We start from the raw sequence: 115,343 nt of genomic DNA, 5'->3' as shown, positions 1-115,343 counted from the left end.
TTCCGTCACTCACTTCAGTTGAACCGTCTTTGTTGACTTTTACTGAAGCACTTGAGCTGCTTGAAGAAGATTTTTTGGTCACCTTACTGGATGATGTTGATGAAGATGACGAGTCAGTTTTGTCTTTAGAGTTGCCACATGCTGCTAAGGTCAACAAGGCAAGAACTGAGACAGAGGCTAAAGTTAGTTTAGAAAATGTTTTCATAATAGTCTCACTTTTTTCTTAATACATCCATTGTAAAGGAAAAATTGGAAATTCGAAAGCGCTCTCAGACGATTTTATCTAACTGTAATCCCTCAGTAATAGTGGTGTTGTGCTAGGCTAATCTATTGGAAAATAAGAGGTTAGCTCCTTAACGCTTTCCATCATAATGACAGACAGTTCAAGTCGTTAAGCTCGGTAGGTCAGCTTCTCTTTGTTATAATAAGAGTAAAACGTAATGAGGTGACTAAGATGTATCAAACAATTATTAAGGGTGACAAACCTTATCATTCCTTTTCAGAGGGTTACGGGGCACCTGTGGAACTTTTTGGCTATACTGAGGACGGGGAAACACCCATGAGTTTGGTGAATATTGCTTTGGCTTCTTGTGTGACCATGTGTTTACAGAGTTATTTTGCAAAGTTTCAGGGAAAGGATGAGCTTGCTATTCGGGTTGATTCTAGCTATGAAGAGGGTCATTTCAAGCTGAAGATACATTTGCCTGAGGACTTGGTTATCGAAAATGAGGATAAATTACTGGCTTTTGTGGATGAGTTTTGTCGTGTCAAGAAGCTCTTTCGTGAAGATATAGTGGTTGATATCAGCTTAGCCCCATAAGCTGATTATCCTTTACTAAGTTCGTGTTATACTAGTAAGTAAGGATAAGCTATTTGCTTTAAAGTGGAATAGACAATGATAGGAGGGCTTGCTATGCAAGACAAACTACATGAAATTCGAGTATTTGAGAATTTTCGAGAAGAACTGTTTGAAACTGGCCATGTCATCGTGACGACAAAGGTGGTTGAGAAGTCTCTAAATTATTTTGGCAACGCACATGGTGGTTATTTATTCACGCTTTGTGATCAGGTGGCTGGACTGGTGGCCATCTCAACAGGTGATTATGCAGTGACACTTCAGTCTAATATCAATTATCTAAAGGCTGGACATCTGTCTGATGACCTAAAGATTGAAGGGCTTTGTGTCCATAATGGTAAGTCTACCAAGGTGGTGGATGTCCTCGTCACTAACCAGGAGGAGAAAATCCTAACTAGGGCAACATTTACCATGTATGTGACAGGTGCAGTAGAAGATTAGAGAGGAAGAGCTTATGTCAGATTTTCAAACCATGGACGATTTTGCGGTCTTTGTCAATGACTACCTGACACCAGAACAAGTGATTGTCCAAGCTTATTCTTATGCTGCTGATCAGCAAGAACTGTCTCTTCTCGTGACTATTGATGACTATGAGATGATGTGTCGTTGGCATGTTGTTTGGACCTTCTCTGGCTTACACCAGGCCTTCTTTCAGTCTATGATGGATTCTGATAACGGTTTTTTCATTGATGCGAATAGCTTGGCGATGAAGGTACGTCTCAAGGATCAGGAGCTCTTGTTCCAAGCAAGTGCACTGGAAATGGTGGTTGTCGATTACCCAGATCCCCTCTATCGTTTGGCTGAAGTATCTTTTAACCAAGGCGGTCAGCGTTACACTTATCTTTGTGAAGATAAAAGTGTGGAGGTAGAGGATTGGGTGCTTGTTCCTATAGGTTCTGGTGATAAGGAAAAGCAAGCCTTTGTGGAAAAAATCTCCTATGCCTTAGCTGATGAGACGCCGATTCAGCCAACAGAGATGAAACAGGTTATTCAAAAACTTCATCTGGTGACTGTTCGTTATGATGTGGAAATTGTTAAAAAAGGCTTTTTGACGTTTTCAGGTCTGACTTTTGAAGGTGGAGAAATTGGCAAGCCGACGGAGCCTCTCTGGATTTCTTTTCTTGCAGAGCGAGACGATTTGGCCCTTACTACTTATGGGATTCGCATCACTGACGGAAGTCGAAAAACTTATGTCACTGCCTTGGCTGGTGAGGACGAGGCCTTGGAGATGATTGCCCTTGCACCGGCTAATTATGCAGTTTTTAAACTTAAGGGGCCGGCGACAGCAGCGGTCTGGGAGAGTTTTCAGCACGCCAAGAAACATTTTGATATTATTAACCAGCCTATGGTAGAGGTCTATCCACCAGGTAATCGTCAGGCTGAAGATTATGAGATGGAAGTTTGGATTCCGATAAAGGAGGATGTGTAGATGCGTCTGGACAAGTTTTTGGTTGACTGTGGTCTTGGCAGTCGTAGTCAAGTCAAGACTTATCTTAAGAAAAAGCAGGTGACCGTCAATGGTCAGGTGGAAACGTCTCCTAAGACTCAGATTGATGAGAAGAAGGACCAGATTGCTTATCAAGGTCAGGAACTAACACATGAGACCTTTGTTTACTATCTTTTGAATAAGCCAAAAGGTGTGATTTCGGCAACAGAAGATGCTCGTCATAAGACGGTTTTAGATTTACTGGATGAGACAGCTCGCCACAAGCAGGTTTTTCCAGTTGGTCGGTTGGATATTGATACTCATGGCCTGCTTCTATTGACCAACAATGGTGATTTGGCTCACGCTATGTTATCACCTAGAAAACATGTGGACAAGATTTATCAAGCTAAGGTAGCAGGTGTCATGGACGAAGCAGATATGCAAGCTTTTGAAAAGGGTATTGAGCTAAAAGACCACACTTGCCAACCAGCTAAATTAGAGATTTTGTCAGTAGATCAGGCAGCTAAAACGAGTACAGTTCAGATTACCATTGCCGAAGGTAAATTCCACCAAGTCAAGCGCATGGTAGCTGCTTGTGGTAAGGAAGTGACAGACTTGCAACGTTTGAGTATGGGATCTTTAGTTTTGCCAGATGATTTAGAAATTGGCACTTGGCGTCGATTGACTCAAGAGGAGTTAGACGGATTAAGCGTTTTTGGAATTCCTTTGGCTTAAGCTTAACAAACAGTTGCGAAATAGGTAGATTTTTGTTACCATTAAAATGATATACTAGAAGAAAAAAGAGGTAAATTCAAGTGGCATTTGGAGATAACGGACCACGTAAGAAATCATTCTTTGAACGTCTGACAATAGTTGTCGTTTTAATTATGTTATTAGTAACAGTTGGGGCATTGATTTTCCAAGCAGTCGCAGCTGTCCTTTAAGACGCTATTAAGCGTTTTTTTGTGTATGTCGGAAACTCATTGCTTTAAGATGAAATGAGGGCATGCAACATGTGTCAGAAAGAGAGAAAATAATAGATGAGTATGTTTTTAGATACGGCCAAGATCAGCGTCAAAGCAGGTCGTGGTGGCGATGGGATGGTTGCCTTCCGTCGTGAAAAATATGTGCCGAATGGCGGTCCTTGGGGCGGTGACGGCGGAAAGGGTGGCTCAGTCATTTTCAAAGTTGACGAAGGCTTGCGTACCCTTATGGATTTCCGTTATAACCGTAAGTTCAAGGCCAAGAACGGTGAAAAAGGGATGACCAAGGGAATGCATGGTCGTGGTGCCGAAGACCTGATTGTGAGTATTCCGCCAGGTACGACAGTGCGTGATGCTGAAACGGGCAAGGTTATTACTGACCTAGTCGAAGAAGGTCAAGAGTTTGTCATTGCTCATGGCGGTCGTGGCGGTCGTGGAAATATCCGTTTTGCGACGCCTCGTAACCCTGCACCTGAAATCGCTGAGAATGGTGAACCAGGTGAAGAACGTGAACTTCAGTTGGAACTGAAGATTTTGGCTGATGTTGGTTTGGTTGGTTTTCCATCTGTTGGTAAATCAACAATTCTTAGTGTGGTAACGGCAGCAAAACCAAAGATTGGTGCCTACCACTTTACGACGATTGTTCCTAACTTGGGAATGGTTCGTACTAAGTCAGGTGAGAGCTTTGCCATGGCTGACCTTCCGGGCTTGATTGAAGGGGCTAGTCAGGGTGTTGGTTTGGGGACACAGTTCCTTCGCCACATCGAGCGTACACGTGTTATCCTTCATGTGATTGATATGTCGGGAAGCGAGGGGCGTGATCCTTACGAAGATTACCTTCAAATTAACAAGGAATTGGAAACTTACAACCTGCGTTTGATGGAACGTCCGCAAATTATTGTTGCTAATAAGATGGACATGCCTGAGGCTGAGGAAAACTTGAAAGAGTTTAAGGAAAAATTGGCTGCTAATTACGATGAATTCGATGAGTTGCCACAAATTTTCCCAATTTCAAGTTTGGCTCATCAAGGTCTAGAGAACCTTTTGGAAGCGACCGCAGAACTTCTTGATCAAACAGATGAATTCTTACTTTATAGTGAAGAAGATATGGAACAAGAAGAAGTATACTATGGCTTTAACGAGGATGAACGTCCATTTGAAATTAGCCGTGATGACGATGCTTCATGGGTACTTTCTGGTGAAAAACTTGAAAAACTCTTTATCATGACAAACATGGAACGTGACGAATCAATTATGAAATTTGCACGTCAATTGCGTGGAATGGGAGTTGACGAAGCACTCCGTGAACGTGGGGCTAAGGATGGCGACATTGTTCGTATTGGTAACTTCGAATTTGAGTTTGTGGATTGACGTTGAAAGACTCTCTAAGTGCTAAAGCACTTGATAGTCTACGGCAGTCGCTATGGCGAACTGCCTATCAACCTCACTAACTACGTTAAGTCGGTAAAATCGACCGACTAACCTTCGTGTCGTGACCGTGCATGACTCACTAAGTGCCAAGCACTTGATAGTCTACGGCAGTCGCTATGGCGAACTGCCTATCAACCTCACTAACTGAGTTAAGTCGGTAAAAATCGACCGACTAACCTTCGTGTCGTGACCGTGTATGACTCTCTAAGTGCCAAGCACTTGATAGTCTACGGCAGTCGCTATGGCGAACTGCCTATCAACCTCACTAATTGAGTTAAGTCGGTAAAAATCGAATGGCTTTTTGAGGTGTGGTCAATACGAAGGAAATGTTGCTGAAAACAAAAAACTATTGAAAAAGAGGTTTACAATGGGAGATAAACCGATATCATTTAGGGACAAAGATGGGAACTTCGTTTCTGCGGCCGATGTATGGAATCCAAAGAAGCTTGAAGAGCTTTTCACTCGCTTAAATCCAAACCGTAAGCTCCGTCTTGAACGTGAGCGTCTGGCAAAAGAAGAAGCAGCGAAACACCCTGAATTACATGAAGAAACAGAGCAAGTCTAGCACTTGCTCTGTTTTTGTCTTCTCAAATTGTGGCAATCAAAAACAGCTACTCTAGTAAGAGTAACTGTTGTGATGATTAGGCGTTTAGAACCTTGTCTAAGAATTCTTTCAAACGTGGGTGTTGAGGGTTATCGAAGATTTGATCTGGTGTGCCATCTTCGAGGAACTCACCGTCTGCAGTAAAGATTACTCGGTTAGCAACTTGACGGGCAAATCCCATTTCGTGAGTAACGATAAGCATGGTCATTCCTTGTTGTGCTAACTCTTTCATAACGTCAAGAACGTCTCCGACCATTTCAGGGTCAAGAGCAGAAGTTGGTTCGTCAAAGAGCATGATGTCAGGATTCATGGCCAAACCACGGGCAATTGCCACACGTTGTTTTTGTCCACCTGACAAGCTACCTGGTGTCGCTTCAGCCTTGTCTTCAAGACCAACACGCTTCAACAAATCCATCGCTAATTTATCAGCTTCTTCCTTAGTCATGCGTCCAAGTTCAACAGGTGCGAATGTCACGTTTTCAAGTACTGACATGTGTGGGAAGAGGTTGAAGTGTTGGAAGACCATCCCGATGTTTTCACGGGCTTTGTCAACATTTGTCTTAGGATCTGATAATTCAAAACCATCCACAATTACTTTACCTGATGTAATTGTTTCAAGTAGATTGAGGGTACGAAGGAAGGTTGATTTACCAGAACCTGAAGGTCCGATGATACAAACAACATCGCCCTCGTAGAATTTGGCGTCAATGCCTTTAAGCACTTCATTGTCGCCATATGATTTGTGCAAGTCCTGCACATCGATTTTCAATTCAGCCATTATTTAAGTCTCTTTTCTAGTCGTTTAGCCAATTTCGTTAAGAATGTGATGATGACCAAGTAAAGGATGGCCAAGATAGCATACATACGGAATGATTGGTAGTTACGAGCAATAATGATTTTACCAGTTTGGAAGAGTTCGACCAAACCGATAGCTGATACGATAGTCGTATCCTTCAATGAGATAACAAATTGGTTGATGAAGTTTGGCAACATCAAGCGGACAGCCTGTGGCAAAATAACCTTACGCATGGTTGTATTGTAAGGAACACCCAAGCTTCGGCTGGCTTCCATTTGACCAATTGGCACAGCTTCAATACCACCACGCACAATTTCAGCAATGTAAGCACCACCATTAAGTGAGAGGGCGATAGTCGCTGCCACAAAGTCATTGATTGGTGATTGGTGACCAGTGATATTTTCAATCAAGTTTGGAATACCCCAATAGATGAAGGCTGCAACGATCATCAATGGGATACCACGGACAACGTCAACGAAGACTTGTGAAATCACACGAAGGGTCTTGTTTGGTGCAACTGCCATCATACCGAAGATGACACCGATAATCATGGCAATCGCAAATGAAAGAAGGGTCAATCCAATAGTGATACCAAGACCTTGAAGAAGTTGGTGGTAGTTGTTTTTAATTAAGCCAACAATTGTTGTTTCATCAACAGCTTTGGTTGAGCTCTTTTCTTTAGATTTGTTATTGTCAAGGTATTTGTTAATAATCTTATCGTAAGTACCGTCTTTAACAATAGCAGCCAAACCATTGTTGAACATTGTAATCAATTCAGGGTTAGTCCCTTTTTTAACAGCAAACCCAACTTCACCAGTAGAGATTCCCTTAATAGGTGTTTCAAAGTTACGTCCTTGTTGGATAGCGTAAAGAAGAACAGCTTCGTCATCCATAAGGGCATCGATTGAACCAGAGTTCAAGCTGTCATACATAGTAGAAGCTTCATCGTATGCACGAAGCGTGAAGCCATACTTATCGGCATTTTCTTCTAACCAAGAGTAAGAAGATGTTCCGTTTTTGGCACCAATAGTCTTACCTTTGAGATCTTCGTATTTCTTAACGTTAGAGCCTTTTTTCACAGCCAAACGAATGTTTGAAGTGTAGTAAGGATCTGAGAAATCAAAGATTTGTTTACGGGCATCCGTGATGGTCATACCAGCCAATACCGCATCGGCTTGGCTAGATTGAACGGCATTAAGGGATGCATCGAAACCAGGGTTGGTTAATTTGACATTGAAACCTTGGTTTTTAGCAATAGCATTGATGATGTCAACGTCAATACCAACATACTTACCAGAACCATTTTGATATTCAAATGGTGCAAATGATGAGTCCATTGAGATGGTGTAAGTTTCCTTGGCAGGAGTTGCTTTTGCATTAGCATCACCAGTCAATTTAAGATCTGCTGAAGGTTTTGAAGAAGATTTTGATGAGTTACCTAACCATTTTTTCATGATTTTGTCGTAGGTACCATCTTTCTTCATAGCTTTAAGAGCTTCGTTGAATTCCTTGATGAGGTATTCGTATTTGCCCCCTTTTTTCACAGCGAAGGCAAAGCTACCGATAGATTCAGGCTTAATATTGATGGCATAGTCTTTACCTTGACCAATAGCGTATTGAACAACAGGTGTGTCGTCCATGGCTGCATCAACGGAACCAGAATCCAAACTATTGTTCATCAAATCACTGGTGTCAAACGTTTTAACAGTGAAGCCATACTTGCTTGCGTTTTTATCAAGCCATGATTGGGCAGCAGTACCGTTTTTAACACCGACTGTTTTACCCTTCAATTGTTTGTAGTCACTGATTTTATCACTACTACGTGTGTAGATAACAATGGATGTGTCGTAATAAGTGTCTGAGAAAGTGAAGACCTTCTTACGGGCATCGGTAACAGTCGTACCAGCCATAAGAGCATCGGCCTGTCCTGCTTGTACCGCATTAACGGCTGCATCAAAACCAGGGTAGGTTTGGTTAACATCCCATTTTTCACGTTTGGCAACTTCGTTGATAATATCAACGTCGATACCCTTGTAGGTCTGATCAGAGTCTTTGAATTCAAATGGGGCATAGGCTGTATCTGAAACAACTGAAATCGTGCTAGCAGATGCTTTAGCTCCGAAAACAAAGAAAACTGACATGGCACTCAAAAAGAGTGTCAGAAGTTTTTTCTTCATTATAAAAAGTTCTCCTTTATAAAATACCTTCCTATTTTATCAAAAAAAGCCTTTGTTATCAAACTTTGAGAAGTTTGATGTTAGAAAATATAACAAGATTCGTCAATTATTAGAGCTATTTAAGAAGAAGTTGACAAGCCTATGTCAATTCGTTACACTGGAATCTAACACAAGTAAGGTTTGTAACAGGAGTTATTTAAATGAAAAAACGTATGCTTGAGAAATATACTAGACTATATGATAAAGTCCCAAGTTGGCTGATGATTATGCTCTCTTGCCTTATTGCTACTGGTTTTGTCCTTATAGGTGGACTGTTAGCAGGTTTTGTTGTAGGAATTCCGGTAGCCCTTGTCCTCTTTGTCATGATGCTAAATGGTAGTGTGCAACCGCAGGATATTAATGCAATCGCCTTTAAGTTATTCTCATCTGAGTATTTTGAACTGGGTGTTTTTGCCTTTACTGCTCTGATCGTCTTTTTCTGGGTCAAAGTTGTTGAAAAACGCTCCATACGTTCCCTTGGATTCTTTAGAGGCTCTATTTGGTGCCATATGCTCAAGGGCTGGGGATTTGGGACTCTACTCTTGTTAGTGAGTTTTCTCGGGACTTATTTACTTGGTGGTTTAGAATTTGTAAGAGTAGATTTTTCTCAGAGAACCCTCCTATATATACTATCCCTAATACCTTTCTGGTTTATCCAAGGTGGAACCGAGGAGCTAGTGACTCGTGGTTGGTTGCTTCAGACAGTTACTAATAAATTGAACCTTTCTTGGGGAATTGCTATTTCAAGTTCTCTCTTTTCAATGCTACACATGGGAAATCAAGGGGTTACCGCCTTGTCTCTTATCAGTATTGTTTTAGTAGGGGTTCTCATGGCCCTTTACATGCTCAAGACAGATAATATCTGGGGTGTCGCTGCCCTTCACGGTGCTTGGAACTTTGCGCAAGGAAATCTAGTTGGCGTGGCAGTTAGTGGACGGGATGCAGGCGGTAGCTTATTGCATTTTCAGGCCAGGTCAGGCGTTCCTGATTGGTTGTCAGGTGGAGCCTTTGGTCTAGAAGGAAATATCGTTACCTGTCTCGTTCTTCTGGTAGGTATCGTCATCCTCCGATTACAATTGAAAAAAGAAAATTTTTAAGGCTGAGTTCTAAAGACTCGGTCTTTTTACTTCTATGTTAAAATAGAAGAAACACTTGGAGGGGACAATATGATAGTTAAGCTTGATAGGGTCATGTTGAAATTGAAAATAGTGGTTGGCCTTATATTTTCCGTTTTGTCTTTATGGATTCTTTGTCCTGAGCTCATTAGAGGTTCTCTCCGTGAAAATCCAGTCAAGCAGTTCCTTGCTGTCATTGTTTTATTTTGGCTTTTATTTTCCATTATTCTTCTCATAGATGGTATCGTAAATCTCAAAGGTCATGGTAACCTCTTGGAACTTGATGACAATTTCTTGACCTACTACGGCCAAGCATTTGGACGGAAAACCTTTGACATTCCCTTATCCGAGATTGAATTTGTCAAGAAAGCTTGGACAACACGGATGGAGGATATTGAACGCTCTTCGACGGTGAGATATTCTTTGAAACGCATTGAGCATGTCTTCGACTATGATGCCGAAGTTGATGATAAAAAGAGGTACCAGGTTTTGCTTGTCTTCTTCAAAAATGGTGAGACAGCTGTTACCTATGATAAAAAGCTTGGTCATCAATCACGGAAGAAACGTGCCTATGTCGCTAAAATGCGAATGATTCAAATTCCGCTTACAAGTGGGGAAATTTTCTCCGACCAAGAGATGAATGATTACATAAATGAAAGGAAAAACCATGATAGATAGAAAAGAAGACAACCAATTTCATTTGGTTTCTAAATACGAACCTTCCGGGGACCAACCTCAGGCCATCGAAACCTTGGTTGATAATATTGAAGGTGGGGAGAAGGCTCAAATCCTAAAGGGAGCAACAGGGACAGGTAAGACCTATACCATGAGTCAGGTCATCCAGCGCGTGAATAAACCAACCTTGGTTATCGCCCACAATAAAACTTTGGCAGGTCAGCTTTATGGTGAGTTCAAAGAATTTTTCCCAGACAATGCTGTAGAATACTTCGTTTCCTACTACGATTTCTATCAGCCAGAGGCCTATGTGCCATCATCAGATACCTATATTGAAAAAGATAGCTCTGTCAATGACGAAATTGATAAGCTCCGTCACTCAGCAACATCAGCCCTATTGGAGCGCAATGATGTGATCGTTGTGGCTTCCGTCTCTTGTATTTACGGTTTGGGTTCGCCCAAAGAATATGCGGATTCAGCTGTCAGCCTGCGTCCTGGCCAAGAGATTTCTCGAGACAAGTTGCTCAATGACTTGGTTGATATTCAATTTGAGCGAAACGATATTGATTTTCAACGTGGGAAATTCCGTGTACGTGGCGATGTGGTCGAAATTTTTCCTGCCAGCCGTGACGAACATGCTTTTCGAGTGGAATTTTTCGGTGATGAGATTGACCGCATATGTGGGATTGAGAGTCTGACCGGACGTAATCTCGGTGAAGTTGAGCACCTTGTTCTTTTCCCGGCTACTCACTTTATGACCAATGAAGAGCATATGGAAGAAGCCATCAAGAATATTATGGCAGAGATGGAAGCTCAGGTTAAGCAATTTGAAGCCGAGGGAAAACTCATCGAGGCTCAACGTATCCGTCAACGGACAGAATACGATGTCGAAATGCTTCGTGAGATGGGTTACACCAACGGTGTCGAAAACTACTCACGCCACATGGATGGTCGTAAAGAAGGCGAGCCACCATTTACTCTACTTGATTTCTTCCCAGAAGATTTCCTCATTATGATTGATGAAAGCCACATGACCATGGGACAGATTAAGGGAATGTATAACGGGGACCAAGCTCGTAAGAAGATGTTGGTTGATTACGGTTTTCGTTTGCCATCGGCTCTTGATAACCGTCCCCTCCGACGTGAGGAATTCGAGAGTCATGTGCATCAGATTGTCTATGTTTCTGCTACCCCAGGTGACTATGAGATGGAGCAGACCGAGACTGTGGTTGAGCAAATCATCCGTCCGACAGGGCTTCTTGATCCAGAAGTCGAAGTGCGTCCAACCATGGGACAAATGGATGACCTCCTTGGTGAAATTAATGCCCGTACTGAAAAAGGCGAGCGTGTCTTCGTCACAACTTTGACTAAGAAGATGGCTGAAGACTTGACGGACTACCTCAAGGAAATGGGTGTCAAGGTCAAATACATGCACTCTGACATTAAGACCCTAGAGCGTACGGAGATTATCCGTGACTTGCGTCTAGGTGTCTTTGATGTCCTTATCGGGATTAACCTTCTCCGTGAGGGGATTGACGTTCCTGAAGTTAGTCTGGTTGCTATTTTGGATGCGGATAAGGAAGGTTTCCTTCGTAACGAACGTGGACTTATCCAAACAATTGGACGTGCTGCCCGAAATAGCGAAGGACACGTAATCATGTATGCGGATAAGATTACGGAGTCTATGCAGAAAGCCATGGATGAAACGGCTCGTCGTCGTGAAATCCAAATGGCCTATAATAAGGAGCATGGCATTGTTCCACAAACCATCAAGAAAGAAATTCGAGATCTTATTTCGATTACCAAGGCTAATGAAGCAGAAGTGGCTGAGGATACGGTGGACTACAGTGCCATGAATAAGAAAGAACGCCAAGAAGCCATCAAGAAACTTCAAAAACAAATGCACGAAGCAGCAGAATTGCTTGACTTTGAATTGGCGGCTCAAATCCGTGATATGGTGCTAGAGTTAAAGAGTATGGATTAATTGACATTTCAGACTTAGCCATTATTTAAGCAATCTACTGTATATGAAAGAAAGGAAATTTATGTCACGTTCACAAGCAACTATTTTGACCAATATGTGCCTCATTGAAGATGGTCATGGAAATATTGTCATGCAAATCCGTGATCCAAAACGTTATTCCTGGTCGGGAGCAGCCCTGCCCGGTGGTCATATCGAAGCACACGAGGGGCTAGTTGAGTCAGTTATCCGTGAGGTTAAGGAAGAAACTGGTCTGACCATCAAAAATCCTAAATTAGTTGGTATGAAGCATTGGTACACGACAGATGACGAGCGTTACCTGGTTTTTCTCTATAGAACTTCAGAATTTGAAGGAGAAATCCATTCAACAGAAGAGGGCGAAGTTCGCTGGGTTGCTAGGGAGGATGTGCCTAAGATGGACTTGGCTTATGACATGCTCAATCTGTTACGTGTCTTTGAAGAAGACCAGCTCTCAGAACTTTTCTATCGGGAGCGCCTTGAAGATGACTTCATCCGAGAATTTTGGTAATAAAATGAACTATTTATTCAAATGAATGAATAGTTTTTTATTATTTTTAAAACGATATGGAGAGCTTTAAAATAAAGGAAATTCCTAGTGATTAACAAGCAAAAAATTAATAAAAATAAAAATTATAATCAATAAAAGTCCATTTTTCCATTGACAAATGAATAATAATACATTATTATACTTACATAGTTAATAAATATAGAAAAGAGATTGATTATGAAAACATGGAAGAAACTTTTGTTGGGACTTACTGGAGTCTTTGCTTTGACGGCTTTAGCTGCTTGTTCGTCATCAAATAATACCTTGGACAAGGTCAAGGATAAGGGAACTTTGACAGTTGCTCTTAATCCCCACTTTGCTCCCTTTGAATTTAAAACCCTCCAAGATGGTAAAGATACTGTCGTTGGGGCAGATGTTGAAATTGCTAAGGCTATTGCTGATGAACTTGGTGTGAAAGTCAAATTCTCTGAAATGTCCTTTGACAATGTCCTAGCCAGCGTTCAGTCTGGTAAAGCAGATATTGCCATTTCTGGTATTTCAGCAACGAAAGAACGTCAGAAAACCTTTGATTTCTCAGATACTTACTATGAGTCTGAAACAGTTCTTGTCGTTAAAAAAGACGACACAGGAACTTATAAACAAACCAGCGACTTTGCTAAGAAATCTGTAGCTGTTCAAAAAGGTTCTATCCAAGAAAAAATTGCCAAATCTAATTTGTCAGATGCTAATGTCGTCGCTTTGTCACAACCTGGCGAAGCCATCAATGAATTGAAGTCTGGTCAAGTTAATGGTGTCGTTCTTGAAAAAGCTATTGCTCAAGGTTACGTGGAACAAAATAGTGACTTGGCTGTGTCAGACATTAAGCTCAAGTCAGATTCAAATGATGCTTATGCTGTAGCCATGCCTAAGGGAAGCGATAAACTAAAAGCTAAAGTCAACAAGGTGATTACTAAACTCAAAAAAGAAGGTAAAATTGATAGCTTTGTACAAGACGCTTACGCTCTCTCGCTAAAGAGTCCTACTAAATAAGGAGTAAACAATGAAGAAATTTTGGTTTGTACTCACGGCCTTAGTCGCAACTTGCGTCCTGGTCGCCTGTAGCGGAAGTCAGGGGGTGAAACCTCAAACGATTAAGGACAAGAAGAAAATTGTTGTCGCCACTGAATCAGAGTTTGCGCCTTTTGAATTCAAAACGCTCATTAATGGCAAGGACACTTTGGTCGGAGCAGATATCGAGTTGGCCAAGGCTATCGGAAAGAAATTAGGTGTCAAGGTCGAATTTTCCGTTATGTCCTTTGACAATGTCCTAGCCAGCGTTCAGTCTGGTAAAGCAGATATTGCCATTGCAGGAATCTCGGTAACAAACGAGCGTAAGAAAGTCTATGATTTTTCTGATAGCTATTACACCGCTGAAAATGTGGTTATTGTCAAGAAAGATAAGGTCAATGACTTTTCAAGCACTGATAGTCTAGCTAAACAAACCGTCGGTACTCAAAAAGGATCTGTTCAAGAAACAGTCGCTAAGAAACAAATTCCGAAAGCTAGCGTGGTTTCACTTGCTTCAAATGGTGAAATGATTAATGAACTCAAGTCAGGACAAATTCAGGCCGTTGTACTTGAAAAGGCTATTGCTGAGGGGTATATCTCTCAAAATGATGATTTGACCCTTGCCAACTTTAACCTCAAGTCAGACGGTTCAGATGCCTATGCAGTTGCAACACGTAAAGGCTCAGATGACTTACTTAAAGAAATTAACGCCGTCATCAAAGAGACTAAAAACTCAGGCAAATTTGACCAATGGCTAAAAGAAGCATCGACTTACAAACAAAGTAAGTAAAATGAAAAGAGTTTCTATGATGAATTGAATAAAAGTTCTTTTAGAAACTTTCCTTAGGTGATGCCGGACGTCAGCGAACTTCTTTGAAATTCCATGACTAGGTTTTGTACCTAAGATCTCAAAATTTCCAAGCACCTGAAACGAACACGTTTCAGGTGCTTTCATCACGGCGGAAAGTCTCATTTGATGCTTACTTTGCTAACTTAAGAGAGTTTTCAAAAATATTCTTAAATCTAAAATGGGGAATACCCCATTTTTTATTGAATTCTATGTTAAAAACAGGTATTATCAATGTAAGTCTGTCATAAATGACAATAAATAATGTAGTAAAGCAGAGCTTGAGATTAGCAAGGAGAGATAATGAAGCTACCACGTTTTGGTGTTGAAGAATGGCTTAATGTCCATGAAAAATCCGCCATTTATGATATTGCAGGTGTTTCGATTAAGGCCCTAACCCTAGAGGAATTATTTGACCTCTCAGGTATTGATAAGGACACTTTTTTTAACCAACTTTTAAGGAAAAAGATGGATTACGGCTGGATTGAAGGGTCACCAGAATTTAAGGCTCAGGTGTCAAGTTTGTACAAGAATATGCCAGTTGACAATATCCTCCAAACCAATGGGGCTACAGGTGCGACTATGCTTGCCCTCTATGCTCTGATTGAGCCTGAGGACCATGTCATCTCCATGTATCCAACTTATCAGCAGCTCTATGACATTCCTAAGTCACTAGGAGCAGATGTGGACCTCTGGGAGATTGAGGAGGACAATAACTGGTTGCCTGATTTGGACCAACTTCGCCGTCTGATTCGCCCAAATACCAAGATGATCTTCATTAACAATGCCAACAATCCTACTGGTGCCCTTATGGATACTGCTTACCTTGAGGAGCTTGTGACTATCGCTAAAGAAGTAGACGCCTATATCTTCTCAGATGAGGTCTATCGCAGTTTTGACCAACCTGCACCTTCTATTGTGGATTTGTATGAAAAGGGCATTGCCGTCAACAGTCTTTCAAAGACCTATTCGATTCCCGGTATTCGCGTGGGTTGGGTAGCTTCTAACACCGAGGTTGCGGACATTCTGCGTGACTACCGCGACTACACGATGATTTGTGCGGGTGTCTTTGATGATATGGTAGCTACCCTTGTCTTGGAAAATAAAGAGGCCATCTTGAAACGTAACCGTCAGATTGTAGAGGAAAATCTAGCTCTTATGGATGCCTGGATTGCTAAAGAACCTAAGGCGTCTTGGGTTAGGCCTGCTAGTGTTTCCACCTCTTTCGTCAAATTAGATGTAAATCGTCCTATCGAAGAATTTGCCTTAGAGCTTCTTCAGGACTATGGTGTTCTTGTGGTTCCAGGTAATCGTTTTGACAAGGAGTCCCATGTCCGCATCGGTTATTGTTGTGATAAGGAAGTCCTTCAAAAGGGCTTAGAAAAACTGTCGCAATTTCTTAATAAATGTTGACAATACCACTAATTTTAAGTAAAATAAACGAGCAAAAATTATATTTATACAGGAGTTTCTTATGAAAAAACTATTCCTTGGAGCCATGGCTCTCTTTGCTGCTGTTACTTTGGTAGCATGTGGGTCAAAAAAAGACGCTTACGAATCTATTAAAGAAAATAAAAAACTTATCGTAGCTGTTAGCCCTGACTATGCACCATTTGAGTTCAAAACATTGGTAGACGGTAAAGACCAAGTTGTCGGGTCAGACATCAAGTTGGCACAAGCTATTGCTGATGAACTTGGAGTTAAACTCGAAGTGACAACTATGAGCTTTGACAATGTCCTTTCTAGCCTTCAATCAGGTAAGGCTGATCTTGCTATCTCAGGTATCTCAGTAACAGCCGAACGTAAGAAAACCTTTGATTTCTCAGATCCTTACTATGAAACACAAAATGCTATCATCGTTCGTAAAGATCAAGAATCTACCTACTCAAGCCTTGATGCTTTCAAAGGTAAAAAAGTAGCCGTTCAAAAAGGTACTATCGAAGAAGGACTTACTAAGAAACAATTGAAGGATTCAACAGTCGTATCACTTACAGCAATGGGTGAAGCCATTAACGAGGTGAAATCTGGCCAAGTTGATGCTGTTGACCTTGAAAAACCAGTAGCAGAAGGTTACGTGGCACAAAATCCAGATTTGGCTTTGGCAAGTGTTGCCCTCAAAGTTGACGATGGTGATGCTAAAGCAGTTGCAATGGCTAAAGGCAATGACAAATTGAAAGAAGCAGTAAACAAGGTTATCAAGAAATTGAAAGATAATGGTACTTACGACGAGTACATCAAGGATGCTTCTAAATACACAGCAGTTGACTAAAATAGGAACTGGAGATGATTTCTCTAGTTAGCTTGAAGACCAAGTCTTCTTTTTGAGACTTTCCTTAGGTGAAGTTGGAACTTATCCTTTCCTAAGGAGGTTTCAAACCTAGAATCTCAAAACTACCAGCGCCTGAAACTATAGAAGTTTCAGGCGTTTTATCGTGGCAGAAAGTTGTGTTAATAATCTCCTTATTGGAGAAAGGAGTACACCAAGGTTTTTGAAGTGATACTTAGGTCATCTCACTATTTAAAATGCTCTGTATATGTATTGACTAGAGAAATTTTTATTATGCCTAAGGAAGTAAAAACCTATCTAGAATTTCAAAAGGTGGAAACCTAAAAGATATTTCTTGACAGACAAAGATGAGTTTTGTATACTTGAATAGAACGTGTAAAATGTTACATTATCTTGAGGAGGTGAATTCAATGTCAAAAACAGTTGTTCGTAAAAACGAATCACTTGACGACGCTCTTCGTCGTTTCAAACGTTCTGTGACTAAAGCTGGTACTCTTCAAGAGGCTCGTAAACGTGAACATTACGAAAAACCTTCTGTAAAACGTAAACGTAAATCAGAAGCAGCTCGCAAACGTAAAAAATTCTAATTAAGAATGATTCTATAGCAAAAAAGCTTGAGTATTTTCTCAAGTTTTTTTCTGTTTTAGCGAATAGATAAGACAGTTGGTTTTACTAAAACGAAAAAGATGTCTAATAATTATCAGACATCTTAGTTTCATATGCTTTTAGTTAAACAAATAGAGATTATTTGTTTGCAAGAAGGTCGCGGATTTCAGCGAGCAATTCTTCTTGTGATGGACCAGCATTTTCAGCAGCTTCTTTAGCGGCTTTATTGCTAAGAGCAGTTGCTTTACCAGCAGCTTTAACAACGAAGAAGAGAGTAGTACCAACGATGATGAAGTTGATGACTGCGCTCAAGAAGCTACCGTATGCGATACCGTTCCATGACAATTTAGAAAGGTTTTCAACGTTAGCAGCCTTAACAACTGGGTTAAGGATAAGTGGTGTGATGATATCACCAACAAGTGAAGTAATGATAGCGTTGAAAGCAGCCCCCATAACAACGGCTACAGCAAGGTCAAGGACATTCCCCTTGAACAAAAAGTCTTTAAGTTCTTTAATCATTTTGACAATGATTCCTTTCTTTTATTTACTTTTAATAGTTTATCCGATTTTGTATATCTTGACAAGGGATTTGCTCAGAAAAATCATTTTTATTTTACTTTCATTTTTCATCATGCTATAATTAAGGGTAATGCAATTATGGTAAGATAGGGGGCGAGTAGATGGCAATTGACAAAGCTTTAATAGAAGATATTAAGAGCAGCACCAATATCGTTGACGTGATTGGTGAAGTTGTCAGTCTAAATCGAGCAGGTCGCAATTACCTCGGACTTTGCCCCTTCCATAAGGAGAAAACCCCCTCATTTAATGTTATTGAGGACAGGCAGTTTTACCATTGCTTTGGTTGTGGAAAGTCTGGAGATGTCTTTAAATTTTTGGAAGAATACCGTCAGATTTCTTTCCAAGAAAGTGTCAAAGTTCTGGCAGATCGCTTAGGTATCGCAGTTACTATAGATACCCCAAGGCAAGCCCAACAGCAGCATTCTCCAAATCAAGCTTTTTATGATCTTCATGAGGATGCTCTCAAATTCTATCATGCCGTACTGATGACGACTAAGATAGGAGAGGCGGCGCGTGCTTATCTTTATGAGCGTGGCATGACTGACGATTTACTTAAGGCCTTTCAGATTGGTCTATCCCCTGACGAACCAGATTATCTCTATCAGTCTGTTTCCAAAAAATACGACGAAGAGGTGCTGACAGAATCAGGTCTTTTTAATCTTTCTGAAAGTAATCGTATTTTCGATACCTTTAAAAATCGAATCATGTTTCCGCTCAAAAATGAATTCGGTAAGACAATAGGTTTTTCAGGTCGTGTTTGGACTAAGGAAGCTATTGAACAAGGGCAAGCTAAGTACAAAAATACCAGAGCTACTCGCATTTTCAATAAATCCTATGAACTCTACCACTTAGATAAGGCTAAGCCAGTGATTCAGAAGACTCATGAAGTCTATTTGATGGAGGGCTTCATGGATGTTATTGCTGCTTATAGGGCTGGGCAGGTCAATGCCGTAGCTTCTATGGGAACGGCTCTGACGCCTGAACATGTCAATCGTCTTCGAAAATTAACCAAGAAGATTGTTCTGACTTATGATGGGGATAAGGCTGGGCAAAATGCTATCGCCAAGTCTCTGGAGCTTTTGTCGGACTTTCAGGTCGATATTGTTAAAATACCAGACAATATGGACCCTGATGAGTACCTTCAAGAAACATCTGAAGAGGCTTTGGGCAAACTGTTGGTCGAGTCTCGCATCTCAGATGTGGAATTTTGGATTGGCCAACTTAAGCCTGCTAATGTAGATAATCTTCAAGCAGAGATTGCTTATGTTGAGCAGATTGCAAAGATTATTGCCAAGTCACCATCTGTGACGGCGCAAAATTCTTACATTTCTAAGGTGGCTGACTTACTGCCTGACTTTGACTTTTTCCAAGTTGAGCAAGCAGTTAACAACGAGCGCCTGGCCTTGAGAAATCAGCAGACGGCTCAATTATCGGCTGCCGGCAATAGTAGTTATGAGTCTTCTGCGTCAGGATTTAAAGGAACGGTTAAGCTACCATCTACGCCTAAGATTACAGGCCTCCGTCGGGCGGAAAATCAACTCTTCCATCGCATGCTTAATCATCCTATGATCTTGAATGATTACCGGATGCGGGATGATTTTTTCTTCCAGACAGCCGAGCTAGAGGAGCTTTATCAGGTTCTTAAGCAGGATGGTCAGATTGACACGGTAGCTTTGTCTGTGCTTCCTCAAGAGGTACAAACAGCCTATTATCAGGTTTTAGAGGAGATTTTGCCACCTGAAACCAGTTTAGAAGAAGTCCAGGCTATTGAAGAGCGTAGAAATCATTTTCTGAGGGAACTGGACTTTCGTAAGCAAAGTAAACAAATAAGAGAATCAAGTAACCATGGTGATGTGGATGCAGCGGTGGAAGCCCTGCAGATGCTTATCGCCCAAAAACGAGATATGGAGTAACACATGGCAAAGAAAAAACAAAATACAGCATTTAACGTTCAAGTCGCTGATTTCATTCGTAACCACAAAAAAGCAGGTACAGCAATTGATGATGAAGTCACAGAAAAACTGGTTATCCCATTTGTTCTTGATGCTGACGGTATTGATGACCTTTTGGAACGTTTGACAGACGGTGGTATCTCTATCACTGATAAGGATGGAAACCCTTCATCTAAATATGTTGTTGAAGCACCAAAGCCAGAGGAATTGACAGACGAGGAGCTTCTTGGTTCAAACTCAGCTAAGGTCAATGACCCTGTTCGTATGTACCTCAAAGAAATTGGGGTAGTCCCTCTTTTGAGTAATGAAGAGGAAAAAGAATTGGCTATCGCTGTCGAAAATGGTGACTTGGAAGCTAAACAACGTTTGGCAGAAGCCAACCTTCGTTTGGTCGTCTCAATCGCTAAACGTTATGTGGGACGTGGTATGCAATTCTTGGACTTGATTCAAGAAGGTAACATGGGGCTTATGAAAGCCGTTGATAAATTTGATTACTCTAAAGGTTTCAAATTCTCAACTTATGCGACATGGTGGATCCGTCAAGCTATCACACGTGCCATCGCAGACCAAGCACGTACCATCCGTATCCCAGTTCACATGGTTGAAACCATCAATAAATTGGTCCGTGAGCAACGTAATCTTTTGCAAGAGTTGGGCCAAGACCCTACACCTGAACAAATTGCAGAGCGCATGGGTATGACACCAGATAAAGTCCGTGAAATCCTCAAAATCGCTCAAGAACCAGTCTCACTTGAAACACCTATTGGTGAAGAAGATGACAGTCATTTGGGTGACTTTATCGAAGATGAAGTTATTGAAAATCCAGTCGATTACACGACTCGTGTCGTTCTTCGTGAACAATTGGATGAAGTCCTTGATACTTTGACAGACCGTGAAGAAAACGTTCTTCGTCTCCGTTTTGGTCTTGATGATGGGAAAATGCGTACTTTAGAAGATGTTGGTAAAGTCTTCAATGTTACTCGTGAACGTATTCGTCAGATTGAAGCGAAAGCCCTTCGTAAATTGCGCCATCCAAGCCGCAGTAAACAGCTTAAAGACTTTATTGAAGACTAAGAGAGTAAAATGGAGTAGGGCCTGATGTAGGGCCCTGATTTTGGAGGAAAAACTATGTCTGAAGTGACCTATACTGAAGCAGAAATTGAAAAAATCAAAGACCGTATCTTGGAAGCCCTGGAAATGGTTATCGACCCAGAACTAGGGATTGATATTGTTAACTTAGGTCTTATATACGACATCCGTTTTGAGCAGGATGGTTCCACTGAGATTGATATGACCTTGACAACGATAGGTTGTCCCTTGGCAGATCTTTTGACAGACCAAATTCATGATGCCATGAAAGAGGTGCCAGAAGTCACTAAGACTGAAGTGAAGTTGGTCTGGACACCAGCTTGGTCTGTAGAAAAAATGAGCCGTTATGCCCGTATCGCTCTAGGTATTCGTTAGGAGAACGTTTATGAAAACACTGGCTATCGTTGTCCCCTGTTATAACGAAGAAGAGACTATTCATCCATTTTTAGAAGCTTGTCAGGCTGTTGAAAAGCAGATAGCCAATCAACTAGCGTTTAACTATTACTTTGTGAATGATGGTTCTAAGGATAAAACTTTAGAGGTATTGAGACAGGTTTCAAAGCAATTTGAAAATGTTCACTATCTATCTTTCTCACGTAATTTTGGTAAGGAAGCTGGCTTGCTTGCAGGCCTTGAAGCAGCTCAGGGAGACTATGTGACAGTTATGGATGCTGACCTTCAGGATCCGCCTGAACTGCTTATTGAGATGTATGCCAAGATTCAAGAAGGTTATGATGTTGTTGGGACTCGTCGTGCTGACCGTAAGGGAGAGCCTCCGATTCGTTCCATCTTTGCCAAGACTTTCTATTGGCTAATTAACAAAGTTTCTGACACCGAGATGGTTGATGGCGCACGTGATTTTCGTTTGATGACTCGCCAGGTTGTTGATGCTATCCTAGAACTCAAAGAGGTCAATCGTTTTTCAAAGGGACTCTTTTCTTGGGTCGGTTTTGATGTGGCCTATGTTTCTTATGAAAATCGTGAACGTGTGGCTGGAGAAACCTCTTGGTCTTTCTGGAAACTATTGAATTACTCTTTAGATGGTTTTATCAACTTTTCAGAAGTTCCTTTGAAACTAGCTACATGGGCAGGAACCTTCTCATTCTTGATTTCTTTGGTTGGAATTGTTTTCGTCATTATCAGAAAGTTGACCATTGGTGGAAGCGTAGCTGGTTGGGCGAGTCTTGTCTCTATTATCCTCTTTATCGGAGGTATTCAGCTCTTAGCGCTTGGTATCATCGGTCACTACATTTCCAAGATTTTCTTAGAAACTAAGAAACGACCAGTGTATATAGTTAAGGAGAAGGGTTGAAAATGATTGAAGAGTTTTTAGGAGTATTTAATAATTTAAAGAACTATATTAAGAAAAATAAATTTGTTTTATCTCTTATCTTAGGTTTTTACCTCTTGGTTAATATCAACATCAGTTTAGCAGAGTTCCCGTATATTGATGATATAGGTCGACAACTTTTGGGATATACTGGATTTTCTCAACACTATTCTAGATATTTGAGTGAAGTCTCAGCACGACTTATCCAGGGAGGGGCTCATTTAACTGATCCAGGTCTAACTACAAATATTATCTCAGCCTTTATACTAACGTTTGCAAGCACTATATTGTTGTTTGTATTGTTTCCATCGAAAAAGGTTACTCCTGTTTTAGCCTTAGCATCAACTGTTATTGGAATAAATCCTTGGTTTTTAGAGCCTTTGAGCTTTAGGTTTGACAACCCATTTATGTCACTGAGTATCTTAGTGTCAATGTTTCCTTTTATCTTTTGGGAGTCTAGGAAACTATTTAGTTTATGTTCGGTTGTATGTATTTATCTCATGTGTAATTCATACCAAGCATCATCGGGAATTTATATTCTCATGACGCTAACACTTCTCTTTTTAGAAGTAGTCTACGGTGGTAAATTGAATATAAAGAGTTTAGTATGTTCAATTTTATCCTATGTTGGGGGTATGATTTTATATAAAATACAAATTACTATCAAGCCACCGATTTTTGCTGACCAAGGAAGTATCCCAAGTTTATTACATCTTCCTAGTATTATGTTAGCGAATACTAAAGGCTACCTAAAAAATATATATCTTCAAAGTTCAAAAATTTGGATTCTACTATTTCTAATAGTTATAGTTTTATTGGTATTCAATATTATAAGTACTAGTAAGCAAAAGAAACTATTAACATTTGCTTTAACAATTGCTTGGCTTGTTTTGGGAAGTATTTTTAGTTACGGAAGTTACCTAATACTTTCGGAACAATTTTATCTATTGAGACCTAGGTATGAATACGGGTTGGGAATATTTTCTTCTATCGTTTTAGTAGTTGCTCTGGGAATAACCAATAGAAAACAATTTATTAATATTTTAAAATCAGTACTTTCAAGTTTAATTATTTTTTACTTCCTTGCTTTTTCATTTATTTATGTTAGCAACTTAAAGCAACAGAATAGTACATTCACAGTACAAAGCACTATGCTAGGGAACAGCTTGAATAAGTATTTAGCTGATAAAAATAATGTGGTAAATATTAATCGTTTTGTTGCTAATTCACCTATTTATGAAAATGCAACTTCAGTTTATCCAATGATAAGTAGTTTGATAATGCCTAATACTAATGTTTCTTGGGATATGACAATGAGGTTTAATGCGATTACTAAATTAGATGTTGACTTTAAACCCTTTGATGCGACTACCTTAAATTCAGAATATAAACAATTAGAAACGACCAAATTGTACGATATTTATAGGAAAGATAATCAACTTTTTGTCGTGATGAAGTGATTAAAATTTATTATACGAGAGCAGATTTTTTCTGCTTTTTTTGTTAAAATAAAACTAATATTATTTAATTACAAGGAGAAAAATATGATTCTAGTAACAGGTGCAAATGGCCAACTCGGAACTGAACTTCGTCACCTTCTTGACGAACGCAACGAAGAATATGTAGCAGTAGACGTAGCTGAGATGGACATTACAAATGCTGAGAAAGTAGACGAAGTGTTCGCAGAAGTGAAGCCAAGTTTGGTCTACCACTGTGCAGCTTATACTGCAGTAGATGCTGCTGAAGATGAAGGCAAAGAACTTGACTATGCCATTAACGTGACAGGAACTGAAAATGTCGCTAAAGCTTCAGAAAAGTATGGTGCAACGCTTGTTTATATTTCAACAGACTACGTTTTTGATGGTAAAAAACCAGTTGGACAAGAATGGGAAGTTGATGACAAACCAGATCCACAGACAGAGTATGGTCGTACAAAACGCATGGGTGAAGAACTTGTTGAAAAACATGTTTCTAACTTCTACATCATTCGTACTGCGTGGGTATTTGGTAACTATGGTAAGAACTTCGTTTTCACTATGCAAAACCTTGCTAAGACTCACAAGACACTTACAGTCGTTAATGACCAACATGGTCGTCCAACTTGGACACGTACTTTGGCAGAGTTTATGACCTATTTAGCTGAGAACCGTAAGGAATATGGTTATTATCACTTGTCTAACGATGCGGCTGAAGATACAACTTGGTATGACTTTGCGGTTGAAATCCTAAAAGATACTGATGTTGAGGTGAAACCTGTAGATTCAAGCCAATTCCCAGCTAAAGCTAAACGTCCACTTAACTCAACAATGAGCTTGGCAAAAGCTAAGGCTACCGGATTTGTCATTCCAACATGGCAAGATGCTTTGAAAGAGTTTTACAAACAGGAAGTGAAATAAACTCAAATATTTTTTGATTTCAACAGAGAGAACAGGTGTAATAATGCTGTTCTCTCTTTTTTCATTGAGAATATGATATAATTAGTGGAATATATGTGTCGAAAGAGAGTGAAAATAGTTGAAAAAAGTATCTGCCCAAAAGGTTTTCTTTTGGAATATTTTAGGAAGTATGTCTTCAGCAGCTGTTTCTGTTATACTTCTTTTTATTGTTACACGCGCCTTGAATAGTGTCTCGGCAGATATTTATAGTTTTGCCTATGCGATTGCAAACCTATTTGTTATTGTTGCTAGTTTTCAAGTCAGAGACTTTCAAGCAACAGATATAAGAGAAAAGTATTCTTTTGATACCTATTTTGTTACTAGGATCATTTCTAATATTGCAATGGTTCTTCTTCTAGTGGCTTATCTAATCTTTAATCCAAACACGCATTCGAATGTTGGAATCATATTTTGGGTTTCTTTCTTCCGAGTTAGTGAAGCTTTATCAGATGTTTTTCAAGGATTGTTTCAGCAGCAGGAACGTTTGGATATTGCTGGGAAGTCTCTTTTCCTGAGAAATACCATCTCAACAATTGTATTTACTTTAACTTTAGTTATCTCTAAAAATCTATTGTGGTCAGTGATTGCACAAACAATCAGTTCATTCGTATTTATCGCTCTATTTGACTACCCTAATTCAAAAGTTTTCCATAGATTGAATCCTTTAAGTGTTAAGCCTGGTAATATCATTAGTGTATTGAAAGATTGTTTGCCTTTATTTATTAATGCTTTTTTGCTGGTTTCAATTTATAACCAACCTAAATATGCATTGAATGATATTTTTAACCAAGGACTAATTGGTAACGGTGTTCAGAGGGATTTTAGTATTTTATTCACACCCATTTTTGCCATGAATCTGATGATTGTGTTTCTAAGACCAATGATTACCCAACTTGCAGTTTTCTTGGAAGAAAAGAAAATTTCGCATTTTATAACTTACAAGAATAATCTCTTCAAGATTTTACTTGGTACGTGTACCTTCATTTTTCTTGTTGGTGCTTTTATAGCGATTCCAGTACTGGATATTGTATATGGAACTCATCTAAAACAGTACCAAACTAGTTTTGTAGTCTTGTTATTAGGTGGGATTGCAAGTACCTTTTCAACCGTATGTGATAATATCTTGACGATATTTAGAAAGCAGCATTTTTTAGTGATTTCATTTGTCGTAGGTTACACTGTATCACTCTTAACGGCTAAGCCTTTAGTTTCTAAATTTGAGATTTTTGGGGCATCCCTATCATTTCTTTGTGCGATGATAGCATGGTTACTGACATCTCTAGTAATTTATTTTATAACGAATCCATATACAATTTTTAGGAAGAAAAATTAAAATGAAATTTTCAATTGTGGTAGCTGCTTATAACGTGGCAGAATATTTAGAAGAATGTGTAGATAGTCTTGCAAATCAAAATTTCCCTAATTCTGAATATGAAGTTGTTATTGTTGATGATGGTTCTACAGATGGTCAAACTGGAAATCTTTGCGATCAATTAACCTCTAAATATGAAGTTGTTAGAACTATTCATCAAGAAAATGGTGGCTTATCTTCAGCAAGAAATACTGGTATCAAAGAATCTAAGGGAGATTATTTATTATTTGTTGATGGGGACGACTTTTGGAGTAATCCAGAATTTCTTCATACACTATCGGAAAATATTGAAAACTATCAAAGTGATGTCATCGTATTTTCTTATAATAAATATTACGGATCAGATGATAGTTTTAAAGTTAGTTTCGATTTTATTCCTAATCAAGGTGATATCAATGATGAATTGGCTGAATTAGTTAAAAATGAAGTTTTAACTGCACCAGCGTGGAATAAATGTGTGAGGAGAACTCTGTTTAAACAAGGTTTGGATTTTCCTATTGGCTTTTTATCTGAGGATTGTTTATATTGCGCAGACCTATTAAAATTAATATCTTCTTATTCGATTTTGAATGTAGACTGTTATCAATATAGACAGAATCGCTTAGGAAGTATTACCAATATCATTAAGGAGCAAAATGTAATTGATATTTTAAAGAGCATTGAAATTGGTTTAACTGACATTGACAAATTGAGTTCTAATGTTAAGGATGCATTGAATATTTATTTTGCGATTTCTTATATTTCAATCCTACCTTTTGTTAATCAATATTCTGGTCATCCTGAGATTCAACGTTTACTTAGAGATTATAAGTTTCTTCTTAAATTTTCAAATGAAATAAAAAATAAATCCTTTAAATACACTGGATTGCTAACTAGATTATTTGGAGTGAATTTATCAATTAAGATATTCCCACACCTAATGAAATTATATAAAAAGTTTTAATGCGTAACAGTAAAATAATTAGAAAGTATCATATGTCTAATCCAATCGTTTCCGTAGTTATACCTGTATATAATGCTCAAGAGGGTATTAAACAGTGCTTAGATTCACTCTTAAACCAAACATTTAAAGATTATGAGATTATTCTTTTGAATGATGGATCTACAGATAACACCTTAGAAGTTATAAAAAGTTATGCTTCTAAAAATGACTGTATCAGGGTTATTGATAAGGAAAACGAGGGAGTTGCTAAAACTAGAAATAAAGGCATACACCTCGCTAAAGGTGAGTATATTGTCTTTATTGATAATGATGACTTTGTTGATTCTGATTATTTAGAGCGTTTTTATAATGCAATAGATCAAGAACAACTAGATATTGTTCTTGGTGGCTATAAGCGTGTTAATCAGGACTTGAAGACACTTTTCAAGCAAGACCTCACACAGTCTGAATGGTCTAAATATATTATAGTTGCACCTTGGGCACGTATCTATCGAACTTCATTTTTAATCGATAATGAGATTGAGTTTTTTGATTATCCAATTGGTGAGGATGTTATTTTTACGTTATCAGCTTACAATTTAACGGAAAAGATAAAAATAATTGATTATAATGGCTACAATTGGTATTTTAACGAGAAAAGTATTTCAAATACATCACAAAGAGGGTTTAATCCGAATATAGATATTGTGTACTTCTTGAGCCATCTACTTCAAGTTGCTGGTGATTCAAAATATATTCGTTATTTTATCAAACGCTATTATATTTGGTATTTACTTTTTTCTGGGAGAGCAGCTTCTAGCTCATCATTTATGGATCAATATAGAAAAATTAAGCAGTGGATTTCTAAAGAAAATATAGATTCAAGTTTAACCCCCTTATCATCGGAAATAACAGGAGAACGAATGCAAACCGTTGTTTCGGTATTGGCTTTTAGAACCTTCGAGCGTTTGAGACTTGTCTCACTGTTTTCAAAATTATACTGTAAAGGAAAGGAGAAGTAGTTGAGAGTTTTAATGATTATTCCTGCCTACAATGAGGAGGAAAGCATTTTCGACACGGTAACAAGTATCTTGAATTACCGCAAGAAAGTTGATTTTGAGTTGGACTATGTTGTTATCAATGATGGATCAACGGATAAGACAAAAGAAATTTTGGAAGAGAATCATTTTAATGCTGTTAATCTTGTCATGAATCTTGGAATTGGTGGTGCGGTTCAAACAGGTTACAAATATGCACTGGAGCATGACTATGATGTTGCTGTTCAATTTGATGGTGATGGACAGCATGATATTGAGTCTCTATCAGAACTGCTTGAGCCAATTCGAAAAAATGAAGCAGATTTAGTTATTGGTTCTCGTTTTGTTGGTGATGTTAAGTCGGAATTTCAAACGACGTTTATGCGACGTTTTGGAATTAGTGTGATTTCTAATCTCATCAAATGGACGACAGGCCAAAGAGTTTTAGATACGACATCGGGCTATCGTTTGGCTGATAAAGCTATTATCAAACAATTCGCTAAACGTTATCCAATCAAGTATCCAGAACCTGAGACTATTGTTCATATTTTGAAACGTAAATATCGAGTTGTTGAACAACCAGCAAATATGTTTGAACGTACTGGTGGCGTTTCTTCTATTACGCCAATTAAATCCATTCGTTATATGCTTGAAGTGTGTTCCTCGATTGTTATTGCAGCATTTATGAGGGAGAGTGAATAATGTCAGTTTTATCTATAGTGATGTTGATAGCTTCAATCTTTTTCCTTTATCTAGTCATTAGAAATATCAATAAAAATAATATTTTATTTGAGCAGGCCTTTATGTGGATTGTCATCAGTCTTGTGATGATTATTATCTCCATTTTTGATGTTATTCCGGTTTATTTTGCAGGATTACTTGGCTTTGAATTGACATCAAATTTCTTATTGTCGCTTGCAATCTTCTTCTTGCTAGTTATTGCTTTTTTACAAACCATGACATTGTCAAAGCAAAAGGAACAGATTAAGCATTTGGTTCAAGAATTATCAATTCTAAAGAGTCACGTTGTTGAGAAAGAGGAAAAGAATGAAGGATAATCATACTTGGGTAATTTGTGCTTATGGAGAAAGTGATTATCTAGAAGCCTGTATTCAATCTTTGAAAAATCAAACTCTTAAATCACAAATTATCTGTTATAGTTCAACGCCACTTGATTCGATTAAGGAACTTTGCCAGCGTTATGCTATCCCATTTTATACTAAACAAGGTGGAGGAATTGGTAAGGATTGGAACAATGCTATGTCTTTTGTAGAGACTAAATATGCTACAATAGCTCATCAAGATGACTACTATGAGCCAGAATACACTGAGAAAGTATTGGGCAAAATGGAAAGAAATTCTGATGTTTTAATCGGATATTCTGATTATTTTGAAGAAAAAAATGGTCTTAAGATTCCTGCCAATACCAATCTTAAGATCAAAACCTTGATGCTCAAAACCTTGAATCTTTTTCCAGCTAGTCGTTTTTGGCGCAATCGTGTGATGGCTTTTGGAAATCCTATTTGTTGTCCAGCTGTCACTTATAATCTTGAAAAGTTGAAGAATTTCTATTTTGATGAGGAGATGAAGGTTAGCCTTGACTGGTATGCTTGGTATAAGATTAGCGAGTTCAAGGGACGTTTTATCTATGTAGCAGATAAGCTTATGTGTCACCGAATTCATGAAGAGTCTGAGACTTCTAAAACTATCGCTGATAATACTCGTAGTAAAGAAGATTTGTATATGTATGAACTCTTCTGGCCAAAGTGGGTAGCTAAGGGGCTAATGAAACAATATGTGAAGAGTCAGAAGACAAATGGCTAACGAGCTAATATTAAGATAATGAAAAGCAGATTCGCTCTGCTTTTTTTGTTTCTCAATAGAAAGATGACTTTTTCTTTTTTGTTTAAACTATAGTATAATTGAGGTAGTATGCACCTTCAAAGATTGGTTATCACCGTAATCTTTGAAGCTAGTAATGTTAGTAGTTATCAAGTACTAATTGATATTTTGTTAAACAAAGTGGATGGAAAAATGAATAATTTAATCTCAGTGGTTGTAACCTGTTATAATCACGAAAAGTATATTGAGCAATGCTTGCGAAGTATTTTTAATCAGACTTATCGAAATATCGAATTAATCGTTTTGGATGATGGTTCGACGGATAGTTCAGCTAAAATTATCCAAGAGGTTTTGAAAGATTCACCTTTTGAGACAAGCTTTGAATCTCATGAAAATCTAGGTGTTGTAAAGAATCGGAATATGGGGCTTGGTCTAATCAAAGGAGACTATTTGCTGTTTGTAGATAGCGATAACTACCTGGATATGGATTATATTGAGCAGTTGTATAGCAAATTGATTGAAACAAATGCTGATATTGCATATTGTGATCTTTTTAATCCTGAAAAAGAGGAGTACTATCTTAAAAGTCGTGAATTTGATCTAACAGATTTTCTAAATGCTAGTTTCATCGATAACTGTTCTTTGATTCGTAGAAGTATTATTGGGGATGCTCGTTATGATGAGAAGTTAAATCGTAAAAAGCTTGAAGATTATGACTTTTTATTGAATCTCATTATTAATAATGGAGCTAAAGCAGTATATCAACCAAATACTAAGCTTAACTATCGTGTTTTTGAAACGGGGTCCATTTCTGGGCGTGACTCTGTTCGCTATCATTATGAAGTATATCTTGAGATTTTGGAGAAATATCTTGATAAACTTCCTCATGAAATCTATCGTGCTGTTTGTGGCAATCTCATGGTTTTAGAAGAACGCTTAGATAAATTGCTGAAACATCATAATAAAGTAACTGACTATGTTCGCCAATTGAAAAAAGAGCGTGATCAGCTTGAACGAAGAAAATATACGCAGTCTAAACAACTGAAAGACGCTCATGAAGAAATGGAGCTTATCCGAGGTTCACTATCGTACCGTCTGGGAAATGCACTTATCACTCCTATCAAGACAGCTGGAGTAATTGCAAAGAATCCAAAAGCTATTAAAAATTATTTGAGAGCTTTAAAAGTCAAAGCTGTACAACTGCGTCGTCATGTGACACCACTTAAGGTTCGTCAGTTACGTCGTCTTAGAAATAGTCAACGTTCAGCCCTGTCATTTACTGGTAAAAGAGCTCTAGTCTATGTCATTTTCGAATCTGAAAATCGTTTGCAAGAATACAAATTACGATTTTTACAGGCCTTATCCCCGTTAATGGATGATGTCATTGTTGTTGTAAACGGTCAGCTTCATGTTGATGATGTCAATAAACTTGAACCTTATGGACAAGTTTTGACCCGTGACAATAAGGGATATGACACAGCAGCCTTTAGAGAGGGTATCTTTGCTTTTGGTAAAGATAAGCTTAAAGATTACGATCAACTGTTCTTGGTCAATGATACCAATATTGGACCAATGAGAGATTTGTCTCAGCTTTGTCAAGAGATGACTGATAGGCATCTTGATTTCTGGGGGATTTCATTTGGAGAAGAGCAAGAAGATGTTACTAAGGAGAACCCATACGGCTATATTCCTAAGCATCTTCAATCTTATTTCTTAGTTATTGAAAAGCTCATGTTAAATGATGATGCTTTTTATGAATATTGGACACATTTGACAGACACAGATTCTCGTGACAAGGCTATTGGACGACATGAGACACGTTTTACCAAGTATTTTGCTGATTTAGGTTATCGTTTTGATGCTGTCGTGCAAGAATACGAAGACTCTGCCATGTATATCCACCCACTTAAGATGCTCAAAGCAGGTAGTCCTTTGGTGAAATACACGGCTCTGAAAAATTATGATGAAGACCAATTCTTGTGGCAAGGTCTTGAGCGTAAATCAGAAATCCCTGATTTGCTAGAGTATGTTGCTGAGAAAACAGATTACCCCGTTTCAATCTTGCAAGATATTGTCAATAAATTCAAGGCTGTTCCTCGGGAACAATATATTCTATTGATTGATGGTGTTGAAAATATTATTCCACAGTGTACTCGTTACCGTGTCTTGAATAAGGCGGAGCAATTGCGTAAGCATGGCTTTGAAGTTAAGGTTGTTAACCTATCAGATTTACAACTGTCAATGGCTCAGAATGCTAGTCATATTATTATCTATCGTTCTCCAATTTCGCCTGAGCTTCTGCGTCTCTGCCATTTGGCTAAAGAATATGGAAAACCTGTTTTCTTTGATATAGATGATTTGGTATTTGATACGGTTTACACGGACCAATTGAGTTATACGCAAGGTCTTGATCCGGTTGAAAAAGGGAATTATGATGCCGGAGTTCGTAATTACGGTTATATGTTAGAGAACTGTGATGGTGCCATTACTTCAACTAACCAGTTGCAAGAGGAGTTGAAGAAGTATCAAAGCAAGGTTTTGCTTAATCGTAATCTAGCCTCTGATGAGTTAATCTCTATCAGTAGTCAATTTATTAAGGACTATTCTCAAGTATCAGACATTGTTAAGATTGGTTATTTCTCTGGTTCAATTAGTCATAATGAGAATTTTGAATTGATTAAACCAGCTATTAAGCAACTGCTTACAAAATATAGTAATGTTCAATTACATATTGTCGGAATTCTTGATATTCCAAAAGATATGAAGCCCTTTGAAAATCAAATTGTCACTCACGATTATGTGGACTGGGATAAACTGCCTGCCTTGATTAGCGAGGTTGATATTAACCTGGCACCGCTTGTGGATTCTATCTTTAATCGTGCCAAATCTGAGATTAAGTGGATTGAAGCTGCTTTGGTAAAAGTGCCAACAGTAGCGAGCAAGATAGGAGCTTTTTCGGATGTGGTTGTTGATAGTGAAACAGGTCTGTTAGCTACTGATGATCAGTGGTTTGACAAGCTAGAGGCTTTAGTTTTATCTCCAGATTTAAGACAAAAGTTAGCTGAATCAGCTTACCGAGAGGTCCTTGGAAATTGTACCTTAAGCAAGAAAGATGAAATGGTGACTTATTTTGAACAGAATTAAACAGATAAAAGTTGAAAATTTATTTTTCATATTAGCAACGATTTTTATTTTCTCATTTATGTTTGTGTTTCCGATTAATCGTGTGCCAGATGAGACAAATCATGCACGCATGACATGGGAAACTTTCCATAAACCAACTGAGAAATCTTTTAAGTGGATGAACGAGATTCCAAGTAATGATAAGGTTAAACTAGCAGAATATAAACAGATTTTTGCTCAAAAAATTGATATGAGCAAGGAACCTTTTCATTTTGGTGTGAGTTTGAAATCAATCTCATTTATTCCACAGTTGATAGGGATGACGATTGGAAGCTGGATTAGTCCTACAGTTGGTATGATCATTTATATGGGCCGTATTTTTAATGCATTGGCTTATATTCTAGGAATTTACTTTTTAATACGTTATTTCAAGTATGGAAAGACAGCCCTAATGTTTATATCGCTTTTACCTATTATGGTTCAACAGGCTTCATCACTTTCTTATGATGTGATGAACTACTTGGAAGTGATGTTGGCTCTTGGTTTTATCACCAATCTTGCCTATTCTAAACGTTTTACCAATCGTAATCTTATTCAAGTGATAGGTCTTGCGATTTTACTTTTAGCGACTAAACCAAATAACATTCTAGTGTTGGGATTAATACCATTTGTACCGTTTAAGTTTGAAGGTGCCCTTGCCTTTCTAAATCGTCCAATGCAAGCAGTCAAGGCCTTTATTTCGAAATTTAAAGGAGTCTTCTATCTTCTCTTTATTGTGGGTGTTGTTGCGGTTCTTCAATTTTTGATGAAGAATCAGGGTGGTCTTCACCATTATGGAGACGTTTTGCGTAATACACTTTTCAATCCTGAGTTGAATGATAATTTGAATGGTATCTTGTCCCTTGGAATGTTTGGCTACCTTGGGAATCTTACCTTGCAAATGCCACTTTGGTTAATTTTCATTGACATTATAGTTTTGACTCTGTTATTTCTCTCAAGCAAGAAGGATTTCTTTACCAAAGATTTCGCAAATGCATCATGGATTCTCTTCTTATTAGAGATTTTAGCTGCAATCACAGTGATGTATATCCAGTGGACACCTCTTGTTCTTGGTAAGGGAGCTAATATATCAGTTGGTTCTCAAGGACGTTATTTTACGCCATTTATCATTCTTTTATTACCTCTAGTAGCTAATATGGCTAATATCGATTTATCTCGACATAAACGATTGAAAATAGCAACAGTGACTTTAGTAGCTAATTTCCTAGTTGCTATGTATTTGATTCTTTTCCATTACTGGGGGGTATTTGCATAATTTATGACTAAGACAATTTTATTTATTTCTCCGACAGGGACCCTGGATAATGGTGCTGAAATTTCTATCGTCAATTTGATGAAATTTCTAGTAGACGAAGGTTATCGTGTCTTGAATGTTTTTCCGGATTATAAAGTGCCATCTCAAGAAGAATATCGAACAGCATTGCAGAATGCAGGAATTGAAACCTATGGTCTTACAGCAGTCAAATGGTGGTGGGAAGAAGCACCAGGTGGCTCACCAGGTAATCATTTTATGCGAGTGACCTCCTACAATAAGAATATTAAAGATATTCGAAATATTATCGTAGATAACAAGGTAGACCTTGTCATCAGTAATACGGTAAATGTTTTTCAAGGCGCACTTGCTGCGGCTTTTGAGAATGTCAAACATTTTTGGTTAATCCATGAATTTCCTGAGGGAGAATTTGGTTACTATAAGGAAAAACTGGACTTTATAGATAAATTCTCAGATGACATTTTTGCTGTTACGGGCGCTTTAACAGAAGATTTGGAAAAGTATTTTCTTAACAGAAAGATTTATTCCTTTGCCCCATATACTCAAATGGATCCAAAAGAAGAGATTAAAACAGACTCAAATTTCCATAATCGTATCATTTCAGTTGGTCGTTTGACTCAGAGAAAAAATCAGCTTGAGTTGATTAAGGCCTTTCAATTACTTAATCTAGAAGGAACTGAGCTTGTATTTTTAGGGGCATGGGATGAGGACTATAAACAAATTTGTGATGATTATATTGCAGAACATCATCTGAAGTCTATTTCCTTTTTAGGACATGTAGACGATCCTTGGTCTATGATTACTGATAAGGATTTAACAGTTTTTCCATCTAGTATGGAGACGTTTGGTCTTGTTTACGTTGAGTCTGTTTTAAATGGCATTCCAACAATTTTATCTGATAATGCAGGACACAGATCTGCCTTTGAATATATGAATGAGCAAGGTCATATGTACCATTTGGGTGATTTAAAAGCATTAACAAGAACCATTTCAGATACCCTTGCTCAATTTAATAAAGAGAAACGTGAAGCAGTACAAGCTGTTCCTAGTTTGAAAGAGAGATACTCTCTTGAGAGTGTTTACGCTAATATTACTGAAAAGCTTGAGGATAATGAATTGCATCATAAAAAAGTCAATAAGTCTGACATAGATTTTCTAAATACCAAAAAAGCTCTAACAAAGAGTGTCAAATCTGCTATAAAGAAATTATTTCAGCTTAAGAAAATAAATTAAGATAGAATATAGTTTTCCATGTCTATGGATAGAGAGGCCGTTTTTTGACGGCCTTTTTGTTTTACTCTTTCTGTTCAGTCATGCAAAATACCTTCCAAAATGGTATAATAAAAGCTACTATGTATGATTCTGTGTATTTTAGAGACGTGGCGAATGGAGGTAAACTTTGAAGGATATTTTTATCATAGGTAGTCGTGGTTTACCCGCTCAGTACGGTGGCTTCGAGACATTTGTTGAGAAATTGGTCTCGCATAAGGTATCGCCTAGAATACGTTATCATGTGGCTTGCTTATCGGATGAACGTACAGGCAAGCATTTTGATTATAAGGGAACGGATTGTTTTACAGTTAATCCTCCCAAACTAGGTCCTGCGCGTGTTATAGCTTATGATATGATGGCTATCAATTATAGTTTGAAGTTTATTAAAAAAGAGGAAATTCAAGAACCGATTTTTTATATTTTAGGGAATACTATAGGTGCCTTCATCGCCTATTTCGCAAAGAAAATTCAGTCTATTGGTGGAGTTCTTTTAGTCAATCCTGACGGTTTAGAATGGAAGCGTGCTAAGTGGTCTAAACCTGTTCAAAGTTATCTCAAATACTCTGAAAAAGAAATGACAAAGTATGCAGACCTCATTATTTCTGATAATCGAGGTATTGAGACTTATATTCATGATACCTATCCGTGGTCTAATACAACTTTTATTGCTTATGGAACGGATTTATCAAAGACGACCTTGACTGCTGAGGATGCTTCTGTTCGAGATTGGTATCAAAAATGGCAAACTCAAGAAAAAGAATATTATTTGATATTAGGGCGTTTTGTTCCAGAAAATAACTATGAAACGGCGATTCGAGAGTTTATGAAGTCCTCTACAGAACGTGATCTTGTTATTATCTGTAATCATGAAGGTAATCCTTACTTTGATGAACTAAGACAGATAACAGGATTTGATAAAGATAAACGTGTGAAATTTGTGGGAACTGTCTATGATCAGGATTTGCTTAAGTATATCCGAAACCAGGCTTTCGCTTATATTCATGGACATGAAGTAGGTGGAACGAATCCAGGTTTATTAGAAGCTCTGGCTCAAACGAATCTCAACCTTATCTTTAACGTAGACTTTAACCATCAGGTTGCTCAAGAGACTGCCTTGTATTGGAACAAAGTCGATGGAAATCTGTCGGGTTTGATTGATTCTGTAAATGGTCAAGTATCATTTGAAGACTTGGGAAATGCTGCTAAAGAAAATATGAAAGAAAATTACACCTGGGAAAAAATCGTGGGTGAATACGAGGAGCTATTTTTATCATGAAAGTAACTATTCTCATGTCTACTTATAATGGCGAGAACTTTTTAGCAGAGCAAATAGAGAGTATTCAGCAACAGACTTATACTGATTGGACCTTATTAATTCGTGATGATGGTTCTAAGGATAAAACGAGAGATATTATCAAACGTTTTTCTTTGGAAGATGACCGCATTGTCTTTATCAATCCAGATCAAACTGAGAATTTAGGCGTTATAAAGAGTTTCTTTACACTTTTAAAATACCAAGAATCCGACTTTTATTTTTTCTCTGACCAGGATGATATCTGGCTTCCTGAAAAATTATACGTTCAACTTGATGAAGCTAATCGCTACCCATCTGATAAACCTCTTTTGGTCTATACTGATTTAAAAGTTGTGAATCAGGATTTAGAGGTGCTTCATGAGAGTATGATACGTACTCAGTCAGACCATGCTAACACCGAGTTGGTTCAAGAAATGACCGAAAATACTGTTACGGGTGGTGTCGCTATGATTAATCATGCTCTTGCTGAGTTATGGACTGGTAATGAGGTCTGTGAACTTTTAATGCATGATTGGTACTTAGGCTTGCTCGCTTCAGCATTTGGAAATCTAGTTTATGTTGATCAACCGACAGAACTTTACCGTCAGCATGCAGATAATGTTTTGGGTGCTAGAACTCTTCGTAAACGTATGCAAAATTGGATTCGACCTCAGACCTTATTCAATAAATACTGGAAGTTGATTAGGGCTAGTCAGAATCAGGCAGAAAATCTTCTTTCTTTGCCACTGGATGCTAAAAAGAAAGAGCTGGTTGAGAACTTTGTGACTATAATGGATCAAGGGTTAAGCGAGCGTTATCGTCGTTTGAAAACATATGGTTATCGTAAAAATAGAGCCTTTCACACCTTTGTATTTACGAGTTTGATTTTGACAAAATTCATGTATAAGGAGGACTAAATGGAATTCTTTAGTCAGAAAAATCGAGTTTTACTTAAGGAACTGATTAAAACAGATTTTAAATTACGTTATCAGGGTTCTTTTATTGGTTATCTTTGGTCTATTTTGAAACCGTTGATGATGTTTACAATTATGTATCTTGTCTTCGTTCGTTTTTTGAGATTTGATGACGGGACACCACACTATGCTGTAGGCTTGCTTCTAGCCATGATTTTTTGGAGTTTCTTTACTGAGGCTACCAATATGGGAATGCTCTCTATTGTTTCACGAGGTGATCTCTTACGTAAACTAAACTTTCCGAAGCAAACAATTGTTATCTCATCTGTACTAGGAGCTGCAATTAACTTCTTGATTAACCTAGTGGTTGTTTTTGCATTTGCCTTAATTAATCAGGTTCCGATTGGTATTAATACCTTGGTCATTATTCCTCTTTTCATGGAGGTTCTCTTAATGGCCATGGGAGTTGCTTTTATCTTGTCGGCACTCTTTGTTAAATACCGTGATATTGGTCCTGTCTGGGAAGTTGTACTTCAAGCAGGTATGTATGCGAGTCCGATTATCTATTCCATCACTTACCTTCTTCAAAGAAACCAGACGTTTGTTGCAAAGGTTATGATGCTGAATCCAATCGCTCAGATTTTACAGGATATGCGTCATTTTATCATTGACCCAGTTAACCCAAGAGGATGGGATATTATTAACAATAAATTGATTGCTTTTGTTCCTTATGCGATTCCTGTTGTGATTTTTATCATTGGTTTCCTTGTCTTTAATCGAAATGCTAAACGATTTGCGGAGATTCTATAATGTCAAATAATATTGCTGTAAAAGTAGATCATGTAAGTAAGTATTTTAAATTGCCAACTGAGGCGAGCCAGAGTCTAAGAACAACTCTTGTTAATCGCTTTAAAGGGATTAAAGGGTATACTGAGCAACATGTCTTGAAAGATATTTCTTTTGAAGTCGAAAAAGGTGATTTTTATGGAATTGTTGGACGTAATGGTTCAGGGAAATCAACGCTTCTAAAAATTATTTCTGAGATTTATGTTCCAGAAAAAGGTAAGGTTACCATTGATGGTAAGTTGGTATCTTTCATTGAGCTGGGGGTTGGATTTAACCCAGAATTGACTGGCCGTGAGAATGTCTACATGAATGGGGCTATGCTTGGTTTCTCAACAGAAGAAGTAGACGCCATGTATGATGACATTGTAGATTTCGCTGAACTTCATGACTTCATGAATCAAAAGTTGAAGAACTACTCAAGTGGTATGCAGGTTCGTCTTGCCTTTTCTGTAGCTATCAAGGCCCAAGGTGATATCCTCATCCTTGATGAAGTGTTGGCCGTGGGTGATGAGGCCTTTCAACGTAAATGTAATGATTATTTCATGGAACGTAAGCAATCTGGAAAGACAACTATCTTGGTGACCCATGACATGTCAGCGGTTAAAAAGTACTGTAATAAGGCAGTTCTGATTGAACATGGTCTAGTCAAAGTTGTTGGTGATCCTGATGAAGTTGCCAATCAATATAGCTTTGATAATGCTGCTGGTCAAAAAGTTTCAAATGATGATGTGGTGGTTGAAAATCCCAAAATCACTAATTTACAAGTTAAACTTTTGACTGAAAATATTATTAGTCCTGATCAAGATATTTCATTCGAGATTTCTTATGATGTGAATGAAGATATTGAGACCTATATTGCCTTTTCAATTACAGATATTGACCGTGGTATCTGGATTTATAATGACAATTCCTTGGACAATAAGACCAGTGGTTCAGGAAGAAAAACACTCACATATAAATGCAGTTTGGCTCATCTGAATGATATTAAGCTCAAGCTTCAAGTCTCTATAAGAGATAATGATGATCAGATGATTGCTTTTGCTGATTCAGCTAATTCACCAGTCATTCTCTTAAATCGAACAGATATTGAAGATGATGATAAGTCAGCAAAAGATTCTGCAACTGGTATGGTTCAGAGAAATGGAAAATGGGAGATTAAGGAATAAATGAAACGTCTCTTGTTGTATGTTCATTATAATAAGTACAACGAATTAAGTGGTCATGTGCTCTATCAATTAGAGCAGCTTAGACCACTTTTTTCTAAACTTATTGTGATTTCAAATAGTCAACTAACAGGGTCCACATTACAAACTCTCAAAGATCTGGGTGTAGAGAAGGTATTACAAAGAGAAAATCTAGGCTTTGATTTTGCAGCTTGGAGAGATGGTATGGCTCATGTCGGTTTTGACCATTTAACGGATTTCGATTCAGTTACACTCATGAATGATACTTGCTTTGGTCCTCTATGGGATATGACTGACTTAGTTGAAGGCTTTGAAAAACGTTCGAATGTTGACTTTTGGGGAATGACGAATTTTAGAAAAACCAAATATTTCGATGAGCATCTACAAAGTTATTTTATATCTTTCAAAAAGCATGTTGTTGCTTCAGATGCCTTTCAAAAATTTTGGACTTCTATAAAGACTTTTACCGACGTTCAAGATGTTATTGACAATTACGAAACTAAAGTTACTAGTGTTCTGGTTGAAGCAGGTTTTCATTATGATGCTGTCTTTAATACCATTGATGAAGAGGCAGAAGATTTAATTCACCCTGATTTTTCTTATTACAGACCAATAAGTACCCTTGAGCATAAGGTACCCTTTATTAAGTTGAAAGCTTTTACAGGTGATGAGAAAAAAGGAAAACTACTTTTAGATTATCTTACTAACCGATCAACTTATCCGGTGGCACTAATCAAGTCGCATCTGAACCGTTATCATTCCCCTGATAGTTTGGTATTTTTAGATGATAAGATGGTTGATTCTAACTTTAACACAATTACAAGGCTCAATTGTCGTTTAGCTATTCATGTACACATTAGTGATGTAGAGAGACTAAAAGTATTTACGGACACAAGTTTGTCTGCTTTCTACTATTTTACCCTTTCAAGCCATATCGATAGAAATGAAGTTGAGGTTATCTTATTAAATCGTTTTGAGAAAGATAGATTCCATCTTGTTTCTCAAACTTTTGAAAATCATTATCATGCTTTAGTATCTTTGGTATCTCAGCTTAGAGAGTATGACTTTGTTGGACATTTTCACACATCAGACTTTGGAAATGAAGGTCGCCTTGTTGATGAAGCTACAAGACATGCTCTAGTGGATATGCTATTAGATGAAGAGAGAGTAGTATCAATTTTTACACATTTTCCAGAGGTTGGTCTGGTGTTTGCTGATTTGTCTAAGGAACTTTATTGGACAGACTCAATCAGCACTTTAAACCATAATCAGGAACTTGACTTAAATAACCAATGTCTAAAAGCTACTAATAATTCACTCTATGTTTTCCAAGGCTCCATGTGGATGTCAAAAGATTTTTTTGGGAAAATTATACTAAAGGATAAACCCATTTTTTATCATTTTGATGAGAATGTTCTGGATTATCTCTTTTATCGAAAAGTTTGGGATGAAGGAATCGATTATCGTATAATAACTTCTGAAGCAATATCTTATGCCGAACGACATAAGGTTTATCTTATTGAGACGGAAAAGATTCCGAAACCACTGACACTCAAGGATAAGTTTTCAGCCTATCAAAAGGCCTTTTTAAGAAAAATAGGTTTAAAAAAATCCTCATCTATTTAATTTCCCCCTCCCACTTACGAATAAGTAAGTAGGAGGTTTTTTCTTATGTATAGTATTGTAGCTGAGGAGTCGGGACTTTTGCCTCGTGAGCGTCTCTTGCAGAAGGGGGCGGAGGTTTTGTCAGATCAGGAGCTGTTGGCCATAGTGCTGCGAACGGGAACTAGGTCGGAGTCGGTCTTATCTATGGCTAGTCGTATTTTGAAAGGGATGACGAGTTTGGCAGATTTGTCTCGCTTGTCTTTAAATGAACTTCAGGCCATTCCTGGTATTGGGCGTGTGAAGTCTATCGAGTTGAAGGCTATGGTGGAGCTGTCTAAGCGGATTGAGAAGGCTGAGTTGGCTCGTTCTGAGCAGATTATGTCTAGTCAGCAGGTGGCCCGTCGTATGATGTTGGATATTGGGGACAAGCCTCAGGAGCATTTGGTGGCCATTTACCTGGATACGCAGAATCGTATCATTCAGCAAAAGACGGTGTTTATTGGTGGGGTGCGTCGTTCGATTGCAGAGCCTCGTGAGATTTTGCATTATGCTTGTCATCTGATGGCAACGTCTTTAATAGTGGTTCACAATCACCCGTCTGGTGAGGCCTACCCTAGTCATAATGACATTGATTTTACGCAAAAGATCAAGCGGTCTTGCAATGACTTGGGGATTTGTCTCCTTGATCATTTGATTGTAGGCAAATCCACCTATTATTCTTTCCGAGAGGAAAGAGAGGATTTTGAGCTCTAGCAAGAGTCCCCTGATAGAAATACTATAAAAGCAACTGAGTGCAGTCTCAGTTGCTTTTATAGTTCGTTAACGACGTATTCAAAGAGTTTGAGGTCTTCTTCACGTTTGTCTAGGAGAAGCTCAGGATGCCACTGTACGCCTAAGAAGCGAAGGTTTGGCGTTTTTGACTCAACGGCTTCAACAGTGTTATCTTCAGGGTCACGCGCAATGACACGAAGGTCAGAGGCCAAGTGTTTGATGCTTTGATGGTGGAAAGAGTTAATAGAGGTTTCACAACCGTAAATGTCTGCCAACTTGCTGTGCTCTTCAATCACCATCTCGTGATAAAGATAATCCGAAGGTTTGTCTTGCCAATGATGCTCGATGTCTTGGTGGAGGCTGCCACCTAGGGCAACGTTCATGAGTTGGGTACCACGACAGATTGAAAAGATTGGTTTCTTTTGTTTGGTAGCTTCTTCAATCAGTGCCATCTCAAAGAGGTCTCGCTCAAGGAAGAAGTCATTTTCACTGGCATGATTTTCTTCGTTGTAGAATTTAGGGTCAACGTTTTGTCCACCAATGAGGATGAGTTTATCAATCATGGAGATGTAGCTCTTAGCTTCCGAAGGATCAGAAACAGGTAGAAGGATTGCTAGGCCTCCGGCTCTTTGAACCCCTTCGACAAAGCCAGTTGGGGCATAGGACCAGTTAATATCTTCATGGGCTGGGTTTGGCCTTACATTGGCTGTGATTCCGATAATAGGTTTAGTCATTACTTCTCCTTGATTTTTCTTCTTCTTTCATGAAATAGAGTAGGGTTTGTAGTTCACTAGTGAGGTCCACGTACTGGACAACCACATGGCGAGGAAGATTAAGGTTAACTGGAGAGAAGCAGAGGATGCCTTCAATACCAGCTTCAACCAAAAGATCAGCCACTTCCTGTGCCTTGATAGATGGCACTGTCAGGATGGCTGTTTTGATGTCTTCTTGGGCAATCTTATCTTTGATTTGAGAAATTCCATAGATAGGGATATTGTCCTCAGTTTGAGTGCCTACCAATTCGTTATCATCCGTGTCAAAAGCCATGACCAGCTGCATGCGGTTACGCTCTTGAAAACGATAGTGGAGAAGGGCACGCCCGACATTACCAACACCTACAAGGAGTACCTTGGTAGTCGCATTGTCATTTAGGAGTTCAGCGAAAAATGTCATCAGCTTGTTTACGTCATAACCAAAACCACGGCGACCTAGCTCACCAAAATAGGAGAAGTCACGACGAACAGTAGCAGGATCAATCCCAATCGCTTCAGCAATTTGTTTAGAGCTTGCTTTATCGATATTTTCACGATGGAATCGTTTGAAAATACGATAGTAGAGAGAGAGACGTTTGGCAGTGGCGTTTGGGATGTTTTTCTCAAATGTCATTGATCGCTTTCCTTTCTTTAATTAGTATGATTCTCTTATATTTTAAGAAAAGTTTGTGAAGATTGCAACAAAATAGTGTAGATGAGGCGATATAAAAAACCTATCACATGGATAGGCTATTTCTATGTAGTAAGAAAAAATTTATACTTCTTCTTGCTCGAAAACGTTACGATCAACCAAGCTCTGCATCAAGAAGTAGAATTTTTCTTGCAAGATGTGGTGATCTTCATTTTTAAAGATATTAACGTTACGAAGGCCAGATTTGTCTGTGATAGACAATTTGAAGCCTGTCAAGTCTTTGTTAATAGTGATTTTGAGTGGAAAACCTTCGCCTGAGTTAGGCACTTTTTCGAGAAGGCGGTGCAACTCGTAGTTTCCAATCTTATTTTGCACAAAAGTCGTATCACGTAGAGTGAATTTTTTAACATTAGGACTGATGGTGTAACGGTACTTACAGTCAGTCAAATGAATGCTTTTTTCAAATGCCATGTTAGTCTCCTATGATTTGATTAAGTTTTTCTGCTAGGGCCTGGAGTTCTTCAGCGGTATTTTCCTCTGATAAACTAATGCGAATGGCTGTTTTTAGCTTGTCAGAATCCTTGCCATAGAGGGATTGAATGACATGGCTGGGATCAACGGTTCCAGCAGTACAAGCAGAGCCTGTTGAGACAGCGAAACCAGCCAAATCTAACAGAGTTAAGAGAGGACCATTTTCCTTACCAGGAAAACTGATGTTGATAACGTGAGGTAGGCTAGGACCAGCGCTATTAATCTCGTAAGGAACGGTAAGAGCGTCTAGGAAAGTCTGACGAATTGTTTCCACATGTTGGTAATTGGCTTGGTAATTCTCGCTAGCATGCTTGTAAGCTGCGGTCATTCCTGCAATTCCGACTAGATTTTCAGTACTGGCACGGCGTTTTTCCTCTTGTTCACCACCATGGAGAAGGTTGTCAAAGTGCAAGTCATTATGATAGAGCATGCCGACACCTTTAGGTCCATGGAATTTGTGGGCGCTGATAGAGACGAAATCGGCACCGAGTTCCTCAGGGTGAATAGGAAGTTTCCCTGCAACCTGAACGGCATCCACATGGAAGGCAGCCTGGTGGTCAGCGAGTAAGTTCCCAATTTCCTTGACAGGAAGCAGTTGGCCAGTTTCGTTATTGGCATACATGACAGAAACGAGAATGGTATCGTCACGTAGAGCATCAGCGATTTGTTGTGCTGTGATAACCTGATTTTTCGGTTGAATATAGGTTACTTCAAAACCAAAGCGTTCTTCCAGATAGGCCATGGTGTGAAGTACCGAGTGGTGTTCAATGGCCGTCGTAATCAAATGTTTCCCCTTAGCTTGATTGGCGAGGGCGTAACCTTTGATTGCTGTATTGTTGCCCTCAGTCCCACCAGAAGTGAAGATAAGCTTGCGGGCAGGAACGTCGAACTGTTTGGCCATTTCCTCACGTGCTTCACGGAGTTCTTTGGAAGCTTGGCGCCCATAAGCATGAAGACTCGATGGATTTCCAAAGGTTTCAGTCATGACATGGGTCATAGCAGAGATAGCAGTGGCATTCAATGGTGTTGTCGCTGCATTGTCCAAATAAACCATAGCTTAGTCCTCGTTAGATTTATAAGCAAAGAGTGGGCTAAGTGGTTGGCGTTCAAAGATACGAGTAATAGCGTTGGCAATGAGCTTACTTGCCGAAATGTATTTAACGTTTGTAGGAACTTTTTCTTTAGTTGCAACGGAGTCTGTCACCAAAATTTCTTTGACTGGTGCAACGTTGAGGATTTCAGCAGCTCCACCTCCGAAGAGACCGTGGCTAGCTACGGCATAGATGTCTTTCACACCAGCACGTTCAAGGATTTTGGCAGCTTCGGCAAAAGTTTTACCAGTATTAAGAATATCATCAACAATGATGGCTGTTTTGCCTTCAACTTCACCGATGATATAGCCTTCTTCACGTTCAGCATCATCTTGGGCGTAGTCGATGATAGCGATTGGGGCATCAAGGTATTCTGCCAAACCACGTGCACGTTTAACACCAGAGTTTTTAGGACTAACAACGACAATATCACTACCTGTGAATCCTTTTTCGTCGTAGTATTCCGCAAATAAAGGCATCGTGAAAAGATTATCCACTGGAATGTCAAAGAAACCTTGAACTTGGACAGCGTGAAGATCAAGAGTCAAAATGCGGTTAACACCAGCTTTAACAAGCATGTTGGCAATCAATTTAGCAGTGATGGGCTCACGCGAAGCAGCGATACGGTCTTGACGTGCGTAACCAAAATAAGGCATTACCACGTTGACAGAGTTTGCACTGGCACGTTTGCAGGCATCAATCATGATTAGTAATTCCCAGAGGTAGTCGTTGACAGGTTTATTAGTAGATTGGATGATATAGATATCGTCCCCACGAACAGATTCTTCGATGTTAATCATGATTTCTCCATCAGAGAATTGACGTGAAGAAACTTTACCAAGTGGCAATCCGGTAGCCTCAGCAATTTTTTCAGCAATTTCGGGATTTGAGCTGAGAGAGAACAATTTCAATTGTGGGTTTGCTTTTTGATGTACCATGATAATGGTGACTCCTTTAATAAATAAGTGCTAAGCCCAATTAGGGCTATTATAAATTAAACTACAGATAGTTCTATTTTAGCAAAAAGCAGCAGAAATTTCAGCCATCAAACTATGATATGAACGAAAATGACGAACCTTTGGAGAAAAATTGTCTCTTGTATGCGTTTTTAGACCAAACAGTAATGGTATTTCTGGCTACTCCTTTGGTTATCAAAAAAGACAAGGCACAAACCTTGTCTCAGAAATGGAATGAATTTTTTATAGACTTACATCGTAACTAATGAGCAGATTTTTTATCAGCTATTGTTAATTAGTCTTTGTCGCGCTTGAGAGTAGCTACAAAGCGTGCTACCTTACTTTTGGCATATTTAAAGTTAATGTTATTTTCTTTAAGAAAGGCATCGAAGTCATCTTTGCCTTTTTCGGCATCCAAAACTTCCAACTCCAGTTCATAGTCTTTCTTGTCAGCGTAAACATTGACATCAAGGGCCATAAGCCCAATGTTGGTCTGGTATTCACGACGAGTTGTGGTTAAATGCCCGAGAACGGTCAAGTCCTCTAACTTAACCCCACGCTCCAGAAGAATGGACTTGATTTGGCAATCGGGAAAGTCTAGTGACTTGGTCATAGCCTTAGCCTCTGCACAATCCATGGTGACGTTGTACTCCATGTTTCCAACCTTCTCAGGAATTTTCAGAGTCAGTTCTCCGTGAGTCGGGAGCGTTCGGATGCGTAAAGACAATTTTTTGCTCTTCATATCACCCTGAATGGTGTCAATGTAATAGTTTGTTTGTGTAACAGGTGTTACATGGGAGAAAAGCATAGCCAAACGATTATACTCATCTTTGGTGAGTAGAGTTTTGTACTCTATCTCTAAATGGTTCATGTGTGTCCCTCCCTCGTCCTTTAAATATGGTATAATATAACAGATTGTTTTTATTTTATAAAAAACTAAAGCTTTTGACAAGGAGGAGTCCTATCTTGACCATGGATTGGGAAGAATTTTTAGACCCCTATATTCAGGCCGTAGGTGAGCTCAAGATTAAGCTCCGAGGCATTCGTAAACAATTTCGTAAGAAAAATCGTCATTCGCCCATTGAATTTGTGACGGGCCGTGTGAAGTCAGTGGCTTCCATTGAGGAAAAAATTGCCCTACGTGGCCTGTCTATTGAGAATTTGGCCAAGGAAATGCAAGATATTGCTGGACTGCGTATTATGGTCCAATTTGTCGATGATGTGGATGAGGTTTTGGCTTTGCTTCGTCATCGTAGTGATATGACCATAGTCTCGGAGCGTGATTATATTAGGAACCGTAAACATTCGGGTTATCGTTCTTATCATGTTATCGTGTCTTATCCTGTTGATACCATTGATGGCCGTAAGGAAATCCTTGCAGAAATTCAAATTCGGACTTTGGCCATGAACTTTTGGGCCACTATTGAACATTCCCTTAATTATAAATATCAGGGAAATTTTCCAGAGGAGATTAAACTCCGCTTGGAAAATACGGCACGCATGGCCTATCAGCTTGATGAAGAGATGCGTAAGATACGTGATGATATTCGAGATGCTCAGTTGCTCTTTGATCCAATCAACAGAACTTTGAAAGATAGTGTAGGAAATAGTGATGACACAGATGAAGACCTTTTCGGATGAGATGAAGGTGGCTATTATTGCTAATGGCAAGCCCCAGAGTAGGCGTGTTGCCTCAAAACTTTTTAATGCCTTTCGAGACGATCCTGATTTTTATTTAACCAAGAAAAATCCTGATGTGGTCATCTCTATCGGTGGTGATGGCATGTTGCTATCAGCCTTTCATATGTATGAAAAAGAGCTTGCTCGTGTGCGTTTTGTTGGCATTCATACGGGGCATTTGGGATTTTATACAGATTATTTAGATGGTGAGGTTGAGCAGTTGATTGAGACCTTGCGTAAGGATCGTGGCGACAAGATTTCTTACCCGCTCTTAAATGTCAAGCTAACCCTGGCTGATGGCCGTTCCTTTACATCAATTGCCCTCAATGAAGCAGCTATTAAACGTAATGAAAAAACTATGGCAGCTGATGTCTGCCTAAATGACATCTTATTTGAGAGCTTCCGTGGGGATGGACTGTCTGTAGCAACACCGACAGGTTCGACTGCCTACAATAAATCCTTGGGTGGTGCAGTTCTTCATCCCACTATTGAGGCCCTGCAATTGACTGAGATTGCCAGTCTTAATAACCGTGTTTACCGTACCTTGGGCAGTCCACTTATTGTTCCTAAGAATGAGAAAATTACCGTTTATCCTACCCGAATGGGGAGCTACACGCTTTCGGTCGATAATAAAACCTACACTAATCGTAATGTGCAAAAGGTAGAGTTCTCAATTGACCAGCGTAAGATTTCCTTTGTGGCTAGTGCCAGTCATACCAGTTTCTGGGAGCGTGTACGTGATTCCTTTATCGGAGACATGGAAGAATGAGATATGAATTTACTGTGGGACGTTCCTGCCGAGTAAAGACTTTTTTGAAGGAGCATGATGTTTCCAAAGGACTTTTGGCTAAGATTAAGTTTGAGGGCGGTCATATCTGGGTCAATGGTGAGGAGCAGTTTGCGACCTACCCTGTTCATGAGGGAGATGTGGTCGCTATAGAGATTCCTGATGAGGAACCACATGATACCTTAACTCCCATCCCGTTTGACTTGGATATTGTCTATGAAGATGATAACTTCTTGGTGGTGAACAAGCCATATGGTTATGCTAGTATTCCAAGTGTCAATCATGACAACACCATGGCTAATTTTGTTAAATATCACTTTGTTAGCAATGATTATCCCAATCAGCGAGTGCATATTGTGACACGTCTGGACAAGGACACGTCTGGACTTATGCTTTTTGCCAAGCATGGTTATGCCCATGCACGTATGGATAAGCAGTTGCAGCAGAAGTCCATTAAGAAGCACTACTATGCCTTGGTGGAGGGTGATACTAAACTTGAGGAACAGGGAGAAATCATTGCACCCATTGCGCGTGATGTGGATTCCATCATCACACGTCGGGTCCATAAATCAGGGAAATATGCTCATACCAGTTATCGTTTGGTAGGTGATTATGGGCGAGTTAAGTTGGTTGATATTAACCTTCATACTGGACGGACGCACCAGATTCGTGTGCATTTTGCTCATTTGGGCCTTCCTCTTTTGGGAGATGACCTTTATGGGGGCTCTCTAGATTATGGGATTGAACGTCAGGCCTTGCATTGTCACCGTCTTGCTTTTGTCAATCCCTTTACCAAGAAAGAGATGGTCTTTGCGTCTTCCTTGACAGATGACTTTGAAACCGTTATCATGGACTTACAAACTAAAAAGATTGATTGAGGAGTATTTATGCGTAGTCTATTTGGTGAACTTCGTGAACGTATTTTAGGAAAGAACATTAAGATTGTTTTTCCTGAGGGTAATGACGACCGTGTGGTTCGTGCAGCCGCCCGTTTGAAATTTGAAGGATTGGTGGATCCTATTATCTTGGGAGACCCAGCTGAGGTTCACAAAATCTTGAATGATCTTGGTTTTGCAGATTTTAACTATACGATTATTAATCCTGAAACCTATGAAGGTCTTGAGGAAATGAAGGAAAAATTTGTTGAAATCCGTAAAGGAAAAGCGACAATTGAAGATGCGGACAAGTTGCTTCGTGATGTTAACTATTTTGGTGTTATGTTAGTGAAACTTGGTCTTGCTGATGGTATGGTTTCAGGTGCTATTCACTCAACAGCCGATACAGTACGTCCTGCCCTTCAAGTTATCAAGACAAAACCAGGCATTTCACGTACTTCAGGTGTTTTCCTTATGAACCGTGAAAACACTAACCAACGTTTGGTTTTTGCTGACTGTGCTATTAACATTGATCCAAACGCTCAAGAACTGGCAGAAATTGCTGTTAATACTGCTGATACAGCTGCCATTTTCGGGCTTGATCCTAAAGTGGCCATGCTTAGCTTCTCAACAAAAGGTTCTGCCAAATCACCAAAAGTGGATAAGGTTGTTGAAGCAACAGCTCTTGCTAAGGAGATGCGTCCTGACTTGGCTATTGATGGTGAGTTGCAGTTTGATGCAGCCTTTGTTCCAGCAACAGCAGCTATTAAGGCACCAGACAGTGACGTAGCAGGACAAGCTAATGTCTTTGTCTTCCCAGGTTTGCAGGCTGGTAATATTGGCTATAAGATTGCCCAACGTTTGGGAATGTTCGAAGCTATTGGGCCAATCTTGCAAGGTCTCAATAAACCAGTTAACGACCTTTCTCGTGGTGCTAGTGCCGAAGACATTTACAATCTAGCGATTATCACAGCTGCTCAAGCACTTAATAATTAAAAGTAATGATAAAAGGAGGTCTGGCCGAGTGGCTGGGCCTTTTTATGCAACTTTTGTGATTAAAAATAAATCAACTTAAACTAAAGGAAATCCTTTATTGATAAGGAATCGCAGTGGTTTTCATGTTTACAGATATTATCGAATTGTACAAAAGATTCTGATAATAACTGTTCTTTTTGATTATTTATGCTATAATGAAGCTGTAAAAAATTTTATATTTTGGAGAAATCTTATGAAAAAAAGTAAATGGTTAGCCTTAGCAGGCGTTGCCGTCCTTAGTGTTGGTATTTTGGCGGCTTGTTCATCTAAGTCTAGTACTAGTGGTACTACTTATGGTTACGTTTACAGTTCAGACCCTGAAACTTTGGATTACATTACCTCAAATACAGGACCTACAACAACTGCTGTGACAAATGGTGTTGATGGTCTTATGGAAACAGATAAATATGGTAATCTTGTACCTTCAGTGGCTGAAGATTGGTCTGTCTCTCAAGATGGTCTAACCTACACTTATAAAATCCGTAAAGGGGTTAAATGGTATACCTCTGATGGTGAAGAGTACGCTGATGTTACAGCTAAAGACTTTGTAACTGGTCTTAAGCATGCGGCAGACTCGAAAGCCGGTGCTCTCTATTTGGTTCAAGATTCTATTGCTGGTTTGTCTGATTACTTATCAGGTGCTGATAAAGATTTCTCAAAGGTTGGTGTTAAGGCAATTGATGACCATACCTTGCAATATACACTTAAACGACCAGAGCCATACTGGAACTCTAAGACAACTTATGGTTTGCTTTTCCCAGTCAATGCAGACTTCCTTAAGACTAAAGGAAAAGATTTCGGTAAGTCAACAGACCCAACCTCTATCCTATACAACGGTCCATTCCTTCTCAAATCTTTGACAGCTAAATCATCAATTGAGTTGACTAAGAATGAAAACTACTGGGATAAGAAGAACGTTCACTTTGATGCTATCAAATTGACGTATGATGATGGTTCTGATCCAGAATCTTTGGAACGTAGTTTCACTGATGGTGCTTATAGTATTGCTCGTGTCTACCCAATGAGCTCTAACTATGCATCTGTCGAAAAGAAATATAAAGATAATATCTACTATACAGCAGCTGGTGCGTCAACGTCAGCTATGAGTGTTAATATTGACCGTCAAAGTTACAAATACACTTCTAAAAAGACTGACGCTGAAAAGACCTCTACGAAAAAAGCTCTTTTGAATAAAGACTTCCGTCAAGCAATTAACTTCGCTATTGACCGTACGGTATATCAATCACAAGTCAATGGTAAGGATGGAGCAGCTAAAGCCATTCGAAATCTCTTTGTTCCTTCTGATTTTGTGAGTGCAGGTGATAAGACCTTTGGAGATCTTGTTACTGAAAAGATGAGTTCATATGGTGATGAGTGGTCAGGCGTCAACTTTGCTGATGGTCAAGATGGTCTCTACAATGCTGAAAAAGCTAAAACTGAGTTTAGTAAGGCTAAAGAAGCTCTCCAAGGAGAAGGTGTTCAATTCCCAATCCACTTGGACCTTCCAGTTGACCAAAGTTCTAAACTTAATGTTGCCCAAGCGCAATCTTTGAAACAAACCATTGAAAAATCATTGGGAAGTGACAATGTGGTGATTGATATCAACCAATTGTCATCTGATGATATGCAAAATGCAACCCTTAATGCGCCAAATGCGGCTGCAGAAGATTGGGATATTTCAAATGGTGTTGTTTGGAGTCCAGACTATCAAGACCCATCAACTTATCTTAATATCTTTAAGACAACATCAAATGAAAACACTAAGACCTTCATGGGATATGATAACCCAAATAATGCGGCAGCAGCCCAAGTAGGACTTAAAGATTATGATGCCTTGCTTGACTCAGCAGATTCTGAAACAACAGATCTCAATGTACGTTATGATCGTTATGCTCAAGCTCAAGCTTGGTTAGAAGATAGTTCACTTGTCATTCCTTTGACGGTTGGTAACGGTGCAGCTCCAGTTGTCTCACGTTTGACACCATTTACAGGTTCATATACTCAAGTGGGTGATAAGAGTTCAGGTGACTACTTCAAATATGTTAAACCACAAGAAAAAGTAGTTACTAAGAAAGAATATGAACAAAGTCGTGAAAAATGGCTTAAAGAAAAGAAAGTATCTAACGAAAAAGCTCAAAAAGATCTTGCCAAACACGTTAAATAATGCAATGGAAAGAGGCGCGAGCCTTTTTCTTTTGGCCAAAGATCTATCAAAATACCTTTGAAAGTAGCTATCAATTGTGAGAAAGAAGGCATAAGACAAAATATTCTGAAAATTGCTGTTATTTCGATTTTTATGGTATAATGGTGACATAACTATGATTTTTTGGAGAATGCTTATGAAAAAAAGAAGATAGTGCGTTACGAATGCTAAACAGAAAGACAAGCAAGGTTGTGGGGAGGTCATCCTCAGGCTACTTTGGTGAATCAGAGTGTCCTACCAGCGCATGCTTGATTGATAACAGACTCTGGTGACTACTCAAGTAGGAGCTGAGGGTTCTGGCAGATGTTCACGCATCTTGAACCTAAAAAAGCTGTTGTCACTAAGAAAAATGATGATAAAGCCCGTGAAAACTGGTTTAAAGAAAAGTCTAAGTCCAACGAACACGCTCAAAAAATCATGAGAATGACGTTAAATAAAAGGACGATAGAACTTTCTCATTTGATTGGGAAAGTTCTTTTGGAGTTAAAGGAAGAGACATGAAAAAATACATTTTATTGAGAACCCTTCGTTCTCTATTGTCAATATTTGTCGTGACGGCCTTGACCTACACCATTATTTATACCATGGTGCCGAGGCGTCTGATTTTCAGACAGGACCCTAACTACAACAAGATTGCAAAGACAGCCGATTCGAAGGCTAACTATGAAAATACAATCTATGAGCGAATGGGTTATATTGATTACTATGACACCAAGGAATTGCAGGAAAAAGCAAGCTCGCTTGATAAGTCTGTAACGACTAAACCAACCAAGGCCAATAAGGCTATCTACCAAAAATATGTGGATAGTTTGGGACGTGGCTGGCATTTGCAGCAGTTTAAGGAAAGTAAGCAATTTTATGCGACACGTGATGTGCCAGTACTTGAACGTGTATTTGGCTTCTATAAGCACCTCTTTGAATTTGACAATACTGGATGGGTGAAAGATAAAACAAATCCTAACTTGAAACGTTACATTCGAATTGAAAATGATCCCGCTATTGGTTGGTCAGTGGTTGGTTCAGGGACTAAGCATAAATATCTGCTTTACTTTAATGGTCAGTTCCCATTTGTTCACCAAAACTTTGTGAAGATGAACCTTGGTACGTCTTACCCAACCTATGCTGATCAGGGTGTCCTTGATGTCATTACGCAGGGCCAAGGACAAACCTTAACAACTGATGTGAATTTCCCAACGGGTAAAAAGCCATCTTCAGTGGATATTTACTCTCGTACCTATAAATCACCAAGTCAGGCTGACGAAAGAGACCGTTCTTTGTTTGGCAATGATCCTTATACAGCAACGAAAAGTCATTACCAGTATCCATCAATGGTGACAAGCTCTGCTATTGCTGGATTGATTGGACTAGTCTTGTCTTATGCTTTGGCGATTCCATTAGGGTCATACATGGCCCGCTTAAAGAACACCCTCTTTGATAGTGTGTCAACAGGTATTTTGACCTTCTTGCTTTCTCTACCAACTATTGCCTTGGTTTATATCATTCGATTGATTGGTTCTGAAATTGGGCTTCCGGATTCCTTCCCAATCTTGGGTGCAGGTGACTGGCGTTCTTATGTCTTGCCATCTGTTATTCTTGGACTCTTGTCAACGCCAGGACTTGCCATTTGGATTCGTCGTTATATGATTGATTTACAATCTCAAGACTTCGTTCGTTTTGCACGCGCCAAAGGGTTGTCAGAAAAAGAAATTTCAAACAAACACATTTTCAAAAATGCGATGGTATCCTTGGTTTCAGGAATTCCAGCATCTATCGTAAGTGTTATCACCGGAGCTACCTTGACAGAAACTATTTTTGCCTATCCTGGTATGGGTAAAATGTTGATTGACTCTGTTCGTGCTTCAAATAATGCTATGGTTGTGGGTCTGGTGTTTATTTTCACAGCCCTCACCATCTTCTCATTGCTTGTGGGTGATATCCTTATGACAGTGATTGACCCACGTATCAAATTGACATCTAAAGGAGGTAAATAATGGCTTCAATTGATAAAAGTAAGTTCCAATTTGTAAAGCGCGATGATTTTGCCTCTGAAACAATTGATGCACCGGCTTATTCTTATTGGAAATCGGTGATGCGTCAGTTCCTTAAAAAGAAATCAACAGTAGTCATGTTGGGTATCTTGATTGCCATTGTTTTGATGAGTTTTATCTACCCGATGTTTTCAAAATTTGATTTCAATGATGTCTCAAAAGTTAATGATTTTAGTTTACGTTATGTCCATCCTAATGCTCAATACTGGTTTGGTACCGATAGTAATGGTAAGTCTCTATTCGACAGTGTTTGGTTTGGTGCGCGTAATTCAATTCTTATCGCTGTCATTGCTACCTTCCTTAATGTTGTTATTGGTTTGCTTGTGGGTGCTGTTTGGGGGATTTCTAAGACCTTCGATATGGTTATGATGGAAATCTACAACATCATCTCAAATATTCCTGACCTCCTTGTGGTTATTGTCTTGACTTATTCATTGGGTGCTGGTTTCTGGAATATGATTTTTGCCATGACTGTGACGGGTTGGATTGGGATTGCCTATAGTATCCGTATTCAAATCATGCGTTACCGTGATTTGGAGTATAACTTGGCTTCCCGTACACTGGGAACACCAACGGCAAAGATTGTGGTTAAAAATATCATGCCTCAGTTGGTGTCAGTTATCGTGACCATGGCTAGTCAGCTCTTGCCAGGATTCATCTCTTATGAGGCCTTCCTTTCCTACTTTGGTTTGGGGCTTCCCGTTACAACGCCTAGTCTGGGTCGTTTGATTTCAGACTATGCTCAAAACGTTACGGTCAATGCTTATCTCTTCTGGATTCCATTGACAACCTTGATTCTCGTTTCTCTTGCCCTCTTTATTGTTGGTCAAAACTTAGCGGATGCTAGTGACCCACGTACGCATAGATAGGAGTCCAATATGACAGAAAATAAAAATGTAATATTATCGGCTCGCGATATCGTCGTGGAATTTGACGTTCGTGACCGTGTTTTGACAGCTATTCGAGGGGTTTCCCTTGACTTGGTTGAAGGTGAGGTTTTGGCCTTGGTTGGTGAGTCTGGTTCAGGTAAATCAGTCTTGACTAAAACTTTCACAGGGATGCTTGAAGAAAATGGCCGTGTAGCCAGTGGATCTATTAATTATCGTGGTCAAGATTTAACAAAACTTAAGAGTCACCAAGATTGGGCACCAATTCGTGGAGCTAAGATTGCAACAATCTTCCAGGATCCTATGACCAGTCTGGACCCTATTAAGACTATCGGTAGTCAAATTGTTGAAGTCATTGTCAAGCACCAAGGTAAATCGCCTAAGGAAGCTAAGAAAATGGCTATTGACTACATGGACAAGGTCGGTATTCCTGATGCGGAGGAACGTTTCAATGAATATCCTTTCCAATATTCTGGTGGGATGCGTCAACGTATCGTTATTGCCATTGCCCTAGCTTGTCGTCCTGATATTCTTATCTGTGACGAGCCAACAACGGCTCTTGACGTGACGATTCAGGCTCAAATCATTGACCTCTTGAAATCGCTCAAAGAGGAGTACGGTTTCTCAGTCATTTTCATTACCCATGACCTTGGTGTCGTAGCCAGTATCGCTGATAAGGTTGCGGTTATGTATGCTGGTGAAATCATTGAGTTTGCTACGGTTGAGGAAATTTTCTATGAACCTTGCCATCCCTATACTTGGAGCTTGCTGTCAAGCTTGCCACAGTTGGCTGCTGATAAGGGTGAACTCTTCTCAATTCCAGGGACACCACCGTCACTTTATACACCGGTTGTTGGGGATGCCTTTGCCTTGCGTTCAGACTATGCTATGCAGATTGACTTCGAGGAAAAAGCGCCACAATTCCAAGTTTCAGATACTCACTGGGCTAAGACCTGGCTCTTACATGAGGATGCGCCAAAAGTTGAAAAACCTGAGGTCATCCAAAATCTACATGAAAAAATCCGTGCCAATATGGGATTTGCACATTTAGAAGATGAGGAGGAAGGCAATGCCTGAGAAGTTAGTTGAAGTAAAAGATGTGGAGATTTCCTTCGGTGAGGGAAGCAAGAAATTCGTTGCGGTCCACAATGCTAATTTTTTCATCAACAAGGGTGAAACCTTTTCCCTCGTTGGTGAGTCTGGTAGTGGTAAAACGACTATCGGGCGTGCCATTATTGGTCTAAATGATACAAGTAATGGCGACATTATATTTGACGGTAAGAAAATTAATGGTCACTTATCTCACTCTGAGAAAAATGACCTTATCCGTCGTATTCAGATGATTTTCCAAGACCCTGCAGCGAGTTTGAATGAACGTGCGACGGTTGACTATATCTTGTCTGAGGGTTTGTATAACTTCCATCTTTATAAGGATGAAGAGGACCGTAAGGCTAAAATCAAGGAAATCATCAAAGAAGTAGGGCTTCTCGAAGAGCACTTGACACGTTATCCTCACGAATTTTCTGGGGGACAACGTCAACGTATCGGGATTGCGCGTTCCTTGGTTATGCAACCTGATTTGGTTATTGCCGATGAACCGATTTCAGCCCTTGACGTGTCAGTCCGTGCCCAAGTCTTGAACTTGCTTAAGAAATTCCAAAAAGAGTTGGGATTGACCTACCTCTTTATTGCTCATGACTTGTCAGTGGTCCGTTTCATTTCTGATCGTATCGCTGTTATCTATAAGGGAACAATTGTGGAAGTTGCAGAAACGGAAGAACTCTACAACAATCCTATTCACCCTTACACAAAGTCACTCTTGTCTGCTGTTCCTATTCCAGACCCAATCTTGGAACGTAAGAAAGTTTTGAAGGTTTATGATCCAAACCAACACGACTATTCTGTTGATAAACCAGAAATGGCTGAAGTACGCCCAGGGCACTTCGTTTGGGGTAACAAGGCCGAAATCGAGACTTACCGTAAAGAACAAAGTAAATAAGTCTTTTCAATGCAAAAAAAAATCGTGTTCCAAAAGGAACACGGTTTTTATTTTAGTCTAAGTTTAAGCGCTTGGTCATGATATAGTAGGTACCGAAGTAGCTTGCAGCGATAATAACGATTGACTGAATGATACCCAAAATATATGTCAAATTGTTCATTGAATTACTTGTGATATTTGAAGTCAAAGCAGCGCTAAATCCAAAGAAGAAACCAATAAAGAATAGGATGGACTGAATAGCGAAATAAGCGACAAACCCCATAAGAATTTTGTTAGTGTTGAAGAGATTTCCGATGCTAATACAGAGGTAATAAAGTAGAATACCAGCAATTGTTCCTAAAATTGTAGCAGGAATGAAGAGGTAGAGTGCCCCCATTTCTTTTAAGATTTGACCAAAGTAGCTGGTAGTCAGGAGGATATCTTTCATATCTAGGTTGAAAGCGGCTATAATGCCAATTGAAGCGAGTACAACGAGAGATGAAATCGTATCTAAAATAAAGGCTACAAAGAGTTTAGACAAGACAAGCTGGTGCGCTGAAACAGGAAGCGTGTTGCTTAGGTAGCCTTCTCGTCCAAAGACGCTGGTCGCAAAGCGTTTGATGATGAGGACAATAGTTGCGATATAGATGGTTCCCCAAACAACAATGGTAGCAATAACAATCAGTGTAAAGAAGGCCATAAAAAGTAGGCTTGGTTCCTTGTGGCTGTGTTCAAAAGTGACTATTAATTTTTGAAGCATTAAGCCCAAAGGTATGGACAGTAGGATGGCAATCCCATAGATGCCAAGGTACCACTTGCGGACTGATTGTAATTCATACTTAACTAATTTCCAAAACATGCTCATACCTCCTAGTTGTGGAACATCTCTCTGAAGAGCTTGTCAATAGACTTGCCATGGGCTTGGCGGATATTATCGGCATCTCCTTGAAGTTCAATCTGACCGTATTTTAAGAAAACAACCTCGTCTAAAATAGATTCAACATCTGAAATCAAATGAGTTGAGATGATAACAGAAGCTTCTTCCGAGTATTGGTTGATGATGGTCCTGAGGATATAGTCACGAGATGCAGGGTCAACGCCACCAATAGGCTCATCAAGAAGATAGAGCTTGGCCTCTCGGCTCATAACCAAAATCAACTGAACTTTTTCCTTGTTTCCTTTTGAGAGGTCTTTGAGACGAAGATTAGGTTGAAGGTTTAGATCTTCCAGAAGTTGCAAGGCAAGAGGATAGCGAAAGTCGGCATAGAAATCTTGGAAGAAGTCCAAGTAGTATTGGATGGTCTTACTTTCATCTAAATAGGTTGTGTCAGGCAGATAAGCCACTTGTGACTTGGTGATAGGTGATGGCTCAAATCCGTTAATCGTTACAAGACCGGAAGTTGGCTGAAGGAGGCCATTCAAAATTTTAATGAGGGTCGTTTTACCACTTCCATTTGGTCCTAGGAGACCAACAATCTTTCCTGAAGGGATAGTCATAGTCACATCTCTTAGGGCTGGAATACCATTGTAGGTTTTGGTGAGATTTGTTAAAGTTACAATATCAGTCATCAGTCTATAACTCCTTTCCTCTTTGTTCAATGTAGTCGGTGATAATGGTTTTAATTTCAGGTGAACTGAAGCCAATAGCCGACATTTCAGTGACAAAGTTCTTAATCAGGTTTTGAGCAATTTCGTGTCGTTTTTGGTTAATGAGTTTCTCGTCTTCGGTGACAAAGCGACCAGAAGTACGGGCAGAGTAAACCAAACCTTCTTTTTCCAGTTCTTGGAAGGCCCTTTGTACGGTGTTTGGATTAACACCGGCTTCTTGAGCGAATTCTCGAACGGGTAAAAGTTGTTGCCCCATGCTTAATTCTTTAGAAGCAATTTTAAGTTTGACACGATAGGCGATTTGAAGATAAATGGGTGATTTTTCATCAAATGTCCAAGCCATAAGAGACTCCTTTCTAGGAAATATCATTACATTATTTTTGTACTACAGCAATGATACAACTTAAAAACATAATTTGCAAGTGAAATACTATATTTTCTCTCATAACTGTGGCTTTTCCCTAACTTATGTTTCTATTTTTGGTACAATAGGAGCAAGTGTATTCGACCTGAAGGGAGATTATTTTGAAAATTTTAGCAACAGATATGGATGGTACTTTTTTGGATCATCATGGTACTTATGATAAAGCACGTTTGGATAGCCTGTTGGATGCTTGTGAGACCAAGGACTATGTTTTTACAGTTGCCTCTGGACGGGCTCTTTTAGCCTTGGAGGAGCTTTTTGACGGGTTTGTGGACCGTATTGCTATCATTGCGGAAAACGGAGCCTTGGTTCAGTATAAGGGTCAGGTATTGTTTGAGTCCAAGCTAGAACCTAAAGATTATTTGGAAATTGCAGACACGACTTTAGCCTTGCCAACCTGTGAAGGAATACTTCTGTCAGGCCGCCAGGGAGCTTATGCACCTAACGACGCTGATCCTGCCTATCTTAAGGCTATGGAACGTTATTATAAAAATGTCGTGGCGACAGACCTTGAATCAGTGACTGATGATATTTTTAAGGTGACGGCTAAGTTCCAAGGGGATACCATCATGGAGCGTGGTGACTATCTCAACACGATTTTTGAGGATATGACGGCTGTGACAACTGGCTTTGACTCTATGGATATTATTCTTAAGGGTGTGGATAAGGGCTTTGGCCTCTACCATTTATGTCAAGAGTTAGGGCGTCAGGCTTCTGATGTTGTGGCTTTTGGTGATAATCTCAATGATATGGAGATGCTGACCTTTGCGGGTCGTGCCATTGCGATGGAAAATGCGCGTGATGAGATTAAGGCTGTAGCTGATGAAGTGATTGGTCACCATAAAGATGGTGCCGTCTTTGACTCTATGGAAGGGTTGGTAGGTTCAGATGTCTGAGATTAAACTACTGGCCTTGGATTTAGATGGGACGCTTTTTACCAAGGATAAGCAGGTTACTGTTGAAAATAGAGAGGCTCTAAAAGCGGCAGAGGCTAAGGGGGTTCACGTGGTCATTACGACTGGTCGTCCTCTTCCTGCAATCGACCATATTTTGAAAGATTTGGGCTTGTTGGACGACAAGCATTACAGCGTGACTTTTAATGGTGGCTTGGTTCAGCGCAATAACGGTGATATCCTCGTAAAGAAGGAGATGAGTCGAGAGGATATAGAGCAGGTTTATGCTGCTTTTGAACCTCTGGGACTTCCCATGGATGTTCTCAGTGATGGCATCGTTTATGGTGTTCCAAGTAAAGGAAACCACTCTCTCTACCGCCAGGCTAATCCAGCCCTGACCTTTGTTGATGTGAATAGCATTGATGACATTCCGAAGAATATCGTCTATAATAAGATTGTTACGGTCTGTGAGGAGGCGTTTTTGGATGCACAAATTCCCAAATTGCCTAAACAGCTTTCCGAAGACTTTGAAGTTTTTAAGTCTCGAGAAATTATCCTTGAAGTGATGCCTAAGGGTGTTCATAAGGCTGAGGGCTTGAAACTATTGTCAGATTATCTGGGCATTGACCAAAGTCAAGTCATGGCCATGGGTGATGAAGAAAACGATTTGACCATGTTGAAATGGGCTGGTCTCGGTGTGGCTATGGCTAATGGTGTTGATAAAGTCAAGGCTGTCGCAGATGCTGTAACAACCCAAACGAATGAAGAATCTGGTGTGGCTGAGGCCATCCATAACTATATTTTAGAGAAATAAGGAGAACCAAATGGGTCTATTTGATCGATTATTTGGACAGAAAAACGAACAGTCACAGGAAGCTGCAGAAACTGTTGCCAGCAATGATTTAACAGATGACATTTCAGAAACAGAGTCTCTTGACAATCAAGACTTGCAAAACTTTGACTCAGAAGTCGAGTTCCTTGATCATCAAGATTTATCAACAAGCGAGTCAGCTAGTGAGAGTCAAACTGAGCAAGTAAGTCAGTCAGAAAATCCAGAAGAAGCTTTATCCACAGAATCTGTTGATGAAGTGGCTGACGCTGTAGACGTGAACAGCGAAGAAGTATCTGAAGAAGAAACGGTTGAAGATTTTTCTGAGGATAGTATTGCTTCTAGTGAGTCAGAAGTAGGTCAAGAGCCTGAAGAAAGTCAAGCTGCTGTGGATAACCATTTTGCTGATGTCATGGCTGACTATTATGCCAAGAAAGCTCAAGTAGCTGCTGCTGCCGAAAAAGGTGAGACAGTTACTTTTGAAGCGGTTCAAACCCGTCAAGTTGAGGAAAAAACCGAAGAAGTTGCTACTTCTCAAGTAGAAACAGAACGAGAAAAGTATGATCGAACACTCAAAAAGACCCGTACTGGTTTTGCTGCCCGTCTGAATGAATTTTTCGCTAATTTCCGTCGTGTTGATGAAGAGTTTTTCGAAGAATTGGAAGAAATGCTAATTCTCTCTGACGTTGGGGTCAATGTTGCGACACAATTAACGGAAGACTTACGCTATGAAGCTCGCCTTGAAAATGTCAAAAAGACTGAGGATTTGCAACGCTTGATTATCGAAAAGCTTGTGGATATCTATGAGAAAGACGATGTTTACAATGAGCAAATTAACTTCCAGGATGGCTTGACTGTTATGCTTTTTGTTGGGGTCAATGGTGTAGGTAAGACGACATCTATCGGTAAGTTGGCACACAAATACAAACAAGAAGGTAAAAAAGTCATGCTGGTTGCTGCTGATACCTTCCGTGCAGGGGCTGTTGCCCAGTTGGTCGAGTGGGGGCGTCGTGTAGATGTGCCAGTGGTGACTGGTGCTGAGAAGGCTGACCCTGCTTCAGTAGTCTTTGATGGTATGGAAAAGGCTCTTGCTGAGGACGTTGATGTTCTCATGATTGATACGGCAGGTCGCTTGCAAAATAAAGACAACCTCATGGCAGAGCTTGAAAAGATTGGTCGTATTATCAAACGTGTGGTCCCAGAAGCTCCTCATGAAACCCTCTTGGCTTTGGATGCTTCAACAGGTCAAAATGCGCTTAGTCAGGCTAAGGAATTTTCAAAAATCACACCCTTGACTGGTCTTATCTTGACTAAATTGGACGGTAGTGCCAAGGGTGGGGTAGTTCTAGCCATCCGCCAAGAATTGGATATCCCAGTAAAATTGATTGGTTTTGGTGAAAAAATTGATGATATTGGTGAATTCCATTCGGAAGAATTTATGCAAGGTCTCTTGACTGGCTTGGTTTAAAAGATAAGAATAAAAGAGTGAGTGCTAGGAAAATAGGATTCACTTTTTTTAATGGTTCCCTCACCTTGAAAAAAGTCGCTTTTATTGGTAGAATAGTAAGGTAAAAGGCATGCTCCGGTGAGTGAGCTGTCACGGAATCAATCAACAACCCCCAAGCTGTAGAAATGAGCATCTGCTTTTCTGTTTTTACGGCAAGTTTAAAGAGATTTTTAATCTTAGTTTAAGGAGAAGACATGTCTGATCGTGGACTTTTAATTGTTTTTTCAGGGCCTTCTGGTGTCGGAAAAGGAACTGTCCGTCAGGAAATTTTTTCAACACCTGACCACAAATTTGAATACTCAGTCTCAATGACTACACGTGCCCAGCGTCCTGGTGAGGTTGATGGAAAGGATTATTTCTTCCGTTCTCGTGAGGAATTTGAGGAGCTTATTCGCAACGGCCAAATGTTGGAATATGCTGAGTATGTTGGTAACTACTATGGAACACCATTGACTTATGTTAATGAGACCTTGGATAAGGGCATTGATGTGTTTCTTGAAATCGAGGTACAAGGAGCCCTCCAGGTTAAGAAAAAAGTTCCAGATGCTGTCTTTATCTTTTTAACACCACCAGATTTGAACGAACTTCAAGAACGTTTGGTTGGTCGTGGAACAGATTCTGAGGAAGTGATTGCTAAACGTATTGAGCGTGCCCGTGAAGAGATTGCTCTTATGAGCGAGTACGATTATGCTATCGTCAATGACGAGGTGCCTTTGGCTGCTGAACGTGTCAAACGTGTCATTGAAGCAGAACATTTCCGAGTAGATCGTGTGATTGGCCGCTATCGTAATATGATTTCAGAAAAGAAATTATCAGATAAATAAATTAGAAATAGGTATAGAATTATGATGTTGAAACCCTCTATTGATAAGCTTTTGGATAAAGTACCTTCAAAATATTCATTGGTTATTTTGCAAGCCAAACGTGCTCATGAATTGGCAGCTGGTGCCGAACCAACTCAAGAATTTTCAGCTGTCAAATCTACGCTTCAAGCCCTTGAAGAAATTGAATCTGGAAATGTCACAATCCACCCAGATCCAGAAGGTAAACGTGAATTGGCACGTTTGAAAGTTATCCAAGCACGTCTAGCTGCTGAGGAAGAAGAACGTAAAATCAAAGAACAAATCGCTAAAGAAAAAGAAGAAGGCGATAAAATCTAAAATCAAAGTCTAGCTTTGGTTTATGAGGACAGGGGGAGCTGAGGCATAGTGCCTCAGCTTCCTTCTTTATGATGATAATCCAACTCAGGAGGTCCTGAGCACTACAAAATACTGGTCTTAAGGCAGTGATGGGAGGAGATATATGGTTTTAGTTGCACAAATAATTGTAGATGTTCCTCTGATGCAGACGGACAGGCCTTATAGTTACCTTGTACCCGAATCAATGCAAGGTCAAATTGCCATCGGTATGCGGGTTCATGTCCCTTTTGGTAAGGGAAATCGTCTTTTGCAAGGCTTTATCCTTGGTTTGGAAGAGCAGGAAAATGGAGACAATCTTCCAGAGTTGAAGCCTATTGCGGAGCTTTTGGATTATGAACCGGTCCTAAATCAGGATCAGCTGGACCTGGCTGACCAAATGCGACACACGGTTTTTTCCTATAAGATTTCCATCTTGAAGTCTATGCTTCCAGGTCTTCTTAATTCTCAGTATGACAAAGTTATCATGGCGACTGATAAGCTGAGTGAAGAGGAGAGGGTCACTTTTCTTCAGGGGCGAGACCACATTCTTTTCTCCCAATTATCAGAGAAACAAGGTCAAGCTATTCCTCGTCTGGTGCAATCTGGTTGCGTAACGGTTGATTACATTGCCAAGGATAAGCAAAATATAAAAACGGAGAAGCATTATAGTGTTCAAAAGGGCATTTTAGAGACTTTGGACATTTCGCAACGAGCCAAGAAACGGTTAGAGTTAAGGGACTTCTTGCTAGGAAAAAGTGAATCTGGGAAGTTGGCTGACCTCTATAAATTGTTTTCTCGAGATGTGGTTAAGTTTTTCATTGAAGCTGGAGCTTTGGTCATCACTGAGGTTGAGGTCAATCGTGCCGATAGCTACTTTGAAAAGGTAGCAAGGACAGATTTTCTGGAGCTTAATGCGCAACAGGCGCATGCTGTTGAAGTCATGACAGGTCAGATTGGTCGTGGTGGCAAACCGTTCTTGTTGGAAGGAGTGACGGGTTCGGGTAAGACGGAAGTCTATCTTCATCTTATTGAGCGGACCTTGGCCATGGGGAAAACAGCCATTGTCTTGGTTCCAGAGATTTCCCTGACACCCCAAATGACTAATCGTTTCATCTCTCGTTTTGGAGACTTGGTAGCCATTATGCATTCAGGCTTGTCAGACGGTGAAAAATTTGATGAGTGGCGTAAGGTTAGGTCTGGTCAAGCCAAAGTTGTTGTAGGGGCACGTTCGGCTATCTTTGCTCCCTTGGACAATATCGGAGCAATCATTATTGATGAGGAACATGAGGCTACTTACAAACAAGAGTCCAATCCTCGCTACCATGCTAGAGATGTGGCCTTGCTTAGGGCTAAGAGTCATGGCGCTATTCTTGTCCTTGGCTCAGCGACACCTTCTATTGAGACACGAGCGAGGGCTCAGAAAGGGGTTTATCATTTTCTTGAGTTGACAGAGAGGGCCAATCCTAAGGCTAAAATTCCGCAGGTAGAAGTGGTGGATTTTAAGGACTTTGTTGGGCGTCAAGAGGTAAGTGATTTTACGCCACCTCTCTTGGAAAAAATCAGAGAACGCTTGGCACGTAAGGAACAAGTCGTATTAATGTTGAACCGTCGTGGGTATTCCTCTTTTGTCATGTGTCGTGACTGTGGCTATGTGGATGATTGTCCCAACTGTGATATTTCATTGACCTTGCACATGGATACCAAGACCATGAATTGTCACTATTGTGATTTTCAAAAAGCAATACCACACGTCTGCCCTAACTGTCAGAGTCGTCAGATTCGCTATTATGGGACTGGAACACAGAAGGCTTATGACCAGTTGACAGAACTCTTGCCTGAAGCCAGAGTGATTCGGATGGATGTTGATACGACACGTAAAAAAGGTGCTCACGAGAAACTCCTAGAGACTTTTGGAAGTGGCAAGGCTGACATTTTGCTTGGGACCCAAATGATTGCCAAGGGTTTGGATTTTCCAAATGTTACCTTGGTAGGGGTCTTGAATGCGGATACGTCCTTGAATTTACCGGATTTTCGTTCGGCTGAGCGTACCTTCCAACTCTTGACTCAGGTGGCTGGTCGTGCTGGTCGTGCGGACAAGGAAGGGGAGGTTATTATTCAGACCTATAATCCTAGCCATTATGCCATTCGGTTTGCCCAGCAACAGGATTACGAAGGTTTTTATGCCTATGAGATGGGGATTCGCCACCAGCTGGCCTACCCGCCCTATTTCTATACGGTAGGAATCACGCTTTCTCACAAGGATGAAGAGTTTGTAGTCCGCAAGAGCTATGAGGTTATGGCTTATTTGAAAGAGCACTTGTCGGACAAGGTGACTTTTCTGGGACCAACGCCTAAGCCTATTGCTCGAACACATAACCTTTATCATTATCAGATTATTATCAAATACCGTTTTGAAGATAACTTGGAAGAAACGCTTAATGGGGTCCTTGATATGACCCAGGAACCTGAAAATAAGGACTTGCGTCTGATTATTGATCACGAACCTCAGAATTTTACTTAATCTAGAAAAGGAAAAATATGACAAAATTAGTATTTATGGGAACGCCTGCCTTTTCAGCGACAGTGCTGGAAGGACTTTTGACAGATGAGCGTTACGAAATTGTCGCTGTTGTCACACAGCCAGACCGTGCTGTCGGCCGTAAAAAAGAAATCCGCATGACACCAGTTAAGGAAGTGGCCTTGGCGCATGATTTGCCTATTTATCAACCTGAAAAATTGTCGGGTTCAGAAGAGATGGCTCAAGTAATGGCACTAGGTGCTGATGGGATTGTGACTGCGGCTTATGGACAATTTTTGCCAAGCAAGTTGCTTAATAGCATGGATTTTGCGGTGAATGTTCACGCCTCTCTCTTGCCAAAATACCGTGGTGGGGCACCTATTCATTATGCCATTATCAATGGGGATGCAGAAGCAGGTGTGACAATTATGGAAATGGTCAAGGAGATGGACGCTGGTGACATGGTTAGCCAAAAGGCCTTGCCAATTCTTGACGAGGATAATGTTGGTACCATGTTTGAAAAATTGGCCGTCTTGGGTCGTGACCTTTTGCTCGAGACCTTGCCTGCCTATATTGCAGGAGAAGTTAAACCTGTTCCTCAAGATGCCAGTCAGGTAACCTTTTCACCAAACATTAGCCCAGAAGAAGAACGCCTTGATTGGAACAAGTCAGCACGTGACATCTTCAATCAAATCCGAGGTATGTACCCATGGCCTGTGGCCCATACTTTGCTTGATGGCAAACGTTTCAAGATTTATGAAGCAGACTTGGTAGAAGGTCAAGGACAGGCTGGTCATATCATTGAAAAAACCAAGAAGAGCTTGGTCGTTGCTACTGGTCAGGGAGCTATTTCGCTTAAGACAGTTCAGCCTGCAGGGAAGCCTCGTATGGCTATTACTGATTTTCTCAATGGGGTCGGTCGCAATCTTGAAGTAGGTGATGCATTTGGCCACTGATTGGAAAAAAACAGCCCGTGGACAGGCACTTGAAGTCTTAGAAGAAGTCTTCCAAGAAGGGGCTTACTCGAATATTGCCCTCAATGCACGTCTGAGCAAGTCGCATCTAACAGATAAGGACAAGGCCTTGGTGACGGAAATTGTTTATGGAACCGTTGCCCGTAAGATTACTTTGGAATGGATCTTGGCCCATGTTATTGAGGATCGAGACAAACTTGAAGCTTGGGTCTACGACCTCTTGCTTTTGAGTCTTTACCAGTTGGCTTACTTAGATAAAATTCCAGCCCATGCGGTGGTTAATGATGCCGTCTCTATTGCCAAAAATCGAGGTAATAAAAAGGGTGCTGAGAAGCTGGTCAATGCCGTTCTTCGGAAATTGTCTAGTCAACCATTGCCAGACCCAAGTAAGATTAAACGTGTCAATAAACGCTATTCTGTTCAATATTCCCTACCTGTATGGTTGGTGAAGAAACTTATTGACCAGTATGGGGAAGACCGTGCCCTTGCTATTTTCCAAAGTCTCTTTGTCAGGAACAAGGCCAGTGTTCGTGTGACAGATGTGTCTCGTATGGAAGAGATTGCGGATGCAACTGGTGCTGAACGTTCAGAACTGTCACCAGTTGGGCTTGTTAAGTCCTCTGGTTACTTTGCTGGGACAGAATATTTTAAAGAGGGCTTGTTAACCATTCAGGATGAGACCAGTCAACTGGTTGCGCCAACTTTAGGGATTCAAGGTGAAGAAGAAATCCTTGATGCCTGTGCGGCTCCTGGTGGTAAGACGGTCCATATGGCTTCGTATTTGACCAGTGGACATGTAACAGCGCTTGACCTTTATGATCATAAACTAGATCTCATCAAGGAAAATGCGCAACGACTTGGTCTGGCTGATAAGGTTAAGACACAGAAACTGGATGCTAGTCAGGTTCATCGAGTCTTTCCAGCTGATAGTTTTGATAAGATACTCGTGGATGCTCCTTGTTCAGGAATTGGACTCATCCGTCGAAAACCAGACATTAAGTACAATAAGGATCTGCAAGACTTTGAGTCCCTTAAGGCTGTGCAGTTGGACATCTTATCCAGTGTTTGTCAAACCCTACGCAAAGGTGGTATAATAACATATAGTACTTGCACCATTATAGCTGAAGAAAATCAAGAGGTGATTCAAGCTTTTCTTGAAACGCATCCTGATTTTGAGCAAGTTGCCTTAGACCATCCATGCCAAAACATAATGGTTAATGGCTGTTTGGCAATCACCCCCGAACAGTATCTAACTGATGGCTTCTTTATCGCACAGTTGCGTAAAAAGGCCTAGGGTTACAGAGGAGGAAATGCTGACGCAAGTCAGAAAGAAGATTATGGAAATTTCATTATTAACGGACATTGGCCAAAAGCGGTCAAACAACCAAGACTTTGTTAATAAATTTGTTAACCAAGCTGGTGTTACCCTTGTCGTTGTTGCAGACGGAATGGGTGGACACCGAGCTGGTAATATTGCCAGCGAAATGTCAGTAACGGACCTTGGTCGTGATTGGATCAACACAGATTTTCGTGAATTAAGTAAGATTCGTGATTGGATGATTGCTGCTATTGATGCAGAAAATCGTAAAATTTATGAACTCGGTCAAAATGAAGAGTACAAGGGCATGGGAACAACTATTGAAGTTCTTGCCTTTGTTGATAATGCTGTGATTTTTGCCCATGTTGGGGATTCACGTATTGCTCACATTCGTAATGGTGAATACAAACAATTGACAAGTGACCACTCTTTGGTAAATGCCCTTATCAAGGCTGGTCAATTGACAGAGGAAGAGGCAGCTGTCCACCCGCAACGTAATATCATTACGCAATCTGTAGGACAATCTGCCCCAATTGAGGCGGACCTCGGTGTGCAACAATTGGAACCTGGAGACTATATTTTAGCGAATTCAGATGGATTAACAAATATGATTTCAACTGATCAGATTGTTCATATTGTCAACAGTCCTGGATTTGTCGAAGAAAAGACTAGCCGTTTAGTGGCAGCTGCTAACGAGGCAGGTGGTCTTGATAATATCACAGTTGCTCTTGTTAAGATAGAAAGTGAGGAAGGATAATGATCCAAGTCGGCAAATTGTTTGCTGGACGTTATCGAATCCTTAAAGCTATCGGACGTGGCGGTATGGCGGATGTTTATCTGGCTAACGACCTGATTTTGGATAATGAAGAAGTGGCTATCAAGGTGCTTCGGACCAATTATCAGACCGATCAGGTGGCTGTGGCGCGTTTCCAACGGGAAGCGCGTGCCATGGCAGAACTCAGTCATCCAAATATTGTTGCGATTCGAGATATTGGCGAAGAAGACGGCCAGCAATTCTTAGCGATGGAATATGTGGACGGTTCGGACTTGAAGAAATATATTCAAGATCATGCACCTCTATCTAACCAAGACGTTGTGCGTATCATGGGAGAAGTTCTCTCTGCCATGACTCTTGCCCATCAAAAAGGGATTATTCATAGGGATTTGAAGCCGCAAAACGTTCTTTTAACAAAGGATGGAACGGCTAAGGTGACCGATTTTGGTATTGCAGTGGCCTTTGCTGAGACGAGCCTGACTCAGACCAATTCTATGTTAGGTTCAGTCCACTACCTGTCTCCAGAGCAAGCGAGAGGGTCTAAAGCTACTATTCAGAGTGACATCTATGCTATGGGTATCATGCTCTTTGAGATGTTGACAGGACATATCCCTTATGATGGTGACAGTGCAGTTACCATTGCCCTCCAACATTTTCAAAAGCCTCTGCCATCGATTTTGGCTGAGAACCATAACGTTCCTCAAGCTTTGGAGAATGTGGTTATTCGAGCGACAGCTAAAAAGTTAGAAAACCGTTACAACAGCACTCTGGAAATGAGCCGTGACCTTGTGACGAGTCTTCATCCTAGCCATAGTCGTGATGCTAAGGTAGTCTTTGATGACATGACGGATACTAAGACCTTGCCTAAGGTTGATCCAGTTCCGTCAGCAACCCTTGAGAAAAAGGCTGCTGCTCAACCATCAGAGCCTACACCAACCCAAAGTAAACACCCAAGGAAAAAACCTTCTCCAGCTAAAAAGAAGAAAAATCTCTTTTCAACTCTACTCAAGGTTTTCCTAGGACTAGTCTTTATTGGCATTATCATCTTTGCCTATTTGGTATTTACTAACCCAGATAATGCTCAGGTGCCAAATGTTGTCGGACAAGAGTTGTCAACGGCTCAGACGAAACTTGAAAGTGCAGGCTTTAAGGTCGGTGATGTCAAAGAAGTCGAGGATGATTCTGTCGACAAGGGCAAGGTTATCAAGACAGATCCTACAGCTGGAACGACTCGTAAAGAAGGAACAAGCATTGATGTCTATGTTTCTTCCGGCGACAAAGGATTCACTCTGAAAGATTACAAGGGCAAAAACTACAAGGATGCTGTCAAAGACTTAACCTCAAATTATGGGGTATCTGAAGATCAAATTGATATTCAAAATGTCGAAGATGATAGTGCCGATGAAGGTGAAATCTTGTCACAGAGCCCTGGTAAGAATAAGACCTTTAATCCTAAAGATTCTAAGGCTAAGATCAAGTTCCGTGTGGCAACACCTAAGACCATCACTATGCCTGATGTAACAGGCTTGACAGTTTCAACAGCAGTGCAGACCTTGAACCGTAAAGATATTTCAAGTAGTAATATTGAATATCACGACTATAATACAGGCGCCAAGTTGGATAAGGATAAGGTTCCTAGTAGTACTGAAGTTCTTTATCAAGATCCACAAGTTGGTACTGCCGTTGATGGTACGGTGATTCTCTACGTTTCTATCACAACAGCAAGTTCAAGTCTTCAATCAAGCTCAACAAGTACGACTCATTCGTCATCTACCAGCTCAAGCACTGAAAGTACATCTTCAAGTACAGAAACATCTACAGAAGCTACCCACACAGAACAACAATAGACTGCTTGTCATTGAGACGCTCTGAAAAGATAGGAATGGTTTTATGTATGCGAACGAAGCAAGCATAAACCGAGACTTTTGACTACGATAACTATGCCTGAACTTTAGAGTTTCAGACGTTCGGAAGCTTCATGATTGTAGTCATGAGACTCCAAAGGGTTTCGCTGACGTTTGTCTTTATCTAAGGAAAGTCTCAACAGAATTAATATCAAAGAGAGGTTGTGAGACCTCTCTTTTTCTACACTTTTTGTCAATTGGCCTAAAATTTGATAGAATGAAGCCTGTATACTTTTATGTGAGAGGTCCTTATGACCAAATTTAATTTTTTCTTGGTAGTGGAAGCCTTACTTTTGACTTTAGGGTTAATCACTATCTTTAACAATGATATTACCAGTTTTATTTTTATTTTAGTCTTGACTCTCTTGGCTATCCGTTTCTTTAATAAAGAGTCTAAGAGTGATTTTGTCTTGACCATTAGTTTAATTTCACTTTTTTTGGTTTCCATGTGGAATGTCTATGTGGTACTTGCTATCTTGGTGGGTGTAGCCTATGTCATGATTAACCATTTTTCACAGGTTAAGAAAAAGAATCGCTATGCCCTCATCAAGTTCAAAGAAGACGATTTAGATCCCCGGGCTGTGAGAAATCAATGGATTGGGACACGTATGGAGCCAGTGAGTGATCGCTATGATTTTGATGACATCAATATTATCCGTTTCTTTGGGACAGATGTGATTGATTTGACTCAGGTTATTGTTTCAGGTAGAGACAATGTTGTGATTCTTCAGAAACTGTATGGGCCAACGACGGTCTTGGTGCCCATTGATGTTTCTGTTAAACTTAACATTTCTGCTATTTATAGCTCTGTCACCTTCTTCAATGAAGATGAATATGACCTTCGTTATGAAAGTTTGACCTTGCAAGGTGCGGAGTATGAGCATGCCTATAGAACAGTCAAATTGATTCTCAATGTGGGAGCCGGGCCAGTGGAGGTACGTCGTAAATGAAGAAACAGTACCTATTTTTAATCCTTATTTACTCGGTTGTTGTCCTGGTCGGTGTCACCTTGGTTGTGATGGACAGTTTCAATCTCAATTTTTCATTGGTTTTTGGCAGTCTTTCCCAAGCGTTTCACTTTCTTTTTAACATGTTCTTTGTGGTTCTGAGTTTGCTCATTCTGCTCTATATCCTGTGGGCTATTGCTAATGATAATAGTATGCGTTCGGTCAATCAGGATTTGCGTCGGATTATCAATAACCAATCTGTTAAGCGCCAGGGAGATATTGAGTTAGACAAGAACATGATGCGCCTGTCTCATAAGATGCGCAAATTGACTGAAGACCTGCAAAAGACTGAGAATGCTCAGGCCCTTCAAAGCCGTGATATTATTAAGAAGGAGCGAGGTCGTATTGCTCGTGATCTTCATGATACGGTGAGTCAGGAACTCTTTGCGGCTAGTATGATTCTGTCTGGGGTCTCTCAAATGGTGGATCAGCTGACTAAGGAGGACCTCCATAATCAGATACAGGCGGTGGAAGCCATGCTTACTGATGCTCAGAATGACATGCGTGTTTTACTTTTGCATCTTCGCCCGACTGAGCTTGAAAACAAGACCTTGCAAGAAGGTTTGCAGATGATTCTTAAGGAGCTAACCGATAAATCCAATATTCGTGTGATATACAAGGATATGGTTAAGAAAGTGCCTAAGCGGATTGAAAATAATCTCTTTAGGATTGCCCAAGAGTTTATCTCTAATACCCTAAAACACGCCAAGGCTAGTCAAATAGAGGTTTATCTCTACCAAAATAGTCAGGAGATTCAGCTGAAAATGCTGGATAATGGTGTTGGTTATGATTTGAATGCCTCGACTGACGAAATGAGTTACGGACTGAAAAATATCCAAGAACGTGTCGATGAAATGGCTGGGACCGTACAGTTCCTATCTGCTAAAGGTAAAGGAACCTCCATTGATGTTCGTGTGCCAATATTGAGAGGAGAAAATAATGTCGAATAAGATAAGTGTGATTTTGGTCGATGACCATGAAATGGTCCGTTTGGGCCTCAAGAGTTTCTTGAATCTTCAAGGAGACGTAGAAGTGGTTGGAGAGGCAGGTAATGGCCGTGAAGGTGTCGACCTGTCTTTGGAATTACGTCCAGATGTGGTTGTAATGGACCTTGTCATGCCTGAGTTAGATGGCGTACAAGCCACTTTAGAATTGCTCAAAGAATGGCCTGAAGCTAAAATTTTGGTTTTGACCAGTTATTTGGACAATGAAAAAATTTATCCGGTCATTGAAGCGGGTGCTAAAGGTTACATGCTCAAAACTAGCAGTGCGGCAGAAATTCTCAATAGTATCCGTAAGGTTTACCGTGGTGAGGAAGCTATCGAGACTGAGGTAGACAATAAGATTAAGTACCACGATAGTCATCCGGATTTACACGATGACTTGACAGCACGTGAACGTGATATCTTGGCGCTTTTGGCTAAAGGCTATGACAATCAAACCATTGCTAATGAACTCTTTATTTCCTTGAAGACTGTCAAAACGCACGTTTCGAATATCTTGGGTAAACTCAACGTAGATGATCGTACACAAGCAGTAGTCTATGCTTTTAGACATCATCTGGTATCACAAAACGATGATTAAGGCGGTTCATGTCAACTTGACTGTAAAAAAACTGTCCAAGAGTCTTTGCTTAAAGAAAATTTTTTTCTGATTTTGTCAGTCAAATATATTGACTTTATGTCTAGCAAGACATACAATAGAATTATCCTAAAACTTTTCTTTTTTCATATGAGGTCACTCAACCTCGTATCATCCATCTAAGTGCTCTTAGATGATGAAATCTCCTAATTCAAAGCAATCGGTTAACCGGTTGTTTTTTTGTGAAAAAATGTTAAAAAGTGTTGACAGTCATCCTATCTTTCTGTAAAATAGTAAGAGTCTTTTGGGGTATAGCCAAGCGGTAAGGCAAGGGACTTTGACTCCCTCATGCGTTGGTTCGAATCCAGCTACCCCAGTTTTATCTGAGGGTAAAAAGATAAACTATGGTCCGTTGGTCAAGGGGTTAAGACACCGCCTTTTCACGGCGGTAACACGGGTTCGAATCCCGTACGGACTATTAGTACCAGCTAGAGAAAGCTGGTTTTTTTGTATCCTTTTTGATAGAATAGAGAAGCTAATTGGCCAAAACAAGACCATTCATGCTACTCTAAAATTAAAGTCAATAGAAGCATCTGACGTGACTAAAAAGACTCATGTGATGATGACAGACATAGGTTCGCCTTGCCTTAAAATAAGAATGCCCAAGCGATTCACTGAAGTTTTTCACCTTTCTAGCAAGGAAGAGTTTAAGTTACTGCTTACTTTGATTGAGAAAAATAAATAAGGAATTTAAATGACATATTATAACGTTGGAAAGATTGTAAACACACAGGGCTTACAGGGGGAACTCCGTGTTTTGTCTGTAACGGATTTTGCGGATGAACGTTTTAAGAAGAAAAGTCTCCTAGCCCTTTTTGATGACAAAGACAACTACATCATGGATGTTGAAGTTGCTAGTCACCGTAAACACAAGAACTTTGATATTGTTAAGTTTAAGGGACTCTATCATATCAATGATGTCGAAAAGTACAAGGGGTACAGCCTCAAAGTTGCTGAGGAAAATCTAACAGACCTTGATGATGGGGAGTTTTACTACCATGAAATAATTGGTCTTGATGTTTATGAAGGGGATACCCTCATCGGTCAGGTTAAAGAGATTCTCCAACCGGGGGCCAACGACGTTTGGGTAGTGAAACGCAAAGGCAAGAAAGACTTGCTCCTGCCTTATATTCCTCCAGTGGTTCTCGATGTTGATGTTGCGGCTGGCCGTATTGAGGTTGAGCTTATGGAAGGATTAGACGATGAAGATTGATATCTTGACGCTATTTCCAGATATGTTTGCTCCCTTAGAGCACTCCATCGTAGGCAAGGCCCAGGAAAAAGGTCTCTTGGAAATTAACTATCATAATTTCCGTGAGAATGCAGAAAAGGCTCGTCATGTGGATGATGAACCCTACGGTGGCGGACAAGGCATGTTACTTCGTGCTCAACCTATTTTTGATACCTTTGACAAGCTGCAGGTGACTAAACCTCGTGTCATTCTCTTAGATCCTGCAGGACGTACCTTTGACCAGGCCTACGCAGAAGAATTGGCTCAAGAAGAGGAGTTGGTCTTTATCTGTGGCCACTATGAGGGCTATGACGAACGCATCAAAACCTTAGTGACGGACGAAATCTCGCTAGGGGACTTTGTCTTAACAGGTGGAGAGTTGGCTGCTATGACCATCGTAGATGCGACTGTCCGCTTGATTCCAGAGGTTTTGGGTAAGGAAGCTAGTCATAAGGATGATAGTTTTTCATCAGGACTTTTGGAGTTTCCACAGTATACTCGTCCAGCTGAATTTCGTGGTATGAAGGTACCTGATGTTCTCTTGTCAGGACATCATGTCAATATTCGACGCTGGCGGATGGAGCAAAGTTTGCGTAAGACCTTAGAGCGTCGACCAGATCTTTTGGAAAACTATGATTTTACAGATGAAGAACGTCAGATTTTAGAAGAGATAAAAGCAGAAGGAAAATAAAATGTCAGAAGAAATGATTTACGATATCACCATTATTGGTGGTGGACCAGTCGGTCTTTGGGCAGCTTTTTATGCTGGCCTACGTGGCATGACTGTTAATATTATTGAGAGTTTGTCAGAGCTTGGTGGTCAGCCTGCCATTCTCTACCCAGAAAAGAAAATCTACGATATTCCGGCCTTTCCTCAAACGACAGGTGCGGAATTGACAGAGAACCTTTTGATTCAGCTCAAGCGTTTTGAAGACCGTGTCGATATTCATTTGAAAGAGGAAGTACAAACCTTTGAGAAGACGGATGGTGTCTTCACGATAACGACTAGTAAGGGTCAACACTTGTCTAAGGCTATCGTCATTGCTTGTGGAAATGGTGCTTTCGCTCCACGTCCTTTGGGTGTGGACAATGAAGAAGATTATGCAGATAATAACTTGTTCTATAATGTGCATAGTCTGGACCAATTTGCTGGCAAGAAGGTTGTGATTGCTGGTGGCGGTGATTCAGCCGTTGACTGGGCCAATCACTTGGATGGTATTGCTGAGAGTGTGACCTTGATTCACCGCCGTGATGCCTTCCGTGCCCATGAGCACAGTGTTGAGTTACTTCATCAATCGTCAGTTAACGTGATGACGCCTTATGTACCGCTTGAAATTAAAGGCGAAAATGGTCTCGCTCAGAGTTTGACGGTTCAAAAAGTGAAGTCAGACGAGGTTGAGGAATTGCCACTGGATTCCCTGATTGTCAGCTTTGGTTTTTCAACTAATAACAAAAATCTTCGCAATTGGAATGTCGATTACAAACGCTCTAGTGTTACTGTTAACGCTCAGTTTGAAACCTCACAAGAAGGGGTTTACGCTATCGGTGATGCAGCAGAATATGAAGGCAAGATTGATTTGATTGCGGTTGGTATGGGTGAAGCCCCTATCGCTATTAACCAAGCTATCCAATATATTAATCCAGATGGTAAGAACCGCCCAGTTCACTCAACGTCTTTGATTGAAGAATAATTTTAAAAGAAGACTTTGCTTTCAATTTCAAGAGAGACTTGTCTCTCTTTTTTCATGTTTAAAAACGTGGTATAATACAGCTATGGCTAGAACGAAAAAAACAAAAAAGGGGACGGATTCTAAGAGCAGTAAGAAGCGGCCCACAAAAGCAGAATTAGACAGACAGAAGGCGATTAAGCGGATGCTATGGACCTTCTTTTTTGCCTTTGTCTTAATTTTCCCAGTCTTTCGATTGGGTTTCTTTGGGATAACACTCTACAATTTCTTTCGTGTGTTTGTAGGCAGTCTGGCTTATCCATTGATTTTTGCCATCTATGTCTATCTTTTTGGGTTTAAATGGTTGCGTAAACATAGCAATTATGTGACGGGATTTTGGATGGCTTTTGTAGGCCTCTTGATAGAGTTTCATGCCTATCTCTTTACCTTAGATCGTATGGATGGTCTAGATATTTTCCCTGGAACGATGGATTTGCTTTTTGGGGAATTTGTGAGTGTGCAGGTAGCTCGCTTCACAGGGGGAGGTTTGTTAGGTGCTCTCTTGTATAAGCCTAGTTACTTCCTCTTTTCAAATCTTGGTAGTTTCATGATTGGTGGCTTGTTCATTCTCTTGGGTGCTTTTATTATGAGTCCCTGGGATGTTTTGGATGTCATTGATTATGCTAAAGCAGTATGGCAACGAGGTGCTGAAAAGCGTTTGGAACGAACAGCTCAACGGCAGGAGAAGAAGGCAGAGCGTCAGGCCCAGAAAGAGCGTGAAGCGCAAGAACGTGCTGAGGAAGAACGTCTGGCTGATTTGACCGTTGATGAAGAGACTGGCGAAATTTTAGAGGACGAAGCAGAGGAATTACCGAAAGAAGCCGAGATTTATACTCCCGAACCAGAAATCAGTGATTATGCCTCTGAGGTCTACGATGACAATTTTCCTCCAGAGGATTATGAGGATTTTCAAGCGAACGTCCCTCCTTATCCAGAAGATTTGCCAACCGAAGAGTTTCCACCATCTATGGTGGTTGAGGGCGATGATGCTCCTGTTGAGGTAGATTTTACACCTAAGGAGCTCTTGCAGTACAAACTCCCTACTATCGATCTTTTTGCACCGGACAAACCTAAAAGTCAGTCTAAAGAGAAAAACATTGTTCGTAAGAACATACGTATCCTTGAGGATACCTTCAAGAGTTTCAACATTGATGTCAAGGTTGAGCGGGCCGAAATTGGGCCATCTGTGACCAAGTACGAGGTCAAACCTGCTGTTGGGGTTCGGGTCAATCGTATATCCAATCTAGCGGATGACTTGGCTTTGGCTCTTGCCGCAAAAGATGTCCGTATTGAGGCGCCTATTCCTGGAAAATCTTTGGTTGGTATCGAAGTTCCTAACTCTGAGATTGCGACGGTGTCTTTCCGTGAACTTTGGGAGCAGGCTAAGACAGATCCTAATAAACTCTTGGAAGTTCCTCTTGGTAAGGCGGTTGACGGTTCGGCTCGTAGCTTTGATTTAGCTCGCATGCCTCACTTGTTAGTGGCTGGGTCAACAGGTTCTGGTAAATCAGTTGCGGTTAACGGAATCATCTCAAGTATTCTGATGAAGGCTCGCCCAGATCAGGTTAAGTTCCTTATGGTTGATCCTAAAATGGTTGAGCTCTCTGTTTACAACGATATTCCCCATCTTCTCATCCCTGTGGTGACCAACCCACGTAAGGCGGCTAAGGCCTTACAAAAAGTGGTGGATGAGATGGAAAATCGTTACGAACTCTTTAGTAAGTTTGGTGTACGTAACATCGCTGGCTACAATGCCAAAGTTGAAGACTGGAATGCCCAATCGCAAGAGAAACAGATTCCTTTGCCTTTGATTGTGGTTATTGTCGATGAGTTAGCTGACTTGATGATGGTGGCCAGCAAGGAAGTGGAAGATGCTATCATCCGTCTGGGACAAAAGGCGCGTGCAGCAGGTATCCACATGATTCTTGCCACCCAACGTCCATCAGTTGATGTTATCTCTGGCTTAATTAAGGCCAATGTACCTTCTCGTGTGGCCTTTGCCGTGTCTTCTGGAACAGATAGTCGTACCATTTTGGATGAAAATGGAGCTGAAAAATTACTCGGACGTGGGGACATGCTTTTCAAACCTATTGATGAAAACCATCCCGTTCGTTTGCAAGGGTCTTTCATTTCTGATGATGATGTGGAACGCATTGTGACCTTTATCAAGGAACAAGCCTCAGCTGACTACGATGAGAGCTTCGACCCTGGTGATGTTTCTGAAAATGATTTTGGAGGAACTTCATCTGCCAATGGTGGGGGGTCAGAAGGCGATCCGCTTTTTGAGGAAGCTAAGGCTTTGGTATTGGAAACGCAAAAAGCAAGTGCATCCATGATTCAACGTCGTCTATCAGTTGGTTTCAACCGTGCCACTCGTTTGATGGAAGAATTGGAAGAAGCAGGTGTTATCGGACCAGCCGAAGGTACCAAACCTCGTAAGGTTTTGATGACTCAAGAATAATGATTTAAAGTGGCCTGTAGCCTATAATATTCTAAAATGACTAAAGGATATGAGAAATAACTGCGTTTAGTGGATTTCTCATATCCTTTTTTTATTGGTAGGGAGAATAGTTCTTACTTTAGAAAAAAACGCTTTCAAATTCACCTTTATTTTGTGTTATAATGAGTGTATGTATTACTTAGATAGAAAAGGAGAAAAAATGGACAACAGGGTAATCGTTCATTTTCACAGTATGAACGGTGAATATTCAAAATATAGCATGTGGAGGTGGCTAGATGGCTACTGGGGAAAGGATGCGTTTTTTTCAGGCCAAGATGACTTTGGCTTAATTGGAGAAGTATCATTTCCAGCATCCCGTTTTATTGATTCTGTAAATTTGTTGGTAAAAAGCGGGAACTGGTCTAGTCAAACACATGATTATCATATTCGTCGTTTTTTGGGGGATGCTCCCAATGAGATTTGGTTGGTAGAGGGAGATCCTGAAGTTTACTATTCAAAGCCAGCTGCTTTAACTAGCAGTTGCTTTACTGAACGTGACCATCATGCCTTTGACATGGCCATTCGTAAGAAAGAATTCGATCAAAAATGGGGCTTTCAAGGCTGGTTAGGTCACAAATATCATGCCAAAGAAACAGAATTTCGTTTGTGGGCTCCTTTGGCTCATCGTGTTCAGGTCCTCATCTATAGAAAAGATGGAAAACGTCCTCGCATCATTAAAATGAAAAGAGGGACAAGTATCAACAAGGATCACCATCAGTTAAATAATCAGGGTGTGTGGACAGCTAAAATCAAACAAAACTTAGATGGAGTGGCTTACCAATATCGTGTGTATCATGAAGAAAGATTCTACCAAGACACACGAGATCCTTACAGCCTGGCACTTAGCTTAGATAACAAAAAGAGTCTGGTCGTTAATCCAGAACGAATGATTCCAAAGGGCTATCAAAAAGTCACAAAAGCCAATGCCCACTGGCGAACAAAAAATCCTTGTTCTGCAGTCATTTGTGAAATGCATATCCGTGACTTCTCTAAGTCAAAGACTTCAGGAGTCAAAGAAAAATACAGAGGAACCTACCTCGGTGCTTGTCAAGAGGGAACAAAGAATGCTCATGGTGATGTGACTGGATTTGATTACATCAAGGGCATGGGATACAATTACATACAATTGCAACCTGTTTTTGACCACCATAAGACCTATGACGAAAAGGGCAATATCCTATACAACTGGGGATACGATCCTGAAAACTATAATGTTCCCGATCGCCAGTTTGCCGCTGACCAAAAGAATCCTTTAGCCCCTATCTTAGAACTGAAGAATATGATTCAGGCCTATCATAAGGCAGGTATTGGAGTTATTATGGACGTTGTTTATAATCACACCTACTCTTCTTACAGTTCACCCTTCCAATTGTCTGTACCGGCTTATTATTACCGTATGCATGACAATGGTTCGTTTCAAGATGGTTCTGGTTGTGGAAATGAAACAGCGAGTGAAAAGGAAATGTTTCGTAAGTATATGATTGATTCCTTGACTTACTGGGTTGAAGAATTTGGTGTTGATGGTTTTCGTTTTGACCTAATGGGATTGCATGATGTTGAAACAATGAATGCTGTCCGCTCAGCCATGGATGCTATTGATTCCCGTATTTTACTCTATGGTGAAGGATGGGATATGGGAATAGGTTTAGCCAGTGAACAAAAGGCTAAGAAGGATAATGCAGCCCTCCTTCCTCGTATAGGTTTCTTTAATGACAATTCACGTGATGCCGTTAAAGGGGCAGAAGTATATGGCCATATCAGTAAAGGTTTTGTTTCAGGTGCTCCAACAGAAGATAAAATTGCTAAGAGTCTCTTGGGAAGTCGTGGCTTTGTCAATTACTTGATGCCAGGACAAGTATTAAATTATATTGAGGCTCATGATAATTATAATCTTAACGATCTCATGAATCACTTACATCCTGAAGATTCTGAAGAAGATATTGAAAATCGTATTTACTTAGCTAATGCTTTAAATCTGAGCATGCAGGGAATGTGCTTCATGCAACTTGGTCAGGAGTTTCAACGGACTAAGATGGTGGGAACTGGACCTGATGGTGCCATTACCAATGAAGATGAACAACGTGCTATGAATAGCTATAATGCGCCAGATGAAGTTAATCAGGTGGACTGGAACCAAGTTACGCTTAAAAAAACTTTGATTGCCAAGGTTGCTAAGTTGATTGAAAGAAAAAAAACAAGTCCTGAATTTTCATACCATAGTTTCGCAGAAATTTATGATAATCTTTTTGTATTTAAAGCGGAGTATGACTCAGGTATTGTGGAATTACATGTTTCTGGTCATCTAAATAAAGCATTTGTTTTTAACAATGTGAAAAAAAGTTTAGATATTTTCTGACAGGGCATAGAAAATATGATATAATTTAGTAAACGCTTACATAGAGGCTTTGATAGCTCACGCATTATCTAGAAAAGTTTTAGTGTAGTAGAATTATCAATTTTCAGGAAGGAGAGATGATATGAAACATGATGAAGCTATGTATACATTTGGAATAGGTGAGAATTTCCATTTACAAAATTATCTAGGTTCACATGAGATAGATGGTAGTGAAGAGGGCTATGTTTTCCGTGTCTGGGCACCCCATGCTGAAAATGTTCAGGTGATTGGTGACTTTACAGGATGGTTTGACGAACCCTTAGACATGGTTAAAAATCATATTGGTGTTTGGGAGGTAACGTCAGACCTCCCAGAAGAAGGTCAGCTTTATAAGTTTTTGGTTAAGCGCAAGGGTGGTCAAGTGGTCGAAAAAATGGATCCTTTTGCCACTTACTTGGAACCTAGACCAGGAACAGGAGCTGTGATTCGTAAAAAAGTTGACAAAAAATGGAAAGATGGCCTTTGGATGGGCCGTCGTAAGCGTTTAGGTTTTCAAAAACGTCCCGTTAATATTTATGAAGTTCACGCCTCTTCTTGGAAGTTAAAAGAAGACGGTCAACCATACACCTTTAAAGAACTCAAAGAAGAGTTGATTCCATACTTGGTTGAGATGAAATACACACATGTTGAGTTTCTTCCTTTGATGGCTCACCCTCTAGGAATGAGTTGGGGTTATCAACTGATGGGGTATTTCGCTTTTGAACACACCTATGGTACACCAGAAGAATTCCAAGACTTCGTTGAAGCTTGTCACCAAAATAACATTGGTGTTCTGGTAGACTGGGTTCCAGGGCATTTTACTCAAAACGATGATGCCTTGGCATACTTTGATGGAACGCCAACATTTGAGTATCAAGATCATGACCGTGCCCACAATTATCGTTGGGGAGCCTTGAATTTTGATTTAGGAAAAAATCAAGTACAGTCTTTCCTTATCTCAAGTGCACTTTATTGGATTGAAAATTATCATATCGATGGTATCCGTGTAGATGCTGTATCTAATATGCTCTATTTGGACTACGATGAAGGTCCATGGCTACCAAATAGGGAAGGTGGAAATCGAAACTTAGAAGGCTATGGCTTCCTACAAAAATTGAACCGAGTCGTTAAAGAACGTCATCCAGGTGTTATGATGATTGCTGAAGAATCAACGGCAGCAACACCCATTACTCAGCCTATTGAAGAAGGCGGTTTAGGCTTCGACTTCAAATGGAACATGGGTTGGATGAATGATATTCTTAAGTTCTACGAAGAAGATCCAGTTTATCGTCAGTATGATTTCAATCTTATGACCTTCAGCTTCATGTACTGTTTCAATGAGCATTATGTCTTACCATTCTCACATGACGAAGTAGTACACGGTAAAAAGAGCATGATGCATAAGATGTGGGGCGATCGCTACAATCAATTTGCCGGCCTACGTAATCTCTATACTTATCAGCTTTGCCACCCAGGTAAAAAGTTGTTGTTCATGGGTTCTGAATTTGGCCAATTCCTAGAATGGAAGTATGACTACCAATTGGAATGGGTGAACCTTGAAGATAAATTGAACCAACAAATGCAAGAATTTACTAGCTTTGCTAATGGTTTCTATAAAGACCATCGAGCATTGTGGCAGATAGATGATTCGTACAGCGGTTTGGAAATCATTGATGCTGATAACCGTGCTGAAAGTGTTCTGTCATTCATTCGTTGGAGTGAAAAGGGTGAGTTCTTGGTATGTGTCTTCAACTTGGCACCAGTAGAGCGTAGAAACTTCACCATTGGATTACCAGTAGCGGGTATCTACCAAGAAGTTCTTAACACTGAAATGGAAGAATTTGGTGGTGTTTGGAAAGAAGGAAATCCTAATACGAAGACGAAAAAATCTAAGTGGAAGGATTATGAAAATACCCTTACCTTCACTTTGCCTGCACTTGGTGCAAGTATCTGGCGTGTGAAACGTCGTCTAAAATAACATTTTTAGTAACGATTTAGTTTTGCTATTATCGTGGAACGTAACAATAGCTTTATATTTATAATTTGTCATACTCAACTTCGTGAAAGAAAAACGTTAATAAGGAGTCTTATCCATCACCGTCTTTCTCTTCAAACGATTAGAGGCTAAAACTAATTGGAGGAATTTACATGAAAAATGAAATGTTGGCTTTGATTCTTGCCGGTGGGCAAGGAACTCGTCTTGGGAAATTGACCCAAAGCATTGCCAAACCTGCGGTACAATTTGGTGGTCGCTACCGTATCATTGACTTCGGTTTGTCTAACTGTGCCAACTCTGGCATTAACAATGTTGGTGTCATTACTCAGTACCAACCATTGGCTTTGAACAGCCATATTGGTAATGGTTCAAGTTGGGGCTTGGATGGTGTAAATTCTGGTGTTTCAATTCTTCAACCATATTCTGCAAGTGAAGGAAACCGATGGTTTGAAGGAACTAGCCATGCCATCTACCAAAACATTGATTATATCGACACTATTAATCCTGAGTATGTCCTTATCTTGTCTGGTGACCATATCTACAAAATGGACTATGATGAAATGCTAGAATCACATAAGGATCATAATGCTAGTCTTACGGTAGCTGTATTAGATGTACCACTTAAAGAAGCAAGTCGCTTTGGTATCATGAATACTGATGCAAATAATCGCATTGTAGAATTTGAAGAAAAACCAGAACATCCAAAATCTACGAAAGCATCAATGGGTATTTACATCTTTGACTGGAAACGTCTACGCAACATGTTGGTATCAGCAGAAAAAGGTGGCATTGAAATGTCAGACTTTGGTAAACATGTTATTCCTGCTTACTTGGAAACTGGGGAAAGCGTTTATGCCTATGAATTTTCAGGTTATTGGAAAGATGTCGGTACTATCGAATCCCTTTGGGAAGCAAATATGGAATACATTTCACCAGAAAATGCTTTGGATAGCCGTAACCGCCAATGGAAGATTTACTCACGTAACATGATTGCTCCACCAAACTTCTTTGGTGAACATGCCCATGTTGAGGATTCCCTTGTAGTCGACGGTTCATTAGTTGATGGAACAGTTAAACATTCTGTCCTTTCAACCAATGCTCAAATTCGTGAAGGTGCTGTGGTTGAAGATTCAGTAATCATGAGTGGTGCAGTCATTGCTAAAGGTGCAAAAATTAAACGTGCCATTATCGGTGAAGGAGCACACATTTCTGAAGGCGTTGAAATTGACGGAACAGAAGAAGTGCAAGTCGTAGGATACAATGAAGTAGTGGGGGTACCAAAAGATGAAGATTGATAAATATTCTGCAATTCTAGGAAATACCGTAGGGTATCATGACATGGATGGTTTGACGGCACACCGTCCTATTGCCAGCCTACCATTTGGTGGAAAATATCGCCTCATCGACTTCCCTCTCTCTAATTTGGCTAATGCTGGTATTCGTAGCGTCTTTGGTATCTTCCAAAACGAAAACATTAGCTCAGTTTTTGACCACATTCGTTCTGGTCGTGAGTGGGGCTTGTCTACTCTCTTGAGTCACTACTACCTTGGTATTTACAATACTCCTGTTGAAAGCTCAACTGTTGATGAGGAATACTACCGTCAAATTTTGACTTATTTGAAACGTTCAGGATCAGATCAGACTGTAGCACTTAACAGTGATGTATTGGTTAACATTGACCTTAATCAAGTTTTCCACCTTCATAATACTACAGACCAAAAAATTACAGTAGTTTATAAGAAATTGCCAAAAGAACAGATTTCATCAGTTAACAGTGTGTTTGAAATCGATGAAACTGATAAGATTGTTTCGCATGAACTCTTCCAAGACAATGGTAAAGAAATTTATAACATGTCAACAGATATCTTTGTAGTTGACACTCCTTACTTGATTGAAAAATTGGAAGAAGAAGCTGCTAAGGAAGAACCTCGTAAACTACGCTATGTTCTTCGTGATTTGGCAGCTGCTGAGGGTGGATTCGCCTATGAATATACTGGCTATCTTTCAAATATCCATTCTGTAAAATCTTACTTTGACGCTAACTTGGATATGTTGGATACTCAAAAATTCTATTCACTCTTTGCTCCAAATCAAAAAGTGTATACAAAAGTGAAAAACGAAGAGCCAACTTACTACTCAAATAGTTCTGATGTTAAACGTTCTCAGTTTGCATCTGGTTCTATTGTACGTGGTCATGTTGAAGATTCAGTAGTGTCTCGTAATGTAGACTTGCAAGAAGGTTCTAGTGTGACGCACTCTGTTGTTTTCCCTCGTGTTGAAATTGGTAAAAATGCAACTGTTGATTACGCTATCGTTGATAAAGGTGTTACAATTGCTGATGGTGTAACCATTCGAGGAACTGAAAACAACCCTGTTGTTATTACAAAAGGAAGCGTTGTAACAGAGGATATTGTACGATGAAAGTTTTATTTGTAGCAGCTGAAGGTGCACCTTTTGCTAAAACAGGTGGTCTTGGTGATGTAATCGGTGCTCTTCCTAAATCATTAGTTAAAGATGGAAATGAAGTTGCTGTTATTCTTCCTTACTACAATATGATTGCCGCAAAATTTGGTGATCAAATGGAAGATTTAGGCTACTTCTACACGAAATTGGGATGGCGTTGGCAATATGTTGGCATGAAGAAAACCACCCATGAAGGTGTTGACTTCTACTTCGTGGATAACGAACAATACTTCAATCGTGGAACAGTTTATGGTGAATGGGATGACGGCGAACGTTTTGCTTATTTCCAATTGGCAGCCTTGGAGTTAATGGAAAAAATTGACTTCATTCCAGATGTTCTTCATGTGCATGATTACCACACAGCCATGATTCCTTTCTTGCTTAAGGAAAAATACCACTGGATTAAAGCCTATAAAAATATCAGGACTGTCTTTACCATTCATAATATTGAATTCCAAGGTCAATTTGATAGTGGCATGTTGGGCGATCTTTTCGGCGTGGGCTATGAACGTTATGAAGATGGAACACTTCGTTGGAACAACTGTCTCAACTGGATGAAAGCTGCTGTGCTTTATGCCGATCGTGTAACAACTGTTTCACCATCATATGCAGAAGAAATTAAAACACCTGAATTTGGTAAAGGCCTAGACCAAATTATGCGTATGGAATCAGGTAAGTTATCTGGTATTGTTAATGGTATCGATACAGACCTCCTTGACCCAGAAACAGATACTCATATTCCTTATCATTTTTCCGTTAAAGATTTGTCTGGTAAGGCCAAAGATAAAGCTGCCCTTCAAGAACGTGTTGGCTTGCCGGTACGCAAAGACGTCCCTTTGATTGGTATGGTTTCACGTTTGACTGACCAAAAAGGATTTGACTTGGTTGTTAATGAATTGCATAACATTTTGCAACATGATGTTCAGGTTGTTCTTTTGGGAACAGGTTATGGCGATTATGAACATTCTTTCTCTTGGTTTGGACAAGCCTATCCTCAAAAAATGTCAGCCAATATCACATTTAACCTTGAATTGGCACAACAAATTTATGCAGGCTGTGACATTTTCCTAATGCCTTCTGCTTTTGAACCATGTGGACTTTCTCAAATGATGTCTATGCGTTACGGTACTTTGCCAGTAGTTAGCGAAGTCGGTGGCTTGCGCGATACGGTTGAACCCTACAACGCTGTTACTGGTGAGGGTACAGGTTTCTCATTTGGTAACTTCTCTGGTTACTGGATGGTACAAACCCTTGAAAAAGCGCTTGATCTTTATGAAGATGATCCTAAGGCTTGGAGAAAATTGCAAGATAATGCAATGACTCGTGACTTCTCATGGGATACTGCAAGCTTGGCATATGTTGATTTATATAAGCAATTAGTTTAAAACGATGATAACTTTTCTCAATTTGAGAAAAGTTATTTCGTGTCATGAGAAAGATTACTCACATTTTAACCATGACAGGGAATGTCTTGTAAAGGCGAATGAAGTTCTAGAACTTCTTCACAAAGTTCATTTTTTAACCTACAAGGATTTGCTTTGATGTGGTATAATCTACATAACTAGTATGTAGTCTGCTTGAACATACTAGAATACGAAGAGATATTCTCCTAAAAATAAGTGATGACATTCTCCTCATATTACTTTGTGATTGGGATGATAGGTCTTATCTAATAACGCCTTTAAAAGGGGCAATGTGATCTTAGTCCTCTCTGCTGTCTATGATTGGTGTTTTATCAGAAAAAGATTTCCCCTTTCGTCTGTGCCATTAATTATGGTAACTCTCGAAATAGGATGTCCTATTTAGGGGATGTCTTGTGATTTACTGCTTTAAATTGCATTTGAGATAATGGCAATTAAGAAAGGATTTCTATGCAACTTGAAAATTTAACTCCAGAACAATTTATTCGTGACTTTAAAGACACACTCCACCAAGAACAACTCATCAAGGTTGCCAAAGCAACACCAACTGAAATTTTTACAGCCTTGGCTGGTTTGATTCGTAAGTATTACACGAACACATGGATTACACGTAATCATGAACTTTCAGAAAAACAAGAAAAGATTGCTTACTACTTCTCAATTGAGTTTCTTCCAGGTCGTATGTTGGAAACTAACCTTCTTAACCTTGGTATTCTTGATGTTGTTAAAGAAGGTTTTGCGGAACTTGACATTGACTTCCGTGAAGTTGTAGAAGCAGAGCATGACATGGCTCTTGGTAATGGTGGTCTTGGTCGTTTGGCAGCTGCTTTCATGGATTCACTTGCGACTACTGGTTACCCAGGTTTCGGTAATGGTCTTCGTTACCGTTATGGACTCTTTAAACAACGTATCGTTGATGGTTACCAAGTGGAACTGCCAGATGGTTGGTTTGGTTCAACAGGAAATGTTTGGGAAACTCGTAAAGACCATGATATTGTAAATGTTAAACTTTATGGTGATGTTTACCTTGAAGCTAACGAAGAAGGCCGTATTGTTCCAACTTATAAGAACGCTCAAGTTCTTCGTGCTGTTCCTTACGATGTGCCACAAATTGGTTTCCAAAACGACGTCATTAACAACCTTCGTCTTTGGGATGTTGAAATTCCTGAAGAATACGAATTGGACTACAGAACATTGGAAGATCGCCGTCGTGTGAAAAATATCACAGCTATTCTTTATCCAGATGATTCAACTGTCGAAGGAAAAGAATTGCGTTTGGTTCAAGAGTACTTCATGACAAGTGCAGGTCTCCAAACAATCATTAAATCTTATCTCAAGATGGGCTTGCCATTGAAAGATATCCATAAAAAAGTCTCTGTCCATATCAATGATACTCACCCAGCGGTTGCGCCAGCTGAATTTATGCGTCTCCTTCTTGACGAATACGGACTTTCATGGATTGATGCTTGGAATGCCACTGTTAAGACCATGAGTTACACTAACCACACTATTCTTCAAGAAGCCCTTGAAAAATGGGATCAAGAACTCTTCAAACGTGTTCTTCCACGTGTTTACCAAATTATTTTGGAAATCGATAACCGTTATGTAGCTGAAATGGCTGGACGTGGTGTTGCTGCGGATGTTATCGAACGCACACGTATTGTGAAAGACAACCAAGTGCACATGGCTAACCTTTCAATCATTGGTGGTCACTCAGTCAACGGGGTTGCTAAACTTCACACAGAGCTTCTTAAAGAAGATACTCTCCACGATTTCTATACTATTTATCCTGAAAAATTCAATAACAAGACTAATGGTATTGTTCAACGTCGTTGGACACAAATTGCAGCACCAGAACTTTCTGCAGCTATTGATGATGTGATTGGTAACGGTTGGCGTAAAGACATCCATGAGCTTGAAAATCTGACAACTTACTTGGATGATAAAGCAGTCTTGAACCAATTCTATCAAGTTAAGACAGCAGCTAAACAACGTTTGGCAGACTACATCAAGGAAAGTACAGGCATTGAAGTATCTACAGATGCTATCTTCGACGTTCAAGTTAAACGTCTTCACGCTTACAAACGTCAATTGCTTAATCTCCTTCACATTATCAAACTTTACTGGGATCTTAAAGATAATCCAGATAAAGACATGGTACCACGTGTCTTCATCTTTGGTGCTAAAGCTGCTCCTGGATATCACTTCGCTAAATCAGTTATCAAACTTATCAATGAAGTGGCTAACCTTGTCAATAATGATGAAAGCCTCCAAGGCAAACTTAAGGTTGTTTTCCTTGAAAACTACCGTGTAAGCTTGGCTGAAATTATTATCCCAGCAGCTGATGTCTCTGAACAAATCTCATTGGCTTCTAAAGAAGCATCTGGTACATCAAACATGAAATTCATGATGACCGGTGCCATTACTTTGGCAACACTTGACGGTGCCAACATTGAAATCAAAGACGAAGTTGGTGATGAAAATGTTGTCATCTTCGGTATGAACAAAGACGAAGTTTACGAACACTATGCTCGTCACGATTATTATTCTCGTGCAGTTTATGAAAATAACCCTGTGATTCGTCGTGTTGTTGATACTTTTGTCAATGGTACTATTCCAAATGCTCAATCAGAAGGTACTGAAATCTATGAAGCGCTTATCACACATAACGATGAGTACTTCCTCTTGGAAGACTTCGCAGCTTATGTAGAAGCTCAAGAGAAAATCGATGCGCTTTATCGTGACCATGACAAGTGGGCACGCATGAGCTTGGCTAATATTGCTAAATCTCATAAATTTACTTCTGATGATACTATCACAGAATACGCTAAAGAAATTTGGGAATTGAAAAAATAAGCGAAAGCTAATACATCAAAAAAACAACGGCTAGAAATGGTCGTTGTTTTTGATTGCAGACAAAGTCTCAATATATGTAGGTTTCTAGGTTTCATTCTGAAAAAATAACTTTGTATATATTGTGAATAAAACCAATCAAATGACTTTATCAGTCCCTACTAAAAGGAAGCTGAGTTAACAACATGATTATTTCATCAAGAACTTCTTTAAATGAGATGCCATTAGTATAACTGTATTTTCTTGCGTAGTTTTGCCATTGTTGGTTTTGGGTTTCATCATTTTTAAATGATTTAAGAAGTTCAATATTTTTATTGTAATCAAATGTGGTACCACGAAATGCAAATGTTCTTTTTATGGCTAATTGGAGCTGTAAGGTGTCAATTTCTTCCCTCTTCAATTTTGAAAGAATATAAATGTCATAAAAGTCTTTGCTACGGCTATTCAAAAAGTTTCTAGAGTATATCGTTTGTAGCTTTTCAGCAATAATGGTTTCAATGGGATAAGCAATGATTGGGAAGTGGTCATCTTCAAAAAGAGATTTATAGTCGTAATGAATAGGGTGTGGCGTTACAATATCCCCTGTTGCGATATCTAAATGAACCATTTGTTTGATGTTTTCTAGCTGGCAAAGAATGCTGGCCCGGTACCCACTGTAAAGGTCACTTTCTTTAATAGAAACTATAGATTGGAGCGTAAAGTTGATACCCTCTATTGGAATCGCAAGAATATCCTTGAGTTGCTTCTCAACATTTTCAAATGATAGTGTGATGTTCTGGAATAGAAAGTCAATATCGACAGTACTACGTGATTCAACGCCAATGACATTCGAGAGAAGAAAGCCTCCTTTAAAGATATAGTTTCTTGAGTATGAACTCTGGCTTAACTTTTTTAAAATCATTTCAAGAAAATAATAGGTCATCACGGAGTTAAAGGTTAAGCCAGTTTGCTTAGAGATTTTGTGGCAGAGTAGGGTTAATGTTGCTTTGTTCACATAAGAACCTCCAGAGTTTGCTTGATATCTTTTATGGCCTGCATTTTAGTAGCATAGTCATAAAGTTTACCTATATTCTTATTCGGATTTTTAGCAAAACTCTGAAGTGTTTTCACAAAAAGTTCTGTATCAATGTGATTTCGGTTAATAATTAAATCGCAAATAGTTCGCTCTAGGTCATAAGCCTGAACGTAGTTTCCCATTGGAGTTTTAATGCGTGTGACTCCAATCTCGATAAAATTCTTAGTTGTCGTATGGATTAGGAGATTGGAAGGTGGGGTGTTAAAGCGATAACCTCTAGGTACAGTTACCTCAAAATATTGAGGAATCTCGTCAGTAACGCCTAATAGATATAATGCAGATGTGTAAGAGTAGATAGCCTTTGAAAATCTATATTGAAAAAAGTAATAGTCGTCATAGTCCCCGTTAGCATCTAGATAAATTCCTTTTTCAACTCGAAAAATAGTTCCTTCCTGTTCTAACCTAGTTAGATAGACAGTGGGTATGCCAAGAGTTTTACAGTCTTTATAAGTAATGATGCCATTATGATGTGCAAGATGGTGCAGCATTCTTTCTTTATTTGACATACCATCCCCCCTTTTGTTGCGTTTATACATCAATTTTATCTTTTTTGTAGTGTAGACGCAACATTTTTCGATGCTAGCTGTTTCTGAAGTCTTCGGAATCTTTTAGTCATCCTTACTTGAAGTTTGCAACTGTTCGCTAAGATGATATAATGGCCTATAGATATAGGCATCAGAAAAGGGGGAAATGTTATGGCTTTACGTAGCCAATTAATTACCAAGGAGTTTCCAGATTTAGATAGGGTGGAGCGTTTGAATAATGAGGCCTTTCCAGAGGAAGAACGTATTCCATTGAGTGAGTTCTTACAACTGGATGGTCGTGAGGATTATCATTTCTTTGCCTTTTATGACGAAGATGATTTTATTGGCTTTGCCTCAGTTCTCTATAATGCTAAGGTTTTTTATGTTAGCTTTTTTGCTATTGTTCCTCAAATGAGGAGTCATGGCTATGGTAGTGAAATCATTGATAAATTAGTGGAGTTTTATGGGCCAACACGATCCATGGTTTTAGAGGTGGAGCGTTTGGATGAGCCTAATGATAATCCAGAGCAACGTGCGGATCGTTGGGATTTCTACAAGCGTAATGGTTTCAAGACGTCAAATGCCTTTCTGGAATATGAGGGCTTGAGTTTTGAGATTCTCTATCGTGGAGATCACTTTGATGAAGAAGCTTACAGAGAGATTTTCCAAAAACTTCAGGAAAATGCTTATTTTGACTTTAAGATTAAACATCGTCACTTGAGTGATTTATAAGGCAGGGAAGCAGGTTAGATACGACCTGCTTTTCATCTATTTTCAGGATAATTTGCTGTCCTATGATATAATGGAAGTACTATGAAGAAAGCAATTTTACAGTATTTGGCAAGTGCCTTGGCTGTAATCCTTATACTTGGTCTTGTGGTTTTCGACCGTCGTCGAAATCAATATCTGGTCAAGAGGGTCAAAGACCCAGAAATTTCCTACATTTATCAGGCTTCTTTGGAAAATTTAGACAGACTGGCTCTGAGTCAGGCTGGGGTCATCCAATCTTATCAAATTAATCCGATGTCGGTGCGTAAGGAGGGTGGAGAGATTCGTCTATCCCTCCATATCAATCATTCCTATGATAAACAGGTCAATCTTGTCCTAAAGTCGGATGCTTATGGTGATTTGTCAGTAGTTCAAGCGACGCCGTCGGATGCTCTGAAGCTAGCCTTGACAGATGAGGCCTATCAGAAACGCTTGGCTGTGATTTCGCAAAAAGCCGATGCGATTATAGCCCGTGACCACTGGGATCAGGCGATTAAGCCGGCCTATGTGGCTCAGGTAAGAAGTAAAATGAAAAAGACTTCTCTGAACCACTTTGACAACATCTTGAATGACATTGATCAAGAAAGTAAGGAAGTTGGTTCTGATACTTATGCAGCCTTTTTTCAAGCTTCTCAATTACCTAACCATGACAAGCTTAATTTGGTTATGAACCATATGCAGGTTTATGTGGATAAGTACCAGTTTCTCCAACTTGGGAAGTCGGGTTATAAATTTTCCAAACAACTTGAGCCAACCAGTCCTTTTTATAGCTACTTCCGTGAAGCTATCATGGAAACCTATCAGACAGATCAGGGCTTGGGTGTGGATGAGTTAGGCATCAAGCTCCATCTATTCAGATCTTGGATTGATAAGCAGTCTATGGACTATGTTAGGACCAACTACAAGGGCAAGACGGATTTGGATAAGCTTTTGGCCTATAGCAAGGACAAGAAGATTAATCTGGATTACACCACAGGTGCTTCCTTCCATAATCGAACTTTAGGTGATTTCACCTATCCGCATAATATGAAAATTCAGTTGCCTCAGACCAGCATTATGGGGCCCTACGGTGTTAGTAATGCCCGTTTTATTGAATTCATTGTCAATATGGATACAGGAAAATTTGTATCCGAATGGAATGTTTACAAGAAAAAGAAAGATGGTAGCATCGACTCTAATCCTAAGCATTATAAGATAGAGGATGGGGCTGATATTGCCGATACAGACTCGGCTAACTATGGTCTGTCTAAGGGCCTCAATGCCGATTTACCGGCTTACCTCAATAACAGCCACACCTATCTGGATGTTCATCATCCTGCTGATAATGCCATCAGACGGAAAATGGTTAAGAAGTGGAAAAATCCGAGGAATGTGCTAAACGGTGGAAACTATACCGATATTGTTAAAAAAGGAGGCTTGAAAGATCTTGAAACATGGAGACACGTTAAAGCTGAAGACCGCCTTCAGGTCTACAATGCCTATCTGGATCATATTCGTTCTACTTTTGTGCTTGATGGTTTTGACAGCTTTTACCAAGAAACCTATAAGTTCCAAGGTCAAGGAGGAAGCCAAGCAAACGGAAACCCTTGATAAGGTTCTCGTATCTAAAAATTTCTATCGGGTCAGAGATGCCTACGCCATCAAACTTTATGGACAGGATGAGGGAATGTCCTTTGATGTTGCTAATCAAAGACTCTTTGGATCAAACATTGCCATTAAGGATGGTATCTTGTATGGGTCTAGTCTTGGTGATTTGACGATTGAGGATTATTTTCAAGGGGAGTTGTCCTACCTCTTAGGGGCGACTCAAAAGCTCCCTGTGGATAAGGCTCGCATTAAAGCCGACCACTATACCCAGGACATCCGCTTGAATCGGGTTTGGTCTGATCTTAAGGATCAAGAAACCTCTAACAGTATTATTTCGCAGTTTCAGGACAAGACTTTGCTCAAGTTGCGCATTAGTTATAACAAGGATTTCCTTCCAACTAAGATTCAAGGCTTTTACAATAGTCAAAAGCTTAACGGCTGGCAGGACTTATTTTACATTGACTATCCCTATGCCAATCAGGTGGCCTTTGAACAGGCTCAAGACGTCTATATTCAAAATATTCAGTACTTGGAAGCTCACCCCAAAGAGGAGACAGGTGACTAGTACTTGCATAGAAAAAGCGCCTTTATCACATGTTGATAAAGGTGCTTTGCTTTATGACAGTTTAGTTTTGATGTTTAAGGGCTACTAATTCTGGGAAAAGCTTGTCCAGGATTTTTGGAGTGATAGCTTGACCCGGTCCTTCGGCACAGTAGGTGTGCATATACATGGAAGGGTTAAAGTTAAGCTCAATGCAGGTGCAATGCGGATTTTCCTTGATGGCAATTTGCGTTTCATCTGGAATTATCAGGTCAACCCCACAAGCCCAGGCTCCCATGCTAGTTGCCATGGCTGCGGCCAATTCTTGGTAAGAGGAATCCATAATCTCAGTGACATCAATAGAGTCGCCACCTGTAGAGATGTTAGAGTTACGGCGTAGGTTAACCTTTTTCCCATCAGGAAGGACATCGTCAGGTGTGTAGCCTTGTTGGGCCAACATTAGTTGTTCGATGTCTCCTAAGGCAATAATTTCAAGCGGTGAGCGGTGGTCGTGGCCACGCAATGGATTGGCATTTTTCTGAGCAACCAATTCACGGATAGTGTGTTTGCCATCCCCAACGACATTTGCAGCAACACGAAGGAGGACAGCCTCACAATGCCCGTCCAAGATGAAGAAACGGTATTCAGTACCCGGTATAAATTCTTCAACCAGGACTGCGGTATCTTCTGCGAAGGCAATTTCAAGGGCTTTTTGATAGTTTTCAAGACTGGCAGGTTCTTGGAAAATGGAGATTCCCAAACCAAAGTTGGTTGATTTTGGTTTGACCACGATTTGTTTGTTCTTGATTAGAGGGTAATAGGCAAGTCCTTGCTCAAGGCTGGTAAATTCGTCACCAGTAGGAACTGGAAAGCCAGCATCTGCCAGAATCTTCTTAGTCACAGTTTTATTGGCCATGGCAAGAGGGACCACGTAGTTGTCTTTTGAAGTCATATTACCGTTCTTGACGTATTCGACATGGTCTTTGTGCCAGAGTTTGAGGAATTGGTCCTGTTCATCCAAAATGTCGAAATTGATTCCCTTTTGGATAGCATCAAAAAGCAACATCTGTGTAGAGAGCTCCATCTCTTCGTAGCCCTTGAGGGCATAATGAGCGGTCCAATCATAGTCCTGATAGGCCAGCGCCTTGTTCAAGGCAAAGTCGGCTAGGGACTTGTCTTTGATATAAGGTAAGAGTTGCGCAGAGAGCGTCTGTTTTGGATCCGCAAAGGTTGCCTTGACTTGCTTAACCAAATCTTGATGATAGTCACCAAGTCCAAAGTGTTGAACCAATTGGTCTAGGGCTTTAATAATATCCTTAGTTTCGGCCATAGCTTGATCAGGTAGTGGTTCTAGCGGATGAGAAAGAGCAATTTTCTCATTTAGTGCGTGACCTTGAGCTAGAACTTGATCGACATTTTCAGGGCTATCAAGCCAAAGGAAGGCTAAAATGAGCAAGTGTACAGTGTCCATAGTAGTCTGGCTAATACCGATACGCTCAAAGGGATTGAGGTCGAAGTTACGGAATTCCAGATAGGTAATTCCCTTGTCCAGGAAGGAACGATTAGCCTTTTGGCCACGGAAACGAACAGCTGAATAAAATTCCTTCTCGGCAATCAAATCACCATTGGCAATATAGGTTTCGATATCGGAGACGTAGTCTTCAAGATTATCAAAGGATACTTGAATTTCTTCCTTATTGACATAGCCGTGGTCACTGTTACGGAAGGAACGCACAGGTTCTGGAACTTCTTGGTCGAAGAAGCCTTGCTCAGCAATAGGTGCAGCCCCAAAGAGATAGGTAATCACCCAACGGTAGCGCAAGTAGTTTTGAGCCAACTTAAGATAGAGGGCATTCTTGAAGGCAATCATATCGGTCTGATTACTTTCTTGGAACAGGGCCTCAACCAAATCTTTACCCAGTTCCATATTATAGTGGATACCTGAGATAGCTTGTAGTTTAGTTCCGTATTTTTCAGCCAAGTAGTTACGATAATGGCGTTCGAATTCATTTTCCAGTTGGGCAACTTGAATCTCTTCGGCTTTGATGCGAGGTGGCATAGAGAGGGGCCAGAGAACCTCGTCTTGAGAAATCGAACGTCCGGTCACATCGGTAATAGCTCCTAGAAGACGACGAGCCTCAGTGGTGGATTTGGCAACTGGCGTAATGAGCTCCATCTGAAACTCACAAAAGTCAGTCTGAATATAGGGGTGGAAACTACGAGCTCCCAGACAGGATGGGTGAGGCGTATGCGCCAGCTGTCCTTGCCTATCGACACGCAGACTCTCACGCTCGATTCCAAAGTTCGCTTGGAGAATGGGGCTGGTAGACTCCAGTTTTTGAAGCAGTTGGTTTATAGTCATAGAATCACCTTTTCATCTAATGTTAGTGATAGTCTATTATAAATAGGAGAATAAAACAACTTTCCGCTACGGTTAAGGGGAATTTCCGAATGTTGTAGATAAGTTTGTGAAAAATGAACAGATTATGGGCAGAATAATGAGGAAATCAGAACAAATCCTAGTCATATAGCATTTTACTTGCAATTTAAGTCACATTAACCTATACTATAAGTAACATCTATATTAAAACGAAGTCTCCCTAGGGCCCATCCCTCAGGGGCTTTTATATGCCCTCAAAAGGGGATAACTGTTCTTTTATAGATAAAATATGAGCATTTTGACTGTTCTTATAAAACTTTGCTCTGCACAGAGCAGGCGATAGTTTTCGCCGTGGCAACAGTTGTCTAAATCTGCTCAGTCTCGTTTAGAGCAGAGTAAGATGCTAACAGTCCGCTCTGCTTAGGAGCGATGCTTTCGCTGTGATGGATTACAGGACTAGCTTATATCTATCAATGCCTGAAACACGCTCTGCACAGAGCAGACGATATTTTTCGCCGTGGCAACAGTTATAGAAGTCAAGAGACTTCTATAACTCGGAAGTTTTGAGACTTTGGCTCAAAACTTAGCTATGAGATTCCGAAGGAAGCTGCTAGCGTCCGAAGCCACTTAAGAAAAATATCAAAAAAAGAAAAAAGAATAAAAAACGGAGGTAACTATGTTTCAAGCCCTGATCGCCCAGATAAAGGAATACAAGAAACCCTCAATCCTAGCGTCCCTCTTCATGACGCTAGAAGTCATGTTTGAGATTTCCATTCCCTTTGTCATGGCTAATCTTTTAGACAAAGGTGTCCAGCAGTCCAACATGTCTAACATCTGGTTCTACGGTGGCCTCATGTTAGTCTGCGCCTTTCTATCCCTATTCTGCGGTATGCAGTCGGCTCGCTATGCAGCCTTTGCCTCTGCTGGATTTGCCAAGAATCTACGTCAGGCCATTTTCAAGAAGGTTCAAAGCTTCTCCTTTGAAAATATCGATAAGTTCTCAGCTGGTGGTCTGGTAACCCGTATGATGACTGATGTTACCAACGTTCAGAACTCTTATCAAATGATTATCCGCATCTGTGTGCGTGCACCACTCAACCTGATTTTTGCCATTACTGCTAGTTTCCTTATCAACGGTCAGATGGCTTGGATTTTCGTTGGCGTAACGCTCTTCCTTGGTGTGATTCTAGCGCTTATTACCAAGATTGTATATCCTTTATTTACTCAAGTATTTGAGGCTTATGACAACCTTAACAACAGTATCAAGGAAAATATCACCAACATGCGTGTGGTGAAATCCTATGTTAAGGAGCAGGAAGAGACTGATAAATTCAAGAGGGCTTCACGTCGCATTTATCAAATGTTTATGCGTGCTATTCGTGTGGTTGTCATGTCTAACCCAGCCATGATGTTGTCAATGTATGCGTCCTTCCTCATGATTTCTTGGTTTGGTGCCCACCTTATCGTTGTCGGTAACCTATCTACAGGTGAATTAACCTCTATGTTCAGCTACACCATGACTATCCTCATCTCACTCATGATGTTCATGATGATCTTTGTCATGTTGTCCATTTCTATGGCTTCTGTGGAACGTATTAATGACGTCCTCAGTACTGAAGCGACTATCCTTTCACCTGAAAATGGTTTAACAGAAGTTGCAGATGGTTCTATCAGCTTTGATCATGTGGATTTCTCATACACGGATGAAAATGGTGACAAGACCCATGTCCTCAAAGATATTACGCTTGATATTAAGTCTGGTGAAGTTATCGGTATTCTTGGTGGAACGGGTTCAGGAAAATCTAGTCTGGTTCAGCTGATTCCTCGTCTCTATGATGTGGAAGCTGGTCAAGTCAAGGTTGCCGGGCACAATGTTAAGGACTATGATTTGGATAGCTTGCGTAAGCAAGTAGCCATGGTGCTTCAAACCAACGTTCTTTTCTCAGGAACCATTAAGGAAAATATGCGCTGGGGGAATAAACAGGCAACAGATGAAGAAATCATCCAAGCTTGTAAGATTGCCCAAGCTGATGAATTTATCCAAGAGTTTAAGGATGGCTATGACACCAAGATTGAACGTGGTGGCTCCAATGTCTCAGGGGGACAACGTCAACGTCTTTGTATTGCACGTGCTCTCCTCATGAATCCGAAAATCTTGATTTTGGATGATTCGACATCAGCAGTCGATACCAAGACAGATAGTTTGATTCGTCAAGGTTTCACTTCAAGTCTTAAGGACACGACTAAAATCATCATCGGTCAACGGATTTCATCTATCCAAGATGCAGACCGTATCATCGTCATGAATGATGGTCGTATCGATGCTATTGGTAGTCACGACGACTTGGTGGCTAATAATGCCATCTATCGTGACGTTTACAAGATGCAAACACAAGGGAAAGGAGTAGCAGATGCAGAATAAGAAAAAAGCCAGCTGGGGCTCACTAGCACGACTGCTACGCTTTTTGTGGCAAGACTACAAACTTTCACTTAGTGTTGCCTTTGTCCTCATTGTTGTTGCTTCTTTGGCAACGGTTAATTTGACGGCTTCGATTCAGTCCTTGGTGGACGTTTACGTTCAACCTATGCTCAAATCTGGTAGTCATGACTTTGGGCCATTGTTACGTTTCTTGACGTCAGTTGGGGTCTTTTGTCTTATCGGTGTGGTTGCCAACTATGTGGCTTCCCTCCTCATGGCGACGATTTCACAAGATTCCCTGCGTTCCCTTCGTAATCAGCTTTTTGCTCGTATGCAAAAGCTTCCTGTTCGTTACTTTGACACTCATAAACACGGGGACATCATGTCGATCTATACCAATGACATCGATGCCCTTCGTCAGGCCATTGAGCAATCCATTCCTCAGCTCTTGCAAACGGCTATCACCATTATCGGTGTGACAGTAACCATGCTTACGGTTAGTCCTCTCCTTTTTATCGTGGTTTTAGTCATGGTAGGTATCATGTTTATGGTTATTAAAAATGTATCTGCCAAATCAGGCCGTTACTTCGGTGAACAACAAAAGAATCTAGGAATTGAGAATGGCTTTATCGAAGAAATGATGTCAGGTCAAAAAGTGGTCAAGGCCTTTGTCCACGAAGAAGAAAGCATGGCTGACTTTGACAAGATTAATGAAGAACTCTTCCAATCCTCATACTTGGCCAATCGCTATGCCAATGTCCTCATGCCAATCCTTGGGAACTTAGGCAATGTATCCTTCGTCTTAACTGCCTTGGTCGGTGGGGTCTTTGCCCTCAATGGTGTGGGTGGCTTGACTATCGGTGGTCTCATGGCCTTCCTACAATTGAACCGTTCCTTCAACGGTCCTATTACTCAGGTGTCTCAACAACTGAACTTTGTCCTTATGGCGCTTGCCGGTGCCGACCGTATCTTTGACCTTCTGGATGAAGCAGAGGAAGTAGATCAAGGTAAGGTTACTTTGGTTAATTACGAATTGGTAGACGGTCAAATGGTTGTGACAGACAAGAAAACTAACCATTGGGCTTGGAAGCACCCACGTCCAAATGGCGACTACGAGTTGGTCGAGTTGGTCGGAAATGTGGTCTTCCAAGATGTTGATTTCTCTTACGATGGTAAGAAACAAATCCTTCATGACGTTAATCTCTATGCGGATAAGGGGCAAAAGGTTGCCTTTGTCGGTGCGACAGGTGCTGGTAAGACGACAATTACCAACTTGATTAACCGTTTCTACGACATCCAATCTGGTGTGATTACTTATGATGGTATCGATGTGAAGCTGATTGAAAAAGATTCTCTTCGCCGATCACTTGGTATCGTGCTTCAAGATACCCATCTTTTCACAGGGACTATCGCTGAAAATATTGCATACGGCCGTGCTGATGCGACTCGTGAAGAAATTCTTGAAGCTGCTCGTATTGCTAACGTGGATTCCTTTGTGCAACATCTGGACAATGGTTACGACACTGTTCTTACAGACGATGGTGCAGGCTTGTCTAATGGACAACGTCAGCTGATTGCCATTGCGCGTGCTGCCCTTGCTAATGCACCGGTTCTCATCCTTGACGAGGCGACTTCCTCTATTGACTCTCGTACCGAAAAAATGGTACAAGAGGGGATGGACCGACTCATGGAAGGACGTACCGTCTTTGTTATCGCCCACCGTCTTTCAACCATCGTTAACTCAGATGTGATAATGGTTATGGACCATGGACATATCATTGAACGTGGCGACCACGACAGCCTTATGGAACAAGGTGGTACTTACTACCGACTTTATACTGGTGGTCTTGAAATTGATTAAGACTAAAAGAACTCAGGTTTTGCCTGAGTTCTTTTGCATCTGAAGAAAATGATTCCTTTGAGACTTTTCTTGTAAAAACGATAGGATTGATATCCTAAATCTCAACTTCTTTTAAATCGTGTGAGTCCAGGCGATATATCTTTTGGCAAACTTGTCTGAGGTAGTTGACATCATGTGAGACTGTAATAATGGCACCTGGATAGTTCTCAAAGAGCTGTCGGACTTGGGGTTGTGAGGTGGGTGAAAAATTTCTGGTTGGTTCATCTAGGATAAGGAGCTGAGGGCTTTCTAAGACCAGGTGTAGCAGGAGTAGTTTTCCTTTCTGTCCTCCAGATAAATCAGAAATGGCATGGTTCATTTCATCATGACTAAAGTTGAGGTTAGCGAGATGGGAATTTATAACCTCTCGTTCAGACTTGTCGCCAGTCTTACTCAAAAATGCTATTGGAGACAGTTCCACTGGCAAGATAGCGTCATAACGTTGAGGCATGTAGCCAATAGTCAGGTCTGTCTTCTTGCTAAGTTCTTGGTAGAGAAAGTGTAAGAGAGTGGATTTTCCACAGCCGTTATCTCCAACAATACCAATTTTTTCTTGCCCTTTCAAAGAAAGTTTGAGATGGTCAATGGTTAGGTGAGGAGCGATGTTTATCTGCTTCTCATCCAGATTTAAGAGATATTTTCCCTGAGGTAGAGGAGTGATATGAGAGAAGAATAGTTCAATACTGTCTTCTTTATCAGGCATTTGTGTCATATCTTGGGCAAGGCGGTCGTAGCGTTTTTCTTGCGAGAGGATAGCTTTCATCTTTTTAGCAAGCAATCGTCCTTGCGTGCTATCATGCGTATTCCGTAGGGTAGTTTGGACATTTTGTTTGATACGGCGATGCTTGGCCATGGCTTTGTCATAGGCTTTTTTTTCGGTCTTGGCTTGCTGCATTTGTTGCTGGAAAGCATCGTAGCGTTGTTGACTATAGTTATCATAGTCGAGATGTTCCACACTGGTCCTGGCTTGTCGACGACGTTTAAAGAGTTCTAGGTGGATAATGGTATCTGCTGTCTTGCTTAGTAGGTCCTCGTCATGTGAGATATAGATTATGGCTTGTTCAGAATGTTTGATAAAGTCTTTTAACCAAGTGATGGTCGTTAAATCCATATCGTTTGAGGGCTCATCAAGAAAAATGATGTCGTGGGGTCGAGCTAATTCTCGGATGAGTTGAATTTTGAGTTTCTCACCACCTGACAGAGAGGAGATAAGCTGACTACTAGCAAAACGATCACTATCAAAATGAAGTTCATCAGCCAGACGATAGAGGGTAGCATAGTCTAGGTCATAAGTATCCGCAAAGAAGTAGTCGTTAAGGGTTAGGGATTGTAAGTCATCCGAAATCTGTTGGGGAATATAGACCTGTGGGCTATCTGATTTATTAATAGTTCCCTCGTAAGAAAGATGGTCAAAATGTGTTTTTGGATTGACCAGGAGGGCAAGAAGACTAGATTTTCCATTGCCTTCTTCCCCAATGATGGCGACTTTTTCTCCTAGAGTTATTGTTAGATTTAAGTCATGAACGAGTTCACGAAAATCTTTAGTATGTGTTATGGTTAGGTGTTGAATCTGTATCATAGGACCTCCTAGGTCTGAGTGCTTATAGATATTGTTTCATGGGTAGTACAGTTTTTACTTCAAACAAAATCAAAGGTCAAAAAACAGTCCTACCTTATATGATAGAACTGTCTTGAATCTAGCTAAAAAGCCCTCTAGGAGATAGTTATGGTGTGGATGCAAAAAAAAACGCAGATACCACCAATAAATTTTCTACAGAAAAAGAGCACAAAAAAGACATGAGAACAATCTATCAAATAAAGCAGGTTTATTGTGAATAGACTTAGTTGTTCATGTCTCCATTTACCTCCGAATGTTACTTGCTTTGATTGTACGCTGTCTGACGGATTTTGTCAAATGAAAATAAAATATCCAACCTTATTAGACTGCCAATCTACCTTATCACCCCCCCTGTCTATGCTATACTAAAAGTGATACAGAAAAATGGGAGATTATTTATGGAAAATAAGTTTATGCCAAAGTCCACACCTAAGAGTGATAAAACGACCAAGACTGTTTTTATTGGTCTCTTAGTGGCGCTTCTCTTTGTTATTGCTGGGATAGCTATCTTTTTTGCTCTCAATGGTAGCAGTAAAAGCGCTAAAGGCTCGAACGCATCGGGCAAGTCGAGTAGTACCCTTTATTCAGGCAGCAATGCAGAGGATCCTTTGTTCAAAATCACCCTGAAAACTTTCGGGGATAACAAGGAATTTCTACTCGTGACACCAAATCCTGTACAGGATAGAAACATGTTTAACATTGTGGGAGTAGCTGGTCAATACCTCGTCACTCAAGAATATAAAGGGGATGTATCTGGTAAGAGAAATGCCAAGGGTGATAGTCTTTACAAGTATGACTACTTTAATATATATGTGTATGACACGGAAAAACCAAATCAAAAACCTAAACAAATCGACCTCTTGAAATTGGCTAAAAAAGCTGGGGATGAAGATTATTTAAATCAGGCAAGTCTAAGACTTTTCATGCTCAATGGACTGGGCTACCTACAATTGCCATTTGGGGCATCGTCAGCTGATTCGATTGCCAATAAAAAGTTCCTCAATCTTTATTCTCAAAAGATAGAGGAAATGTACATTCCAACCAACTCCGATACATTGGAGACGGAATTTAAGCACGCTAATGTTGATATCTCTAAGACGTTAGGGCCTTTTGGTCTTGAGATGTTTCAGAGTGCTACTAATGGTAAAGATTTTGATGATCATAGTAACACACCAACTGGTAATCTGCCTGCTTTATATTACCTTTCAGCCAAGGACAGAAGTCTTAATATGGACAATACCAACTTTGCCAAAGAGCAAAAAGATGCCTACGAGGCAGTTAAGACCAAACATGCGAGAATCTACAGCCTTCCAAATAAAGTCACTAACGAGACTTGGGTTAATACCCTGTTGCACTGGATGGCGCCAGTAGGGCAAGATGCTTACGAGTTACCGGTTAGTACCTTTAAACCGACTAATGAGGAAGGTAAAGTCAAATCCTATCAAGAATTACAGAGCTGGAACGACAACCATATAAGGAAGAAATAGACAAGCAGTTCCTCTCTAAAAAAATGACAAGAATCCCAAGTTTATAAGCTTGGGATTTTAAAATTTTAAGAAAAGAGGCTAACTAGACTAATGTTAAGTCTCTGAGAAACCGTTAGTAAGTAACAAAATCTTGAGAGGGTTACCGGGAAAATGGGATGACTTTTTTGAATTGTGAGGAAAGAATGGATAAAACCAGGTAGGTATTAATAAACTTTTTAAGATTTTTAACTCTTGGCAACCATTTTCAAATAGGGGATTCTGAAGGAAAAGCGCCCCTTAAACAAAAAGAAGGAGACAATCGTCAGTTTAGGCTAGCTTTTCGATTCAGAGGGACATATAGTCCGCCTTTATGTGATTCCTCTACTTTAAGTAAGGTTTAAATGAGAACATAAATAAAAATAATGATAATTATATGGCACATCAACAATCACTAAGATTAAAATTATGATTAATCTGCATGAGTTGATTAGAAAAATAAGAAGTGGTAAAAGATGTAAAATTTAAAGAAAAACTCAGTTATTTACTGCATTTTACAGTTGTTAGGTAAGAATTAATGAGTAAAAACAAAGTAAAATGTCTGACAATTTGATTTTTTTTAAAAAAGTTGTCTAAATCACTTGACTATAAATTGTCAGAATGTTAAAATGCAATTGAATCATGGATACGAGGATACAAATTCTCGAATGCATGTGACATATAACTAACTTTTTTAAAGAGGGAGACTTTATAATGAAAGACATTTTCAACAGACGCCAACGCTTTTCATTGCGTAAATATTCGTTTGGTGTCGCTTCAGTCTTGCTTGGGACAGCATTGTTTGCTGCTCACACCGCACAGGCTGAAGAGGTTGACGCAGCATCAACGTCGTCTTCAGATTCTTCTGCAGCTGTAGGAGCTGAAGGTACTTCAGATCTGGTCAAAGAAACAGCAACTTCTGTTGCTCAATCAGATCCAACTGCTGCAGCTGCGGCTGAAGCCCCAACTTCAACGCTACCAATCTCAGTAGCTTCTATTTCTGAAGCTCCAAAGGCTGAAGCAACAACTTCTGAAGCAGCAAAAGAAGAAGCTTCTTCAAGCGCTAAATCAGAAGCAGCTAAACCTGCAGAAAACAAAGCTACGTCAGAAGCAGCTAAACCAGCAACTGCAGCTTCAACTGCAGCTTCAACTGCAGCAGCCAGCGGTAAAGTTGAAACAACAGCTTCAACAACAGCCGCTACAGCAACTCCAGCTGCAGCAGCAGCTAACCATTCTGCAGCAACAGCTGCTCCAGTAGCTGAAGAAACACCAGCAGCTGAAACTGCGGCGGCAGCAACAAGTGTTAAGCCAAATGTTACAGCACGTGGTTATTCACGTTTTTATTCTGTAGGATCAGCAGCAGATCGAAGTGCAACACTTGACCGTGCCGCAACTGATTTGACGAATGCTGGTGCTTTGGCAACAAGAAGCAGCCGTCGTAACCGTCGTGCTTTGACAGACCACAACGTAGCGCCACTTGATGTTGTAACGACTATAGCTGATAAAGTTGTTGCTAATCCAGATATGACAGATCCTAACGGAGCATCTGTACACTCTCAAACAATTCCATCAGGGTACCAAGCTAAAGAAGGTGACTTCTATACTTATGGTATCTGGAATCTTACAAAATACAATGAGCGTTACAACACAAACTACTATGTGCGTGCTTATAAAAACTTTGATACTTCAACTGATACTACAGTCGAATTGATAGATAAAACGACTGGTAGTGTTGTTGAAACACACACACTTACTGCAACAAGTGGTGTTCAAAAATTCACTACCACAACTCCAAAATCTAATAATGAGTTGACGCTCAAAGCGGACTACCAAGCCGGTATTGGACAAGGTCCTGGTAAGACAGATCAACCTTTCATTCAATTAGGATTTGAAGTTGGACCAGCGATTCAATCTTATGTAGCTCCAGGACATCAATTGACTACAGCCGAGCAACAACATTTGCTAGCCGTATATTCTGCACGTAATTCAAATGATATTTTGAATGCAGTTGAACCTGCTTATAATGGTCGTCAGGTTACTGATACGAACTTTAAGATTCCTGTTAATGTTGAAAAGACTACTTACTATAAACTTGTTGACCAGGGGAACCCTACCTACAAGGAAACTGGTAAGTCTGTTACAACTCAGGACTATAAAGAAAATGGCAATGAAACTGAGTTAGCTAAATATACTCTGAAAGCTATGGAAGGTCAAAACTTCACAGCTTCTGGGGAACGTCAATTTAAAAAGACTGAAGAACTTACAGATAAAATTACCAGAGAAACAACTTACAAGCTTTATCAAACAGCTGCTCCAGATACAACTGCTGGTTATGTCAGTCGTCCATATAAAGTTGGAACCAAGTTTATGGATGCTGATAGATACGGTATTAAACGTATCAAAGAAATCGTTGGTGAAGATGGTTCAGTCGTCATTCGCGTTTACTTGTTAGATCCAAAACAACAAAGCAAACGTTCAGATGGTACTTTGAGTACTGATGGCTATATGCTTTTAGCAGAAACTAAGCCAATCAAACCAGGTGAGAACAATACTCAGGAATTGGTTAAGAAAATGTCACCTCTTCATACAATTCCATTTACTGGTAATGATGGTGTGAATCATCCGAATGGTATTGAACTTCCATTTGACTTCCAAAAAGTTGCTGGATACACACCGTATAAGACTGTCTTTGTTCCGTTCTTGGGAGATAATATTGGTTATCAGATTGATAATGAGCAACTTAGAAGAGGAGCTACAGGTAGTGGTATGAATGTTGACTTGCTCAACACTCTTGTACCATACAAACAACCAATTTACTACTACGATAAGACAGAAACTATCAAGGTAAAACCAGAAGTTGAAAAACAATTGGAAGGACGTGTCCTTACAGATGGTGAATTCAGCTTCAAGATTAAGGAAAACTCATCTGCACCTGGTGTGGAAGAAACTGTCACAAATAAAAATGGTAAGGCAACCTTCTCAGAATTGTCATTTACAAAAGAAGGTACTTATACATATACAATCACCGAATTAGCTGGCAGAGACAAGGATGTCGACTATGATGCTATGGAAGTAAACATGACTGTAAAGGTTACGAAAGATGCTAATGGTGATTTGCAAGCAACTGTTAAATACAGTGGTACTGGTGGTTTTGCTTCAAGTGCTGATGACAAAGTCTTCAACAACTACGTTGTAGCACCTGTTAAGACTAAGTTCAACTTCTCTAAAGCCCTTGCAGGTCGTGCCCTTAAAGATGGTGAGTTCACTTTCCAATTGAAAGATGCCAACGGAACTGTTCTTCAAACGAAGACTAACAATGCTAGTGGTGTGATCGCCTTTGACGATTTGACATTCACAAATGCGCAAGTTGGTACTCACAAGTACACTGTTGAAGAAGTTCGTGGTTCAGAAGCTGGTATGCAATATGACCCAATGAAAGCTGAAGTAACAATCACTGTTACTAAAGATGGTCATGTTCTTAAAGCTGTTAATACGCTTCCAGCAGATACTGAGTTCAACAATACTTTCACACCTGCTGCAACACAAGCACAATTCCGCTTCACAAAACGTTTGGAAGGTAAGACTCTTGAAGCTAATGCCTTCACATTCGAATTGCTTGAAAACGGTAATGTGATCCAAACTAAACAAAATGCAGCTGATGGTTCAATCCAATTTGATCCAATCTCATATGCAACTGTAGGTACACACACTTACACTGTACGTGAAAAAGCTGGAACAGATACAAACATTGATTACGATTCAATGAACGCAGTTGTGACTGTAAATGTTACAAAAGATGCTCAAACAGGTCTTTTGAACGCTGCAGTTACAATGCCAGCTGATACTGAGTTCAACAACTTTGCTGTTGCACCAGTTAAGACTCGTTTTGACTTCACTAAAGCTCTTGCAGGTCGTGCCCTTAAAGATGGTGAATTTAGCTTCGTATTGAAAGATGCTAACGGAACTGTTCTTCAAACTAAGACTAACAATGCTAGTGGTGTAATCGCCTTTGACGATTTGACATTCACAAATGCACAAGTTGGTACTCACAAGTACACTGTTGAAGAAGTTCAAGGTTCTGAAGCTGGCGTTCAATATGACACAATGAAAGCTGAAGTAACAATCACTGTTACTAAAGATGGTCATGTTCTTAAAGCTGTTAATACACTTCCAGCCGACAAAGAATTCAACAATACATTTACATCATCTCCAACACAAGCACAATTCCGCTTCACAAAACGTTTGGAAGGTAAGACTCTTGAAGCTAATGCCTTCACATTCGAATTGCTTGAAAACGGCAATGTCATCCAAACTAAGAAGAATGCGGCTGATGGTTCAATCCAATTTGACCCAATCTCATATGCAACTGTAGGTACACACACTTACACTGTACGTGAAGTAGCTGGAACAGACACAAACATTGATTACGATCCAATGAACGCAGTTGTGACTGTAAATGTTACAAAAGATGCTCAAACAGGTCTTTTGAACGCTGCAGTTACAATGCCAGCTGACACTGAGTTCAACAACTATGTTGTTGCTCCAGTTGTGACTAAGTTCGACTTTACTAAGAAATTGGCTGGTCGTGAACTTAAAGCAGGTGAATTCAGCTTCGTATTGAAAGATGCTGCTACAGGTGCAGTTGTTGAAACAGTTAAGAATGATGCTGCTGGTAATGTTTCATTCTCTAACTTGTCATTCGACAACACTAAAGTAGGTACTCACACTTATACAGTAGAAGAAGTTATCCCAGCCAACAAAGAGTTTGGTATGACTTACGATAAGATGAAAGCTACTGTTACAGTTGAAGTTGCTAAGAATGGTCATTCATTGACTACAGTTACAAACGTATCTTCAACTGGTGGGGTTGATGCCAACGGTAATGCTACTGACGGTACTGCCGATAAAGAATTCAACAACAAAGTAACACCACCAGAAACACCTAAATTCCAACCAGAAAAATTCGTTGTAAGCAAAGAAAAATATGATATCACTGGTCATAAATTGACTGATGATGACGATGATGTTCCTGGTGACGAGTATGAAGCTACAAATGTAAATCCATATGTTGATGGTGTTGCTAACAACGAACCAGAAAACTTGAATACTAAGACTGTTAAACGCGGTTCTAAATTGGTATACCAAGTATGGCTTGATACTACTAAATTCACAGAAGCTAACAACGTTCAATACGTTGGTGTATCAGATACATACGATGCTGATAAATTGACAGTTAACGCTTCAGACATCAAGGCTTACGATTCAGTTACTGGTGCAGATGTGACTAACAAGTTCGACATCACAGTTGAAAATGGTACCATCACTGCAACTTCTAAAGCAGATTTCATCAAAGATAAAGTAAACAACCCAGTTATCGATACTACTAAGTTCGAATTTGGTCGTTACTATAAATTTGATATTCCAGCAACTGTTAAAGAATCTGTTGCGGCTGGTGCTGATATTGAAAATACAGCCAACCAAACAGTTCACGTTTACAACCCAGTAAGCAAGACAGTTGAAACACCACACAAACCAACACAAAAACGTGTTAACAGTGTTCCAGTTCCACTTGACCTTAACTTCACTAAGACTCTTGCTGGACGTACACTTCAAGCTAACGAATTCGAATTCATCTTGAAGAAAGATGGTACAGAAGTTGAACGTGCTCATAATGATGCGAGTGGTAAAGTAAACTTCAAGACACTTGAGTTTGGTCGTGATGATCTTGGTAAGACTTACAACTACACTGTAGAAGAAGTTCGTGGTACTGATAGCACCGTTACTTACGACCCAATGGTTGCGACTGTAAAAGTTGTAGTATCTCACGATGGTACAGCGAAAGCAATCGTAGCAACTGTCACAGATGCTGCTGATAAAGAATTTAACAATACCGTAACACCTCCAACAGAACCTAAGTTCCAACCAGAGAAATACGTTGTATCTAAAGCGAAATTCGATATCACAGGTACTAAGCTCGTTGATGACGATTCTGAATTGACAGATAAATATGGTGAAACAAATGCAAATCCATATGTCGACAATACAAAGAACAACGAAGCTGAAAACTTGAATACTAAGTCAGTTGAACGTGGCTCTAAACTTTACTACCAAGTATGGTTGGATACAACTAAGTTTGATGCAAACAACAAAGATAACATCCAAACAGTAGGTATCACAGATAACTACGACAAGGATAAATTGACTGTTACTGCATCAGAAATCAAGGTTTACGATTCAGTCACTGGCGCAGACGTAACTAACAAGTTCGATATCTCTGATAACAATGGTGTTCTTACAGCTAACCTTAAAGCAGGCTTCACTAAGTCACTTGGCGACGCTGAAAACACTCAAATCATTGATACAACTAAGTTCGAATTTGGACGCTACTATAAATTTGATATCCCAGCAACAGTGAAAGACGATGTCGTAGCTGGTGCTGATATTGAAAACAAAGCAGCTCAAGTAGTTAACTACTACAACCCAGTAAGCAAGACAGTTGAAAAACCAAACAAACCAACTGAAAAACGTGTTAATAGTGTTCCAATCTCAGTAGAATTCAACTTCACTAAGAAATTGGAAGGCCGTGAGCTTAAAGCCAACGAATTCACATTCGAGTTGAAAGACAGCGACAATGTTGTTATCGCAACTACAACCAACGACGCAGACGGTAACTTCAAGTTCTCTCCAGTTGATTACACAAATAAAGCTGGTGAAACTGTTACAGCCCTTAAATATAAGAAGGGTCAAGAAGGTACTTACAAGTACACTGTAACAGAGGTTAAAGGTACAGACTCAACTGTCACATACGACCCAATGGCAGCAGTTGTAACTGTTAAAGTCAGTCACGATGGTACTGCGAAAGCATTGATCACAAACGTGACAGATCCTGCCGATAAAGAATTCAACAACCGTGTCACTCCACCAACAGAACCTAAGTTCCAACCAGAGAAATACGTTGTTTCTAAAGCGAAATTCGATATCACAGGTACTAAGCTCGTTGATGACGATTCTGAATTGACAGATAAGTATGGTGAAACTAACGCTAACCCATATGTCGATGATACAAAGAACAACGAAGCTGAAAACTTGAATACTAAGACAGTTGAACGTGGCTCTAAACTTTACTACCAAGTATGGTTGGATACAACTAAGTTTGACGCAAACAACAAAGATAACATCCAAACAGTAGGTATTACAGATAACTACGACAAGGATAAATTGACTGTTAACGCTTCAGACATCAAGGCTTACGATTCAGTTACTGGCGCAGACGTAACTAACAAGTTCGATATCTCAATCGCTAACGGTGTGATCACAGCTAACCTGAAAGATGGCTTCACGAAGTCACTTGGCGACGCTGAAAACACTCAAATCATTGATACAACTAAATTCGAATTTGGACGCTACTATAAATTTGATATTCCAGCAACAGTGAAAGACGATGTCGCAGCTGGTGCAGATATTGAAAACAAAGCAACTCAAGTTGTGAACTACTACAACCCAGTAAGTAAGACAGTTGAAAAACCAAACAAACCAACTGAAAAACGTGTCAACAGTGTTCCAGTTCCACTTGATCTTAAATTCACGAAAGCTCTTGAAGGTCGTCAATTGAAAGATCAAGAATTCACATTCGTTCTTAAGAAAGACGGCAACGTTGTTGAAACAGTTAAGAATGATGCGACTGGTAAGGTTAACTTCACTCAACTTAAGTTTGGTAAAGATGATCTTGGTAAGACTTACAACTACACTGTAGAAGAAGTTCGTGGTACTGATAGCACCGTTTCTTACGACCCAATGGTTGCGACTGTGAAAGTTGTGGTTTCTCATGACGGTACAGCTAAAGCAATCGTAGCGAATGTAACAGATGCTGCTGATAAAGAGTTTAACAACCGTGTAACTCCACCAGAAGAACCTAAGTTCCAACCAGAGAAGTATGTATTGAATGCAGAGAAATTCTCAATCACTGATAACAAACTTCTTGATGATGATTCTGAATTGACAGATAAATATGGTGAAACAAACGCAAATCCATATGTCGATAACACAAACAACAACGAAGCTGAAAACATCAATACTAAGACTGTTAACCGTGGCGACAAGTTGGTTTACCAAGTATGGCTTGATACAACTAAATTCGATGCAAACAACAAGGGTAACATCCAAACAGTAGGAATCTCAGATGATTTCGATGAAACTAAGTTGGAACTTGATGCTACTAAGATTAAAGCATATGACTCTGTAACAGGAGATGATGTAACAGATAAATTCGATATCACTGTTAACAATGGTGTGATTACAGCTAACCTTAAAGCCGGCTTCACTAAGTCACTTGGCGACGCTGAAAACACTCAAATCATTGATACAACTAAGTTCGCATTTGGACGTTACTACAAGTTCGACATCCCAACAACAGTTAAAGCTGATGTTCCAGGTGGTGCAGACATTGAAAATACAGCAGCTCAAGTTGTAAACTACTACAACCCAACAACTAAGAAAGTTGAAAAACCAAGCAAACCAACTGAAAAACGTGTGAACAACGTTCCAGTTGAAGTGTCATTCAACTTCACTAAACGTTTGGAAGGTCGTGAGCTTAAAGCCAACGAATTCAACTTCGTGCTTAAAGATTCAACAGGTAAAGTTGTTCAAACAGTAAGCAATGATGCGGCTGGTAACGTTTCATTCTCACCACTCAGCTTCAAGAAAGGTGAAGAAGGCGTTCACAACTACACTGTAGAAGAAGTTAAGGGAACAGACGCAACTGTCGCTTACGATACAATGAAAGCAACTGTAGCAATCACAGTATCACACGACGGTACAGCTAAAGCCCTTGTAGCAACTGTAGGTGCAATCGCTGATAAAGAGTTCAATAACCGTGTAACTCCACCAGAAGAACCTAAGTTCAACCCTGAAAAATATGTTGTTTCTGAAGAGAAATTCGATATCACAGGTGACAAGCTCGTTGATGATGACAAAGAGTTGGCAGACAAGTATGCAGATACAAATGCCAACCCATATGCGGACGATGCATCTAACAACGAAAAACAAAACTTGAACACTAAGACTGTTAACCGTGGCGACAAGTTGGTTTACCAAGTATGGTTGGATACAACTAAATTTGACGCTAACAACAAGGATAACATCCAATCTGTTGGTATCACTGATGACTACGATGAAGCTAAGTTGAATCTTGACGCTACTAAGATTAAAGCTTACGATTCAGTAACAGGTGATGATGTAACTTCTAAATTCGATATTGCTGTGAACAATGGTGTGATTACTGCAACCCTTAAAGATGGCTTCACTAAGTCACTTGGCGACGCAGAAAACACTCAAATCATTGACACAACTAAATTCGCATTTGGACGTTACTACAAGTTCGACATCCCAACAACAGTGAAAGCTGATGTACCTGGTGGTGTAGATATTGAAAATACTGCGGCTCAAGTAGTTAACTACTACAACCCAACTACTAAGAAAGTTGAAAAACCAAGCAAACCAACTGAAAAACGTGTGAACAACGTTCCAGTTGAAGTGTCATTCAACTTCACTAAACGTTTGGAAGGCCGTGAGCTTAAAGCCAACGAATTCACATTCGAGTTGAAGGATGCAGCAGGTAAAGTTGTTGAGACTGTTAAGAATGATGCGGCTGGTAACGTTGCATTCTCACCACTCAGCTTCAAGAAGGGTGAAGAAGGCGTTCACAACTACACTGTAGAAGAATTTAAGGGCACAGATTCAACTGTTACATACGATACAATGAAAGCGAATGTAACAGTAACCGTTAAACACGACGGAACTGCCAAACTTCTCGTAGCAACTGTAGGTGCAATCGCAGATAAAGAGTTCAACAACCGTGTAACTCCACCAGAAGAACCTAAGTTCAACCCTGAAAAATATGTTGTTTCTGAAGAGAAATTCGATATCACAGGCGACAAGCTCGTTGATGATGATAAAGAATTGGCAAACAAGGTTGCGGATACAAATGCGAACCCATATGCGGACGATGCATCTAACAACGAAAAACAAAACTTGAACACTAAGACTGTTAACCGTGGCGACAAGTTGGTTTACCAAGTATGGTTGGATACAACTAAATTTGACGCTAACAACAAGG

Annotated in this window: 93 protein-coding genes and 2 tRNA genes (1 of these 95 running past the window's edge); 78 read left to right on the top strand and 17 right to left on the bottom strand. The window is 40.0% G+C overall.

Features of this window, described 5'->3' with window-relative positions; all coding sequences use genetic code 11:
• A protein-coding gene (locus PCY14_RS00475; RefSeq protein ID WP_042767103.1) for a hypothetical protein crosses the window boundary here: on the bottom strand, positions 1–205 show its 5' portion. Its footprint begins 161 nt before the window's first position; only the first 205 of its 366 coding nucleotides appear in the window; its start codon is at positions 203–205; the stop codon falls past the left edge of the window.
• Between the two features lie 249 nt (positions 206–454).
• Here PCY14_RS00475 and PCY14_RS00470 point away from each other — a divergent pair, with 249 nt between their 5' ends.
• The 7 genes from PCY14_RS00470 (at position 455) to PCY14_RS00440 (ending at position 5,261) form a co-directional block, all read left to right on the top strand.
• Positions 455–820 carry an OsmC family protein gene (locus PCY14_RS00470; RefSeq protein WP_021146260.1) on the top strand — a complete coding sequence of 122 codons (366 nt, stop codon included), beginning with the start codon at positions 455–457 and terminating at the stop codon, positions 818–820.
• 93 nt (positions 821–913) lie between these two features.
• A complete protein-coding gene (locus PCY14_RS00465; protein ID WP_008535228.1) occupies positions 914–1,297 on the top strand; it encodes a PaaI family thioesterase in 384 nt (127 codons plus the stop codon).
• 13 nt (positions 1,298–1,310) lie between these two features.
• Positions 1,311–2,285 (top strand): GyrI-like domain-containing protein, encoded by a 975-nt coding sequence (locus PCY14_RS00460; RefSeq protein WP_301363031.1) that lies wholly within the window; start codon positions 1,311–1,313, stop codon positions 2,283–2,285.
• Entirely contained in the window at positions 2,286–3,017 is a 732-nt protein-coding gene (locus tag PCY14_RS00455; RefSeq protein ID WP_021146257.1) for a pseudouridine synthase, read from the top strand.
• Positions 3,018–3,097: 80 nt separating this feature from the next.
• Complete coding sequence (locus PCY14_RS00450) at positions 3,098–3,226, top strand: DUF4044 domain-containing protein (protein ID WP_021146256.1); 129 nt, start codon at positions 3,098–3,100, stop codon at positions 3,224–3,226.
• Positions 3,227–3,322: 96 nt separating this feature from the next.
• A complete protein-coding gene (gene obgE / locus PCY14_RS00445) occupies positions 3,323–4,636 on the top strand; it encodes a GTPase ObgE (RefSeq protein ID WP_021146255.1) in 1,314 nt (437 codons plus the stop codon).
• 427 nt (positions 4,637–5,063) lie between these two features.
• The gene (locus PCY14_RS00440) at positions 5,064–5,261 is read left to right on the top strand and encodes a hypothetical protein (RefSeq protein WP_008535221.1); all 198 of its coding nucleotides are present in this window, start codon (positions 5,064–5,066) and stop codon (positions 5,259–5,261) included.
• Between the two features lie 76 nt (positions 5,262–5,337).
• Here PCY14_RS00440 and PCY14_RS00435 read toward each other — a convergent pair whose 3' ends face one another.
• Positions 5,338–6,078, bottom strand: a complete 741-nt coding sequence (locus PCY14_RS00435) for an amino acid ABC transporter ATP-binding protein (RefSeq protein WP_164376304.1) — start codon at positions 6,076–6,078, stop codon at positions 5,338–5,340.
• The gene (locus PCY14_RS00430; protein ID WP_002889451.1) at positions 6,078–8,273 is read right to left on the bottom strand and encodes an ABC transporter substrate-binding protein/permease; all 2,196 of its coding nucleotides are present in this window, start codon (positions 8,271–8,273) and stop codon (positions 6,078–6,080) included. The genes PCY14_RS00435 and PCY14_RS00430 overlap by 1 nt, the downstream gene beginning before the upstream one ends.
• A gap of 200 nt (positions 8,274–8,473) precedes the next feature.
• Between PCY14_RS00430 and PCY14_RS00425 the strand changes: the two genes are divergently transcribed.
• The 9 genes from PCY14_RS00425 (at position 8,474) to rpsU (ending at position 17,380) form a co-directional block, all read left to right on the top strand.
• Complete coding sequence (locus tag PCY14_RS00425; RefSeq protein ID WP_008535219.1) at positions 8,474–9,409, top strand: CPBP family intramembrane glutamic endopeptidase; 936 nt, start codon at positions 8,474–8,476, stop codon at positions 9,407–9,409.
• Between the two features lie 69 nt (positions 9,410–9,478).
• Complete coding sequence (locus PCY14_RS00420; RefSeq protein WP_008535218.1) at positions 9,479–10,105, top strand: hypothetical protein; 627 nt, start codon at positions 9,479–9,481, stop codon at positions 10,103–10,105.
• Positions 10,095–12,086, top strand: coding sequence for an excinuclease ABC subunit UvrB (gene uvrB / locus PCY14_RS00415; protein WP_301363028.1), 1,992 nt, complete (start codon positions 10,095–10,097; stop codon positions 12,084–12,086). Before PCY14_RS00420 ends, uvrB begins: the two co-directional genes overlap by 11 nt.
• Positions 12,087–12,147: 61 nt before the next feature.
• Positions 12,148–12,612, top strand: coding sequence for an 8-oxo-dGTP diphosphatase (locus PCY14_RS00410; protein ID WP_301363027.1), 465 nt, complete (start codon positions 12,148–12,150; stop codon positions 12,610–12,612).
• 216 nt (positions 12,613–12,828) lie between these two features.
• Positions 12,829–13,641: a transporter substrate-binding domain-containing protein gene (locus PCY14_RS00405; protein ID WP_008535213.1), complete on the top strand. Its 813-nt coding sequence runs from the start codon at positions 12,829–12,831 to the stop codon at positions 13,639–13,641.
• Positions 13,642–13,651: 10 nt separating this feature from the next.
• Positions 13,652–14,449: a transporter substrate-binding domain-containing protein gene (locus tag PCY14_RS00400; RefSeq protein WP_301363025.1), complete on the top strand. Its 798-nt coding sequence runs from the start codon at positions 13,652–13,654 to the stop codon at positions 14,447–14,449.
• A gap of 360 nt (positions 14,450–14,809) precedes the next feature.
• Positions 14,810–15,919, top strand: coding sequence for an aminotransferase (locus tag PCY14_RS00395; protein WP_301363024.1), 1,110 nt, complete (start codon positions 14,810–14,812; stop codon positions 15,917–15,919).
• Between the two features lie 61 nt (positions 15,920–15,980).
• Positions 15,981–16,775, top strand: a complete 795-nt coding sequence (locus PCY14_RS00390; RefSeq protein WP_301363022.1) for an ABC transporter substrate-binding protein — start codon at positions 15,981–15,983, stop codon at positions 16,773–16,775.
• A 428-nt stretch (positions 16,776–17,203) separates the two neighbouring features.
• Entirely contained in the window at positions 17,204–17,380 is a 177-nt protein-coding gene (rpsU, locus tag PCY14_RS00385) for a 30S ribosomal protein S21 (RefSeq protein ID WP_002884573.1), read from the top strand.
• A 157-nt stretch (positions 17,381–17,537) separates the two neighbouring features.
• Here the strand turns inward: rpsU and mscL are convergent, their stop codons facing one another.
• Positions 17,538–17,918 (bottom strand): large conductance mechanosensitive channel protein MscL, encoded by a 381-nt coding sequence (mscL, locus tag PCY14_RS00380; protein ID WP_164376308.1) that lies wholly within the window; start codon positions 17,916–17,918, stop codon positions 17,538–17,540.
• 161 nt (positions 17,919–18,079) lie between these two features.
• Here mscL and dnaG point away from each other — a divergent pair, with 161 nt between their 5' ends.
• The 21 genes from dnaG to radC all read left to right on the top strand — a co-directional run bounded on the left by dnaG (position 18,080) and on the right by radC (position 42,281).
• Complete coding sequence (gene dnaG, locus PCY14_RS00375; RefSeq protein WP_301363021.1) at positions 18,080–19,891, top strand: DNA primase; 1,812 nt, start codon at positions 18,080–18,082, stop codon at positions 19,889–19,891.
• A gap of 3 nt (positions 19,892–19,894) precedes the next feature.
• Entirely contained in the window at positions 19,895–21,004 is a 1,110-nt protein-coding gene (gene rpoD, locus PCY14_RS00370; protein ID WP_008535195.1) for an RNA polymerase sigma factor RpoD, read from the top strand.
• 54 nt (positions 21,005–21,058) lie between these two features.
• On the top strand, positions 21,059–21,394 hold the full coding sequence (locus PCY14_RS00365; protein ID WP_008535193.1) for a metal-sulfur cluster assembly factor: 336 nt from the start codon (positions 21,059–21,061) through the stop codon (positions 21,392–21,394).
• 10 nt (positions 21,395–21,404) lie between these two features.
• The gene (locus PCY14_RS00360) at positions 21,405–22,331 is read left to right on the top strand and encodes a glycosyltransferase family 2 protein (RefSeq protein ID WP_021146241.1); all 927 of its coding nucleotides are present in this window, start codon (positions 21,405–21,407) and stop codon (positions 22,329–22,331) included.
• Between the two features lie 2 nt (positions 22,332–22,333).
• Positions 22,334–23,809 (top strand): glucosyltransferase domain-containing protein, encoded by a 1,476-nt coding sequence (locus tag PCY14_RS00355; protein WP_293933984.1) that lies wholly within the window; start codon positions 22,334–22,336, stop codon positions 23,807–23,809.
• An 84-nt stretch (positions 23,810–23,893) separates the two neighbouring features.
• Entirely contained in the window at positions 23,894–24,745 is an 852-nt protein-coding gene (gene rfbD, locus PCY14_RS00350) for a dTDP-4-dehydrorhamnose reductase (protein ID WP_293924737.1), read from the top strand.
• A 118-nt stretch (positions 24,746–24,863) separates the two neighbouring features.
• Positions 24,864–26,117: an oligosaccharide flippase family protein gene (locus tag PCY14_RS00345; RefSeq protein WP_293933988.1), complete on the top strand. Its 1,254-nt coding sequence runs from the start codon at positions 24,864–24,866 to the stop codon at positions 26,115–26,117.
• Position 26,118: 1 nt separating this feature from the next.
• Entirely contained in the window at positions 26,119–27,099 is a 981-nt protein-coding gene (locus tag PCY14_RS00340) for a glycosyltransferase family 2 protein (RefSeq protein WP_293940736.1), read from the top strand.
• A gap of 32 nt (positions 27,100–27,131) precedes the next feature.
• Positions 27,132–28,100, top strand: coding sequence for a glycosyltransferase family 2 protein (locus PCY14_RS00335; protein WP_293940738.1), 969 nt, complete (start codon positions 27,132–27,134; stop codon positions 28,098–28,100).
• Positions 28,101–28,817, top strand: coding sequence for a glycosyltransferase family 2 protein (locus PCY14_RS00330; protein ID WP_042767099.1), 717 nt, complete (start codon positions 28,101–28,103; stop codon positions 28,815–28,817).
• Positions 28,817–29,173 (top strand): DUF2304 domain-containing protein, encoded by a 357-nt coding sequence (locus PCY14_RS00325; protein WP_143568012.1) that lies wholly within the window; start codon positions 28,817–28,819, stop codon positions 29,171–29,173. Before PCY14_RS00330 ends, PCY14_RS00325 begins: the two co-directional genes overlap by 1 nt.
• The gene (locus PCY14_RS00320; protein WP_293940740.1) at positions 29,163–29,939 is read left to right on the top strand and encodes a glycosyltransferase family 2 protein; all 777 of its coding nucleotides are present in this window, start codon (positions 29,163–29,165) and stop codon (positions 29,937–29,939) included. The genes PCY14_RS00325 and PCY14_RS00320 overlap by 11 nt, the downstream gene beginning before the upstream one ends.
• Positions 29,940–30,149: 210 nt before the next feature.
• Positions 30,150–33,101: a rhamnan synthesis F family protein gene (locus tag PCY14_RS00315; RefSeq protein WP_301363019.1), complete on the top strand. Its 2,952-nt coding sequence runs from the start codon at positions 30,150–30,152 to the stop codon at positions 33,099–33,101.
• Complete coding sequence (locus tag PCY14_RS00310; protein WP_301363018.1) at positions 33,088–34,395, top strand: DUF2142 domain-containing protein; 1,308 nt, start codon at positions 33,088–33,090, stop codon at positions 34,393–34,395. Before PCY14_RS00315 ends, PCY14_RS00310 begins: the two co-directional genes overlap by 14 nt.
• Before the next feature lie 3 nt (positions 34,396–34,398).
• Positions 34,399–35,646 (top strand): glycosyltransferase family 4 protein, encoded by a 1,248-nt coding sequence (locus PCY14_RS00305; RefSeq protein WP_021146228.1) that lies wholly within the window; start codon positions 34,399–34,401, stop codon positions 35,644–35,646.
• 166 nt (positions 35,647–35,812) lie between these two features.
• A complete protein-coding gene (cps2T, locus tag PCY14_RS00300; protein WP_021146227.1) occupies positions 35,813–36,961 on the top strand; it encodes a beta 1-4 rhamnosyltransferase Cps2T in 1,149 nt (382 codons plus the stop codon).
• Complete coding sequence (locus tag PCY14_RS00295; protein ID WP_060934258.1) at positions 36,958–37,896, top strand: glycosyltransferase family 2 protein; 939 nt, start codon at positions 36,958–36,960, stop codon at positions 37,894–37,896. The genes cps2T and PCY14_RS00295 overlap by 4 nt, the downstream gene beginning before the upstream one ends.
• Positions 37,897–38,703, top strand: a complete 807-nt coding sequence (locus PCY14_RS00290; RefSeq protein ID WP_021146225.1) for an ABC transporter permease — start codon at positions 37,897–37,899, stop codon at positions 38,701–38,703.
• Entirely contained in the window at positions 38,703–39,905 is a 1,203-nt protein-coding gene (locus tag PCY14_RS00285; RefSeq protein ID WP_021146224.1) for a polysaccharide ABC transporter ATP-binding protein, read from the top strand. The genes PCY14_RS00290 and PCY14_RS00285 overlap by 1 nt, the downstream gene beginning before the upstream one ends.
• The gene (locus tag PCY14_RS00280) at positions 39,906–41,549 is read left to right on the top strand and encodes a rhamnan synthesis F family protein (protein ID WP_021146223.1); all 1,644 of its coding nucleotides are present in this window, start codon (positions 39,906–39,908) and stop codon (positions 41,547–41,549) included.
• Positions 41,550–41,594: 45 nt separating this feature from the next.
• The gene (radC, locus tag PCY14_RS00275; protein WP_008535178.1) at positions 41,595–42,281 is read left to right on the top strand and encodes a DNA repair protein RadC; all 687 of its coding nucleotides are present in this window, start codon (positions 41,595–41,597) and stop codon (positions 42,279–42,281) included.
• Positions 42,282–42,337: 56 nt separating this feature from the next.
• Here radC and PCY14_RS00270 read toward each other — a convergent pair whose 3' ends face one another.
• From PCY14_RS00270 to PCY14_RS00245, 6 genes are all read right to left on the bottom strand, one after another.
• Complete coding sequence (locus PCY14_RS00270; protein ID WP_301363016.1) at positions 42,338–43,033, bottom strand: gamma-glutamyl-gamma-aminobutyrate hydrolase family protein; 696 nt, start codon at positions 43,031–43,033, stop codon at positions 42,338–42,340.
• Positions 43,026–43,685 carry a redox-sensing transcriptional repressor Rex gene (locus PCY14_RS00265; protein ID WP_021146221.1) on the bottom strand — a complete coding sequence of 220 codons (660 nt, stop codon included), beginning with the start codon at positions 43,683–43,685 and terminating at the stop codon, positions 43,026–43,028. The genes PCY14_RS00270 and PCY14_RS00265 overlap by 8 nt, the downstream gene beginning before the upstream one ends.
• Positions 43,686–43,826: 141 nt before the next feature.
• Positions 43,827–44,174, bottom strand: coding sequence for a DUF1831 domain-containing protein (locus PCY14_RS00260; protein ID WP_002884733.1), 348 nt, complete (start codon positions 44,172–44,174; stop codon positions 43,827–43,829).
• Between the two features lies 1 nt (position 44,175).
• Entirely contained in the window at positions 44,176–45,288 is a 1,113-nt protein-coding gene (locus PCY14_RS00255; protein WP_021152361.1) for a cysteine desulfurase family protein, read from the bottom strand.
• A 3-nt stretch (positions 45,289–45,291) separates the two neighbouring features.
• A complete protein-coding gene (locus PCY14_RS00250) occupies positions 45,292–46,263 on the bottom strand; it encodes a ribose-phosphate diphosphokinase (RefSeq protein WP_293936597.1) in 972 nt (323 codons plus the stop codon).
• A gap of 313 nt (positions 46,264–46,576) precedes the next feature.
• On the bottom strand, positions 46,577–47,152 hold the full coding sequence (locus tag PCY14_RS00245) for a CYTH domain-containing protein (RefSeq protein WP_008535174.1): 576 nt from the start codon (positions 47,150–47,152) through the stop codon (positions 46,577–46,579).
• Between the two features lie 95 nt (positions 47,153–47,247).
• Here PCY14_RS00245 and PCY14_RS00240 point away from each other — a divergent pair, with 95 nt between their 5' ends.
• The 9 genes from PCY14_RS00240 (at position 47,248) to PCY14_RS00200 (ending at position 57,795) form a co-directional block, all read left to right on the top strand.
• The gene (locus tag PCY14_RS00240; protein WP_021152357.1) at positions 47,248–47,922 is read left to right on the top strand and encodes a GTP pyrophosphokinase family protein; all 675 of its coding nucleotides are present in this window, start codon (positions 47,248–47,250) and stop codon (positions 47,920–47,922) included.
• Positions 47,894–48,730, top strand: a complete 837-nt coding sequence (locus PCY14_RS00235; RefSeq protein ID WP_037613475.1) for an NAD kinase — start codon at positions 47,894–47,896, stop codon at positions 48,728–48,730. Before PCY14_RS00240 ends, PCY14_RS00235 begins: the two co-directional genes overlap by 29 nt.
• Positions 48,727–49,626, top strand: coding sequence for an RluA family pseudouridine synthase (locus PCY14_RS00230; RefSeq protein ID WP_301363015.1), 900 nt, complete (start codon positions 48,727–48,729; stop codon positions 49,624–49,626). Before PCY14_RS00235 ends, PCY14_RS00230 begins: the two co-directional genes overlap by 4 nt.
• Positions 49,627–49,635: 9 nt before the next feature.
• Complete coding sequence (pta, locus tag PCY14_RS00225; RefSeq protein ID WP_002889407.1) at positions 49,636–50,619, top strand: phosphate acetyltransferase; 984 nt, start codon at positions 49,636–49,638, stop codon at positions 50,617–50,619.
• Positions 50,620–50,851: 232 nt separating this feature from the next.
• Positions 50,852–52,822, top strand: a complete 1,971-nt coding sequence (locus PCY14_RS00220; protein WP_021152353.1) for a peptide ABC transporter substrate-binding protein — start codon at positions 50,852–50,854, stop codon at positions 52,820–52,822.
• 536 nt (positions 52,823–53,358) lie between these two features.
• Positions 53,359–54,852 (top strand): ABC transporter permease, encoded by a 1,494-nt coding sequence (locus PCY14_RS00215; RefSeq protein ID WP_002889404.1) that lies wholly within the window; start codon positions 53,359–53,361, stop codon positions 54,850–54,852.
• Complete coding sequence (oppC, locus tag PCY14_RS00210; protein ID WP_008535160.1) at positions 54,852–55,778, top strand: oligopeptide ABC transporter permease OppC; 927 nt, start codon at positions 54,852–54,854, stop codon at positions 55,776–55,778. Before PCY14_RS00215 ends, oppC begins: the two co-directional genes overlap by 1 nt.
• Positions 55,779–55,787: 9 nt before the next feature.
• The gene (locus PCY14_RS00205; protein ID WP_021152349.1) at positions 55,788–56,873 is read left to right on the top strand and encodes an ABC transporter ATP-binding protein; all 1,086 of its coding nucleotides are present in this window, start codon (positions 55,788–55,790) and stop codon (positions 56,871–56,873) included.
• The gene (locus tag PCY14_RS00200) at positions 56,866–57,795 is read left to right on the top strand and encodes an ATP-binding cassette domain-containing protein (RefSeq protein WP_021152348.1); all 930 of its coding nucleotides are present in this window, start codon (positions 56,866–56,868) and stop codon (positions 57,793–57,795) included. The genes PCY14_RS00205 and PCY14_RS00200 overlap by 8 nt, the downstream gene beginning before the upstream one ends.
• Positions 57,796–57,847: 52 nt before the next feature.
• Here PCY14_RS00200 and PCY14_RS00195 read toward each other — a convergent pair whose 3' ends face one another.
• The 3 genes from PCY14_RS00195 to PCY14_RS00185 are packed head-to-tail and all read right to left on the bottom strand — an operon-like array spanning position 57,848 to position 59,725.
• Positions 57,848–58,633 (bottom strand): ABC transporter permease, encoded by a 786-nt coding sequence (locus PCY14_RS00195; protein WP_301363012.1) that lies wholly within the window; start codon positions 58,631–58,633, stop codon positions 57,848–57,850.
• An 11-nt stretch (positions 58,634–58,644) separates the two neighbouring features.
• Entirely contained in the window at positions 58,645–59,343 is a 699-nt protein-coding gene (locus PCY14_RS00190) for an ABC transporter ATP-binding protein (protein ID WP_021152346.1), read from the bottom strand.
• Between the two features lie 4 nt (positions 59,344–59,347).
• Positions 59,348–59,725 carry a GntR family transcriptional regulator gene (locus tag PCY14_RS00185; RefSeq protein WP_008535155.1) on the bottom strand — a complete coding sequence of 126 codons (378 nt, stop codon included), beginning with the start codon at positions 59,723–59,725 and terminating at the stop codon, positions 59,348–59,350.
• A 182-nt stretch (positions 59,726–59,907) separates the two neighbouring features.
• Here PCY14_RS00185 and PCY14_RS00180 point away from each other — a divergent pair, with 182 nt between their 5' ends.
• From PCY14_RS00180 to PCY14_RS00060, 25 genes are all read left to right on the top strand, one after another.
• Complete coding sequence (locus PCY14_RS00180; RefSeq protein ID WP_293929908.1) at positions 59,908–60,702, top strand: HAD family hydrolase; 795 nt, start codon at positions 59,908–59,910, stop codon at positions 60,700–60,702.
• Positions 60,695–61,513: a Cof-type HAD-IIB family hydrolase gene (locus PCY14_RS00175; RefSeq protein ID WP_021146204.1), complete on the top strand. Its 819-nt coding sequence runs from the start codon at positions 60,695–60,697 to the stop codon at positions 61,511–61,513. Before PCY14_RS00180 ends, PCY14_RS00175 begins: the two co-directional genes overlap by 8 nt.
• A gap of 10 nt (positions 61,514–61,523) precedes the next feature.
• Entirely contained in the window at positions 61,524–62,996 is a 1,473-nt protein-coding gene (ftsY, locus tag PCY14_RS00170) for a signal recognition particle-docking protein FtsY (RefSeq protein WP_021146203.1), read from the top strand.
• A 233-nt stretch (positions 62,997–63,229) separates the two neighbouring features.
• Complete coding sequence (gmk, locus tag PCY14_RS00165) at positions 63,230–63,859, top strand: guanylate kinase (RefSeq protein ID WP_008535152.1); 630 nt, start codon at positions 63,230–63,232, stop codon at positions 63,857–63,859.
• Positions 63,860–63,880: 21 nt separating this feature from the next.
• The gene (gene rpoZ / locus PCY14_RS00160; RefSeq protein WP_002889391.1) at positions 63,881–64,195 is read left to right on the top strand and encodes a DNA-directed RNA polymerase subunit omega; all 315 of its coding nucleotides are present in this window, start codon (positions 63,881–63,883) and stop codon (positions 64,193–64,195) included.
• A gap of 142 nt (positions 64,196–64,337) precedes the next feature.
• Positions 64,338–66,734, top strand: a complete 2,397-nt coding sequence (locus tag PCY14_RS00155) for a primosomal protein N' (protein ID WP_164376329.1) — start codon at positions 64,338–64,340, stop codon at positions 66,732–66,734.
• A 17-nt stretch (positions 66,735–66,751) separates the two neighbouring features.
• Positions 66,752–67,687 (top strand): methionyl-tRNA formyltransferase, encoded by a 936-nt coding sequence (gene fmt / locus PCY14_RS00150; RefSeq protein ID WP_060934269.1) that lies wholly within the window; start codon positions 66,752–66,754, stop codon positions 67,685–67,687.
• The gene (rsmB, locus tag PCY14_RS00145) at positions 67,677–68,999 is read left to right on the top strand and encodes a 16S rRNA (cytosine(967)-C(5))-methyltransferase RsmB (RefSeq protein WP_021146198.1); all 1,323 of its coding nucleotides are present in this window, start codon (positions 67,677–67,679) and stop codon (positions 68,997–68,999) included. The genes fmt and rsmB overlap by 11 nt, the downstream gene beginning before the upstream one ends.
• A 43-nt stretch (positions 69,000–69,042) precedes the next feature.
• Positions 69,043–69,780, top strand: a complete 738-nt coding sequence (locus PCY14_RS00140) for a Stp1/IreP family PP2C-type Ser/Thr phosphatase (RefSeq protein ID WP_037613505.1) — start codon at positions 69,043–69,045, stop codon at positions 69,778–69,780.
• Positions 69,780–71,645, top strand: a complete 1,866-nt coding sequence (pknB, locus tag PCY14_RS00135; protein WP_164376330.1) for a Stk1 family PASTA domain-containing Ser/Thr kinase — start codon at positions 69,780–69,782, stop codon at positions 71,643–71,645. The genes PCY14_RS00140 and pknB overlap by 1 nt, the downstream gene beginning before the upstream one ends.
• Positions 71,646–71,953: 308 nt before the next feature.
• The gene (gene liaF / locus PCY14_RS00130) at positions 71,954–72,652 is read left to right on the top strand and encodes a cell wall-active antibiotics response protein LiaF (protein ID WP_002889373.1); all 699 of its coding nucleotides are present in this window, start codon (positions 71,954–71,956) and stop codon (positions 72,650–72,652) included.
• Entirely contained in the window at positions 72,649–73,659 is a 1,011-nt protein-coding gene (locus PCY14_RS00125) for a sensor histidine kinase (RefSeq protein WP_002889372.1), read from the top strand. Before liaF ends, PCY14_RS00125 begins: the two co-directional genes overlap by 4 nt.
• Entirely contained in the window at positions 73,649–74,293 is a 645-nt protein-coding gene (locus tag PCY14_RS00120; protein ID WP_002889370.1) for a response regulator transcription factor, read from the top strand. The genes PCY14_RS00125 and PCY14_RS00120 overlap by 11 nt, the downstream gene beginning before the upstream one ends.
• A 302-nt stretch (positions 74,294–74,595) precedes the next feature.
• Positions 74,596–74,667, top strand: a tRNA-Gln gene (locus PCY14_RS00115).
• A 29-nt stretch (positions 74,668–74,696) separates the two neighbouring features.
• Positions 74,697–74,768, top strand: a tRNA-Glu gene (locus tag PCY14_RS00110).
• A 276-nt stretch (positions 74,769–75,044) separates the two neighbouring features.
• A complete protein-coding gene (gene rimM / locus PCY14_RS00105; RefSeq protein ID WP_008535143.1) occupies positions 75,045–75,563 on the top strand; it encodes a ribosome maturation factor RimM in 519 nt (172 codons plus the stop codon).
• Complete coding sequence (gene trmD / locus PCY14_RS00100) at positions 75,553–76,272, top strand: tRNA (guanosine(37)-N1)-methyltransferase TrmD (protein ID WP_021146191.1); 720 nt, start codon at positions 75,553–75,555, stop codon at positions 76,270–76,272. Before rimM ends, trmD begins: the two co-directional genes overlap by 11 nt.
• A 1-nt stretch (position 76,273) precedes the next feature.
• On the top strand, positions 76,274–77,272 hold the full coding sequence (locus tag PCY14_RS00095) for an NAD(P)/FAD-dependent oxidoreductase (protein WP_021152334.1): 999 nt from the start codon (positions 76,274–76,276) through the stop codon (positions 77,270–77,272).
• A gap of 82 nt (positions 77,273–77,354) precedes the next feature.
• Positions 77,355–79,769, top strand: a complete 2,415-nt coding sequence (locus tag PCY14_RS00090; protein WP_164376331.1) for a DNA translocase FtsK — start codon at positions 77,355–77,357, stop codon at positions 79,767–79,769.
• A gap of 199 nt (positions 79,770–79,968) precedes the next feature.
• The gene (pulA, locus tag PCY14_RS00085; RefSeq protein ID WP_081102604.1) at positions 79,969–82,164 is read left to right on the top strand and encodes a type I pullulanase; all 2,196 of its coding nucleotides are present in this window, start codon (positions 79,969–79,971) and stop codon (positions 82,162–82,164) included.
• A gap of 121 nt (positions 82,165–82,285) precedes the next feature.
• The gene (glgB, locus tag PCY14_RS00080) at positions 82,286–84,160 is read left to right on the top strand and encodes a 1,4-alpha-glucan branching protein GlgB (protein ID WP_002889364.1); all 1,875 of its coding nucleotides are present in this window, start codon (positions 82,286–82,288) and stop codon (positions 84,158–84,160) included.
• A gap of 170 nt (positions 84,161–84,330) precedes the next feature.
• A complete protein-coding gene (locus tag PCY14_RS00075; protein ID WP_002889363.1) occupies positions 84,331–85,473 on the top strand; it encodes a glucose-1-phosphate adenylyltransferase in 1,143 nt (380 codons plus the stop codon).
• Positions 85,463–86,599, top strand: a complete 1,137-nt coding sequence (glgD, locus tag PCY14_RS00070) for a glucose-1-phosphate adenylyltransferase subunit GlgD (RefSeq protein WP_021152331.1) — start codon at positions 85,463–85,465, stop codon at positions 86,597–86,599. The genes PCY14_RS00075 and glgD overlap by 11 nt, the downstream gene beginning before the upstream one ends.
• Positions 86,596–88,026 carry a glycogen synthase GlgA gene (glgA, locus tag PCY14_RS00065; RefSeq protein WP_008535133.1) on the top strand — a complete coding sequence of 477 codons (1,431 nt, stop codon included), beginning with the start codon at positions 86,596–86,598 and terminating at the stop codon, positions 88,024–88,026. Before glgD ends, glgA begins: the two co-directional genes overlap by 4 nt.
• Before the next feature lie 486 nt (positions 88,027–88,512).
• Positions 88,513–90,918: a glycogen/starch/alpha-glucan phosphorylase gene (locus tag PCY14_RS00060; protein WP_021146180.1), complete on the top strand. Its 2,406-nt coding sequence runs from the start codon at positions 88,513–88,515 to the stop codon at positions 90,916–90,918.
• 148 nt (positions 90,919–91,066) lie between these two features.
• Here the strand turns inward: PCY14_RS00060 and PCY14_RS00055 are convergent, their stop codons facing one another.
• Both PCY14_RS00055 and PCY14_RS00050 read right to left on the bottom strand, forming a co-directional pair.
• Complete coding sequence (locus PCY14_RS00055; protein WP_021146179.1) at positions 91,067–91,909, bottom strand: nucleotidyl transferase AbiEii/AbiGii toxin family protein; 843 nt, start codon at positions 91,907–91,909, stop codon at positions 91,067–91,069.
• Positions 91,906–92,496, bottom strand: a complete 591-nt coding sequence (locus PCY14_RS00050) for a type IV toxin-antitoxin system AbiEi family antitoxin domain-containing protein (protein ID WP_021146178.1) — start codon at positions 92,494–92,496, stop codon at positions 91,906–91,908. The genes PCY14_RS00055 and PCY14_RS00050 overlap by 4 nt, the downstream gene beginning before the upstream one ends.
• Before the next feature lie 189 nt (positions 92,497–92,685).
• Between PCY14_RS00050 and PCY14_RS00045 the strand changes: the two genes are divergently transcribed.
• The 3 genes from PCY14_RS00045 (at position 92,686) to PCY14_RS00035 (ending at position 95,434) form a co-directional block, all read left to right on the top strand.
• Positions 92,686–93,246, top strand: a complete 561-nt coding sequence (locus PCY14_RS00045) for a GNAT family N-acetyltransferase (RefSeq protein ID WP_164376332.1) — start codon at positions 92,686–92,688, stop codon at positions 93,244–93,246.
• 81 nt (positions 93,247–93,327) lie between these two features.
• On the top strand, positions 93,328–94,872 hold the full coding sequence (locus tag PCY14_RS00040) for a DUF1310 family protein (RefSeq protein WP_301363008.1): 1,545 nt from the start codon (positions 93,328–93,330) through the stop codon (positions 94,870–94,872).
• Positions 94,796–95,434: a hypothetical protein gene (locus tag PCY14_RS00035; protein ID WP_051176050.1), complete on the top strand. Its 639-nt coding sequence runs from the start codon at positions 94,796–94,798 to the stop codon at positions 95,432–95,434. Before PCY14_RS00040 ends, PCY14_RS00035 begins: the two co-directional genes overlap by 77 nt.
• A 61-nt stretch (positions 95,435–95,495) precedes the next feature.
• Here the strand turns inward: PCY14_RS00035 and gshAB are convergent, their stop codons facing one another.
• Positions 95,496–97,772 carry a bifunctional glutamate--cysteine ligase GshA/glutathione synthetase GshB gene (gene gshAB, locus PCY14_RS00030; protein ID WP_164376334.1) on the bottom strand — a complete coding sequence of 759 codons (2,277 nt, stop codon included), beginning with the start codon at positions 97,770–97,772 and terminating at the stop codon, positions 95,496–95,498.
• Positions 97,773–98,466: 694 nt separating this feature from the next.
• On the opposite strand from gshAB, the gene PCY14_RS00025 reads away from it, so the two are divergent.
• Positions 98,467–100,212, top strand: a complete 1,746-nt coding sequence (locus PCY14_RS00025; RefSeq protein WP_164376335.1) for an ABC transporter ATP-binding protein — start codon at positions 98,467–98,469, stop codon at positions 100,210–100,212.
• A complete protein-coding gene (locus PCY14_RS00020; RefSeq protein WP_164376336.1) occupies positions 100,202–102,070 on the top strand; it encodes an ABC transporter ATP-binding protein in 1,869 nt (622 codons plus the stop codon). The genes PCY14_RS00025 and PCY14_RS00020 overlap by 11 nt, the downstream gene beginning before the upstream one ends.
• Positions 102,071–102,164: 94 nt before the next feature.
• Here PCY14_RS00020 and PCY14_RS00015 read toward each other — a convergent pair whose 3' ends face one another.
• Positions 102,165–103,688 (bottom strand): ATP-binding cassette domain-containing protein, encoded by a 1,524-nt coding sequence (locus PCY14_RS00015; protein ID WP_164376337.1) that lies wholly within the window; start codon positions 103,686–103,688, stop codon positions 102,165–102,167.
• A 437-nt stretch (positions 103,689–104,125) separates the two neighbouring features.
• Between PCY14_RS00015 and PCY14_RS00010 the strand changes: the two genes are divergently transcribed.
• Both PCY14_RS00010 and PCY14_RS00005 read left to right on the top strand, forming a co-directional pair.
• Positions 104,126–105,214, top strand: coding sequence for a hypothetical protein (locus PCY14_RS00010; RefSeq protein WP_164376338.1), 1,089 nt, complete (start codon positions 104,126–104,128; stop codon positions 105,212–105,214).
• Positions 105,215–105,943: 729 nt separating this feature from the next.
• Positions 105,944–115,343, top strand: a 9,400-nt coding sequence (locus PCY14_RS00005) for an FctA domain-containing protein (RefSeq protein ID WP_301363007.1), incomplete at its 3' end; no start/stop codon positions are given.

This window comes from Streptococcus sp. SV2 (assembly GCF_030440175.1).
In the GTDB taxonomy this organism is placed as follows: domain Bacteria; phylum Bacillota; class Bacilli; order Lactobacillales; family Streptococcaceae; genus Streptococcus; species Streptococcus raffinosi.
The sequence above is the reverse complement of the archived record's forward strand: the minus strand, read 5'-3'. Positions and strand labels throughout refer to the sequence as shown.

What these genes read in the sequence shown, in the direction of transcription:
- PCY14_RS00400 (WP_301363025.1), top strand. Translation starts at nt 13,652, where the DNA reads ATGAAGAAATTTTGGTTTGTACTCACGGCCTTAGTCGCAACTTGCGTC.
- rpsU (WP_002884573.1), top strand. Translation starts at nt 17,204, where the DNA reads ATGTCAAAAACAGTTGTTCGTAAAAACGAATCACTTGACGACGCTCTT.
- uvrB (WP_301363028.1), top strand. Translation starts at nt 10,095, where the DNA reads ATGATAGATAGAAAAGAAGACAACCAATTTCATTTGGTTTCTAAATAC.
- ftsY (WP_021146203.1), top strand. Translation starts at nt 61,524, where the DNA reads ATGGGTCTATTTGATCGATTATTTGGACAGAAAAACGAACAGTCACAG.
- PCY14_RS00280 (WP_021146223.1), top strand. Translation starts at nt 39,906, where the DNA reads ATGAAACGTCTCTTGTTGTATGTTCATTATAATAAGTACAACGAATTA.
- PCY14_RS00045 (WP_164376332.1), top strand. Translation starts at nt 92,686, where the DNA reads ATGGCTTTACGTAGCCAATTAATTACCAAGGAGTTTCCAGATTTAGAT.
- PCY14_RS00040 (WP_301363008.1), top strand. Translation starts at nt 93,328, where the DNA reads ATGAAGAAAGCAATTTTACAGTATTTGGCAAGTGCCTTGGCTGTAATC.
- PCY14_RS00360 (WP_021146241.1), top strand. Translation starts at nt 21,405, where the DNA reads ATGAAAACACTGGCTATCGTTGTCCCCTGTTATAACGAAGAAGAGACT.
- PCY14_RS00090 (WP_164376331.1), top strand. Translation starts at nt 77,355, where the DNA reads ATGGCTAGAACGAAAAAAACAAAAAAGGGGACGGATTCTAAGAGCAGT.
- PCY14_RS00050 (WP_021146178.1), bottom strand. Translation starts at nt 92,496, where the DNA reads ATGTCAAATAAAGAAAGAATGCTGCACCATCTTGCACATCATAATGGC.
- PCY14_RS00125 (WP_002889372.1), top strand. Translation starts at nt 72,649, where the DNA reads ATGAAGAAACAGTACCTATTTTTAATCCTTATTTACTCGGTTGTTGTC.
- PCY14_RS00365 (WP_008535193.1), top strand. Translation starts at nt 21,059, where the DNA reads ATGTCTGAAGTGACCTATACTGAAGCAGAAATTGAAAAAATCAAAGAC.
- PCY14_RS00325 (WP_143568012.1), top strand. Translation starts at nt 28,817, where the DNA reads ATGTCAGTTTTATCTATAGTGATGTTGATAGCTTCAATCTTTTTCCTT.
- glgD (WP_021152331.1), top strand. Translation starts at nt 85,463, where the DNA reads ATGAAGATTGATAAATATTCTGCAATTCTAGGAAATACCGTAGGGTAT.
- oppC (WP_008535160.1), top strand. Translation starts at nt 54,852, where the DNA reads ATGGCTTCAATTGATAAAAGTAAGTTCCAATTTGTAAAGCGCGATGAT.
- pknB (WP_164376330.1), top strand. Translation starts at nt 69,780, where the DNA reads ATGATCCAAGTCGGCAAATTGTTTGCTGGACGTTATCGAATCCTTAAA.
- PCY14_RS00315 (WP_301363019.1), top strand. Translation starts at nt 30,150, where the DNA reads ATGAATAATTTAATCTCAGTGGTTGTAACCTGTTATAATCACGAAAAG.
- PCY14_RS00420 (WP_008535218.1), top strand. Translation starts at nt 9,479, where the DNA reads ATGATAGTTAAGCTTGATAGGGTCATGTTGAAATTGAAAATAGTGGTT.
- PCY14_RS00010 (WP_164376338.1), top strand. Translation starts at nt 104,126, where the DNA reads ATGGAAAATAAGTTTATGCCAAAGTCCACACCTAAGAGTGATAAAACG.
- PCY14_RS00465 (WP_008535228.1), top strand. Translation starts at nt 914, where the DNA reads ATGCAAGACAAACTACATGAAATTCGAGTATTTGAGAATTTTCGAGAA.
- PCY14_RS00265 (WP_021146221.1), bottom strand. Translation starts at nt 43,685, where the DNA reads ATGACATTTGAGAAAAACATCCCAAACGCCACTGCCAAACGTCTCTCT.
- PCY14_RS00290 (WP_021146225.1), top strand. Translation starts at nt 37,897, where the DNA reads ATGGAATTCTTTAGTCAGAAAAATCGAGTTTTACTTAAGGAACTGATT.
- PCY14_RS00425 (WP_008535219.1), top strand. Translation starts at nt 8,474, where the DNA reads ATGAAAAAACGTATGCTTGAGAAATATACTAGACTATATGATAAAGTC.
- dnaG (WP_301363021.1), top strand. Translation starts at nt 18,080, where the DNA reads ATGGCAATTGACAAAGCTTTAATAGAAGATATTAAGAGCAGCACCAAT.
- PCY14_RS00155 (WP_164376329.1), top strand. Translation starts at nt 64,338, where the DNA reads ATGGTTTTAGTTGCACAAATAATTGTAGATGTTCCTCTGATGCAGACG.
- rpoZ (WP_002889391.1), top strand. Translation starts at nt 63,881, where the DNA reads ATGATGTTGAAACCCTCTATTGATAAGCTTTTGGATAAAGTACCTTCA.
- radC (WP_008535178.1), top strand. Translation starts at nt 41,595, where the DNA reads ATGTATAGTATTGTAGCTGAGGAGTCGGGACTTTTGCCTCGTGAGCGT.
- PCY14_RS00185 (WP_008535155.1), bottom strand. Translation starts at nt 59,725, where the DNA reads ATGGCTTGGACATTTGATGAAAAATCACCCATTTATCTTCAAATCGCC.
- PCY14_RS00470 (WP_021146260.1), top strand. Translation starts at nt 455, where the DNA reads ATGTATCAAACAATTATTAAGGGTGACAAACCTTATCATTCCTTTTCA.
- PCY14_RS00060 (WP_021146180.1), top strand. Translation starts at nt 88,513, where the DNA reads ATGCAACTTGAAAATTTAACTCCAGAACAATTTATTCGTGACTTTAAA.
- PCY14_RS00020 (WP_164376336.1), top strand. Translation starts at nt 100,202, where the DNA reads ATGCAGAATAAGAAAAAAGCCAGCTGGGGCTCACTAGCACGACTGCTA.
- pulA (WP_081102604.1), top strand. Translation starts at nt 79,969, where the DNA reads ATGGACAACAGGGTAATCGTTCATTTTCACAGTATGAACGGTGAATAT.
- glgA (WP_008535133.1), top strand. Translation starts at nt 86,596, where the DNA reads ATGAAAGTTTTATTTGTAGCAGCTGAAGGTGCACCTTTTGCTAAAACA.
- gshAB (WP_164376334.1), bottom strand. Translation starts at nt 97,772, where the DNA reads ATGACTATAAACCAACTGCTTCAAAAACTGGAGTCTACCAGCCCCATT.
- PCY14_RS00035 (WP_051176050.1), top strand. Translation starts at nt 94,796, where the DNA reads ATGGTTTTGACAGCTTTTACCAAGAAACCTATAAGTTCCAAGGTCAAG.
- PCY14_RS00025 (WP_164376335.1), top strand. Translation starts at nt 98,467, where the DNA reads ATGTTTCAAGCCCTGATCGCCCAGATAAAGGAATACAAGAAACCCTCA.
- PCY14_RS00285 (WP_021146224.1), top strand. Translation starts at nt 38,703, where the DNA reads ATGTCAAATAATATTGCTGTAAAAGTAGATCATGTAAGTAAGTATTTT.
- PCY14_RS00355 (WP_293933984.1), top strand. Translation starts at nt 22,334, where the DNA reads ATGATTGAAGAGTTTTTAGGAGTATTTAATAATTTAAAGAACTATATT.
- gmk (WP_008535152.1), top strand. Translation starts at nt 63,230, where the DNA reads ATGTCTGATCGTGGACTTTTAATTGTTTTTTCAGGGCCTTCTGGTGTC.
- glgB (WP_002889364.1), top strand. Translation starts at nt 82,286, where the DNA reads ATGAAACATGATGAAGCTATGTATACATTTGGAATAGGTGAGAATTTC.
- PCY14_RS00455 (WP_021146257.1), top strand. Translation starts at nt 2,286, where the DNA reads ATGCGTCTGGACAAGTTTTTGGTTGACTGTGGTCTTGGCAGTCGTAGT.
- PCY14_RS00295 (WP_060934258.1), top strand. Translation starts at nt 36,958, where the DNA reads ATGAAAGTAACTATTCTCATGTCTACTTATAATGGCGAGAACTTTTTA.
- PCY14_RS00195 (WP_301363012.1), bottom strand. Translation starts at nt 58,633, where the DNA reads ATGTTTTGGAAATTAGTTAAGTATGAATTACAATCAGTCCGCAAGTGG.
- PCY14_RS00200 (WP_021152348.1), top strand. Translation starts at nt 56,866, where the DNA reads ATGCCTGAGAAGTTAGTTGAAGTAAAAGATGTGGAGATTTCCTTCGGT.
- PCY14_RS00460 (WP_301363031.1), top strand. Translation starts at nt 1,311, where the DNA reads ATGTCAGATTTTCAAACCATGGACGATTTTGCGGTCTTTGTCAATGAC.
- PCY14_RS00120 (WP_002889370.1), top strand. Translation starts at nt 73,649, where the DNA reads ATGTCGAATAAGATAAGTGTGATTTTGGTCGATGACCATGAAATGGTC.
- PCY14_RS00230 (WP_301363015.1), top strand. Translation starts at nt 48,727, where the DNA reads ATGAGATATGAATTTACTGTGGGACGTTCCTGCCGAGTAAAGACTTTT.
- mscL (WP_164376308.1), bottom strand. Translation starts at nt 17,918, where the DNA reads ATGATTAAAGAACTTAAAGACTTTTTGTTCAAGGGGAATGTCCTTGAC.
- PCY14_RS00335 (WP_293940738.1), top strand. Translation starts at nt 27,132, where the DNA reads ATGTCTAATCCAATCGTTTCCGTAGTTATACCTGTATATAATGCTCAA.
- PCY14_RS00270 (WP_301363016.1), bottom strand. Translation starts at nt 43,033, where the DNA reads ATGACTAAACCTATTATCGGAATCACAGCCAATGTAAGGCCAAACCCA.
- PCY14_RS00340 (WP_293940736.1), top strand. Translation starts at nt 26,119, where the DNA reads ATGAAATTTTCAATTGTGGTAGCTGCTTATAACGTGGCAGAATATTTA.
- PCY14_RS00250 (WP_293936597.1), bottom strand. Translation starts at nt 46,263, where the DNA reads ATGGTACATCAAAAAGCAAACCCACAATTGAAATTGTTCTCTCTCAGC.
- PCY14_RS00140 (WP_037613505.1), top strand. Translation starts at nt 69,043, where the DNA reads ATGGAAATTTCATTATTAACGGACATTGGCCAAAAGCGGTCAAACAAC.
- PCY14_RS00075 (WP_002889363.1), top strand. Translation starts at nt 84,331, where the DNA reads ATGAAAAATGAAATGTTGGCTTTGATTCTTGCCGGTGGGCAAGGAACT.
- PCY14_RS00215 (WP_002889404.1), top strand. Translation starts at nt 53,359, where the DNA reads ATGAAAAAATACATTTTATTGAGAACCCTTCGTTCTCTATTGTCAATA.
- PCY14_RS00175 (WP_021146204.1), top strand. Translation starts at nt 60,695, where the DNA reads ATGTCTGAGATTAAACTACTGGCCTTGGATTTAGATGGGACGCTTTTT.
- PCY14_RS00095 (WP_021152334.1), top strand. Translation starts at nt 76,274, where the DNA reads ATGTCAGAAGAAATGATTTACGATATCACCATTATTGGTGGTGGACCA.
- PCY14_RS00405 (WP_008535213.1), top strand. Translation starts at nt 12,829, where the DNA reads ATGAAAACATGGAAGAAACTTTTGTTGGGACTTACTGGAGTCTTTGCT.
- PCY14_RS00435 (WP_164376304.1), bottom strand. Translation starts at nt 6,078, where the DNA reads ATGGCTGAATTGAAAATCGATGTGCAGGACTTGCACAAATCATATGGC.
- PCY14_RS00015 (WP_164376337.1), bottom strand. Translation starts at nt 103,688, where the DNA reads ATGATACAGATTCAACACCTAACCATAACACATACTAAAGATTTTCGT.
- PCY14_RS00410 (WP_301363027.1), top strand. Translation starts at nt 12,148, where the DNA reads ATGTCACGTTCACAAGCAACTATTTTGACCAATATGTGCCTCATTGAA.
- obgE (WP_021146255.1), top strand. Translation starts at nt 3,323, where the DNA reads ATGAGTATGTTTTTAGATACGGCCAAGATCAGCGTCAAAGCAGGTCGT.
- PCY14_RS00255 (WP_021152361.1), bottom strand. Translation starts at nt 45,288, where the DNA reads ATGGTTTATTTGGACAATGCAGCGACAACACCATTGAATGCCACTGCT.
- PCY14_RS00220 (WP_021152353.1), top strand. Translation starts at nt 50,852, where the DNA reads ATGAAAAAAAGTAAATGGTTAGCCTTAGCAGGCGTTGCCGTCCTTAGT.
- liaF (WP_002889373.1), top strand. Translation starts at nt 71,954, where the DNA reads ATGACCAAATTTAATTTTTTCTTGGTAGTGGAAGCCTTACTTTTGACT.
- PCY14_RS00205 (WP_021152349.1), top strand. Translation starts at nt 55,788, where the DNA reads ATGACAGAAAATAAAAATGTAATATTATCGGCTCGCGATATCGTCGTG.
- PCY14_RS00305 (WP_021146228.1), top strand. Translation starts at nt 34,399, where the DNA reads ATGACTAAGACAATTTTATTTATTTCTCCGACAGGGACCCTGGATAAT.
- trmD (WP_021146191.1), top strand. Translation starts at nt 75,553, where the DNA reads ATGAAGATTGATATCTTGACGCTATTTCCAGATATGTTTGCTCCCTTA.
- fmt (WP_060934269.1), top strand. Translation starts at nt 66,752, where the DNA reads ATGACAAAATTAGTATTTATGGGAACGCCTGCCTTTTCAGCGACAGTG.
- rpoD (WP_008535195.1), top strand. Translation starts at nt 19,895, where the DNA reads ATGGCAAAGAAAAAACAAAATACAGCATTTAACGTTCAAGTCGCTGAT.
- PCY14_RS00395 (WP_301363024.1), top strand. Translation starts at nt 14,810, where the DNA reads ATGAAGCTACCACGTTTTGGTGTTGAAGAATGGCTTAATGTCCATGAA.
- PCY14_RS00260 (WP_002884733.1), bottom strand. Translation starts at nt 44,174, where the DNA reads ATGGCATTTGAAAAAAGCATTCATTTGACTGACTGTAAGTACCGTTAC.
- PCY14_RS00235 (WP_037613475.1), top strand. Translation starts at nt 47,894, where the DNA reads ATGACACAGATGAAGACCTTTTCGGATGAGATGAAGGTGGCTATTATT.
- PCY14_RS00245 (WP_008535174.1), bottom strand. Translation starts at nt 47,152, where the DNA reads ATGAACCATTTAGAGATAGAGTACAAAACTCTACTCACCAAAGATGAG.
- rimM (WP_008535143.1), top strand. Translation starts at nt 75,045, where the DNA reads ATGACATATTATAACGTTGGAAAGATTGTAAACACACAGGGCTTACAG.
- PCY14_RS00430 (WP_002889451.1), bottom strand. Translation starts at nt 8,273, where the DNA reads ATGAAGAAAAAACTTCTGACACTCTTTTTGAGTGCCATGTCAGTTTTC.
- PCY14_RS00390 (WP_301363022.1), top strand. Translation starts at nt 15,981, where the DNA reads ATGAAAAAACTATTCCTTGGAGCCATGGCTCTCTTTGCTGCTGTTACT.
- rfbD (WP_293924737.1), top strand. Translation starts at nt 23,894, where the DNA reads ATGATTCTAGTAACAGGTGCAAATGGCCAACTCGGAACTGAACTTCGT.
- pta (WP_002889407.1), top strand. Translation starts at nt 49,636, where the DNA reads ATGCGTAGTCTATTTGGTGAACTTCGTGAACGTATTTTAGGAAAGAAC.
- PCY14_RS00440 (WP_008535221.1), top strand. Translation starts at nt 5,064, where the DNA reads ATGGGAGATAAACCGATATCATTTAGGGACAAAGATGGGAACTTCGTT.
- PCY14_RS00320 (WP_293940740.1), top strand. Translation starts at nt 29,163, where the DNA reads ATGAAGGATAATCATACTTGGGTAATTTGTGCTTATGGAGAAAGTGAT.
- PCY14_RS00190 (WP_021152346.1), bottom strand. Translation starts at nt 59,343, where the DNA reads ATGACTGATATTGTAACTTTAACAAATCTCACCAAAACCTACAATGGT.